This is a genomic window from Parapedobacter soli, from assembly GCF_025460835.1.
Classification (GTDB): domain Bacteria; phylum Bacteroidota; class Bacteroidia; order Sphingobacteriales; family Sphingobacteriaceae; genus Parapedobacter; species Parapedobacter soli.
Window position 1 is genome coordinate 76265 of record NZ_JAMXAY010000002.1, and the last position, 115343, is coordinate 191607.

97 protein-coding genes, 1 tRNA gene, 1 other RNA gene and 1 CRISPR repeat array are annotated in these 115343 nt (G+C 46.4%); of the genes, 54 read left to right on the forward strand and 45 right to left on the reverse strand.

Annotated features, from left to right (window positions below; all coding sequences use genetic code 11):
- Positions 1-333: 333 nt before the first annotated feature.
- Both NGM62_RS01430 and NGM62_RS01435 read left to right on the forward strand, forming a co-directional pair.
- Positions 334-4368 carry a filamin/ABP280 repeat domain-containing protein gene (locus NGM62_RS01430; protein WP_449301301.1) on the forward strand — a complete coding sequence of 1345 codons (4035 nt, stop codon included), beginning with the start codon at positions 334-336 and terminating at the stop codon, positions 4366-4368.
- A gap of 48 nt (positions 4369-4416) precedes the next feature.
- Positions 4417-5316, forward strand: coding sequence for a PorP/SprF family type IX secretion system membrane protein (locus tag NGM62_RS01435; RefSeq protein WP_262245408.1), 900 nt, complete (start codon positions 4417-4419; stop codon positions 5314-5316).
- On the opposite strand, the gene NGM62_RS01440 is transcribed toward NGM62_RS01435, so the two are convergent.
- Both NGM62_RS01440 and NGM62_RS01445 read right to left on the reverse strand, forming a co-directional pair.
- Positions 5299-6168 carry a cupin-like domain-containing protein gene (locus NGM62_RS01440; RefSeq protein ID WP_262245409.1) on the reverse strand — a complete coding sequence of 290 codons (870 nt, stop codon included), beginning with the start codon at positions 6166-6168 and terminating at the stop codon, positions 5299-5301. The two genes, NGM62_RS01435 and NGM62_RS01440, sit on opposite strands and share 18 nt — an antisense overlap.
- Entirely contained in the window at positions 6155-7708 is a 1554-nt protein-coding gene (locus NGM62_RS01445; protein WP_262245410.1) for a phytoene desaturase family protein, read from the reverse strand. The genes NGM62_RS01440 and NGM62_RS01445 overlap by 14 nt, the downstream gene beginning before the upstream one ends.
- Positions 7709-7805: 97 nt before the next feature.
- On the opposite strand from NGM62_RS01445, the gene NGM62_RS01450 reads away from it, so the two are divergent.
- Positions 7806-8543, forward strand: coding sequence for a copper homeostasis protein CutC (locus tag NGM62_RS01450; RefSeq protein WP_262245411.1), 738 nt, complete (start codon positions 7806-7808; stop codon positions 8541-8543).
- Positions 8544-8562: 19 nt separating this feature from the next.
- Here the strand turns inward: NGM62_RS01450 and NGM62_RS01455 are convergent, their stop codons facing one another.
- Both NGM62_RS01455 and NGM62_RS01460 read right to left on the reverse strand, forming a co-directional pair.
- Complete coding sequence (locus NGM62_RS01455; RefSeq protein WP_262245412.1) at positions 8563-8745, reverse strand: spore protein; 183 nt, start codon at positions 8743-8745, stop codon at positions 8563-8565.
- Positions 8746-8772: 27 nt separating this feature from the next.
- Positions 8773-8843, reverse strand: a tRNA-Cys gene (locus tag NGM62_RS01460).
- A 231-nt stretch (positions 8844-9074) separates the two neighbouring features.
- Here NGM62_RS01460 and NGM62_RS01465 point away from each other — a divergent pair.
- Positions 9075-9722, forward strand: a complete 648-nt coding sequence (locus NGM62_RS01465; RefSeq protein WP_262245413.1) for a porin family protein — start codon at positions 9075-9077, stop codon at positions 9720-9722.
- Positions 9723-9798: 76 nt separating this feature from the next.
- Here NGM62_RS01465 and rpsJ read toward each other — a convergent pair whose 3' ends face one another.
- From rpsJ to rpsL, 4 genes are all read right to left on the reverse strand, one after another.
- Positions 9799-10104: a 30S ribosomal protein S10 gene (gene rpsJ / locus NGM62_RS01470; protein ID WP_002993539.1), complete on the reverse strand. Its 306-nt coding sequence runs from the start codon at positions 10102-10104 to the stop codon at positions 9799-9801.
- A 65-nt stretch (positions 10105-10169) separates the two neighbouring features.
- Positions 10170-12284 (reverse strand): elongation factor G, encoded by a 2115-nt coding sequence (fusA, locus tag NGM62_RS01475; protein WP_262245414.1) that lies wholly within the window; start codon positions 12282-12284, stop codon positions 10170-10172.
- 130 nt (positions 12285-12414) lie between these two features.
- Positions 12415-12882 carry a 30S ribosomal protein S7 gene (gene rpsG, locus NGM62_RS01480; protein ID WP_262245415.1) on the reverse strand — a complete coding sequence of 156 codons (468 nt, stop codon included), beginning with the start codon at positions 12880-12882 and terminating at the stop codon, positions 12415-12417.
- A 19-nt stretch (positions 12883-12901) separates the two neighbouring features.
- Positions 12902-13309: a 30S ribosomal protein S12 gene (gene rpsL / locus NGM62_RS01485; protein WP_262245416.1), complete on the reverse strand. Its 408-nt coding sequence runs from the start codon at positions 13307-13309 to the stop codon at positions 12902-12904.
- A gap of 100 nt (positions 13310-13409) precedes the next feature.
- Here rpsL and NGM62_RS01490 point away from each other — a divergent pair, with 100 nt between their 5' ends.
- Positions 13410-13571, forward strand: coding sequence for a hypothetical protein (locus tag NGM62_RS01490; RefSeq protein WP_262245417.1), 162 nt, complete (start codon positions 13410-13412; stop codon positions 13569-13571).
- 62 nt (positions 13572-13633) lie between these two features.
- On the opposite strand, the gene ssrA is transcribed toward NGM62_RS01490, so the two are convergent.
- From ssrA to hisG, 3 genes are all read right to left on the reverse strand, one after another.
- Positions 13634-14001: a transfer-messenger RNA gene (gene ssrA / locus NGM62_RS01495) on the reverse strand.
- Between the two features lie 41 nt (positions 14002-14042).
- Positions 14043-15329 carry a histidinol dehydrogenase gene (hisD, locus tag NGM62_RS01500; RefSeq protein WP_262245418.1) on the reverse strand — a complete coding sequence of 429 codons (1287 nt, stop codon included), beginning with the start codon at positions 15327-15329 and terminating at the stop codon, positions 14043-14045.
- Positions 15330-15336: 7 nt separating this feature from the next.
- Positions 15337-16188 (reverse strand): ATP phosphoribosyltransferase, encoded by an 852-nt coding sequence (gene hisG, locus NGM62_RS01505; RefSeq protein WP_262245419.1) that lies wholly within the window; start codon positions 16186-16188, stop codon positions 15337-15339.
- Between the two features lie 432 nt (positions 16189-16620).
- On the opposite strand from hisG, the gene NGM62_RS01510 reads away from it, so the two are divergent.
- From NGM62_RS01510 to NGM62_RS01615, 22 genes are all read left to right on the forward strand, one after another.
- A complete protein-coding gene (locus tag NGM62_RS01510) occupies positions 16621-19077 on the forward strand; it encodes a glycoside hydrolase family 31 protein (protein WP_262245420.1) in 2457 nt (818 codons plus the stop codon).
- A gap of 18 nt (positions 19078-19095) precedes the next feature.
- Entirely contained in the window at positions 19096-21153 is a 2058-nt protein-coding gene (gene glgB, locus NGM62_RS01515; RefSeq protein WP_262245421.1) for a 1,4-alpha-glucan branching protein GlgB, read from the forward strand.
- A 4-nt stretch (positions 21154-21157) separates the two neighbouring features.
- A complete protein-coding gene (locus tag NGM62_RS01520) occupies positions 21158-22606 on the forward strand; it encodes a glycogen synthase (RefSeq protein ID WP_262245422.1) in 1449 nt (482 codons plus the stop codon).
- A 6-nt stretch (positions 22607-22612) separates the two neighbouring features.
- Positions 22613-23881 carry a glucose-1-phosphate adenylyltransferase gene (locus tag NGM62_RS01525; protein ID WP_262245538.1) on the forward strand — a complete coding sequence of 423 codons (1269 nt, stop codon included), beginning with the start codon at positions 22613-22615 and terminating at the stop codon, positions 23879-23881.
- A 20-nt stretch (positions 23882-23901) separates the two neighbouring features.
- Positions 23902-25263, forward strand: coding sequence for a tRNA uridine-5-carboxymethylaminomethyl(34) synthesis GTPase MnmE (gene mnmE, locus NGM62_RS01530; protein WP_262245423.1), 1362 nt, complete (start codon positions 23902-23904; stop codon positions 25261-25263).
- Positions 25264-25434: 171 nt separating this feature from the next.
- A complete protein-coding gene (locus NGM62_RS01535; RefSeq protein WP_262245424.1) occupies positions 25435-26562 on the forward strand; it encodes a site-specific integrase in 1128 nt (375 codons plus the stop codon).
- Positions 26563-26565: 3 nt separating this feature from the next.
- A complete protein-coding gene (locus tag NGM62_RS01540; protein ID WP_262245425.1) occupies positions 26566-27558 on the forward strand; it encodes a hypothetical protein in 993 nt (330 codons plus the stop codon).
- A 48-nt stretch (positions 27559-27606) separates the two neighbouring features.
- On the forward strand, positions 27607-27954 hold the full coding sequence (locus tag NGM62_RS01545; protein WP_262245426.1) for a helix-turn-helix domain-containing protein: 348 nt from the start codon (positions 27607-27609) through the stop codon (positions 27952-27954).
- A 26-nt stretch (positions 27955-27980) separates the two neighbouring features.
- Positions 27981-29204, forward strand: a complete 1224-nt coding sequence (locus NGM62_RS01550; protein WP_262245427.1) for a DUF5906 domain-containing protein — start codon at positions 27981-27983, stop codon at positions 29202-29204.
- A 365-nt stretch (positions 29205-29569) separates the two neighbouring features.
- Positions 29570-29902, forward strand: a complete 333-nt coding sequence (locus NGM62_RS01555; protein ID WP_262245428.1) for a MobC family plasmid mobilization relaxosome protein — start codon at positions 29570-29572, stop codon at positions 29900-29902.
- Positions 29899-31101: a relaxase/mobilization nuclease domain-containing protein gene (locus tag NGM62_RS01560; protein WP_262245429.1), complete on the forward strand. Its 1203-nt coding sequence runs from the start codon at positions 29899-29901 to the stop codon at positions 31099-31101. The genes NGM62_RS01555 and NGM62_RS01560 overlap by 4 nt, the downstream gene beginning before the upstream one ends.
- A 34-nt stretch (positions 31102-31135) precedes the next feature.
- Positions 31136-31768: a metallophosphatase domain-containing protein gene (locus NGM62_RS01565; protein ID WP_262245430.1), complete on the forward strand. Its 633-nt coding sequence runs from the start codon at positions 31136-31138 to the stop codon at positions 31766-31768.
- 163 nt (positions 31769-31931) lie between these two features.
- Positions 31932-32159, forward strand: a complete 228-nt coding sequence (locus NGM62_RS01570) for a helix-turn-helix domain-containing protein (protein WP_262245431.1) — start codon at positions 31932-31934, stop codon at positions 32157-32159.
- Positions 32143-32808: a hypothetical protein gene (locus NGM62_RS01575; protein ID WP_262245432.1), complete on the forward strand. Its 666-nt coding sequence runs from the start codon at positions 32143-32145 to the stop codon at positions 32806-32808. The genes NGM62_RS01570 and NGM62_RS01575 overlap by 17 nt, the downstream gene beginning before the upstream one ends.
- On the forward strand, positions 32789-34303 hold the full coding sequence (locus NGM62_RS01580) for an Eco57I restriction-modification methylase domain-containing protein (protein WP_262245433.1): 1515 nt from the start codon (positions 32789-32791) through the stop codon (positions 34301-34303). The genes NGM62_RS01575 and NGM62_RS01580 overlap by 20 nt, the downstream gene beginning before the upstream one ends.
- A gap of 12 nt (positions 34304-34315) precedes the next feature.
- Positions 34316-34690, forward strand: coding sequence for a hypothetical protein (locus NGM62_RS01585; RefSeq protein ID WP_262245434.1), 375 nt, complete (start codon positions 34316-34318; stop codon positions 34688-34690).
- An 8-nt stretch (positions 34691-34698) separates the two neighbouring features.
- Positions 34699-37242, forward strand: coding sequence for a GIY-YIG nuclease family protein (locus NGM62_RS01590; RefSeq protein ID WP_262245435.1), 2544 nt, complete (start codon positions 34699-34701; stop codon positions 37240-37242).
- A 35-nt stretch (positions 37243-37277) separates the two neighbouring features.
- Positions 37278-37493 carry a KTSC domain-containing protein gene (locus NGM62_RS01595; RefSeq protein ID WP_262245436.1) on the forward strand — a complete coding sequence of 72 codons (216 nt, stop codon included), beginning with the start codon at positions 37278-37280 and terminating at the stop codon, positions 37491-37493.
- The gene (locus tag NGM62_RS01600; RefSeq protein WP_262245437.1) at positions 37493-39274 is read left to right on the forward strand and encodes an ATP-dependent nuclease; all 1782 of its coding nucleotides are present in this window, start codon (positions 37493-37495) and stop codon (positions 39272-39274) included. Before NGM62_RS01595 ends, NGM62_RS01600 begins: the two co-directional genes overlap by 1 nt.
- A gap of 7 nt (positions 39275-39281) precedes the next feature.
- Entirely contained in the window at positions 39282-40313 is a 1032-nt protein-coding gene (locus tag NGM62_RS01605; RefSeq protein WP_262245438.1) for a hypothetical protein, read from the forward strand.
- 11 nt (positions 40314-40324) lie between these two features.
- Positions 40325-41656 carry an RNA-binding domain-containing protein gene (locus NGM62_RS01610; protein WP_262245439.1) on the forward strand — a complete coding sequence of 444 codons (1332 nt, stop codon included), beginning with the start codon at positions 40325-40327 and terminating at the stop codon, positions 41654-41656.
- Between the two features lie 14 nt (positions 41657-41670).
- Positions 41671-42648, forward strand: a complete 978-nt coding sequence (locus tag NGM62_RS01615; RefSeq protein WP_262245440.1) for a hypothetical protein — start codon at positions 41671-41673, stop codon at positions 42646-42648.
- Between the two features lie 1102 nt (positions 42649-43750).
- On the opposite strand, the gene NGM62_RS22145 is transcribed toward NGM62_RS01615, so the two are convergent.
- Complete coding sequence (locus NGM62_RS22145) at positions 43751-43879, reverse strand: hypothetical protein (protein WP_390936168.1); 129 nt, start codon at positions 43877-43879, stop codon at positions 43751-43753.
- On the opposite strand from NGM62_RS22145, the gene NGM62_RS01620 reads away from it, so the two are divergent.
- The 13 genes from NGM62_RS01620 to NGM62_RS01680 all read left to right on the forward strand — a co-directional run bounded on the left by NGM62_RS01620 (position 43817) and on the right by NGM62_RS01680 (position 69131).
- A complete protein-coding gene (locus tag NGM62_RS01620) occupies positions 43817-43996 on the forward strand; it encodes a hypothetical protein (RefSeq protein ID WP_262245441.1) in 180 nt (59 codons plus the stop codon). The two genes, NGM62_RS22145 and NGM62_RS01620, sit on opposite strands and share 63 nt — an antisense overlap.
- A 468-nt stretch (positions 43997-44464) precedes the next feature.
- Positions 44465-44848, forward strand: a complete 384-nt coding sequence (locus NGM62_RS01625) for a hypothetical protein (RefSeq protein ID WP_262245442.1) — start codon at positions 44465-44467, stop codon at positions 44846-44848.
- Positions 44849-44869: 21 nt separating this feature from the next.
- Positions 44870-45280, forward strand: a complete 411-nt coding sequence (locus tag NGM62_RS01630) for an SRPBCC family protein (protein WP_262245443.1) — start codon at positions 44870-44872, stop codon at positions 45278-45280.
- Positions 45281-45487: 207 nt separating this feature from the next.
- Complete coding sequence (locus tag NGM62_RS01635; protein ID WP_262245444.1) at positions 45488-45922, forward strand: DUF3024 domain-containing protein; 435 nt, start codon at positions 45488-45490, stop codon at positions 45920-45922.
- A gap of 164 nt (positions 45923-46086) precedes the next feature.
- Positions 46087-47187, forward strand: a complete 1101-nt coding sequence (locus NGM62_RS01640) for a Fic family protein (RefSeq protein ID WP_262245445.1) — start codon at positions 46087-46089, stop codon at positions 47185-47187.
- A gap of 237 nt (positions 47188-47424) precedes the next feature.
- The gene (locus NGM62_RS01645) at positions 47425-48342 is read left to right on the forward strand and encodes a pirin family protein (RefSeq protein WP_262245446.1); all 918 of its coding nucleotides are present in this window, start codon (positions 47425-47427) and stop codon (positions 48340-48342) included.
- Between the two features lie 806 nt (positions 48343-49148).
- Positions 49149-53456, forward strand: coding sequence for a type II CRISPR RNA-guided endonuclease Cas9 (cas9, locus tag NGM62_RS01650; RefSeq protein ID WP_262245447.1), 4308 nt, complete (start codon positions 49149-49151; stop codon positions 53454-53456).
- 8 nt (positions 53457-53464) lie between these two features.
- Positions 53465-53695 carry a hypothetical protein gene (locus tag NGM62_RS01655; protein ID WP_262245448.1) on the forward strand — a complete coding sequence of 77 codons (231 nt, stop codon included), beginning with the start codon at positions 53465-53467 and terminating at the stop codon, positions 53693-53695.
- A gap of 39 nt (positions 53696-53734) precedes the next feature.
- Positions 53735-54631: a type II CRISPR-associated endonuclease Cas1 gene (cas1, locus tag NGM62_RS01660; RefSeq protein WP_262245449.1), complete on the forward strand. Its 897-nt coding sequence runs from the start codon at positions 53735-53737 to the stop codon at positions 54629-54631.
- A gap of 37 nt (positions 54632-54668) precedes the next feature.
- Positions 54669-54974 carry a CRISPR-associated endonuclease Cas2 gene (gene cas2 / locus NGM62_RS01665; protein ID WP_262245450.1) on the forward strand — a complete coding sequence of 102 codons (306 nt, stop codon included), beginning with the start codon at positions 54669-54671 and terminating at the stop codon, positions 54972-54974.
- A 208-nt stretch (positions 54975-55182) separates the two neighbouring features.
- Positions 55183-65685: a CRISPR direct-repeat array (repeat unit 46 nt; unit sequence GTTGTGGTCAATATCAGTAAATCAAAGAATGAAAGCAAATCACAAC).
- Between the two features lie 442 nt (positions 65686-66127).
- Positions 66128-66421: a thioredoxin gene (trxA, locus tag NGM62_RS01670; protein ID WP_262245451.1), complete on the forward strand. Its 294-nt coding sequence runs from the start codon at positions 66128-66130 to the stop codon at positions 66419-66421.
- Between the two features lie 13 nt (positions 66422-66434).
- Positions 66435-67586, forward strand: coding sequence for an aldose epimerase family protein (locus NGM62_RS01675; RefSeq protein ID WP_262245452.1), 1152 nt, complete (start codon positions 66435-66437; stop codon positions 67584-67586).
- A 186-nt stretch (positions 67587-67772) separates the two neighbouring features.
- On the forward strand, positions 67773-69131 hold the full coding sequence (locus NGM62_RS01680; protein WP_262245453.1) for a M23 family metallopeptidase: 1359 nt from the start codon (positions 67773-67775) through the stop codon (positions 69129-69131).
- Positions 69132-69147: 16 nt separating this feature from the next.
- On the opposite strand, the gene NGM62_RS01685 is transcribed toward NGM62_RS01680, so the two are convergent.
- Positions 69148-71025 (reverse strand): chloride channel protein, encoded by a 1878-nt coding sequence (locus NGM62_RS01685; protein WP_262245454.1) that lies wholly within the window; start codon positions 71023-71025, stop codon positions 69148-69150.
- 283 nt (positions 71026-71308) lie between these two features.
- Between NGM62_RS01685 and NGM62_RS01690 the strand changes: the two genes are divergently transcribed.
- Positions 71309-71521, forward strand: a complete 213-nt coding sequence (locus tag NGM62_RS01690) for a hypothetical protein (protein ID WP_262245455.1) — start codon at positions 71309-71311, stop codon at positions 71519-71521.
- A 124-nt stretch (positions 71522-71645) separates the two neighbouring features.
- Here the strand turns inward: NGM62_RS01690 and NGM62_RS01695 are convergent, their stop codons facing one another.
- The 5 genes from NGM62_RS01695 to NGM62_RS01715 all read right to left on the reverse strand — a co-directional run bounded on the left by NGM62_RS01695 (position 71646) and on the right by NGM62_RS01715 (position 75566).
- Entirely contained in the window at positions 71646-72263 is a 618-nt protein-coding gene (locus NGM62_RS01695) for a TonB-dependent receptor plug domain-containing protein (protein WP_262245456.1), read from the reverse strand.
- A gap of 148 nt (positions 72264-72411) precedes the next feature.
- Positions 72412-72957, reverse strand: a complete 546-nt coding sequence (locus NGM62_RS01700) for a hypothetical protein (RefSeq protein WP_262245457.1) — start codon at positions 72955-72957, stop codon at positions 72412-72414.
- A 60-nt stretch (positions 72958-73017) separates the two neighbouring features.
- Positions 73018-73992 (reverse strand): NAD-dependent epimerase/dehydratase family protein, encoded by a 975-nt coding sequence (locus NGM62_RS01705; protein WP_262245458.1) that lies wholly within the window; start codon positions 73990-73992, stop codon positions 73018-73020.
- Entirely contained in the window at positions 73989-74777 is a 789-nt protein-coding gene (locus NGM62_RS01710) for an SDR family NAD(P)-dependent oxidoreductase (protein ID WP_262245459.1), read from the reverse strand. The genes NGM62_RS01705 and NGM62_RS01710 overlap by 4 nt, the downstream gene beginning before the upstream one ends.
- A gap of 39 nt (positions 74778-74816) precedes the next feature.
- Positions 74817-75566 (reverse strand): TrmH family RNA methyltransferase, encoded by a 750-nt coding sequence (locus NGM62_RS01715; RefSeq protein WP_262245460.1) that lies wholly within the window; start codon positions 75564-75566, stop codon positions 74817-74819.
- Between the two features lie 44 nt (positions 75567-75610).
- Between NGM62_RS01715 and tamL the strand changes: the two genes are divergently transcribed.
- The gene (gene tamL, locus NGM62_RS01720; protein WP_262245461.1) at positions 75611-77920 is read left to right on the forward strand and encodes a translocation and assembly module lipoprotein TamL; all 2310 of its coding nucleotides are present in this window, start codon (positions 75611-75613) and stop codon (positions 77918-77920) included.
- On the opposite strand, the gene NGM62_RS01725 is transcribed toward tamL, so the two are convergent.
- Positions 77917-78450: a hypothetical protein gene (locus NGM62_RS01725; protein WP_262245462.1), complete on the reverse strand. Its 534-nt coding sequence runs from the start codon at positions 78448-78450 to the stop codon at positions 77917-77919. The genes tamL and NGM62_RS01725 overlap by 4 nt on opposite strands.
- A gap of 112 nt (positions 78451-78562) precedes the next feature.
- Between NGM62_RS01725 and NGM62_RS01730 the strand changes: the two genes are divergently transcribed.
- From NGM62_RS01730 to NGM62_RS01760, 7 genes are all read left to right on the forward strand, one after another.
- Positions 78563-80053 (forward strand): gluconokinase, encoded by a 1491-nt coding sequence (locus NGM62_RS01730; protein WP_262245463.1) that lies wholly within the window; start codon positions 78563-78565, stop codon positions 80051-80053.
- Between the two features lie 27 nt (positions 80054-80080).
- On the forward strand, positions 80081-81400 hold the full coding sequence (locus NGM62_RS01735) for a gluconate:H+ symporter (protein WP_262245464.1): 1320 nt from the start codon (positions 80081-80083) through the stop codon (positions 81398-81400).
- A 183-nt stretch (positions 81401-81583) separates the two neighbouring features.
- Complete coding sequence (locus tag NGM62_RS01740; RefSeq protein WP_262245465.1) at positions 81584-82642, forward strand: efflux RND transporter periplasmic adaptor subunit; 1059 nt, start codon at positions 81584-81586, stop codon at positions 82640-82642.
- Positions 82643-82659: 17 nt separating this feature from the next.
- Positions 82660-85776 carry an efflux RND transporter permease subunit gene (locus NGM62_RS01745; RefSeq protein ID WP_262245466.1) on the forward strand — a complete coding sequence of 1039 codons (3117 nt, stop codon included), beginning with the start codon at positions 82660-82662 and terminating at the stop codon, positions 85774-85776.
- On the forward strand, positions 85773-87074 hold the full coding sequence (locus tag NGM62_RS01750) for a TolC family protein (RefSeq protein ID WP_262245467.1): 1302 nt from the start codon (positions 85773-85775) through the stop codon (positions 87072-87074). Before NGM62_RS01745 ends, NGM62_RS01750 begins: the two co-directional genes overlap by 4 nt.
- Positions 87075-87154: 80 nt before the next feature.
- A complete protein-coding gene (locus NGM62_RS01755; RefSeq protein WP_262245468.1) occupies positions 87155-88021 on the forward strand; it encodes an N-acetylglucosamine kinase in 867 nt (288 codons plus the stop codon).
- Positions 88022-88054: 33 nt separating this feature from the next.
- Positions 88055-88570 carry a glutathione peroxidase gene (locus NGM62_RS01760; RefSeq protein WP_262245539.1) on the forward strand — a complete coding sequence of 172 codons (516 nt, stop codon included), beginning with the start codon at positions 88055-88057 and terminating at the stop codon, positions 88568-88570.
- 2 nt (positions 88571-88572) lie between these two features.
- On the opposite strand, the gene NGM62_RS01765 is transcribed toward NGM62_RS01760, so the two are convergent.
- A complete protein-coding gene (locus NGM62_RS01765; RefSeq protein ID WP_262245469.1) occupies positions 88573-89154 on the reverse strand; it encodes a thymidine kinase in 582 nt (193 codons plus the stop codon).
- Positions 89155-89268: 114 nt separating this feature from the next.
- On the opposite strand from NGM62_RS01765, the gene NGM62_RS01770 reads away from it, so the two are divergent.
- Positions 89269-90294 (forward strand): hypothetical protein, encoded by a 1026-nt coding sequence (locus NGM62_RS01770; protein ID WP_262245470.1) that lies wholly within the window; start codon positions 89269-89271, stop codon positions 90292-90294.
- 13 nt (positions 90295-90307) lie between these two features.
- Here NGM62_RS01770 and NGM62_RS01775 read toward each other — a convergent pair whose 3' ends face one another.
- The 12 genes from NGM62_RS01775 to purB form a co-directional block, all read right to left on the reverse strand.
- A complete protein-coding gene (locus tag NGM62_RS01775) occupies positions 90308-91468 on the reverse strand; it encodes a hypothetical protein (RefSeq protein ID WP_262245471.1) in 1161 nt (386 codons plus the stop codon).
- A complete protein-coding gene (locus NGM62_RS01780; protein ID WP_262245472.1) occupies positions 91455-92012 on the reverse strand; it encodes a hypothetical protein in 558 nt (185 codons plus the stop codon). Before NGM62_RS01780 ends, NGM62_RS01775 begins: the two co-directional genes overlap by 14 nt.
- 22 nt (positions 92013-92034) lie before the next feature.
- On the reverse strand, positions 92035-92571 hold the full coding sequence (locus NGM62_RS01785; protein WP_262245473.1) for an RNA polymerase sigma factor: 537 nt from the start codon (positions 92569-92571) through the stop codon (positions 92035-92037).
- Between the two features lie 100 nt (positions 92572-92671).
- Positions 92672-93856 carry an aspartate aminotransferase family protein gene (locus NGM62_RS01790; RefSeq protein ID WP_262245474.1) on the reverse strand — a complete coding sequence of 395 codons (1185 nt, stop codon included), beginning with the start codon at positions 93854-93856 and terminating at the stop codon, positions 92672-92674.
- 26 nt (positions 93857-93882) lie between these two features.
- Positions 93883-94359 carry a hypothetical protein gene (locus NGM62_RS01795; RefSeq protein ID WP_262245475.1) on the reverse strand — a complete coding sequence of 159 codons (477 nt, stop codon included), beginning with the start codon at positions 94357-94359 and terminating at the stop codon, positions 93883-93885.
- Positions 94360-94362: 3 nt separating this feature from the next.
- Positions 94363-95058 (reverse strand): hypothetical protein, encoded by a 696-nt coding sequence (locus tag NGM62_RS01800; RefSeq protein WP_262245476.1) that lies wholly within the window; start codon positions 95056-95058, stop codon positions 94363-94365.
- 33 nt (positions 95059-95091) lie between these two features.
- Entirely contained in the window at positions 95092-95637 is a 546-nt protein-coding gene (locus NGM62_RS01805) for an RNA polymerase sigma factor (RefSeq protein ID WP_262245477.1), read from the reverse strand.
- Positions 95638-95669: 32 nt separating this feature from the next.
- Entirely contained in the window at positions 95670-96623 is a 954-nt protein-coding gene (locus NGM62_RS01810; RefSeq protein ID WP_262245478.1) for a transketolase family protein, read from the reverse strand.
- Positions 96624-96801: 178 nt separating this feature from the next.
- Positions 96802-97647, reverse strand: coding sequence for a transketolase (locus NGM62_RS01815; RefSeq protein ID WP_262245479.1), 846 nt, complete (start codon positions 97645-97647; stop codon positions 96802-96804).
- A gap of 123 nt (positions 97648-97770) precedes the next feature.
- Positions 97771-98454: an arylesterase gene (locus tag NGM62_RS01820; protein WP_262245480.1), complete on the reverse strand. Its 684-nt coding sequence runs from the start codon at positions 98452-98454 to the stop codon at positions 97771-97773.
- Positions 98454-99008, reverse strand: coding sequence for a NifU family protein (locus NGM62_RS22110; protein ID WP_315975845.1), 555 nt, complete (start codon positions 99006-99008; stop codon positions 98454-98456). The genes NGM62_RS01820 and NGM62_RS22110 overlap by 1 nt, the downstream gene beginning before the upstream one ends.
- Before the next feature lie 65 nt (positions 99009-99073).
- A complete protein-coding gene (gene purB / locus NGM62_RS01835) occupies positions 99074-100417 on the reverse strand; it encodes an adenylosuccinate lyase (RefSeq protein ID WP_262245481.1) in 1344 nt (447 codons plus the stop codon).
- Between the two features lie 336 nt (positions 100418-100753).
- Here purB and NGM62_RS01840 point away from each other — a divergent pair, with 336 nt between their 5' ends.
- The gene (locus NGM62_RS01840; RefSeq protein ID WP_262245482.1) at positions 100754-101116 is read left to right on the forward strand and encodes a response regulator; all 363 of its coding nucleotides are present in this window, start codon (positions 100754-100756) and stop codon (positions 101114-101116) included.
- Positions 101117-101139: 23 nt separating this feature from the next.
- Entirely contained in the window at positions 101140-101337 is a 198-nt protein-coding gene (locus NGM62_RS01845) for a hypothetical protein (RefSeq protein WP_262245483.1), read from the forward strand.
- 6 nt (positions 101338-101343) lie between these two features.
- On the opposite strand, the gene NGM62_RS01850 is transcribed toward NGM62_RS01845, so the two are convergent.
- The 6 genes from NGM62_RS01850 to NGM62_RS01875 form a co-directional block, all read right to left on the reverse strand.
- A complete protein-coding gene (locus NGM62_RS01850) occupies positions 101344-103839 on the reverse strand; it encodes a heavy metal translocating P-type ATPase (protein WP_262245484.1) in 2496 nt (831 codons plus the stop codon).
- 106 nt (positions 103840-103945) lie between these two features.
- Entirely contained in the window at positions 103946-104464 is a 519-nt protein-coding gene (locus tag NGM62_RS01855; protein WP_449301299.1) for a helix-turn-helix domain-containing protein, read from the reverse strand.
- 137 nt (positions 104465-104601) lie between these two features.
- Positions 104602-105069, reverse strand: coding sequence for a hypothetical protein (locus tag NGM62_RS01860; protein WP_262245486.1), 468 nt, complete (start codon positions 105067-105069; stop codon positions 104602-104604).
- Between the two features lie 13 nt (positions 105070-105082).
- Positions 105083-106075 carry a diaminopimelate dehydrogenase gene (locus NGM62_RS01865; RefSeq protein WP_262245487.1) on the reverse strand — a complete coding sequence of 331 codons (993 nt, stop codon included), beginning with the start codon at positions 106073-106075 and terminating at the stop codon, positions 105083-105085.
- Positions 106076-106227: 152 nt separating this feature from the next.
- Positions 106228-106743 carry a sigma-70 family RNA polymerase sigma factor gene (locus NGM62_RS01870; RefSeq protein WP_262245488.1) on the reverse strand — a complete coding sequence of 172 codons (516 nt, stop codon included), beginning with the start codon at positions 106741-106743 and terminating at the stop codon, positions 106228-106230.
- A gap of 280 nt (positions 106744-107023) precedes the next feature.
- Entirely contained in the window at positions 107024-107704 is a 681-nt protein-coding gene (locus NGM62_RS01875; protein ID WP_262245489.1) for a DUF421 domain-containing protein, read from the reverse strand.
- A 158-nt stretch (positions 107705-107862) separates the two neighbouring features.
- On the opposite strand from NGM62_RS01875, the gene NGM62_RS01880 reads away from it, so the two are divergent.
- On the forward strand, positions 107863-109848 hold the full coding sequence (locus tag NGM62_RS01880) for a sensor histidine kinase (RefSeq protein WP_262245490.1): 1986 nt from the start codon (positions 107863-107865) through the stop codon (positions 109846-109848).
- On the opposite strand, the gene NGM62_RS01885 is transcribed toward NGM62_RS01880, so the two are convergent.
- Both NGM62_RS01885 and NGM62_RS01890 read right to left on the reverse strand, forming a co-directional pair.
- Positions 109840-110082 (reverse strand): hypothetical protein, encoded by a 243-nt coding sequence (locus NGM62_RS01885; protein ID WP_262245491.1) that lies wholly within the window; start codon positions 110080-110082, stop codon positions 109840-109842. The genes NGM62_RS01880 and NGM62_RS01885 overlap by 9 nt on opposite strands.
- Positions 110083-110105: 23 nt before the next feature.
- Positions 110106-110759, reverse strand: a complete 654-nt coding sequence (locus tag NGM62_RS01890) for a LuxR C-terminal-related transcriptional regulator (protein ID WP_262245492.1) — start codon at positions 110757-110759, stop codon at positions 110106-110108.
- A 263-nt stretch (positions 110760-111022) separates the two neighbouring features.
- Between NGM62_RS01890 and NGM62_RS01895 the strand changes: the two genes are divergently transcribed.
- Positions 111023-111601 carry a DUF4142 domain-containing protein gene (locus tag NGM62_RS01895; protein WP_262245493.1) on the forward strand — a complete coding sequence of 193 codons (579 nt, stop codon included), beginning with the start codon at positions 111023-111025 and terminating at the stop codon, positions 111599-111601.
- A 94-nt stretch (positions 111602-111695) separates the two neighbouring features.
- On the opposite strand, the gene NGM62_RS01900 is transcribed toward NGM62_RS01895, so the two are convergent.
- The 5 genes from NGM62_RS01900 to NGM62_RS01920 form a co-directional block, all read right to left on the reverse strand.
- The gene (locus tag NGM62_RS01900; protein ID WP_262245494.1) at positions 111696-112160 is read right to left on the reverse strand and encodes a GreA/GreB family elongation factor; all 465 of its coding nucleotides are present in this window, start codon (positions 112158-112160) and stop codon (positions 111696-111698) included.
- A 5-nt stretch (positions 112161-112165) separates the two neighbouring features.
- Positions 112166-113233, reverse strand: coding sequence for a fatty acid desaturase family protein (locus tag NGM62_RS01905; RefSeq protein ID WP_262245495.1), 1068 nt, complete (start codon positions 113231-113233; stop codon positions 112166-112168).
- Positions 113234-113317: 84 nt separating this feature from the next.
- Positions 113318-113509 carry a cold-shock protein gene (locus NGM62_RS01910; RefSeq protein WP_262245496.1) on the reverse strand — a complete coding sequence of 64 codons (192 nt, stop codon included), beginning with the start codon at positions 113507-113509 and terminating at the stop codon, positions 113318-113320.
- A 294-nt stretch (positions 113510-113803) separates the two neighbouring features.
- The gene (locus NGM62_RS01915; RefSeq protein WP_262245497.1) at positions 113804-114208 is read right to left on the reverse strand and encodes a cupin domain-containing protein; all 405 of its coding nucleotides are present in this window, start codon (positions 114206-114208) and stop codon (positions 113804-113806) included.
- A gap of 10 nt (positions 114209-114218) precedes the next feature.
- Positions 114219-115196 (reverse strand): GlxA family transcriptional regulator, encoded by a 978-nt coding sequence (locus NGM62_RS01920; RefSeq protein ID WP_262245498.1) that lies wholly within the window; start codon positions 115194-115196, stop codon positions 114219-114221.
- Positions 115197-115343: the final 147 nt, after the last annotated feature.

The following is a 115343-nucleotide window of genomic DNA, read 5'->3' on the forward strand; positions in this document are numbered from 1 at the left end:
ACCGCGATCAGCGGCGGTCCGTACAGCAGCGTTGTGTCTTCAGCTGCTGCCGATGCGACCAATACGACCGCTTCTGTTCCGGCGGGTACTGCGGGCGAGGTGACCACAGTTACCATTACCGTTATTGATGAGTACAATAACGCTGTCACTGGTGCTGCAGCTGACCTTGCTATCACGCTGACCGGCTCGAATGCCACCACCACATTAAGCGCCATCATCGATAACGGCGATGGCACCTATACAGTGACCTACACGCCGACTGTTGCTGGAACGGACAATATAGCCATCGCGCTTGGTGGTACCGCGATCAGCGGCAGTCCGTACAGCAGCGTTGTGTCTTCAGCTGATGCGGATGCAACCAATACGACCGCGTCGGTACCGGCAGGCACGGCGGGTGAGGAGACGACCATCACGGTCACCGTTCTTGATGAGTTTGACAACCCTGTTACTGGTGCTGCTGCGGATCTTGCTATCACGCTGACCGGTGCCAACGCTACTGCAACCGTAAGCGCTATCACCGATAACGGCGCCGGCACCTACACGGCTACTTACACACCGACTGTTGCGGGCACTGACCAGGTTGCCATCACGCTTGATGGTGCCGCGATTGGCGGCAGTCCGTACAGCAGCGTTGTGTCTTCAGCTGATGCGGATGCAACCAATACGACCGCGTCGGTACCGGTAGGCACGGCCGGTGAGGAGACGACCATCACGGTCACCGTGCTGGATNCCAACACCACTGCTTCTGTTCCGGCAGGCACGGCCGGTGAGGTGACCACAGTTACCATTACCGTTCTTGATGAGTACAATAACCCTGTCACTGGTGCTGCGGCTGACCTTGCTATCACGCTGACCGGCGCCAACGCTACTGCGACCGTAAGCGCTATCACCGATAACGGCGATGGCACATATACGCTTACCTACACGCCGACTGTTGCGGGCAGCGATGATGTCGCGATTGCCTTAGCGGGTGTTGCCATCAACGGCAGCCCTTATACTTCTACCGTATCAGCGGGGGAACTGACCAAACTCGTCATCGTGACGCAACCAAGCGCCACAGCTCAAAGTGGAAAACTGTTTGATCAGCAGCCGGTCATTGAGTTGCAGGACGCATACGGCAATCCTACCAATCCGGAAGAAAGTATTCGAACAGTATTAAGTGTATCCATTGTACAGGGAGAAGGTACACTGATTAATCGAGCTGTGAGGCGGATCACGCGTGATACCGATCGATGGAGTTTCACCGATTTGGGAATCGCCGGTAAAACGGGTGTCTATAAACTGGAGTTCGCATTAGAGACAAGTCCAGGAACATACGACGTCACATCGGCAACATCAAACACTATTACGCTGATTGCTGGCGATGCGGATGCGTCGACCACAACCGCGGTGGTCCCCTCTGGCACGGCGGGGGCAGAAACAAGCATAACCATCAGCGTTCGAGATAGCGAAAGCAATCCGGTAAGTGGATTACCACTAACTAATCTCGTAGTCACCGTCAACGGAGCCAATGCTGGCGTTGAAGTAGGCGCCATCATCGATAACGGCGATGGCACCTACACCGTGGCATATACGCCAACCATTGCCGGAACGGACAATATTGCAATCACGCTTGCCGGTGCCGCCACCAGCGGCAGTCCGTACACCTCGGAAGTCACGCATGCCTCACTTGCGAAAATCGCATTGACCGGTGACGTAACGGATTTGGCATCCGGGGCTACGCGCGAATTGACAGCAACGTTGCAAGACGCATACGGCAATACGGTTACTACCGGTGCAGAAAGCGAATACGTGGTCACTTTTACACTAGGTGGGGAAGGGTCGGCTTCCAACTTTGGACCGGTTGCCGCAAATAGTGGTGTGGCAAAGATCACTTTAACGGGCGAAGAACCTGGAAATGTGACTGTATTAGCAATTATTCCAACTGTACCTCCACTGGTAACGAATCCGTTAATGTTTATCGTTACCGTGGATAAGACGCGATTGTTAGCGGCAATAGAAGAAGCCCGGGACCTGACAGCAACCGAGTATTCTGTTGACAGCTGGAAGGTTGTTGAAACGGCTCTTGCCGCAGCCGAGCTGGTTTATACTAATGTGAGAGCTACCCAATTGGAAATCGACACTGCCGAGCAGGTGCTGCGCGAAGCGCTGGCTAATCTTGGCGTTGACAAATCCGGTCTGCAATCGGCCATCACGGAAGCCGAAGGCTTGACGGAAACGGATTACTCAACCGCGAGTTGGTCAACGTTTGAATCGGCGTTGACTGTAGCTGAAACGGTGAATGATGATGCAGATGCCACGCAGTCGGAGATCGACGTAGCCGAGCAGGCCCTGCGTGATGCGCTGGCTAACCTTGGCGTTGACAAGGTAGTGTTGCAGACGGCGATCACGGAAACCGAAGTCTTGGTGGAAACAGATTATTCGCCCGCGAGCTGGGCCGCTTTGCAAGAGGCACTGGAAATCGCGCAGACCGTATTTGACGATCCGAACGCCACGCAATCTGCAATCGGCGCGGCATTGGAGAACCTGAACAACGCGCTAGCGAATCTGTCGACTGGAAATTTGCTAACCGCACCGACGAACGTAGTGGCGCAGGCCGGCGATAAACAGGTGCAGCTCACTTGGAAGGCCCCACAAAATGACCATGGTGCTGCGATAACCGACTATCTAATTCAGTATACCACGGATAACGGCGCTGTTTGGCAGACGGTGGGCGACGGTGTTTCGACGATAACCAACACGGTGGTTGCCGGGTTAACGAACAACATGACCTACCGGTTCCGCATAGCTGCGGTGAATGCGGCCGGTATCGGCGCATTTAGCACCGCAACCGATGTGCTGGTGCCCTCGATACCGGTGCCCGATGAAACGGGTGAGCTGCCAATGCTGCAGCCGGGCGAAACCATCATCATGGTGGATGGCCAGCCGAAAATAGTTACCGTGGAGGTAATCGATAACAGCTATTTGCGACTACGTGGCGATGGATTCGCTATGGATTTGACTTCGATAGGTGTCAATGGCCAGCTTATTCCAATCACCAGTGTAAACGCGGTGATCCGCATTGTCCGCGGTCAAGGTGCCGTTGTACAGCTAACGGGCTATGGTTTCGAACCTGGCACGGTAGTGACGATGTACATCTTCTCCGCGCCACAGCTATTGGGCCGGGTTCCCGTACAGGAAGACGGTACGTTCAATGGAACATTGTCGATACCGGCTGATCTGGAGCTCGGCCGCCATACACTGCAAGCCAATGGTGTGGTGCGCGATACGCGGGCGGAGCGTTCGGTGTCGGTAGGCGTATTGGTCGTGGAAGAACTGGAACAGCAAATCACCTTTGACCCACTACCGACCAAGACGTACGGCGACTCTGAGTTTGCATTGCAGGGGACAGCTACCAGTGGGTTGCCGGTTTCGTACCGCATAACGGACATGCAGGGCAATGACACGGATGCTGCCATCTTAGTGGATGGTAACCGTGTACGTATAAATGGTGCAGGTACGGTGCAAATCATAGCATCGCAACCGGGTGCAGGAAATTATGGGGCCGCCGAAGATGCGGTTCGGACGCTGGTTATCCAGCCCGCTACCCTCTCGGTTTCGGTTCAAGCTGTCGACCGACCGTACGGGGAGGCCAATCCGGCGTTTGTTCTCCACTATTCGGGTTTCGTGAAAGACGATACCGAACAGGAATTGGAACAAGCGCCGGTGGCCGCAACCGTGGCCTCGCCGCGCAGCGATATCGGCACCTATCCAATCACGGTAGCTGGTGGGAAATCAGACAACTATGTGTTTGATTATACCCCGTCAACGCTGACGGTGCTGCGCGCCCACCAGCAGATCGCATTCAACACGCCGGCCAACTTAGACCGCAGTGCAGGCCGCGTACCGCTGGATGTGCAGGCGAGCAGTGGCCTGCCGGTAACCCTGTTGCTGGATGATGAGCAGGTAGCCAGGCTTGATGGGACGGTCCTCGATGTGTTGCGTGTGGGAACCATCACCATCACGGCTACACAGGAGGGAAATGCCAATTATTTCCCGGCCGATCCCGTGAGCGTCACCATCCACATAACGGACGGCAGCGACTTTCCCGTGCGGGTGCATCAAGCGGTGTCGCCCAATGGCGATGGAATCAACGAGTTCCTGATGATTGAGGGAATCAGGGACTTCCCTGAAAACCGCGTGACCATCATCAGTAAGAACGGAACGGTATTATTCGAGCTATCGGGATACGATAATGGCAGTAGGGTATTCCGCGGAATGTCTACGGGGCAGCTGCTGCTGCCCGCCGGCACCTACTTTTACGTGGTCGAAATAAAAGAAAACGGTGTGTGGCGGGCGCAGAAAGGGTATTTTGTGATGAGGTACTAACGTGGACGGCTGTCGCAAACCGATAATCGTGCGTTTTAAAAAAAGGAAATGAAAAGAATAACAATGAGTGCGGTGGTTGCGGTGCTGATGTCAGCAGCCACCGCTTATGCCCAACAACCGCTGACCCATACACAATATGGGCGGCTGCGGACGGTTTTGAATCCGGCGGCGAGTTTGCTGACGGCGGGTGGCGAAGTGAGTGTAATCAGCAGGCGCCAATGGGTGGGAGTGGACGGTTCGCCTTCGGTATTTTGGGGAGGCGGCCATATCGGATTCAAAGATTTCGGTGCCACGGCCGGCCTTACCCTCCGCCACGAAAGCATCGCGGTGGAAAGACTGTCCGAGGCCAGCGCCTTTTTTGCAAAGAGCGTGCGCATATCGGAAATGGAACACGTTGCCATGTCCTTGAACGCCGGTATCACCTATATGGATGGGCGCTTTTCGCAACTGGATCCACAAGATCCCGCATTCCGCGATGACGTGCGGGAAGTTGATCCGCTGGTAGGCTTCGGGGTGATGTTATACAGCCCCGAACGCTACTACATAGGGCTCTCCCTGCCACGGCTGATGCTGGGTAGTTTGGGTGGGTCTGACGACAGCCGGTATAACTTCCGCAATATCTATCACCTTACCGCGGGCGCGCTCTTTCCACTGGGTCCGGATTTCCACGTGCGCCCAGCAGTGTTGGTGACCTACTCGGAAAGCCTGCGCCCGCAGGCGGAAGCCTCTGCCTTGTTTTTTATCAAGCAGGTTTTTGGCATCGGTGGAAACTTCCGCAGCTATGGAGAGGTGGCAGGCATGGCGGAGTTCAATTTTGGCGGGTTGGGCCTCGGATATAGCTACCAGTTTAATCCGGCCGGCGATGTGTCCAGCAGGCGCATCAATAATACCACGCATGAAATCGGAGTTCGCTATCGGTTCGGCAATCAGCTAGGCGGACTTCTCTAGTGCCCGGTGCGTTCGCCTATGGGCCCATCGGTCTTTGAAATCCAGCCATTTCTGGCCCCTCATCTTGCGCATGGAGTTGTCAATGAGCCGCATTACGAATACATTATATAACATCTGAGCTACCCGCCCCGGTGTGCGCGGCAGTGCGCGCAGGGTCATCGAAAAGCCGCCGTCGAGGTAGGTGATGTAATGCCACCATCCACCGGGCATATAGAGCGAATCGCCGTGCTCCATGTACACCTCGTACCCCTGCACATGCTTCAATGCCGGATACTGCTCGAAGTCGGGGTTGTCCAGGTCTATTTTGTCGATATTATGTATTGAAAACGGTACCTTGTAGAGGTGCCTGCTCTGGTCGGGGGCAAAGAGTACCACTCGTTTCCTGCCTTCGAAATGGATATGCAGGTTGTCTGGCAGGTCGATATCGTAATGCGGGAACACCTTAGATAGTCCGCCGCCAAAGAAAAGTGCGGGCAGCCGCTTAAAAAACTTGAGGCCCAGGTCGGGATATTCGAAATCTTCGAGCAGCTGTGGACAGTGGTCTTTCAACGTATAAAAGAAAATCCGCAAATCGGTAGGTTCCGACTGGAGCAGATCGATATAGTCACCGAAACGCATTTTCATCACTGGCTCGTAAACACTTTCTTTTCCCTCGGCAGGTTTATTATTATAGAGGGGGATGGTCTGTTCCCCTGCCAGCGCTTTAATATGGTCAAATGTCCACTTACTGTTCCACGTATTGGTGAGGTTCTCGATAAGTACAGGCTGTTGGGTACGGTAGTACCGGTTGAGGAATGCCTCCTTCGGTATCGGCTGTATACGTTCGAGAGGTTTGAGATTAAGCATTGTCATAGGTATCGGGGGTTTTTAATCCATTTTTTGCATTTATTTTTTGGAGTAGGTAATCCCTGCCCAGTATTTCCGAACAGGTCAGCACTGCACAGATGGTGACGCCGAGTATGCCGTGCATATTGACACTCTGTCCGGTAAGCAACAGGTTTTTCAATTTCGTGCGGGTAGGGAGATTGTTTTTTAGCGGTTGGTTGGCGTCTTTCACAAAACCGTACATTCCACCTGTTTCACTGCCAATGTAATCGCGGTAGGTCAGTGGGGTGGATGTGTAGGTGGCGCGGATATGCTTGCGTATGCCGGGGAATTTCTTTTCCAGTTCGTCGAGCATAATTTCGGTTTTCCGTCGCTTGAATTCCTCATAATCGTCGCCCCGGTAACGGGTCTTGGCTACCGTGTTGTGTGTTGCCGCCCATTTGGCCACCTCTTCATAGCGCATGTACGTAAATACGGTCATCCCCTCCGCCCATCTGTCGTTTTCACTTTTCGCATTCATCGACACCATGTATCCGGTAGGCCAGTCCGTCTCGTCATAATCGACGTTGTCCCATACGCTCGCTTCATCTTTGAAGTGGTAATAGTTATGGTTGAAGTAAGGTATCTGCCCTGGCTTCAGCACAATGTAGAGGCTGAATGACGAAATGGTGTTCTCCGCCTGCCGGATGTGGTTGCTGTATGATTTGCGGATGGGGTAATTGCCCATCAGCCTAAGTGTTTGCTTTGGATCGATGTTGGATATGAATGTATCTGCTCGATACTCGCTCCCGTCGGTCGTTGATACCGACCGGAGTAACCCATTGTCGATATGAAACTGAGACACCTCTTTGTATTTCAGTGTCTTGCCTCCGTTTTTGTGGATTTCCTTAATCAGTAGTTTAGCGATTTGGCTGCCACCGTTTATACAGCGCCAAGCACTATCGATATATGAGTTGACGGAAAGGGCGTGGACATAAAACGGGGTCTTGTTGGCTATTCCTGCATACAGCAGGTTGGTTCCGGCAAGGACAGCACGAAGTGTCGGGTCGGTGGTACAGCTATTTATCACATCGCGTACCTTCAGGCCCAGGATGTCTTTATTCCATTCATAGTCGTCTTTTCCATTAAGGTAATACAACGGGAATTGCCGGCAGACCTCCTGCATGGTGGTATAAAAGCGGGTAATGCCATCGCGTTCATCCGGGAAGTAGCAGCACAGCTGGTCGATGAAATTGTCCCCACCTTGCGCATAACGGTATTCATTCGGGTCATTGTCGAATGTGATCCGGTCAAAGCCATCCTCGTCCATCTGCTTCACACGGAGTTTGTCGGCGATGCCGAGGTAGTTGAAATATTGATAGAGGTTCTGGCCCTGTTGCAATCCGCCTAGGTAGTGTACACCCGTATCGAATATGCAACGGTTTCGTACGAAGGTCTGTAGGTTGCCGCCGTATTGCTTGTTCTTTTCCAATACCAATACCTTGAGCCCCTCCTTTGCAAGGATAGTAGCACAGACTAGTCCCCCCAGACCGCTTCCGATGACGATGATGTCGAATGTTTCGCGCATGCTGCTGTAAATATAAGGATTTGTTGGTTTGGAGACGTTTTGTTGTTAGTTAGGGCAAATTTGGTTAGGTTTGGGGTGAACACTAACTCTGATAGCTATGGAAAAAAAGTACCTCTTAGAGATCTGTGCGAACTCACTTACCTCCGCTTTGATGGCGCAGGATGGTGGCGCAGACCGTGTCGAATTGTGCCAGAACCTGGAAGCTGGTGGAACAACCCCTTCGTTGGGGCAAATATGGCTAACCCGCGAAGCGTTAACCATCGGTTTGCATGTGCTGATCCGGCCACGTGCGGGGGATTTCTTGTATTCACCGCTTGAATTTAGAGAGATGCAGGGAGATATCCTATTCTGCAAAGAAGCGAAATGCGATGGAGTGGTAATCGGTTTGTTGCTTAAGGACGGGCGGGTTGATACAGCACGTATGGCAGAGCTTATTGAGTTGGCCCGGCCGATGCACGTGACGTTTCACCGGGCATTCGATCGTTGCAGAGACCCATTTGAAGCATTGGAGGCCATCATCGACCTCGGTTGCAACCGTCTCCTTACTTCAGGCATGAAGAATACCGCGCCGGAAGGTGCGGCGACCATCGCCCAGTTGGTCGGGCAGGCAGCGGGAAGAATTGAGGTAATGCCGGGATCGGGTATCAATGATCACAACATCAAAGAGATTGCTGCGGCAACGGGAGCCACGTCGTTCCATACTTCGGCCAAAACCCAATGGCCGAGTGACATGGAATACGCTAATGATGACGTTGGTGGGATGGGCGGCGCCGTATGGGTATCCGATATAGAAAAAATCCGCCGTATGGCGGATATCGTGAAAAATCTACAGTAAAAGCCGGATAATAAAGGCCTTATTTTTTAAAGCCCGCTTCCAACTGGTCAAGTACGGCGTTGTTCTTGACGATTTGGCTGTTGGCCGGCATTTTGGAACGGCTGCCAGTCTCCAGATTACGGCCAAGTTTCAAAAACTGCACCTCGTTTTTGGCCACTACTTTATTTCTTCTGTCTTTTCTTTTTAAGCGTGTAACTCCCATTTTCTTATTCTTTTTTCGTAAAAAACGAGGTCGGAAGCGGATTCGAACCGCTGTAAAAGGTTTTGCAGACCTCTGCCTAGCCACTCGGCCACCCGACCCTATCGTTAAAGGAATGCAAAGCTAAGATAAATTATTGAAATTAAGAAAGACAGGAGCTATTAATTTACCAGTGTATAATTATGCATACACTTGGCCATGCCACCGGACTGGAAAATATTGAGCTGATAATTAGTTGATTAAGCCACTGTAAGAAAGAGTGGCGCATATCTTGTAATCCACTGCGTGGTTTTAAATACAAATTAGAACATAAAATATAGGAGAAAACAAAAATGAAAAAGTTATTATCAGTATTACTTGGTTTAGGTGTTTCAATGGGTGCTTTTGCCCAGGAGACCAGCTTCGGCGTCAAGGCCGGCGTGAATTTGGGCCAGTATAGCAACGTATCGGATGATGCGAAAGATTACCAGAAGCTGAACCCGTCATTTTACCTGACTGGCTATGTGGATTTGCCGGTAGCACCGCAGTTTTCTATCCAGCCCGGGCTCTCCCTACAGGGAAAAGGGAGTAAGTTTTCGTACGATGGTAACAATTTGGACGGAAGTATTACGAGGAATGTAATGGACCTGGAGATTCCCGTGAATGCCGTTTATTATATCCCCACGGGTGGTGCTGGGTCGGTATTCTTAGGGGCTGGGCCGTATGCCGCTTATTCGCTGAGTGGAAAGGTGAAGAGTAAGGGGAACGTAGGCGACATAGTAGGTGGAGAGAGCGAATACGACCTTGATTTCGGAGGTGATGATCGGGACCAGAATGCTTTCGATTTCGGGCTGAATTTTATGGCAGGCTACCGATTGTCCAGTGGTTTCCTGATCAATGCAGGTTATGGCCTTGGTTTAGCCAACTTATCGCCGAGCGACAACAGTAACAGCAAGTTTTCCAATAGGGTGCTGTCGATAGGTGTCGGTTTTCAGCTGTAATAACACAAACCATTAATAATAAAAAAAGCCTGCCGCGTCTGAAACGCGGCAGGCTTTTTTGTTCAGTAAGAAACCGTCACACCTTGATTTCCACTTCAACACCGCTGGGCAGTTCGAGCTTCATAAGCGCGTCGACCGTTTTGGAGTTGGAGCTGTAGATGTCTAGTAGCCGTTTATACGCACAGAGTTGGAATTGTTCACGGGCCTTTTTGTTCACGTGTGGTGAACGCAAAACCGTGTAAATCTTTTTCTCGGTCGGCAAGGGGATAGGTCCGCTCACGACAGCTCCTGTGGGTTTTACAGTTTTGACGATTTTCTCGGCAGATTTATCTACCAAGTTGTAATCGTACGATTTCAATTTGATTCTGATTCGTTGGCTCATGCTATTTAGTTAAAATGATGGCTGCCTGTTAGAGCTATTAACAACAGGCAGCCTGTGATATATGGTTAAACGTTTACTTTCCCTTTTGCTTTGGCAATCACCTCGTCTTGGATGTTGCGTGGTGCTTCTGCGTAGTGGTCGAACTCCATCGTGGAAGTAGCGCGGCCCGAAGTGATGGTGCGCAGTTGCGTAACATATCCAAACATTTCAGACAGCGGTACCAATGCTTTGATCACTTGTGATCCGGCCCGTGTATCTACACCTTGTAGTTGTCCGCGACGGCGGTTGAGGTCGCCCATCACATCACCCATGTTTTCTTCCGGGGTAAGCACTTCGATCTTCATGATCGGTTCCATCAATACCGGCTGGCATTTCGGAAGGGCTTCGCGGAATGCGGTACGGGCACAGATTTCGAACGACAGTGAGTCGGAGTCGACCGCGTGGAATGAACCATCGATCAGGCGTACTTTCATGTTTGAAAGCGGATAGCCCGCCAGCACACCATTTACCATCGACGATTCGAATCCTTTTTGTACCGATGGGATGTATTCCTTCGGGATTGCCCCGCCCACGATTTCATTGACGAATTGAAGCGGTGACTTGCTGGTGTCGTAGTCGGCGTCCACAGGGGAAATAACCACCTGTATGTCGGCGAATTTACCCCGCCCACCGGTCTGCTTCTTGTATACCTCGCGGTGTTGGGTGGTGCCGTTGATGGATTCTTTGTAAGCTACCTGCGGTGCCCCTTGGTTCACCTCCACCTTGAACTCACGCCGCAGACGGTCGATGAGGATATCCAAGTGGAGCTCACCCATTCCGGAGATAACGGTCTGGCCGGTCTCTTCGTCAGACTGCACGCGGAAAGTCGGGTCTTCCTCGGCCAGTTTGCCCAATGCGACGCCGAGTTTATCTACGTCTGCTTGAGTTTTTGGCTCGATCGCCAAGCCGATTACCGGCTCAGGGAAATTCATGGACTCCAATATGATGGGGTTTTTCTCATCACAAAGGGTGTCGCCTGTTTTGATATCTTTAAAGCCGACTACCGCCCCGATATCACCGGCGCCGATGTTTGCAATCGGATTTTGCTTATTGGCGTGCATCTGGAATATGCGCGAGATGCGCTCTTTGTTGTCTGACCGGGTGTTATACACGTAAGAGCCAGCGTCCAGATTGCCTGAATAAACGCGGATAAAGCAGAGGCGGCCTACGAACGGGTCAGTCGCAATCTTGAACGCCAATGCCGAGAACGGCTCTTTGACGTCTGGTTTGCGGATAATTTCCTGGTCGTTGCGCGGGTCGGTGCCTTTTACCGCTTCTTGGTCGAGCGGTGAAGGCAGCAGCTCCATCACGAAGTCGAGCATGGTTTGTACCCCTTTGTTTTTGAAAGATGACCCGCATACCATCGGTACGATGGAATTATCGAGCACAGCCTTACGCAAAGCGTCCAGCACTTCCCGTTCGGTAATGGAGTTGGGGTCGTCGAAGAATTTCTCCATCAACGACTCATCATAACTGGCTACCGATTCCAAAAGATTTTCACGCCAGTGGGCCACGTCGTCTAGCATGTCGTCGGGGATGGGCACTTCCGTAAAGGTCATCCCTTTGTCTTCCTCGTTCCATACGATACCACGGTTGTTGATCAGGTCGACTACCCCTTTGAAGTTGTCTTCGGAGCCGATAGGCAATTGCAGGGGAACGGCTTCGGAGCCCAGCATTTCCTTCACCTGTTTTACCACGTTGAGGAAATCCGCACCGGAGCGGTCCATCTTGTTTACAAAACCGATACGGGGTACCTTGTAGTTGTCGGCCAACCGCCAGTTTGTTTCAGACTGCGGTTCTACACCGTCTACGGCCGAGAAAAGGAATACCAGCCCGTCCAAAACGCGGAGTGAGCGGTTTACCTCCACCGTAAAGTCTACGTGCCCCGGTGTATCGATGATGTTGACGTTATATTTGTTGCCACGATAGTTCCAAAACACGGTCACGGCGGCCGATGTAATGGTAATACCGCGCTCTTGCTCTTGAGCCATCCAGTCGGTCGTGGCCGAGCCTTCGTGTGTTTCACCGAGCTTGTGGTTTACTCCCGAATAAAAGAGGATACGTTCGGTAGTGGTGGTCTTGCCCGCATCAATGTGAGCGGCAATACCGATATTTCTTGTGTATTTTAAATCCCTTGACATCTTGTTCTGAGATAATCCGCCGGAAGCGGATGTGTTCAAAAGCGCACCATAAAAAATACACCGATTTTAGCGGTTAGGTTGCTTCCCTCTAAAAATCGGTGTAATTTCATTTGTGCTGTTTCATTAATTCTTAAAACCGGAAATGAGAGAATGCCTTGTTGGCCTCTGCCATCCGGTGGGTATCTTCCTTTTTCTTCACCGCTGCACCTTCTCCTTTGGATGCGGAGATGATTTCGGCAGCTAGTTTTTCGTACATGGTCTTTTCACCACGCTTGCGGGCGTAGCTGATCAGCCATTTCATACCCAAGGCAATCTTGCGCTCAGGGCGTACTTCCGTGGGCACTTGGAAGTTGGCGCCACCTACGCGGCGTGATTTGACCTCTACGGAGGGCATCACGTTGTTCAACGCCTTTTTCCAGGTCTCCAAGCCGTTTTCACTGGTTTTCTTTTCCACCAAATCCATCGACTTGTAAAATATGCTGTAAGCAAGTGATTTCTTGCCGTCAATCATCATGTTGTTGACAAAGCGGGTTACCTGCACTTCATTAAACTTCGGGTCAGGCAGAATGATTCTTTTTTTTGGTTTCGACTTTCTCATCTTCTTGTCCTCCGTTTAATTATTTCTTGCCTTTTGCCGGGGCTGCTGCCTGTCCGGGTTTAGGGCGTTTTGTCCCATACTTCGAACGCCGTTGGTTACGTCCGGTAACGCCCGAGGTATCCAATGCACCACGGATGATGTGGTAACGTACGCCAGGGAGGTCTTTCACCCGCCCGCCGCGGATCAACACGATAGAGTGTTCCTGAAGGTTGTGGCCCTCACCAGGGATGTAAGCGTTTACTTCTTTACCATTGGTAAGACGTACACGCGCCACTTTACGCATTGCTGAGTTTGGTTTCTTAGGGGTAGTGGTATACACACGTGTGCATACGCCTCTTCGCTGTGGACAGCTGTCCAACGCTGGGGACTTACTCTTGTCTTCCAGAGCTACTCTACCTTTTCTAACTAATTGTTGAATAGTAGGCATTTACCTTTTTTTAATTTTGCTTTTTTTATCCTAAACTTATTTTAAGGACGGCAAAGGTAGCTAGATTATTTTTGATTATCAAGGGGTTCGGTGAAAAAAAATGGCCCAACCCATCGTCAGGCTATTTCTGGTGGATCCGGAGGGATTGGCTGTGTCGCTCAGCCCCATGCTTATGGCCACAGCCATCTTTAGTGGGGGAGTCAAAGCAACGGCAAGCCATTCACTATGCTCATTCCTTTTTGTTGTTTTCCATCTTTGCTGAAGCGGGGCTTCGCAAAGTCTGTAAAACAACAAAACCCGGCTCTCGCCGGGCTTGCCGTTGCTTTGTGGATCCGGAGGGATTCGAACCCTCGTCCAGCCATGGTACAATATACGCTTTCTACATGCTTAGCTTCCGTTTCGTTGTCGGGAAAGGGTAGGCCGGACGCTTGCCTATACCGTTTTCCGTAGTTGCTTTATCTCGCTCACCCGTCACAACACCGGGCCAGCCAGCTTCGTAGTTCGATGCCCCTGGTGCCGCGCTACGGAGCCAAGCGCAAGCGGGACAAAAGCTGAGCTAATTCTAAATTAGGCAGCTAAGGCGTAGTTATTTTCGCCATTTATAGAGTTGAAAGTTGAGATTAAAGCGCCATACTCACAACGCGCTGCATGCTTACATAACCGTCTCCATCCTGTCAATTCCGGTCGGACCCTTGTTATGAAAGGTATCTGCAAAGATACGGGATTTTTGTAATTAATCCAACCGGATGGATACGGCGTTTTTATGCGCTTGAAGGCCCTCCAGCTCAGCCAATGTTTCCACCACGGGCCCCAGGTGCCGAAGCCCCTCGGTGGTGATCCGCTGGAACGTGATTTTTTTGACGAAAGAATCGACCGACACGCCCGAATACGACCGGGCAAACCCACTGGTAGGCAATGTGTGGTTGGTGCCGGAGGCGTAGTCGCCAGCGCTCTCCGGTGTATGGTGCCCTAAGAAAACAGATCCGGCATTTACAATCTTCCTCACCAAGCGTTCGCAATCGTCGGTTTCGATGATCAGGTGCTCAGGGGCATACCGGTTGCTGAAAGCCATGGCTTCGTCGAGCGTATCGCATACGATCGCATACGAGTTGGCAATGGCTTTCGCTGCGATAGCTGCGCGGGGCAATACGGCGAGCTGTGTGGCTAGAGCCGCCTGTACGCTGTTGACCAACCGCTCATCGGTGCATACCAACACCGCCTGGCTATCGGGCCCGTGCTCCGCTTGTGCCAGCAGGTCGGCCGCAACATAAGATGCGTTGGCCGTATGGTCGGCGACAACAAGTACTTCGGAAGGACCGGCAGGCATGTCGATACTCACCTGGGTGAGCCCTTGTATCAGGCTTTTGGCTTTGGTGACGTATTGGTTGCCCGGCCCGAATATCTTGTCTACCTTAGGTACGGTGGCTGTGCCGTACGCCATGGCGGCTATCGCTTGTGCCCCTCCAACCAGGTAAACCCGGTTTATTTGCAGCAGTTGCAGACAGTATGCCACATAGCCGTTTATAAGGCCGTCGGCTTGTGGCGGCGAGCAAACCACGATCTCCTTGCAGCCTGCAATACGGGCAGGCACACCGAGCATCAGCAGCGTACTGGGCAATACGGCCGAGCCACCCGGGATGTATAGTCCCACCTTTTCGATGGGGCGTGGTTCGCGCCAGCATGTTACCCCCGGCATGGTTTCCACAGCCCGTTCTTTGCGTTGCTGCGTTTCGTGGAAACGATGGATATTGGCAAACGCGATCTCCAGCGCCCGCTGCTGTTCGCGCCCGACGGTAGCAGCCAGGGCCGCAATCTCCTCAGTCCCGAGGTACAGGCGTTCCAGTTGCACGCCATCAAACTTGGCCGTATAGTCCTTTAGTGCTGTATCGCCATTCGTACGCACCTCCTCTATAATAGCAGTTACGGACTGTTGTATCGAATGGGAGGGGTCGGTGTTGCGGGCCAGCAGGCGCTGGAAGTCTTGCTCTTGAAGCGATTGGTATCGATAGGTCTTCAGCATGGCAGGGTTACATGATGATTTTTTCTACGGGCATCACCACGATGCCTTGGGCACCGGCAGCTTTCAGCTTGTTGATTTTGTCCCAGAAGTCTTGCTCAGCGATAACGGTGTGCACCGCCACCCAGTTTTCCTCCGCCAGCGGCACGATCGTAGGGCTTTTTACGCCGGGTAGCAGGTCGATTATTTCTTTCAGGCTACTGCGTTCCACGTTGAGCACTACATATTTCGTTTCCTCTGCCCGCAGTACCGACTGGATACGCTGGATCAGCTCGCGTACCACCGGATTGCTGTCGATGCCATTCTTGCTGATGAGGATGGCTTCAGATGTCATGATATCGGCAAACGGCTTGAGCCCGTTGCTGCGCAATGTGCCCCCGGTGGAAACAATGTCGAATATAGCATCGCTCAACTCCAATGCCGGCGATATTTCTACTGAACCGGATATCGTGCGGATATCGGCAGCGATGTCGTTCTCGTCGAGGAATTTCCTGAGGATGGTAGGGTAGGATGTCGCAATGGCTTTGCCATTCAGGTCGGCCAGCTCGTTGAACTCACTGTGTGTCGGGACCGCGATTTTGAGGCTGCACTTCCCAAAACCTAGCCGTTGGAGGTAGCGCACATCGGCTTCCGTTTCAGCGATGACGTTTTCACCTACAATACCCAGGTCGGCAATTCCATCCTGTACATATTCGGGGATGTCGTCATCGCGGAGGAATAGGATCTCCAAGGGGAAATTGGCAACGGTGGTAATCAACGAGCTTTTGTAGTTATCGAAATTCAGACCACAATTTTTCAGCAGCTGCACAGATTTCTCGTTGAGCCTGCCGGATTTCTGTATTGCGATTTTCAGATTTTTCATGAGTGGGTAACGGGTTTATTTATGTCTGTGAAACCGGCCATGCCATCGGCTATACTAATAGGTGATTCCATGCTGGTTTCAATGTGTGTTATAATTATTAATACAAGGATAAAAACATCGGGTGTCAAACTGCTTCACGTAGAAACATACAAATTAAATATCGCCGCGGAGGCGATGATGATGTATGAACGGATGGATGAAAGCAATCTGCATGTTTTCTATTAATAATCCATGAAGTTGGTGGGCAAATATAGCAGGTAAATACGTTCCGTGCAAATTTTTATGCACATCCGCGTGCATCGCATATCGCGTGCGGATAGTATAGTGCCGAAAAGACATCCGGCTGTGAAAGGCGGAAAAAAAAGAAACGACTGATAAATTGTTTTAATTTTCCAAAAAATGTACTTTGGCTAAAATTAAGAGGTAATATTTATGGCGAAGGATTTGACTAAACAACAAGAAACAGACACAAATACCACTCCCCAGATACTGGAAGAGGGAATACACCACGTGAATAACCCGGTATTGGATTTGCCGGAGATTGTAAAGAACTATCTCGGGCCGGTTGCCGACTATCACCAGGAAAACAACAACTATTACTTCACTGACGGGAGTGCTGTGGTGGAGGTGAAGGTGGTGAGTGATGAAATCATACGCGTTCGGCTAGCCCCGAACGGGCAGTTTTTGGAAGACTTCTCCTATGCCGTACCGCAGACCGACCAACACGTAACGGTATATAATTTTGAAGAAGACCAGTACGTTTACCGTGTGAAAACCAATACGGTGACGTGTGTGATTAACAAAGCGGACTTCCTGATTTCGTTTGAAGACCGCAATGGCAAGGTGTACAACAAGGATTATTCGCCCATGCACTGGGAAGAGAACCCCGATTTCGGTGGGTATTACGTATACAGCACGAAGGAGGCCGTGGCCAACGAGGCATTTTATGGGCTAGGAGATAAACCCACCCACCTCAACCTGCGTGGCCGCCGATTTACCAATTGGAATTCCGATACCTACTCGTTCCAGTTCAATCAGGATCCACTTTATCGGAGCATCCCGTTTTATATCGGCTTGCACGGCGGAAATGCGTATGGTATTTTTTTCGACAACACGTTCAAAACCTATTTTGATTTTGCGGCCGAAGCGCACGACCAGACCAGCTTCTGGTCGGAAGGCGGCGAGTTGCAGTATTACTATATCCACGGGCCTCACATGATGGATGTGGTGAAACGTTACCACGTCATCACAGGCACCCACTACCTGCCGCCCCTGTGGGCCCTTGGTTTCCACCAATGCCGGTGGAGTTACTATCCCGAAAGTAAAGTGCGCGACCTTGCCAAGAATTTCCGCGAGCGCAAAATCCCCTGCGATGCGATCTACCTGGATATCGATTATATGGATGGCTACCGTTGCTTTACGTGGAATAAACACTATTTTCCCGATCCAAAGAAGATGATCAAGGAGCTCGCAGACGACGGCTTCCGCACGGTGGTGATCATCGATCCCGGCATCAAGGTGGATGAAAACTACTGGGTATTTAAGGAGGGGAAGAAAAACCACTATTTCTGCCGCCGCGGCGACGATTACTTCATGGAAGGGTATGTGTGGCCGGGCCGTTGCCAGTTTCCCGACTTCACCAATAAAGAAGTGCGTGAATGGTGGGGCGGGCTGTTCGGGGAGCTGGTAGAAGCCGGGGTAGCCGGTGTGTGGAACGATATGAATGAGCCCGCGGTATTTGGTAGGGGTACATTCCCCAATGACGTGCGCCACAATTTTGATGGTCACCGTGGCTCGCACCGCAAGGCACACAACGTGTACGGCATGCAGATGGTGCGTGCGACCTACGAAGGGCTCAAGAAACTGTTCCAGAAAAAGCGGCCATTTACCATCACCCGTGCCGCCTATGCCGGCACACAGCGTTATGCTTCGGTGTGGACAGGCGATAACATTGCCACGTGGGAGCACCTGCGCCTCGGCGTCTTGCAATTGCAGCGGTTGTCGGTATCGGGCCTGCCTTTCTGCGGCACGGATATCGGTGGTTTCAGCGGCGAGCCGGATGCCGAATTGTTTACGCGGTGGCTGCAGTTCGGGGTGTTCTCGCCATTCATGCGGGCCCATTCGGCTGGCGATACCGCCGAGCGCGAACCGTGGAGCTTCGGCCCCGAAAACGAAGCGCTGAACCGGAAGTTCATCGAGCTGCGCTACAAACTGCTGCCGTATATCTATTCGGTGTTTTGGGAACATACAAAATACGGCTTTCCGATACTGCGGCCGGTGACCATGCTGGAGCAGCATTTAGACAGCAACATCCAACGGGAAGAAGAGTTTTGCTTCGGCGACAAGCTGCTGGTATCGCCGGTATTGAATCCGGGGCAGCAGCGCAAGCGGGTATACCTGCCCCGCGGTACATGGTATGATTACTGGGACGATGTCCGTTTTGAAGGGGGGCAGGAGCACGAGGTGGATACACCCATCGAGAAGATGCCGATTTTTGTCAAGGCCGGAGCCGTCTTGCCCGAGTATCCCGTGATGCAATATGTGCATGAAAAACGGATCGAATCATTGAAATTGCTGGTTTACCATACGGATAAGAAAACAAATTCGTACCTTTATGAAGACCACGGCGATACGTTTGCATACGAGCAGCATATCTATTTGGAAAAGAAGTTCGTGGTAAAAGGTACATCCAAGGGCTTGACCATTACGCAGTATGTAGAAGGCTTGTATTCTGAGAAATACGACACGTACGACCTGCATTTTGCAGCTTTGCCGTTTGCGGTAAAGCAGGTGATGGTAGACGATAAGGCAACCACCTTTAAGAAGAATGACAAAGGCCATTATGTCGCAAAAGTGCCGAAGGATTTCAGAAGTATAGCTATTGCTTAACCCATTAAACCCAACGTGATGCAGCATTCGGTAGAAGTATATTCGTTATTTACGGATTTTGATGTAAACCTCTTCCGAGCAGGCAAACATCATAAACTGTATGAGAAGTTCGGTTCACATGCCCTGCTGCGAGACGGTACGGCAGGCACTTATTTTGCAGTGTGGGCCCCGAATGCCGAATCGGTATCGGTAATCGGCAACTTCAACGGCTGGAACCCATATTCGCACACGCTGCTGGTACGCTGGGACGGGTCGGGTATCTGGGAAGGCTTCATACCCGCGGTTGGCATAGGCGAGCTATATAAGTACCATATCAGGTCGTACCAGGGTGACACCGTAGAAAAAGCCGACCCCTTCGCGGTACAATGCGAATTGCCCCCCAAAACGGCTTCGGTAGTTTCTACCACATGGTATGAGTGGGACGATGATGATTGGATGCAGGTGCGGCATGAGCACAACGGACTGAACAAGCCCGTTGCCGTATATGAGCTACACCTCGGGTCGTGGATACGTAGCCCCGAAGACCCATCGCGGGTGCTCGGCTATCGCGATATTGCCGAAAAGCTGGTGCATTACATTAAGGAAGCCGGTTTCACCCACGTAGAGCTGATGCCCATCATGGAGCACCCCTATTACCCGTCGTGGGGTTATCAGATTACCGGCTACTTCGCCGCCTCATCGCGCTACGGATCGCCGCAGGACTTGATGTATCTCATCGAAGAACTGCACCGAAACGGCATCGGCGTGATATTAGACTGGGTACCGTCCCATTTCCCAGGCGATGCGCACGGCCTGTATCGGTTTGATGGGACGCATCTCTATGAACACCAGGATCCACGCCAGGGGTTCCATCCCGACTGGGGGTCTTACATCTTCAATTACGGCCGCAATGAGGTGCGTTCGTTCCTCATCAGCAATGCCGTATTCTGGCTGGATAGATACCACGTGGATGGAATGCGGGTAGATGCCGTAGCTTCCATGCTGTACCTCGACTACTCCCGTAAAGAAGGCGAGTGGGTACCCAATGAATACGGTGGGCGCGAAAACCTGCAGGCCATCAGTTTCCTGAAAGAACTGAATGAGGCGGTATACGGTTATTTCCCCGATGTGCAGACCATCGCCGAAGAGTCTACCTCATGGCCGGGCGTAAGCCGGCCGGTATACAGTGGTGGTCTCGGCTTCGGTATGAAATGGATGATGGGATGGATGCACGACACGCTCGAATATTTCGGCCGCGATCCGCTGTACAGGCAGCACCACCACGGCCAGGTTACCTTTAGCATGCTATATGCATTCCACGAAAACTTCATGTTGCCCCTCTCGCACGACGAAGTGGTGCACGGAAAGGGCCCGATGGTCTACAAGATGCCGGGCGACGAGTGGCAGCAATTTGCCAACCTGCGGACATTATACCTTTATATGTATACCCATCCTGGTACCAAACTGCTCTTCATGGGATGCGAATTCGGGCAGACGACCGAGTGGAACTGTAACCAGTCGCTCGATTGGCACCTCATGCAATATGAGCCGCACCAAGGCATGTTCGAGCTGGTGAAAGCCCTCAACCACCTGTATCGCGGCGAACCTGCGCTGTATGAACACAGCTTCAGCCCGGAGGGCTTCGAATGGATTGAGGCGGGCGACTCATCTAACACCGTACTTGCCTACGCCCGCAAAGGGGTGCGACGGGAAGACGACCTGCTCATCATCCTCAACCTTACGCCGGTAGTACGGTATTCGTATCGCTGCGGATTGCCATCGGAGGGCGAGTGGACGGTATTGCTCAATTCGGATGACCGCAACTACTACGGTAGCGGTGTGGAGCAGCACACGGTGACGGCCGAACCGATTCGCTGGATGAACAAAGACTGGTCGGCCATGTTTACCCTGCCCCCGCTGGCCGGGCTCGTACTCAAGCGGAGCGAGGCGCAGCAGACCAGCCGTAAGCGGGTCCAGCAGAGCAAGAAAACAGCGCTTGTGAAAGCCGAAAGTGCGGTTGATCCGGAAAAGAAAGCGAAGAAAAGAGCGACCGGCAAGAAAGCAACCGCCAAGAAAACAACTACAAAAGGGAACTAGCATCATGGGGAAACAAAAAGCACATCGCACAAGCAAGCACGTTATCCATTTGAGTGCCGAATGCTATCCCGTGGCCAAGGTGGGCGGACTGGGCGATGTAGTAGGCGCTTTACCCAAGTACCTGCAGCAAGCGGGCTTGCGCACTTGGGTAGTGCTGCCGTGGTACAACAAGCCTTTTGTGCAAAGCCACACATTTGAAGTGGTATACACCGGTTCGTTCAACCAAGGGTCGCGGCCGCTGGACATGACGGTGCTCAAGGAGCAAAGCGATGTGTTGGGGTTCGAGCTCTATTTGATCAAGATACCGGGCCTGCTGGACCGAGATGAGCCCTATGGCTATGCTGACGAGAGCGAACAATTTATGGCTTTCCAGCATGGCTTCCTACATTGGATTACCGAAGCTGGTATTGTGCCGGATGTGGTGCACTGCCACGACCATCATACGGGGCTCATCCCGTTCTTGATGTATTATAGCGATGCGTTTTCCGCGTTGAAGAAAGTGCCCACTGTGGGTACGGTGCATAACGGCCAGTACCAGGGCTGGATGGACTGGAACAAGGCTATTTTGCTCCCACCATTCGATACCTGGAAGTGGGGCCTGCTGGATTGGGACAAAACCATCAACCCTTTGGCGGCGCTGATTAAATGCTGCACCGTGTTTACCACCGTTTCGGAGGGCTACCTCGGCGAGTTGATGACGCAGGCCAACGGATTGGAGCAGCTCTTTGCGATGGAGCGCGCTAAAGGTGTGGGTATTGTGAACGGCATCGATACGGCGGTTTGGGATCCGGCGGCCGACCCCATGCTGCCGCACCACTACCCCCCCAGCCGGGTACAGTCGGGCAAAAAGAAAAATAAGGCATTTCTTTGTGAAGCTTATGGGCTGGACCCGGAAAAACCACTGCTCGCCTATATCGGGCGCTTCGCCGGCGAGAAAGGAGCCGATTTATTGCCTGATATCATCGAACGGCTCCTTGGTCGCGAAAACCGGGATGTATCCATCATGGTATTAGGCTCGGGCGATCCACAGGTACAGTCGGCCATAACATATTTAGCCAATCAATACCGGGGCCGGCTGGGGGCATACATCGGTTATGAGGAACAACTGTCGCACCGCATCTATGGAGCAGCCGATTTCCTGATTATGCCGTCACGGGTGGAACCCTGCGGCCTCAACCAGTTGTACGCTATGCGTTACGGTACGGTCCCCATTGTACGACGCACCGGCGGACTGAAAGACACCGTGCAGGATATTGCCGAGCCCGACGGATACGGCATTACATTCGCTGACGCGAATGCCGCCGACGCCAGCAACGCGGTGGGCCGGGCATTGGAACTCTATGCCGACCGGCAGCGTATGCAGCGGCTGCGTAAGCAATTGATGGCGCTCGATTTCTCTTGGGATAAGTCGGCCGTTTCATATATAGATCTTTATCAGAATATAACCGAATAGATTATGATTAAACACAGTGTAATTTCCGTAGTACTGGGAGGCGGCAAGGGGACACGCCTGTATCCATTGACAGAGAAGCGTTCAAAGCCCGCAGTGCCGATTGCCGGCAAATACCGCTTGGTGGATATCCCTATTTCCAATTGCCTCAATTCGGGCTATCACCGCATTTATGTGCTCACCCAGTTCAATTCCGCCTCGCTCAACGCCCACATCAAAAACACGTATAACTTCAGCCTGTTTAGCAAGGGCTTCGTAGACATACTGGCCGCGGAGCAAACCAACGAAGGGGAGCGTTGGTATCAGGGCACGGCAGATGCCGTCCGTCACCTGCTCCGCTACCTCAAGCACCACGATTATGAGCATGTACTTATCCTGTCGGGCGATCAATTGTACCAGATAGACTTCCAGGAAATGATCCGCTCGCATATCGAAGCGAATGCGGAGATATCGGTAGCAACCATTCCCGTTAATGCCAAGGACGCCACATCGTTCGGGATCCTCAAGTCTGATGAAGAAGGCAACATTACCTCATTCATCGAGAAACCCAACAGCTCACTGTTGCCGGATTGGGTATCCGAGGTGAGTGACGAAATGAAGGCTGCCGGTAGGGAATACCTCGCGTCGATGGGTATTTACGTATTCAATAAAGAGGTGCTCAGGCAGCTGTTGGCCGAGAGCGACGGTGTTGATTTCGGTAAGGAACTGCTACCCGAATCCATCGGCCAACGCCGTGTACACAGCTACCAATATCCGGGATACTGGACAGACATCGGTAACATCGATTCGTTTTTTGAAGCCAATATAGGCCTTACGGACGATATTCCCCTGTTCAACCTTTTCGACAAAGACACCATCTTTACGCGTCCGCGCATGCTGCCACCCTCCAAAGTGTCGGGTACCAAGCTCGATAAGGTTGTCCTTGCCGACGGGTGTATCGTGGCGGCCGACCAGATCGAACGGTCCGTTATCGGTGTGCGGTCGCGCATCGGTGCCGGCACGGTAATCAAGACCACCTACATGATGGGCTGTGATTTTTACCAGACGCTTGATGAAATCAGGCAGGCCAATGAGCAAGGCGTTCCATTGACCGGCGTAGGGGAGAATTGCTATATCGAAAATGCCATCATCGACAAGAACTGCTGTATAGGCAATAATGTCCGTATCACGGGGGGCAAGCATCTGGAAGATGGCGATTTCGAAACACATGTTATACGCGATGGTATCGTGGTTACCAAAAAGCGGGCGATATTACCCACCGGCACGGTGATTGGGTAGCTATTGCGTATCTTTGCCGTATGGCTCATCAAGATACGATTGTGGCATTGGCTACCGCCACCGGGAGCGGTGCCATTGCAGTGATACGGATTTCGGGTACGGATGCAATTGCTATCGTAAACCGTGTTTTCAAAGGCAAGGATTTGTCGATGCAACCATCTCACACCATCCACTTCGGGACTATCCGTGAGGGTGGCGAAGTACTGGATGAGGTGCTGGTATCATTATTCATCGGCCCGAACTCGTACACCGGGGAAAACATCGTGGAACTCTCCACGCATAATTCGCGGTACATCATCGAGCGGATTATCCAGCTGCTGATCAAGGAAGGTGCCCGTGCTGCTCAGCCGGGTGAATTTACGCTGCGGGCCTTCCTCAACGGTAAGATGGACCTCTCGCAGGCCGAAGCCGTGGCCGACCTGATAGCCTCCAATTCGGCGGCTTCGCACCAAGTAGCCATGCAGCAGATGCGTGGCGGGTTTTCCAATATCCTGAAGCAGCTGCGTGAGCAGCTGATCCACTTCGCTTCGCTCATCGAGCTCGAATTGGATTTTTCAGAAGAAGACGTGGAGTTTGCAAACCGGGAGCAGCTAAAAGGGCTCGTGTTGGAAATCAATACCGTGGTCGGTCGGCTCATCACCTCTTTTGAGCAAGGCAATGTGCTGAAAAATGGGGTGCCGGTGGTAATCGCCGGGAAGCCGAACGTCGGAAAATCCACATTGCTCAACACATTGCTTAATGAAGAGCGCGCAATAGTATCGGATATCGCCGGGACAACACGCGACACGATCGAGGACGAAATCAATATCCACGGCGTGTCGTTCCGTTTTATCGATACCGCCGGTATCCGCGACACGTTGGATATCATCGAAGCCAAGGGGGTGGAACGTACGCGTGAGAAAATGCGGCAAGCCCGGCTTATCATCTACCTGGCCGACCCACAGCAGGATGATATAGACGAGATCAACAGCCAGATTGTGGAGGTGGCCGCGCTGGGTGTGCCTTACGTGGTGGTGGTCAACAAAACCGATCTGCTCACACAAGCCCATAAAGAAGCCTTGACGGCTATAGCCCCCCTGTTTATCTCTGCTAAAAACAACGTGGGGGTAGAGGAGCTGAAGGAAGAACTGTTGCGAAAAGTGAATTTACATAACCTCGGTACTGACGACGTGCTCGTTACCAATATCCGGCACGTGTCGGCCCTGCAGAAGACCGCCGAATCGCTCGCAAAAGTACTCGACGGCATCGACAACCCCGTTACATCCGATTTCCTGGCGATGGATATCCGGCAGGCCCTGCATCACCTCGGTGAGATTACGGGCAGTGTATCTACGGATGACCTGTTGGATAATATTTTCTCGAAGTTCTGTATCGGGAAGTAGTATTTGATAATCATCGATTACAATCTATACAGATGTGTAATTTAATGTACTAAAAATCAATATGTTATATTATTATCGTTTACTTTTGTTTTTCATTGACTAATCTTTATTTTGTATCTTTTTGTACCTTTGGTAGGATATTTTAACGGAGGTACAAATAGGTACAAGATTATGGAACGAACCCGATCAGTCAAATTACGCGAGAAAGAATTAAGCGATGGGCGGTTAAGCCTTTACTTGGATTACTACCCGCCTGTTTACATCCCCGAGACGGGTAAGGAAACCAGACGGGAGTTCCTTAAGATCTATATCCATAAGAAACCTGCCAACGCTGCGGAAAAGGAGTACAATAAAGTTTGCCGGGCTAAAGCGGAAAGCATCCGGTCGGAACGGGAACTCCAACTGATCAATCGGCAATTCGACTTTGCCGACAGGTTGAACGCGCAGCGCGATTTTCTTGCTTATTTTAAGGAGCAGGTCAGAAAGCACAACAAGTCAAAAGGTAATCACGATAATTGGTATGGCACGTATAAATACCTCGAAATGTACACGAACGGACAGTGTACGTTTGGTGACGTAACGGAGAAATTCTGCGAGGGTTTCAAGGAGTTTTTAGGAACGGTCAAGTCGATTAGATCCAATACGGTTGGCCTTTCCGCCAATACCCAATACAGCTACTTCAATAAATTCCGGGCAGCTATCAAGGAAGCATTTCAGGAGCGACTATTTTCCGTTAATCCCATACTGCGAGTTAAAGGACTTCCCCAAGGGGAAACCCACCGGGAGTTTTTGACGTTGGAGGAACTGCGAGCCATGAAAGAGGCGGAATGTGATTTGCCCTTATTGAAACAGGCATCACTTTTTTCGGCACTTACCGGACTGCGATGGTCGGATATCATAAATTTAAAATGGGGTGATATCCACCATTCCGCGGAACACGGATATTACATCCGTTTCGTACAGCAAAAAACCAAAGGTGCCGAAACACTATACATACCTGATCAGGCATACGAACAATTAGGTGAAAGGCAGCGTGCTGAGGAACAGGTTTTCAAAGGGCTTAAATATTCAGATTACATCAGCTTGCAGATTTCCCGATGGGCACTGCGGGCCGGAATAACCAAGAAACTGACGTTCCACTGTTTCCGGCACACCTATGCGACGTTGCAGCTAACCATGGGTACGGATATTTATACGGTATCCAAACTGTTAGGGCACCGGAACGTGAAAACCACGGAAATTTACACCAAGGTCATTGACGAAAAGAAAATTGAAGCCGCAAAACGCATTATACTTTAGACAATGGGAATACTCAAACGGAATCCAGACAAGACGCTCAGCCCCGAAATGGGGTATTGGAAATACCTGCTGTTTGAGTATTTTGGAGCCTATGACGATGGTGGTCTTGAAACGCGGCTGAAAGCATTGCAGGTAGGCTGGTTGATCTTTAGCAGAGAGGGGAAAGCAGCTTATGAGTTTGCCGAGTTTCATAAGAACAAACGTCGCGTTTTGGGCGATGTATTGAAATATTTATATGTCATCATCGGTTTGGGTGGTTTTGTCCTATTGCTTTATGTATTTAACGCGCCTTTTTTCTTTGCCTTGCTGGCGTTTGTGCCACCAATAATAATCCATCTTTTGGCATATAAGCCCAGGTTAAAACGAAACCTACGGCACGTTGCGCATATTCTTGATAATAACCAGCGATTTACACAACTCATCAATTTGCCGGTTGGCGATCCGGCTGAACTGCGAGCGTTTATCGAGTCGTTAAAAATCGGAAGCAAGGATGCTGGCGAAAAGAGAAATGATGGTGAGGCCTACGAAACAGTTTCCGGAGTTCCGATCAGCGATTTCCAAGTGCAGCTTCGGGAGATCAGCAAGAGGGAGAATCAATTCAATCAAATGCCCATGCTTGAGGTGATTGACTTCTTTAACGTCATGTGTTGCCCAGCATGCAGCAAAGAAGTACCGCAAATGTCAGAAGCTGACTTTCTGTTGTTTCTGAAATCCGCATTTCTGCGGCATCCCCTACCGAAGAAAATCGTCTTGAAAAATAAAAAACCCGTCATCACAAGGATGATTTTCCATCAGTTCATGCTTGCATCGTATGATAAGCATCACGATAGAAAGGATATACCTAAATATGCAACCCTACTGTGCGATCATTTCGAAGGTTTTGAGTTCGAAAAGACTATTCGGAATTTTCGGACAGATGATAATCAACTGTTGGAAAAAATAAGAAACGATTACAAAAGTCATTTACATTTTTTACGGTATCTACAATCTTCATAGAGAACGCTAAAAATGCCCCTATCATTGCGGAAAACAAGTTTTTACGCAATGGAAAATCCCTTTGTATTATTAGACCAACGGCTTGATCGGATCGAGACGTTGGTGATGGAAATGAAAAACGGAACCGTAGAGAAACCGGCTCCGGATGGCTATGATATTATCGATATCGATGAAGCTGCCCAACTTTTAGGCATTGCCAAACCCACCGTTTACGGAAAGACTTCCCGGGGTGAAATCCCGCATATGAAGCGGGGGAAGCGGCTTTACTTTTCCAAGAAGGAACTTTTGGAATGGCTGAAGTCCGGGCGAAGGAAAACGCGAGCGGATATCGAGCAGGAGGCTAAATCCTATATCCTACGAAAAGGTTCGCCGTTCCATGGTAACCCCTCCTATTAAATTCTTGTTGACCAAATCACGTCGCCATGAAACAGGATAGTGATAACACTTATATCCGCGTAGGTACAACGTTGTATAAGCGGGTGAAGAAGCCGCTGATCAGCGGGAAAGACGAAGATATGCTGATTGTGTGGAATTTGGATACCATCAAGCAGGATTACCCCAACAATTGGCGGGAGGTTATCAAAGGTATCGACAAATACAATGGCTTTTGTACCATCCCGGAGCATTTGGACTACCGAAGAAACTATCAGGGTTTCTATAACCTCTATGAGCCGGTGGGACATGAACCCGAAGCGGGTACCTGCACAACGATTCTACAATTTATCACCCATATTTTCGGGGAACAATACGAATTGGGGCTCGATTATTTGCAGCTTTTGTATACCCAGCCCCGGCAACGGTTGCCCGTGCTGTGTTTGGTAAGCAGTGAGGGGAATACCGGGAAGACAACGTTCCTCAATCTATTAAAGTCCATCTTCGGCAATAACATGACGTTCAATACCAATGCCGATTTCCGGAGCAATTTCAACGCTGACTGGGTATCCAAGTTGATTATCGCAATTGACGAAGTGCTGCTCGACAGGAGGGAAGACAGCGAGAAAATAAAGAATCTCAGTACTGCCAAATCATACAAGGCAGAAGCCAAGGGCAAGGACCGTTTCGAGGTGGAGTTTTTCGGCAAAATCATCCTGTGTTCCAACAACGAGGAAAACTTCATGGTTATCGGTTTGCAGGAAACCCGCTATTGGGTAAGGAAAGTACCCACATTATCATCGCTTGATCCGGACTTCCTTTGGAAACTTGAGACGGAGATACCGGCATTTCTTGATTTTCTACTTCACCGGAAACTGGCCACCAAAAATAGTTCGCGCATGTGGTTCACGCCGGAACAGATTGCCACGCTTGCGTTACGTAAGGTGAAGTCGTATTATGTGAATAAGGTGGAATTGGAGCTCTATGAGACCATCCGCGAAATCATGGAGGCAAAGGAATTGTTGGACTTTTGCCTGACCAATACCCACGCCAAGATTTTGTTGGAGCGATCAGGTATCAAGGTATCCCGTTCTCAGGTGCGCCACATCTTGGAAGACCAATGGCGTTTGAAGCAATACCCCAACGCGTCCACCTTTACCACGTATCTGTATGACCACAGCGGCTACCTTTTGGAACTGGACGGCAAGGGCAGGTATTACAGGATTACCCAACAGGATTTGGAACGCATTTATGACGGAATGTTGACTTTTTAAAGTAAGGTGCTAATAATGAGTTTTTTGATAAGTCAACATTTGGTCAACAAATAGTCAACATTCGACAATAAAGTTGATAGACCGTCAACAATCGAATCCAAATGTTGACTGGAAAGTTGATTGAAAGTTGACCGGATAAACAGTAATAAATCAAGGGATTATGATGGAAAGTCAACATAGCAACATTTTTAAGGTTCACCTTTGCTGTCTTTTTTCTTTAGCCAGCAAAAAGAAAAATACAATAACAAACCCGTATCAAAAAAAAGTAGGTCGCTTGTGCGAAGCAAGCCATGTTTCCGTCAGACGGAAACGCTTGCTTCGGCATACTTACCACTTCGTTTATACGCATATTAATATAGCAATATATGGCAAGGCCGACTAAAGAGAAAAAAGACCAGCGTTACATCCGTTTCACCGTCCGGCTTACCGAGGTGGAATCCACGCAATTGGAAAAGCTATCTGCTTATGCAGGCTTGCAAGCTTCGGAAGTCATCCGTGAGGCCGTATTCAAAAACAGGATACTGCAAGCCAAGGTGCCGGTATTGGATCAGCAGACCTATGTGGAGCTGAAACGCATCGGTAACAACATCAATCAGATTGCCAAGCACCTGAATGCAGGTAAGGTTAACGGAGCGAACGTGCATTTGCGGGTGATTGAAAAGCAACTATCCATCATCCTAAAAAAACTCATCCAATGATTGCCAAACAATCCATCGGGAAATCGTTCATGGGTGCGCTGCATTATAACCTGCGGAAGGTTTTCAGCAAGCAAGAGGATGAACGTGCCGAATTATTGGAAACCAATTTTTCCTCGCTCGACAATAGCGTGGTCAAAAAGGAATTGGAGATCATGCGGTTACGGAACCCGAATTTGAGTCGGAACACCTATCACGTCAGCTTGAACTTTTCCGATAAGGAGCAAATAAGCAACGAGACGATGCTGGCTATCGCCAAAGAATATATGGAACGGATGGGGTTCGATGACAACCTGTATTGCATCTTCCGGCATCACGACACTTCGCATCCACATTGCCATATTTTGGCGTTGCGTAATCGCTTTGATGGCAAAGTAGTGAGCGACAGCAACAATTATCAGCGCAGCGAGAAAATCGTCAGGGAGCTCGAAAAGAAGTACGGACTGATGGAAGTTATTGATAGCAAACAATCGAAACACAAAGCTCCGACGAAGAACGAAATTGAAATGGCACTTCGTACCGGAAGCCCTTCAAAGAAAATGCTGCTACAGGAAAAAGTGGCGGTGGCCATTGAACGATCAAAGGATATGAGAGGTTTTATTGGCATGCTCCGTAAGGATGGTATCGACCTATTGTTCAACCAAGCCAGTACCGGGCGGGTTTCCGGTATTACTTATTTCATGAATGGATTTATGGTAACAGGTCGAACGTTGGGGCAACAATTTAAATGGGGTGCATTAATAAAGGAGATATACTATGAGCAAGCTCAACATGGCGAGGCAATTAGCCAAGCAAACAGCCGAACAAAAGCAAAATACGGAGAAAGAACAACGGGAGGAAGAACTAACTCTCGACAAGGCATTGGCCGAAATGTTCACCATGATTCTGGCCAATCAAAAAGTGCTGAACCGATTTCAGCAGGACATTGCGAACGTCATCAACAAGCGGCTTCCAAATTCAGTAGCTATGGATCGGCGGCTCGCGAAGATAGAGATAACACTTTTGGAGATTATCCGCACAATACCGGAATACAGCAAACAACAACGGAAAACGAGAAATCTTTTGACGGCGATATTTTTCCTGAGCACGATTCCGTTCCTCACACTGGTGGCAGCTCTTGGTTTGATGGCTTGGCTATCGAGATAACACCTGACGAAGATGACGAGCGGATCAAGCGAAAGAAGCGGGGATTAGGGCGGTAAACAGGCTGTTTATGTGTATATTTGCTGTATCCCAATGATGAAGGTTATCATTATTTCCGACACCCATGGCCAACATCGGTCGCTGAAATTGCCCAAGGGCGATATGCTTATCCATGCGGGCGATGTAAGCAAGCGGGGACATCCAATCGAGATTGAAGATTTTTTGGATTGGTTCAGCAAACAGAAATTCACTTACAAGGTATTTATCGCTGGTAATCATGATTTCTTTTTCGAGCAGGCGCATCCACGGATTATCGAGCAAATGATACCGAAAGGAGTAATTTACCTGAATGATTCCGGTTGTGAAATCGTGGGAGTGAGGCTATGGGGTTCACCTATCACACCTTGGTTCAACAATTGGGCGTTCAATCGGGAGCGTGGAACCGATATCAAACCCCATTGGGATCTGATACCCTTAGATACCGATATCCTCATCACCCACGGTCCACCGTTTGGTCTGTTGGATGAAACGGTTTATGGAAAAAGAATAGGTTGCGAAGAATTACGGCAGAGAGTCTATCAGGTGAAGCCCAAGCTCCATGTTTTTGGACATATCCATGAAGGTTACGGACAGTATGCCGACGGGGGTACGACCTTCGTGAACGCCAGCGTACTGGACGACCATTACCAAATGATGCATCAGCCAGTGTTGATAACCTTAAAATAATATGTTTCCGGTTTCCCGTATTTTATGATACGTTTTGTCGACTATTTTTGGAAGCATTGTCTTTGTTTATACCGCGTTACAAGTCGGATTAATTCTATCTCACAAAATGAGATGATAATCAAATTTTTGCTTATCTTGTAAAGCAATTTCAATAAGCTGAACGATGAACCGAATCAAAGCCGTATTGCAGGAAAAAGGCTTTACGCAGACGTGGCTGTCCGAGCAATTAGGCAAAAGTTATAACATGGTAAATGCGTACGCGCAGAATCGGCAACAGCCAAGGTTGGAGGTGTTGTTTGAAATTGCAAGGATCTTGGGGGTGAACGCAAAAGAATTAATTGAGGATATAAATAATATCAAAAGAAATAACGAGGGTGGAGATATTAGATGAAACAAAACAGGTAAAATCGAGAAAGCGAGTTGTAGACCATGGAGAGGTGTTTACTAATGAACGCGAAGTAAACGCTATGCTTGACATGGTGAAACACGAGACGGAAAGAATAGATTCTCGTTTCTTAGAGCCCGCATGTGGTAACGGAAACTTTTTAGCTGAAGTTTTAAGACGAAAATTAAAGGTAGTCGATAACCGTTATAGTAAAAGCCAAGTAGAGTGGGAACGTTATTCGGTAGTTGCTGTATCGAGCATCTATGGGGTGGATATATTAGAAGATAACGCCCAGGAATGTCGAGACCGGCTACTTGGTATATATACCAATTGGTATACTAAGTTATTTAAGCGGGTAAAAAATGAATGTATTCGGTCTGTGCGTTTTTTATTAAGCAGAAACATTCTTTGGGGTGATGCATTGGATTTTACTAATCCAGTGACCAAACAGCCAATTATATTTTCGGAATGGAGTACAGTTAACGGCTCTCTGTTAAAACGCAGAGACTATATGTTTAAGTTTTTAGTAGAGAAGACACACCAGTTTTCCCTATTCAATGACGAAGGTAATCCTGCTGCTATTGATGAACCAGTAAAAGACTTTCCTTTGGTACATTTCTTAAAACTTGGCGAAGATGATACAAACGAATTATAATCCCGATGTGCTCACTTGCCTAGCTAATTTGAGCAATGATGAAGTATTTACCCCACCAAATTTGGTGAACGATATTTTAGATATGCTTCCTGCTGAATTGTGGAGTGACCCCAATGCTAAGTTTTTGGATCCTGTTTCTAAAAGTGGTGTGTTTTTACGGGAAATGGCAAAGCGATTGACGAAAGGCTTAGAATCTGCTATACCCGATAAGCAGGAACGTATTAACCATATTTTTGGCAAACAGCTTTATGGTATTGCTATTACAGAACTCACCAGTTTACTTAGTCGGAGAAGTGTTTATTGCTCCAAAACGGCCAATGGGAAGTACTCGATTTGCGAAACGTTTACTACCGAGCAAGGCAATATTCATTATGAGCGTATGCAACATACATGGCAGGCTGGTAAATGTACGTATTGCGGAGCAAGCCAAGAAGTGTACGACCGCGATGATACTTTAGAAAATTATGCCTATAATTTTATTCACACAGAACAACCGGAAAAAATATTCAATATGAAATTTGACGTTATCGTTGGAAACCCTCCTTATCAGTTAAATGATGGTGGCGGAACAGGTTCAAGTGCAAAACCAATTTATAATTTATTTATTGACCAAGCTAAAAAACTGAATCCTAAATATCTTTCAATGATTATCCCTGCACGTTGGTATTCGGGTGGTAAGGGGTTGGATGAATTTAGAGCTGAAATGCTCAAAGATAAAAGTATAAGAAAACTAGTTGACTTTGCTGATTCTAGAGACTGTTTTCCAGGTGTAGATATTGCCGGTGGAGTTTGTTACTTCTTGTGGGATAAAGATAATAAAGGAATTTGTGAGGTGGAAACAAAAAGAAAGGAAGTCGTAATCAAATCAAGTCGATTCCTAGATGAGTTTGACACATTTGTAAGAGATAATTTAGCCGTAGACATTATACATAAGGTGAAAAAAAATAGTACTTCTTTCTTGGATACTGTCGTTTCAAGCAGGATGCCGTTTGGTTTAGTTTCAAGTGTTAAGCCAGAAAAGGAAGGAGACCTTGATTTAATCACTAGTGCTGGAAACGGAAAGATTTCTTCCGATAAAGTAACTAGTGGTACGGAATTAATCGACAAATGGAAGGTTCTGTTGTCTAAAGCTTCAAATGATCACGGAGGACAGCCGGATAAGGAAGGTAAAAGAAGGATCTTTTCACGCATTGAAGTAATGCCGCCAAAAACTGTTTGTACAGAATCATATTTAGTAGTTGGAAATTATGATTCGGAAACGGAGGCTAAAAATATGATGAATTATCTCAAAACGAAGTTTTGCAGATTCTTAGTTTCAACGATTCTCCTAACTCAGAATATTACCAAAAGTAAGTTCATTTTTGTGCCCAATCTTTCCATGAAAGAGAAATGGGATGATGAAAAACTATTTGATAGATATAAATTGACAGAAGGTGAGATTGATTTTATTTCTCAATTAATACGCCCGATGCATTCCAATGAAATTGATTTATAAACTAAAAATGCCATGTATCAAGAAAACTTCGGAACAAAGGAACAGATTTCATTCAATTCAGAAGCAGAATATTATGAACTTCTAGGGTATCTTTCAAAAAGTGATGGGGCTACCATACTTGTTTGGGAAGATAATGACCTTCAAGGCGCATGGGCAAAAGAAGGGAGAATACTATTTTTTGAGCAGCAACCATTAGCACTTAGAGCAAAGTTATTACACACGGCAGGAGTAGGGAATATTGTTTCAAGAGTAAATTGTAACGAATTTATATTGAATATTAGAGCAAATCATCATTTTGTCCTAGGTGAAACGCAAAGTATTCCTGATATAAAAGGAACTGTTCCGAAACAGTATATCTCTGATTTTGAGGCTGGTTTACAACTTTAATAAAACTGATGACAAATAGTGAATTTTTCCCGTCTCGTCCGTCAGCCAACCCAACCATATATGCCTATGAGTTGGAGGGGGTGTCTACACATATAGGCTTGCTCAAAATAGGCTATACTGACCGGGATGTCCGGAAGCGCATTAAAGAACAATTAGGTACAGCCGCTATCCAATATAAAATTGTGTTCGAAGAATCGGCAATGAAACGTGATGGCAGTTGTTTTACTGACCATGATATTCATCGTCTTCTGCGCAAAAAAGGTTTTGTCAACCCCGAGGGTGAATGGTTTAAATGTTCTCTAAATGACTTACGAAAAACTATTTGGGAAATTAAAACAGGAGAACGGACTGAAGCTAATCGTGTGCTGAGTTTTGGCATGCGACCGGAGCAACAAGCGGCTGTTAATAAAACCATTACTTATTTCAAGAGTTTTGAAAAAGAGAATAAACACAAGACCCCCCATTTTTTATGGAATGCCAAGATGCGGTTTGGTAAAACCTTCGCCAGTTATCAATTAGCAAAGAAAATGGGGTGGGCTAAGATTCTAGTGCTCACTTTTAAGCCGGCCGTACAAAGTGCATGGGAAGAAGATCTGATGACTCACGTAGATTTTGAAGGTTGGCAGTTTATTTCACGTAATGGATTAAGCTTTGAAGAGGCCGACCCGAAAAAACCAATTGTTTGTTTTGGTTCGTTCCAGGATTACTTAGGAAAAAACACCAGTACAGGTGGTATTAAAACTAAAAATGAATGGGTACATGCTACCAATTGGGATTGTGTCATATTTGATGAATACCACTACGGAGCTTGGAGAGAAAATGCCAAAGAACTCTTTGAAGCTGAGAGTAAAAAAGAATTGGAATTTGGTACAGGTGAAGGCATAGAGTACTTTGATGAAGAATCAATACCCATTACAACTGATCATTACTTGTATTTGTCGGGTACGCCTTTTCGAGCTATTGCCTCAGGCGAATTTATCGAAGAACAAATTTTTAACTGGACCTACTCAGATGAACAACGAGCCAAAGCAGAATGGAACGATAGTAATGGCCCAAATCCTTATGCTTCCCTGCCTAGGATGGTGATGATGACATATCAATTGCCCGATTCAATTAGTCAAGTTGCTGAATTAGGGGAGTTTGACGGATTTGATCTTAACGTTTTCTTTTCAGCAGAGGGTGAAGGACGAAATGCACGTTTCAAATACGAGGACGAAGTTCAAAAATGGTTAGATTTAATTCGAGGCGCATTTAGTGAAACTACTATTGATAACTTAAAAATGGGTGCAAAAAAGCCACCTTTACCCTTTTCGCATGCCCCGTTGCTTAGTGTTTTAAATCATACATTTTGGTTTTTGCCAACCGTGGCCGCGTGTCATGCTATGGCGCAGTTATTGAAACAACGCCAAAATAAATTTTACCATGATTACACTGTAGTCGTCGCGGCAGGCACACAGGCGGGAATCGGTGTGCAAGCTTTGCCGCCCGTATTAGATGCCATGACAGATAATCCGCTGGAATCAAAAACCATAACGCTTTCTTGTGGTAAACTCACTACTGGCGTATCTGTAAAACCATGGACGGGGATTTTTATGTTGCGTAACTCTTCAAGCCCCGAGACTTATTTTCAAGCAGCTTTCCGTGTGCAAACACCCTGGGTAATTAAAAATCCTGATAGCAAATCACCTAACAAAGAAGAAATTCTAAAACAGGAGTGTTATGTATTCGATTTTGCACCCAACCGCGCATTAAGGCAAATTGCTGACTACGCATGTCGTTTGAACGTAAACGAATCGAATCCAGAAAAAAACGTAGATGATTTTATCAATTTTTTACCGGTGTTAGCGTATGATGGCAGTTCGATGAAGCAAATAGATGCCGCGGGAATTTTGGATATTGCAATGAGTGGTACAACAGCCACGCTTTTAGCTAGACGTTGGGAAAGTGCATTACTTGTTAATGTTGATAACAATACCCTTGCTCGATTGATGGCAAGTGAAGAAGCAATGAATGCCCTCATGAATATTGAAGGTTTCAGAAATCTAAATCAGGATATCGAAACCATTATCAATAAATCCGAATCTGTAAAGAAAGCTAAGAAAGAAGCTAACGATCGCGAGTTGACGAAGAAAGAGAAAAAAGAACTTTCGGATGAGGAAAAAGAATACAAAAGTTTAAGAAAACAGATTCAAGAAAAACTCATCAAGTTTGCAACACGTGTCCCCGTGTTCATGTACCTGACAGACTACCGTGAGCGAAGTTTGAAAGATGTAATCACCCAACTCGAACCCGGGCTTTTCAAAAAAGTAACAGGTTTATCTGTAAAAGACTTTGAATTGTTGGTCAGCGTCGGCGTTTTCAACTCCGCGTTGATGAATGATGCAGTTTACAAGTTTAAACGTTATGAGGATGCAAGTTTGGAATATGTAGGGATTAATAAGCATCGGGGAGATGATGTGGGACTTTATGATACGGTACTTAGTCCTGAAGAATATAAAGCTGTATTTGTGAATGAAGAGATTTTTGATTATCATAATTTAAGCGATAAGTAATTTGTTTATTTTAAACCATTTAAATCTAAAAAGTAATGAAAAGACAACCAGTATATTCATCAAACCTCGCTTCAGTTGGTTATGATCCCGAAAACGAAATTTTGGAAATTGAATTTAACCACGGAGGGGTTTATCAGTATTACAGCGTGCCAGAATCAGTGTACCATGGATTGATGGGAGCCGGTTCCCATGGTCAGTACTTTGATAGGAATATAAAGAAAGCTGGTTACCGATATCGTCAGGTTGGATAATGAAAATAAAGCATATTGAGATTAACAATTGGCGATCAATCGTTAATACGGGTATTGAGTTCAACGAATTAATGATTTTTATTGGCCAGAATAACCATGGGAAATCTAACATTCTGAGTGCTATCCTGTTTTTCTTTGGTGAAATAGGGCTGCAAGATTTGGACTTTAATCAAGGCAATTCTGAATTATGGATCGAGGTCGAGTTTGACGAATTGACGGACAGCGAAAGAGTAACGTTTCAAAAATATGTAACGGCTTCCAATACAATTAAGGTACGGAAAACAGCAACAAAAGGAGGTGCGTTTTCTTATCATGGTTATTTGGAAGAACCTGAAGAGGAATGGTTGAAAGAGAGCAAGGCCTCGGAATATACTTCGAGGGAAAAAGCGAAGGAACTTCCTTTATATGATTTATTACCTGAAAGTGGAAGGCTTACGAAAGAAGTTTTTATAACTGCCCAAAAACAGTATATTGATGCTCATATAGGCAACATTTCATTTAGTTACACGCTTGAATCATCAAATTTTTTGGGAGTCAAAAACGTAGCCAAAGGTAGTTTGGGCGATGTGTTTTTTATCCCATCGATTAAGAAAGCCGCGGATGAGTTGTCCCCCAAAGGTAATTCCTTGTTTGGTCAATTATATTCACGTGTCATTAGCAAAATAGCAGAAACAGATGAAAATTATAAAGAAGCAAAACGGCAGATTAGGGAGTTGTCAAAAGTATTGAATAAAACAACCGAAGATGAGCAGCCTAACCCTAATAGACCACAAGAATTGTCGATGTTGGAAAATTTGCTTGACGATGAACTGAAGTCTTGGAATTCAAAGATAGATATACAAATTGAGCCGCCGAATGTTGATGAAATTTTCAAATTAGGTGCGAGTGTTTGGATCGATGATGGGGTAAGAACAGATATTGACCGAAAAGGGCATGGGCTTCAAAGAGCACTTATATTTGCTTTAATACGGGCATGGACGAAAATGTTGAAAGAGGAGGATAAGGTTGGCAGCAGTGAGGATACGACCGTTGTTACTGGCAGGAAAGGCTCCAAATCAGCTTATTTTATTTTTGAAGAGCCAGAACTGTTTTTGCATCCACAGGCTCAGAAAGAACTATTCGATTCATTAGTAACACTCTCAAAAGAAGAGAGCCAAATTATCCTATGCACACATTCAAGTTCCTTTATTAGTCTTGATTACTATAGGTCAATTTGTATCGTGAAGAAAAATGATTTACCCACCGGAACAAAAGTTCTTCAATGTACTGAAGAACTATTTGCCGATGGAGAACAACATAAGAATTTTAATCTTAGCTATTGGATCAATCCGGAGCGAGGTGAATTGTTTTTTGCAAAAAAGGTAATATTAGTGGAAGGCCCTACAGATAAATCGGTTATTCCTTTATTAGCGCGCAAATTAGGGGTGTTTAAATATGATTTCACATTGATTGATTGTGGTGGTAAAGATAACATCCCCCAATACGTTAAGCTATTGAATGGTTTCAAAATCTCATATACATGTGTTTATGATAAAGATCATCAGGAACACAAAACTAAGGGTGATAAGGACTCTGCGGATAGGAAATCTAAATTGATTGAAGATTGTGTAGACCCAGCTTTGGGGGGATCGGTAGTTTTAGTCAACGATATTGAGGAGGAAATTGGGTTGAGGGGAAAAAGTAGCAAGAACAAGGCCTTTGTTGCTATAGACCATGTTGCATCGGATGAATTTATCATCGAAGAGACGCTTTCTGAAAAAATTAAAATAATATATAGTTGATCAATATATGGCTACGATATCACTTAACCAGCAGCTTCAACGAATCGAAATATCTGGTTTCGAAATCGAAAATCAGGTGGTATTTAATTACTTCAACAATTTACCAGCTTCTGAGCGGGACAACAAACTCATCCGCGCCATTTATATAGGAGTGCTGGCCATGATGGAAGATCGTATTTCAGCGTTCCTTTCAAAGACCAGTAATGAATTGGGTACTGAGCTAGAGAGTCTTAAGATGATTTTCGAAATGAAGAAAGAGTTGTTCTATAAATCAACAATCAAAGGAGTGTTGGCGGAAGATGAAATTGCAGCATTCCTGAATGATTATTTCGCAGATAAACGCTTGAGAGATAAAGCTATGTTGACGGGGAATTCGATTGGAAACCTCCCTCGTAATAAAACAGGGGATATCGTATGTGAAGTTGATGGCCGAAGTGATTTGAAAATAGTCATCGAGTGTAAGTTTGATAAAAGCATAAAGTTAGGGCCAATAGAGGCGAAGGACGTTTTTACCCGGAGGGTGGATACCGCATGGAGCCAATTGCTGGAAGCTGAAGTGAATCGTGATGCCAAGGTGAGTTTGATTGTGTTTGATATTTCATTGGTAGATAACTCGATACTCAAGGCCTTCGACAATGTGGGATACATTCCCGGCGTAGGTTTCGTAGCTATTATCAATTCACAAAAGGGAGATTATTCCAATCTGGCAATAGCCTATATGTTGGCGAGGGACATCGCATTGAATGCTGGGAATGTGGAATTGGACAAGAACCTGTTGGCTGCTATTGTAAATCGTATTGTAAAAGATATAAACGAGTTGCTACAAATACGAACGTTGGTGGAAACGAATATTGAAAACAATAAACGAATTTTGCAGCAATTAGAAAAAAGCTTGTTGTTGATGGAGTTTAATCAACGGTATCTGAAAAAGTTTCTGCAAGAGGGTGTTTTAAGCAAAGGCGATTTGCTTGACTTTTATATGGGGGAGGAAGTAAAAGACAAATACAAGCCTATTGAAAAGGAGATTAGCGAGATTTAACTGAATATATAATGCCCGAAACCAACCGTATAGAATACAAACGCGAGCTCCATACCGACGTGGATATTGAAAAGGAGGTCATTGCCTTTTTGAATTACTACGAGGGCGGTATGATTTATGTCGGTATAGATAAGACAGGCAAAGTAGTGGGTGTTGCAGATGCGGACGGCGATGCGCTTAAAATCAAAGACCGTATCAAAAACAATATTTCCCCATCGGCCATGGGTTTGTTTGACGTGGTGGTGGAGGAACGCGAGGGCAAGGAGATTGTCAAAATCACCGTGGCCAGTGGCAGCGAAAAGCCGTACTTCAAAAAGAAATATGGGATGACCGAGAAAGGTTGCTTCATCCGTATCGGTACAGCAGCGGAGCCAATGCCGCAGGCGATGATTGATAAACTATTCGCGACCCGTACCCGCAATTCCATCGGCAAAATCCGGTCGAACCGACAGGATTTGACCTTTGAGCAGCTTCGTATTTATTATGAGGAAAAGCGCAAGCCGCTCAACAACCAATTCAAGAAAAGTTTGGAGTTGCTCACCGAAGACGGTGCGCTTAATTACGCAGCCTACCTATTGGCCGACGAAAACGGTGTTTCTATCAAGGTGGCGAAATATAGGGGTACGAATCGGGTAGACCTCATTGAAAACAACGAATACGGTTATTGTTCGCTCATAAAAGCCACGAAAAGCGTATTGGATAAGATTGAATTGGAAAACCGGACGGCAACGCAGATTACGTCCAAAGAACGGATAGACCGCAGGCTTTGGAATCCGGTGGCCATCCGCGAGGCCGTGATAAATTCGATTGTGCATAACGACTTTACCCGTGAGGTGCCACCCAAATTCGAGATTTTTGCCGACCGTATTGAAATCACTTCGGCAGGCACTTTGCCGGAGGGCCTCAATGAAGATGATTTTTTTGATGGGGTTTCCATTCCAAGGAATCGGGAATTGATGCGCGTGTATCGGGATTTGGAATTGGTGGAGCAGCTTGGGTCGGGAGTGCCACGGATTTTGGAGAGTTATGGAAAGGAATGCTTTCGGTTTATGGGGAATTTTATTCGTATGACATTTCCGGCATCGGAAGAAATTATTCGACAAGGTGGGTTGGTAGATGGGTTGGTAGATGGGTTGGTAGATGGGTTGGTAGATGGGTTGGTAGAAAGTCAACGGAAAATAGTAGAACTGATTAAGATTAATCCTAAAATATCCAAAAAGGATATGGCTGAAAATATCGGGATCAGCACGACTGCTATAGATAAACATATACGGAGTTTACGCGAAAGGAACATCTTAAAACGTGTAGGTGGAGATAGGTCTGGGCATTGGGAGTTACAGTAAAATAACAAATGATAATGGAAAGACTGGTACAAAATGGTAAAACATATAGCTACTATGAATATGGCAAAGAGCAAGAATTTGAGCAGGTGATTGTTGAACAGGCCGGTCATATTTTTGGTAGTAGTAGTATTTACATAGATATTAAGAAACGAATTGGCGATAGCATTATTACCATCCCGGATGGTTATTTAATAGACTTTTCTTTTGAGGCAGAACCTCGCCTGTACATCATAGAAAATGAGCTTTCAAGTCACGACCCCTACAAACACATTGGTTCACAGCTACTCAAATTCGCCATTTCCTACAAAGCCAGCGGGCGAAAAATCAAGACTTTCTTGCTTGAACATTTAATGGCAGATTCAGAAAAACTTTCAATAGCCGAGAAAAGCCTTATTAAAGCAGGCTATCGGAACATCGATGATTTTTTGGAGAGTATCATTTTTGAAAAGCCTGTAGCTGCGATTGTGATTATTGACCAAAGTACACCGGATTTAGAAAATGTGCTGAGCCAGCTAACTATGGATACCGATATTATCGAGTTTCAAACCTTTAAACATGGGAATGAAACAATACATAAATTCACACCTTTTAATGCTGAAATAAGGGAATTGGCAGAATCGCCGAAAACAAACTTAAAACCTGAAGAATTGAATACAGTGGTGGTGGCTGCTCGTGAAGAAGGCTTTGAACAAGAATTTCTCAATAATAATTGCTGGTATGCCATTCGCATCAATGCATCCATGCTCGATAAAATAAAATACGTTGCTGCTTATCAGGTAGCACCCGTTTCGGCTATTACACATTATGCAGAAGTGGCTTCTATTGAAAAATGGAAAGACACGAATAAATATATCCTATATTTCAAGGACAAAGCCCAATCGATTAACCCTATACCGCTTGATAAAGACAAAAAGGGGCTTGCTCCTCAGGCTCCCCGATACACTGCCATCGATAAAATACTGAAAGCAAAAAAAATGTCGCAAGTATTCTAAGTATTTGTCCGCTATTTGTATCTTTTTAATTTTAATTATCTGAAAATCAATTAATAATACTTTTTGCATCGGTAAATAGGGATATTCTGCTGCGTAGAGGTGGAGAATCTGGCCAAAGCACCAAACACGGCCCTATTTTGAAATGTTGATTTTTTTAATCTTGAGCAATTAGGTTCCACCGCGATACCCAGTCAAACGCCGAAATTTCGAGGATTTGTATGATTTCGTAGTACTAGCCGTGGCCTGGCTAGCACTTCGGGCCGGCTGCTTAGTACTACTGCACCGCAAGCTAATACTACTGAGCCACAAGTTAGCACTACTGAACCACAAGCTAGCACTACGGAGTTGCATGCTAGTATTATGGAGCCACAAGTTAGCACTGCGGAGCTGCAAGCTAGTGCTAGGGCGCCACGAGTTAGTGCTAGGGCGCCACGAGTTAGTGCCACGGAGCTGCAAGCTAGCACTACGGCGCCACGAGTTAGTACTACGGAGCCGCAAGCTAGTGCTACGGCGCCAGGAGTTAGCGCTACGGAGCCACGAGTTAGTACTAGGGCGCCACGAGTTAGTGCCACGGAGCTGCAAGCTAGCTCTACGGCGCCAGGAGTTAGCGCTACGGAGCCACGAGTTAGTACTAGGGCGCCACGAGTTAGTGCCACGGAGCTGCAAGCTAGCTCTACGGCGCCAGGAGTTAGCGCTACGGAGCCACGAGTTAGTACTAGGGCGCCACGAGTTAGTGCTACGGAGCCGCAAGCTATTACCATGGAGTTGCATGCTAATGCTACGGAGCCGAGAGTTAGTACTACAGAGCCACGAGTTAGTGCTACGGAACTGCGAGTTGGTGCTACGAAATCGACCCGAAGCACCGGTTTATGTTCATAAGCGGTAGCATCCCGGGATGCTGTTGGTGCATGGGATGCTGCCGGCTGAAGCCGCCGTGCACAAAACAACGGTTATGCTCAGCTGTAATAAGGTTGCTGCTGCGCAAAAGACTCCCGGTGCGTCGCAGGTATATCCGAAGCGACTAAATTGGTTGAGAAACCCTCACCCTCCTCGTGAAATACCTCCACTTTCCCTGCATGCCTGAGGTAAGATTTGACCGTGTCTATGCCACCATAAATCCAATCACGCGGATGGACTCTGTCCGCAGGAAATCGGCAAACCAATCGTCGTGATTGCCCTTAAGGGTAATCAGATTGTCTTCCTGGAGCAAGATCTCGACGCACTCGAACACCTTATCGTGCCGGTCTACGACATCGCCCAGCTGAATCAGCGCGTCATTTTTCTTATCGAAGCCAGACCGTTCGAGGCACTACTCAAGCGCCTTCGCCGCTCAGTGGATATCGCCTAGTACAAAAGTTTTCAATCGGGTCAAAGAAAACAAATATATGATGGTTTGACCAAATCAATCTTTGCTCGGTCGTATTGAAATCTATCCAAATGACTGCGGCATCCTTGTGTCTACCTTCCCGAAAATCAAAAACCGAAAAACCAACACCTTCCATACTGCGTATTTTGTATTATCCTCCAAAGCAAATCTAAGAAAGTATACAAAATACGCAACGTCCAAAATCTGATATTACCAAAGCAAGACGTTTAAAAACAACTAATTATAGAGGGTAATGGGATGACACTTGACACCCTTGCATATAGAAGATCATTGTGTATATTTGAGAGTTAGCGGTCATTGTAACGGGCGAACGTGCAAACATTTAACGACAGAAATAAGATAAGCAAAATAACGACATTTTTGACTTTGATAATTTTGACTTTGACAGCGTGTAACAACTCTGACAAATCAACAACGAATAACAAGACAATGACAGCCAACAACGAAACAACGACTTCTACTTGTAGCGACAACTGCAAAGCCCAAAACAAGACAAGGGAACTAAGTTGCAAACTGACAACGCCCGAACTTCAAAAACGAAAAGAAACTGTTATCGCAAGTCTGAAACAGCAAATTCTTGACAAAAAAGAACTGAAAGACGGTTACGCTTTTAAGTTCAGAGGAACAGATGAAGTTTTGGACGAACTGACAGATTTCATAAAAACAGAAAGAATGTGTTGCGACTTTTTCACTTTCGGACTTTCTGTTAGTGGCGACAAACGTGAAGCGTGGCTTGAATTGACAGGCGTTGACGGAGCAAAAGACTTCATAACATCAGAGCTTGGACTTTGGAATAAACAACGAAAGGCATAAACAATTAACTTAAAAACAAATATGGACAATAAAATAACAGTAACTGCAACCATAAATGCAGACGTAAAGAAAGTTTGGGACTACTACACCAATCCGACCCACATCGTAAATTGGAATTTTGCCGACCCAAGTTGGCATTGCCCGACAGCTACTAACGATATGAAAGTTGGTGGCATTTACAATGCAAGAATGGAAGCCAAAGACGGTAGTTTTGGTTTTGACTTTGAAGCCGTTTATACAGAAATTCACGAAGGCGAAAGTTTCGTCTATGAATTTGGTGGGCGACAAGCGTCGGTTGTATTCAATGAACAAAATGGACAAACCAAAGTTACTGTAACATTTGACCCTGAAACACAAAATCCGGTGGAAATGCAACAACAAGGCTGGCAAGCGATTTTGAATAACTTTAAAAATTACACAGAGACAAACTGAGAAACAAAACAACGAACCGCCAACATCGTATTGGCAATAGGCGGGCTGAACGGCTTCGTATCAACGGAAGTGCAAAATTCAACTTCTGTTCTTCGATTATGGTTCAGTGCTAAAAATCCCGCCCATCGCCAATACGCGGCACGTTAGCAGCTTGGTTCGGGCGTGCCAAGGATTTTGGAAAGCTACGCCAGGGAATGTTTCCGCTTTATGGACAACTTTATCCGCATGACCTTTCCGGCTTCGGAAGTGATCACCCCGCAAGTCACCGGACAAGTGTTGAATTTATTGGCGGTGGCAGACCAAACTGGACTAATTTCAATGGTCGAAGTTCGATTAAGGGGCTTTATAGAATCGCTACGGCCAGCAGACGAGGAAACTCGTAAGAAATTGGATTTTGGTTGTTCTTGGGATGGACAAACAGCTTTGTTGTCTGAAATCAGACCGCAATGGAATGATCCGACGAGAATCTTAGAATTACCCTTTGCTAAGCTTCGTTTTGTGAAGTCATCTAAAATCTGGAAGCTCTATTGGACGCGCGCATCTGGAAAATGGGAGGCTTATGAGCCACGACCGGAAAGCACTGAGCTACATAAATTGTTGACTGAAATTAAAAATGACGCGTACGGCTGTTTTCTTGGATAATCGGTAACTGAAACGCTTCAGTATGGGAGGTGTATTCCCGATTGCGAACGCAGTGTGTTCGCAATTCGATGCGGGGAATAAGTGTCTTATCTCCGCATATATTGCGGGGTATAACTTTTGGATGCGGAGATTGTTGTTTATATTTGCCGTATAATTTGCGGAGAATGTATATCCATCAATTACATCACTGGCCTGATTTTACATGGAATGCGGACGAAATAGCCTCGCTCTTGGCAGCGGTACGCTTTAAACAGGGGAAGCTTTTGGGGTATATGGAACACCTGGGTTTCGACTTGAAGGAGGAAGCGGTATTGCAGATCCTGACCCAAGATGTGGTTAAGTCCAGTGAAATCGAAGGGGAGATGCTGGATATCGATCAGGTACGGTCTTCCATTGCCCGTCGCCTCGGGCTGGATATTGTTGGCTTAGTGCCTTCGGGTCGGCATGTTGATGGTGTGGTGGAGATGATGCTCGATGCTACGCAACGATATGACCAACCATTGGATGAAGAACGATTGTTTGGCTGGCATGCGGCATTGTTTCCCACCGGTCGCAGCAGTATGTATCGTATTGTGGTAGGCGATTGGCGCAAGAATACCAAGGACGATCCCATGCAGGTGGTGTCAGGGGCGATGGGCAGGGAGAAGGTGCATTTCCAGGCACCCGATAGCGATAAATTGCCGGTAGAGATGGGGCGTTTTTTAACATGGTTCAACAGCGACGTTGCCATCGATCCAATGCTAAAGGCCGCGGTTGCCCATTTTTGGTTTGTGACCATACACCCATTCGAGGATGGTAACGGACGGATATCAAGGGCGATAGCGGACATGCAGCTGGCACGGGCAGACGGCAGCCCCCAACGTTTCTACAGTATGTCGGGCCAAATCCGGCAGGAGCGGAAACACTATTATTCGGTATTGGAGAAAACCCAATCGGGTGATTTGGATATCACGGAATGGTTAACATGGTTTTTGAAATGTCTGGGGCGTGCAATCGATGCTTCGGATGTGGTGCTGGCTTCGGTAATGCGCAAAGCTAAACTTTGGATGATGCCGGTAGCACAAACGTTCAATGACCGGCAACGATTAATGTTGAATAAATTAATGGATGGCTTTGAAGGCAAGCTGACATCTTCTAAATGGGCAAAAATTGCCAAGTGTTCGCAGGATACGGCTACACGCGATATACAAAACTTGGTCATAAAGGGGATACTGGTCAAGGACGAAGCCGGAGGAAGGAGCACCAACTATTTGCTCACAGTATAGCATTTCGGCTCCCATTTGTATCTATTTTCTATAAAATGTTATAAATACAATACAAACTACTTTTTGTGCCGGGGAAATAATGGCATAGGTGCTGGTAATTGATTTCCTCTTAGCTTGTAGCCTACCCCCCCCCGGTGGGAAAGCGAGGCGAGATCCGTGCCGTATGATTGGTTGCATTCTTCATTAATTTTTTGGAATGTGAAAAGTTATTCTGTAACTTGTTGCAAACTACCGTTTATGCTAGAACTCGTTATCGACGCAAGAATAGCTGCCTTATCCCCTGAGATGGATGTAAGGCGCATCTTACCCTTTCGTAAGAAACGTATGGTAGGCCCTTTTATCTTTATGGATCATGCAGGGCCCATAGAAGAAGCCGTATTGCGTGAGGCTAATGATATAGACGTATTGCCTCATCCCCATATTGGCTTGTCCACTGTCAGTTACCTATTTGGAGGGCAGGTCATGCATCGGGACAGTCTGGGTGTAGAGCAGATCATTCGTCCCGGAGAGGTCAATTGGATGACAGCCGGAAGAGGCATCTCCCATTCAGAACGGTTTGAGGACCCGGGCATTCTTAAAGGCGGACTGGAAATGATACAGACCTGGGTGGCCCTTCCGGAGAAATACGAAGAGACCAATCCTTCTTTCCGCAATTACAAACCCGAAGAATTGCCTGTATTTACCGACAAAGGCATCTGGATGCGACTCATCGCGGGTAATGCCTATGGTTTGAAAAGCGATGTAAACACCCATTCCCCGTTGTTTTACCTACATGTCAAGCTGGACAAAGGCACCCCTTTGGCCCTTCCCATGGAACATTCCGAAAGGGGACTGTATGTAGTGAAAGGTTCTGTGGAGGTAGCCGGCCACCGATATGGTCCCGGACAGATGATGGTCTTTACCAAAGGTGTCGATCCCCTCATCGTGGCACAGGAAGCGACAACCCTCATGCTTTTGGGAGGCGAGCCGTTAGGAGAGCGTTTTATTTGGTGGAATTTTGTCCATTCAAACAGAGACCGGATTGAACAGGCCAAAGAAGACTGGAAACGAGGCCGTTTCGAATTACCCCCCACCGACAACGAGGAATTCATTCCCTTGCCAGAAGATAGGACCCGGCCGGCTGGCAGTCCGCCTCCTCCACCGGCACTTTCTTAATTTGGGGGAAGTAGCTTGTTTTGATTCACACACGATCAAGCAAGCCCATTATTAAATGCAGTGAAAAGGTATACTATTTTTTAAGAAAAATATGGTATATTGCACTCCAATTAAAAACCTGAGGATATGTAACCTTATTATTTTGTAGTCATATCATCACTAAGCTATCGTTATGAATTGCGCAACTGATTCGAGGCTTCATGTCTTTGGGTTTTCTGTTAGGGAATCGCAGGATAGGTCATATACTCGGGGTTGGGAGGAAATAAAAAAGCCCCGAAGATAGTCGAGGCGCTGAATGTTTTATTCGTAATGTATTGCTTTTTTTATGGCACTCATGAAACATTTGGGTAAAAACATGCCTCCTGGTTGTGGACAAGAGGCAATCCAAATGTTTTCACAACGGAATAATCCTTATTGTGATTTGCTTTCGGCGTCAAAGATAACATATAATTTGGGTTATGCAAACGGAGAAACAAAAATTAGTCTGAAACCTTTCAGAATATATTATATAACAAACAAAATAAACCGATATGATAAAACGAATTTTAGGACTGGATTTAGGGACGAATAACGTTGGCTGCACCAAAAAGGAAACGTTTATTAATCCTTAAATCTTCAAAGAAAAAGGTTACCCGATAAATCGAGCAACCTTAAAAGCAAATCACAACACTATAATCTCAAAATGGCGGAAGATTATAGTGAACAGTAAAGGTACACTATTACTTATAGATTATAGTGAGTTTTTATAAATTTAATATTTTCGATATATTTGCTTCGATATAGACTGCTAAATAACACTCGCGATTATGAATACTAAACAAATACTCGGCCTAGATCTTGGCGTAGCTTCAATCGGCTTTGCGCACGTAGTGGAAAGCGAAGACCGAAACAATTCGGAAATAAAACAAATTGGTGTTCGGGTAAATTCACTTACTGTCGATGAGCAAACCAATTTTGAAAAAGGAAAGCCATTTTCTATCAATGCAGAAAGAACGCTTAAACGCGGTGCTAGAAGAAATTTAGATCGTTATCAAGACAGAAGAAAAAATCTGATAGAGGTTTTGCAGAATGCCAATCTAATTAATGCCGAAACTCATCTGGCGGAAGATGGAAAAAACACCACGCATCAAACTTGGGCTTTGCGCGCAAAGGCGGTTTCCGAGCAGGTTGAAAAAGAGGATTTCGCCAGAATTTTATTGGCTATCAACAAAAAGCGTGGCTATAAAAGTTCACGTAAAGCTAAAAATGAGGACGAAGGACAAGCCATCGACGGGATGGCTATCGCTAAACGATTGTATGAAGAAAACCTGACGCCGGGGCAGTTGGCTTATGAATTACTGAAAGAAGGTAAAAAATCCATTCCGGATTTTTACCGTTCAGACTTACAAGCTGAATTTGATAAAGTATGGAACTTCCAAAAACAATTTTATCCGGAAATTCTTATCGATGAATTTTATAAAGAACTGCAAGGCAAGGGGCAACGTGCAACTTCTGCAATGTTTTATACGAAGTATGGATTTAACACTGCGGAAAATAAAGGAAGTCGTGGCGAGAAAAAACTTCAGGCATATAAATGGCGAAGTGAAGCCACATTTAAGCAATTAGAAAAAGAGGAGGTTGCATACGCATTGACCGAAATTAACAACAACCTAAACAGTTCGAGCGGTTATCTGGGCGCGATTTCCGACCGAAGCAAAGAACTTTATTTCAACAAGCAAACGGTTGGGCAGTATCTGTATCAGCAATTGAAGAAAAATCCGCATACACGTTTAAAAAATCAGGTGTTTTATCGACAAGATTATTTGGATGAGTTTGAAACGATATGGGAAACGCAAGCCAAATTTCATTCGGAATTAACCAATGAACTGAAAAAGGAAATTCGTGATATCATCATCTTTTACCAACGCAAGCTCAAATCCCAAAAAGGACTGATTAGCTTTTGTGAATTGGAAAGCAAGGAAGTTGTCATTGACGGTGCAAAGAAAACAATTGGGGCTCGTGTGGCGCCAAAATCGTCTCCTTTGTTTCAGGAATTTAAAATTTGGCAGAACTTGAATAATGTTTTGGTGCGTAAAAAGGGAAGTCGAAAAAGAGTTGCCAAAGCGCAAAACCAACATTCTTTATTCGAGGAAGAAAAAGAAATTTTCTCACTTGATTTAGAAGCGAAAGAAAAACTGTTCGAAGAGTTGAACTTAAAAGGCAATTTATCGGCTAAAAACTGTTTGGAAATTTTGGGGTTGAGCTCTAATGAATGGGAGCTGAATTATACCCAATTGGAAGGAAATCGAACCAATAAATCTTTATACGAAGCTTATCTCAAAATTCTGGATATCGAAGGCTATGACGTAAGGGATTTGCTGAAAGTCAAGTCGAATAAAGATGAAGTTGAGTTGGATGATTTGAAAGTTCCGGCTATTGAAATTAAAAATATGGTGCGGGATATTTTTAAAACCAATAAAATTGATGCCGAAATTCTTGATTTTGACGCAGAGGCAGACGGCAAAGCTTTTGAACAACAACCATCGTATCAATTGTGGCATTTGTTGTATTCGTACGAAGGCGACGATTCGCTCAGTGGTAATGAGAAGTTGTATGAATTATTAGCGAAGAAATTCGGATTTAAGCGTGAGCATGCACAGATTTTGGCAAATGTTGGCCTTGTCGACGACTATGGAAACCTGTCCAGCAAAGCGATGCGTAAGATTTATCCGCACATTCGGGAAAATAATTATAGCACGGCTTGTGAGATAGCCGGTTATCGACATTCCAAACATTCTTTGACTAAGGGAGAGTTGAAAGATAGAGTTTTAGAGGACAAATTGGAACTACTGAAAAAGAACAGTTTACGCCAGCCTGTGGTTGAAAAAATTCTCAATCAGATGATTAACGTCGTCAATGCTTTAATCGAGAAAAATAGCGAACGGAATGAAAACGGCAACATTACGAAGTATTTCAAATTTGATGAAATCCGAATTGAATTGGCGCGTGAGCTCAAGAAAAATGCTGCGGAGCGAGCAGAAATGACCACAAGTATTAATGCTGCGAAGCTGGCTCACGAAAAAATATTTAAAATTCTTCAAAATGAATTTGGTATTAAAAACCCAACCCGAAACGACATCATTCGCTTTCGATTGTATGAGGAATTGAAAAATAGAGGTTACAAGGATTTATATACCGACACCTATATTCCCAGGGAAATATTATTCAGCAAGCAGATTGATATTGACCACATCATACCACAATCCCGATTATTTGATGATAGCTTTTCCAATAAAACGGTCGTATATCGCCAGACTAATTTAGATAAAGGCAACAAAACGGCTTTTGACTACATCAAATCTAAATACGGCAGTACAGAAGATTTCGAGGACAGAATAAAGTCTTTGTATGATGCTTACCAAAAGAACAAAGAAGAGGGTATTTCCAAAGCTAAATACCAAAAACTCTTGAAACAAGAAACCGAAATCGGGGACGGATTTATCGAGAGGGATTTGCGTGAAAGCCAATACATTGCCAAGAAAGCGAAAGAGTTGTTGTTCAAAGTAACGAGGTCAGTCGTTTCTACTTCGGGCAGCATTACGGACAGATTACGCGAGGATTGGGATTTGATCAATGTGATGAAAGAACTCAATTTGCCTAAATATAAATCACTTGGACTAACAGAAATTCAAGAACGCAGCAATGGGCATCAGGTCGAAGTTATTAAAGATTGGACGAAACGAAATGATCATCGACACCACGCAATGGATGCGTTAACAGTAGCTTTTACCAAACATAATCATATTCAGTATTTGAATTATTTGAATGCCCGCAAAAATGAAAGCCATAAGTTACATGGTAATATTATTGCTATTGAAACCCTTGAAACAGAGGTTAAAATAGACGACAACGGAAATAAGAAGAGAGTTTTTAAAGAACCTATTCCAAACTTCCGCAAGGTAGCCAAAGAGCATTTGGAAAATGTGTTGATTTCACACAAAGCGAAGAATAAGGTCGTGACCAAAAACAAGAATAAAATTTCAGGAAAAGAAAACGCACAAATCACGTTGACACCACGTGGTCAGCTTCACAAAGAAACGGTTTACGGAAAGTATCGTTTTTACCAAAGTAAAGAAGAGAAGGTAAGTGCCAAATTTGATTTGGAAACGATTGAAAAAGTTGCCAATCCAACTTATAAAGCCGCTTTGCTTCAACGATTAGCCGAGAATGGAAACGACCCTAAGAAAGCTTTTTCAGGAAAAAAATCGCTAAACAAAACGGCAATATACATCAGTCTGGAAAACGATATCAAAGTGCCTGAGACTGTGAAGTTGGTTTGGTTAGAGGAAGATTATTCTATCCGAAAGGATGTAACCCCAGAAAACTTTAAAGACGAAAAATCCATCGAGAAAATTTTAGACGAAGGAATAAAGAAAATTTTGAAAAATCGTTTGAAAGAATTTGGTGGCGATGCCAAAAAGGCCTTTACTGATTTGGATAAAAACCCGATTTATCTCAACAAAGAAAATGGAATTACCATAAAACGTATTCGGGTTTCGGGAGTGAAAAACGCGGAGCCTTTGCATTATAAAAAGGACCATTTCGGTAACGACATTTTAGATGAAAATGGAAAGCAAATCCCAGCCGATTTTGTAAGCACAGGGAATAATCATCACGTAGCGATTTATCAGGATGAAAATGGGAATTTACAGGAAAAAGTTGTGTCATTCTTTGAAGCGGTGGAACGAGTGAACCAAGGTTTACCAATAATCGACAAAACCTACAATCAGCATTTAGGTTGGCAGTTTCTCTTTACCATGAAGCAAAACGAAATGTTTGTCTTTCCGAATAAGAGCTCCGGGTTTATCCCGACTGAAATTGATTTGTTGGATCCAAAAAACAAGAAATTAATCAGCCCGAATCTGTTCAGGGTCCAGACACTTTCCATAGTTCAGTATGGAAACAATACTGTTAGAGACTTTAAGTTTAGGCATCATCTAGAAGCCTTATTAAACGATAAGAAAGAACTTCAAGGCATTACTTTTCAGCAATTAAAAAGTTTACCTCCTTTAAAAAATATTGTTAAGGTGCGTATCAATCATTTAGGAGATATTGTAAGTGTTGGGGAATATTAATAAAAGCCATGATGACCCGCTCTTCCTTCCTCAAAAACCTGATTGGCCTGTACGGGATTGCTGCCTTGCCGTTGGAACTAGTGAAGCAATACGAGCGGATTTACTGGCTCCAGAGCTTTGTGCGGGGCTTCCGGTACTACGAGGGGCCTCGGATTATTGGCGAAATTAATAACAGCGGTATAATGGAACTGGTGCGAGAGCCAGACACATACAAAGTGATCCGGCGGGAAAGAATCTGATGATAAAACTTATCACTCAACTCATAAACAGCCGATGACATGATCAAGCGTACCCTCATGTTTTCCAATCCAGCTTACTTAAGCCATAAGGATAAGCAGCTCGTAATTTCTTTTCCGGACAAGGACAAGGATAATAGAACAGTCCCAATTGAAGATATTGGTGTAGTAGTGTTGGAAAACCAACAGATTACCATTTCCCACGGTTGCATAGCGGCTTTGGTGCAAAATAATGTGGCGTTGATTTCTTGCGACTCCAGTCATATGCCAACCGGATTGATTCTGCCGTTGGATGGGGGAAATACCCAAGCCGAACGGTTTCGGTTTCAAATTGAGGCATCCCTTCCGTTGAAGAAGCAACTCTGGCAACAAACGATTCAGCAAAAAATATATAACCAAGCACGCGTATTGGAGGACCTTGGAATAGCTACAGACAATATGTATCGTTGGTCAAAATCGGTCAAATCCGGCGATCCTGATAATTATGAAGGCCGTGCCGCCGCTTACTATTGGCAAAATATCTTTAGCCAATACCTGGATTTCAATCGGAATAGGGCAGGAGAGCCGCCAAACAATTTATTGAATTATGGATATGCGATTCTGCGGGCAGTAGTGGCGCGTAGTTTGGTTTCTTCGGGGTTATTGCCGACCTTGGGGATATTTCATCGCAATAAGTATAATGCATATTGTTTGGCCGATGATATCATGGAGCCGTATCGGCCATTTGTGGACCGTATTGTTTATGATATTGTTGCGGAGGATGGGACGTACCATGAGTTAAACACAGAACTGAAAACGCGCTTATTAAGGGTGCCGCAGGTAGACGTTAAGTTTGATGATATGACAAGCCCGCTTTTGGTTGGAATGTCGCGAACAACAGCATCGCTTGCTCGATGCTTTGAGGGAGTATCACGTAAAATCAATTACCCTACTATATAGCAGTGGTATAGTGGACCGTTTAAATCAATATCGGGTTTTGTGGATATTAGTTTTTTTTGATCTGCCCACAGAGACGAAAAAAGATAGGGCCGCCCATGCACGATTCCGTAAGGATATTATGCAGGATGGATTTACGATGTTCCAGTTTTCGATATATCTGCGGCACTGCAACAGCCGCGAAAATGCCGATGTCCATATCAAACGGGTTAAACGGTTGCTTCCGAGAAAAGGACACGTAGGGATATTAACCATAACAGATAAACAGTTTGGTGATATTGAACTGTTTGTGGGGAAAGAAATTGGGAAGCGGCCGGATACACCGCAGCAATTGGAATTATTTTAAACTAATAGAGCCCCTAGTCCTGCATGGTTCGAAAAAAAATAAAAAGTTTTCCACATAAGGTGTTTTGTAACAAAAAGGGAGGTGCATGTTTCAAAATACAATCGGAAAACTAACCTATCAATAAAAAATCCAAGCAATCTCCGCTTGGATTTTTTATTTCTAAATTTTGTTTTAATTAACTGATATACAAATAAATCCTTTGAGGTATGTTGTGGTCAATATCAGTAAATCAAAGAATGAAAGCAAATCACAACCGGGGGACCTACTAAAAGAGCCATTGATTCGTTGTGGTCAATATCAGTAAATCAAAGAATGAAAGCAAATCACAACTAATTGGCGAGGTTTAATTATTGAGATCATGTTGTGGTCAATATCAGTAAATCAAAGAATGAAAGCAAATCACAACTATATAAAAGAAAGAGAGGAGTACGATTCAGTTGTGGTCAATATCAGTAAATCAAAGAATGAAAGCAAATCACAACTAGTAACTAATGCGGTAATAACAGGAAATAGTTGTGGTCAATATCAGTAAATCAAAGAATGAAAGCAAATCACAACGATGGAGTTACAAAAGAAAATGTATGGCATGTTGTGGTCAATATCAGTAAATCAAAGAATGAAAGCAAATCACAACTGCTGGTTGCACCGCCGGCGAGAAACGCGGGTTGTGGTCAATATCAGTAAATCAAAGAATGAAAGCAAATCACAACCCCGCGACCTACTAAAAGAGCCATTGATTCGTTGTGGTCAATATCAGTAAATCAAAGAATGAAAGCAAATCACAACTAGGCTGGTAAACACCGTGATGACTATCAAGTTGTGGTCAATATCAGTAAATCAAAGAATGAAAGCAAATCACAACTCGGCTGGTAAACACCGTGATGACTATCAAGTTGTGGTCAATATCAGTCAATCAAAGAATGAAAGCAAATCACAACTCGGCTGGTAAACACCGTGATGACTATCAAGTTGTGGTCAATATCAGTCAATCAAAGAATGAAAGCAAATCACAACTCGGCTGGTAAACACCGTGATGACTATCAAGTTGTGGTCAATATCAGTCAATCAAAGAATGAAAGCAAATCACAACTCGGCTGGTAAACACCGTGATGACTATCAAGTTGTGGTCAATATCAGTAAATCAAAGAATGAAAGCAAATCACAACAATATCTTTAACTGTGAAAACAGACGGCTTGTTGTGGTCAATATCAGTAAATCAAAGAATGAAAGCAAATCACAACAAAGAGGAATCAGATAAGCTAGCCGAAGCCGTTGTGGTCAATATCAGTAAATCAAAGAATGAAAGCAAATCACAACGAAACGTGGGCGCAAATCGTCGAGTTCGCGGTTGTGGTCAATATCAGTAAATCAAAGAATGAAAGCAAATCACAACACACTCGTACTTTAAAAAAACTTGCTCTGGGTTGTGGTCAATATCAGTAAATCAAAGAATGAAAGCAAATCACAACAGTTCAATATCTAAATCGCTTAAATCGTCCGTTGTGGTCAATATCAGTAAATCAAAGAATGAAAGCAAATCACAACACTATAGTATAATACGGTCTGCCGTCCGTTGTTGTGGTCAATATCAGTAAATCAAAGAATGAAAGCAAATCCCAACACTATATTTTAAAACGGTCTTCAGTCCGTTGTTGTGGTCAATATCAGTAAAAAAAAGTATGAAAGCAAATCACAACACTTCAATATCTAAATAGCTTAAATCGTCCGTTGTGGTCTATATCAGTAAATCAAAGTATGAAAGCCAATCACAACAGTTCTATATCTAAATCGCTTAAATCGTCCGTTGTGGTCTATATCAGTAAATCAAAGTATGAAAGCCAATCACAACAGTTCTATATCTAAATCGCTTAAATCGTCCGTTGTGGTCAATATCAGTAAATCAAAGAATGAAAGCAAATCACAACATACACAATGCAATTAAAAATCAAAAATCGTTGTGGTCAATATCAGTAAATCAAAGAATGAAAGCAAATCACAACAGTTGCCAGTAGTTTGTTTCAGCGGGACGTGTTGTGGTCAATATCAGTAAATCAAAGAATGAAAGCAAATCACAACACCCCTTCCGACTTCTCCAACCAACCACCCGTTGTGGTCAATATCAGTAAATCAAAGAATGAAAGCAAATCACAACGGAATTACTTTTTAATTGTGCAATAGTTAGGTTGTGGTCAATATCAGTAAATCAAAGAATGAAAGCAAATCACAACGGAATTACTTTATAATTGTTCAATAGTTAGGTTGTGGTCAATATCAGTAAATCATAGAATGAAAGCAAATCACAACGGAATTACTTTATAATTGTTCAATAGTTAGGTTGTGGTCAATATCAGTAAATCATAGAATGAAAGCAAATCACAACGGAATTACTTTATAATTGTTCAATAGTTAGGTTGTGGTCAATATCAGTAAATCATAGAATGAAAGCAAATCACAACGGAATTACTTTATAATTGTTCAATAGTTAGGTTGTGGTCAATATCAGTAAATCAAAGAATGAAAGCAAATCACAACTAGTAAGAATAATAGTGATATAATATGATGTTGTGGTCAATATCAGTAAATCAAAGAATGAAAGCAAATCACACCAATATTATTGATTGTCAACAACTTACATAGTTGTGGTCAATATCAGTAAATCACAGAATGAAAGCAAATCACACCAATATTATTGATTGTCAACAACTTACATAGTTGTGGTCAATATCAGTAAATCACAGAATGAAAGCAAATCACACCAATATTATTGATTGTCAACAACTTACATAGTTGTGGTCAATATCAGTAAATCACAGAATGAAAGCAAATCACACCAATATTATTGATTGTCAACAACTTACATAGTTGTGGTCAATATCAGTAAATCAAAGAATGAAAGCAAATCACAACTTAATGATATACCGGAAGATTATTCAAAACGTTGTGGTCAATATCAGTAAATCAAAGAATGAAAGCAAATCACAACAATATTATTGATTGTCAACAACTTACATAGTTGTGGTCAATATCAGTAAATCAAAGAATGAAAGCAAATCACAACAAGATGATCCGCTGCCGGTTCCCCTCTGTGGTTGTGGTCAATATCAGTAAATCAAAGAATGAAAGCAAATCACAACAAGACCATACGCCCTTTTCGGGGTTTTAAAGTTGTGGTCAATATCAGTAAATCAAAGAATGAAAGCAAATCACAACCTGTGATTGCCCACATGCGCCCCGATGTCAGTTGTGGTCAATATCAGTAAATCAAAGAATGAAAGCAAATCACCACCTGTGATTGCCCACTTGCGCCCCGATGTCAGTTGTGGTCAATAGCAGTAAATCAAAGAATCAAAGCAAATCACAACTCTACAATATCTGTTTTCTCAAAGGGATAGTTGTGGTCAATATCAGAAAATCAAAGAATGAACGCAAATCACAACTATACACTATCTGTTTTCTCAAAGGGATAGTTGTGGTCAATATCAGAAAATCAAAGAATGAACGCAAATCACAACTATACACTATCTGTTTTCTCAAAGGGATAGTTGTGGTCAATATCAGTAAATCAAAGAATGAAAGCAAATCACAACTAATAAAATGAACGAAAGTAACAACAATCAGTTGTGGTCAATATCAGTAAATCAAAGAATGAAAGCAAATCACAACTATACACTATCTGTTTTCTCAAAGGGATAGTTGTGGTCAATATCAGTAAATCAAAGAATGAAAGCAAATCACAACTGTGTTTTATCGATGCCTACCGACCATGCAGTTGTGGTCAATATCAGTAAATCAAAGAATGAAAGCAAATCACAACTGAGTTTTATCGATGCCTACCGCCCATGCAGTTGTGGTCAATATCAGTAAATCTAAGAATGAAAGCAAATCACAACTGAGTTTTATCGATGCCTACCGCCCATGCAGTTGTGGTCAATATCAGTAAATCTAAGAATGAAAGCAAATCACAACTGAGTTTTATCGATGCCTACCGCCCATGCAGTTGTGGTCAATATCAGTAAATCTAAGAATGAAAGCAAATCACAACTGAGTTTTATCGATGCCTACCGCCCATGCAGTTGTGGTCAATATCAGTAAATCAAAGAATGAAAGCAAATCACAACATCTAAATGTCGATATGTCAACAAGTTTTTGTTGTGGTCAATATCAGTAAATCAAAGAATGAAAGCAAATCACAACGAAAGGACCAAATACTACAAGGGAAAACTGGTTGTGGTCAATATCAGTAAATCAAAGAATAAAACCAAATAACACAAGAAACAACTCGAGAAAGCAACAAGTTTTTGTTGTGGTCAATATCAGTAAATCAAAGAATAAAACCAAATAACACAAGAAACAACTCGAGAAAGCAACAAGTTTTTGTTGTGGTCAATATCAGTAAATCAAAGAATAAAACCAAATAACACAAGAAACAACTCGAGAAAGCAACAAGTTTTTGTTGTGGTCAATATCAGTAAATCAAAGAATGAAAGCAAATCACAACACCCACTTAGTTTTTGAGCACCCGGTTACGGTTGTGGTCAATATCAGTAAATCAAAGAATGAAAGCAAATCACAACGAAAGGACAAAATACTACAAGGCAAAACTGGTTGTGGTCAATATCAGTAAATCAAAGAATGAAAGCAAATCACAACAATACACAAAAAATATTATTATTATAAAAAGTTGTGGTCAATATCAGTAAATCAAAGAATGAAAGCAAATCACAACCATCAAGCCTGACTTGGTAAGCGTCAGTTAGTTGTGGTCAATATCAGTAAATCAAAGAATGAAAGCAAATCACAACCAGATGCTATGGCACTTTCAAATGTATGGAGTTGTGGTCAATATCAGTAAATCAAAGAATGAAAGCAAATCACAACCTCATAATCACCATTTTGATTAGTAAAGTAGTTGTGGTCAATATCAGTAAATCAAAGAATGAAAGCAAATCACAACGGTATATTCTACAACTACAAGCAAGAATTTGTTGTGGTCAATATCAGTAAATCAAAGAATGAAAGCAAATCACAACTAGTTTCTGTTTCTACCTAAAACACCATAAGTTGTGGTCAATATCAGTAAATCAAAGAATGAAAGCAAATCACAACAAGATTGAAACAGGAGAAAAAAAGGCGATGGTTGTGGTCAATATCAGTAAATCAAAGAATGAAAGCAAATCACATCTTGTTTCTGTTTCTACATAAAACACCATAAGTTGTGGTCAATATCAGAAAATCAAAGAATGAAAGCAAATCACATCTTGTTTCTGTTTCTACATAAAACACCATAAGTTGTGGTCAATATCAGAAAATCAAAGAATGAAAGCAAATCACATCTTGTTTCTGTTTCTACATAAAACACCATAAGTTGTGGTCAATATCAGAAAATCAAAGAATGAAAGCAAATCACATCTTGTTTCTGTTTCTACATAAAACACCATAAGTTGTGGTCAATATCAGTAAATCAAAGAATGAAAGCAAATCACAACGACGGCGGCGACTGCCGATAAGCGTATCATGTTGTGGTCAATATCAGTAAATCAAAGAATGAAAGCAAATCACAACCAAATGCAAAGGGCAAATGAAAATCAGTAGTTGTGGTCAATATCAGTAAATCAAAGAATGAAAGCAAATCACAACCCCTAAGATATTGATAACAACGAACTACACGTTGTGGTCAATATCAGTAAATCAAAGAATGAAAGCAAATCACAACGGAATAGATAAGATCACAAACGTAGAAACGGATGTGGTCAATATCAGTAAATCAAAGAATGAAAGCACATCACAACCAAATGCAAAGGGCAAATGAAAATCAGTAGTTGTGGTCAATATCAGTAAATCAAAGAATGAAAGCACATCACAACCAAATGCAAAGGGCAAATGAAAATCAGTAGTTGTGGTCAATATCAGTAAATCAAAGAATGAAAGCACATCACAACCAAATGCAAAGGGCAAATGAAAATCAGTAGTTGTGGTCAATATCAGTAAATCAAAGAATGAAAGCAAATCACAACAAGAGGATTAGCATGGAACAAAGAGCAAGGTTGTGGTCAATATCAGTAAATCAAAGAATGAAAGCAAATCACAACGGAATATATAAGATAACAAACGTAGAAACGGTTGTGGTCAATATCAGTAAATCAAAGAATGAAAGCAAATCACAACTCGTGCGGCCAAATCCTGATTTTGGCCTACGTTGTGGTCAATATCAGTAAATCAAAGAATGAAAGCAAATCACAACTATCGAACTGCATCAAGTATTTGTTTACTTGTTGTGGTCAATATCAGTAAATCAAAGAATGAAAGCAAATCACAACTATCTTCTAAAAACAAATCAAAATACAAAGGTTGTGGTCAATATCAGTAAATCAAAGAATGAAAGCAAATCACAACCCACGCAAGCAAAGCAAAAGCAGATTGCTCGTTGTGGTCAATATCAGTAAATCAAAGAATGAAAGCAAATCACAACATGCAGGACACTAAGAGAATGCAGGAGTTTGTTGTGGTCAATATCAGTAAATCAAAGAATGAAAGCAAATCACAACAGGCTTGCACGTAACGTGTTGCAATAGCGCGTTGTGGTCAATATCAGTAAATCAAAGAATGAAAGCAAATCACAACTATTAGGTAAAAAATCATATACACTATCTGGTTGTGGTCAATATCAGTAAATCAAAGAATGAAAGCAAATCACAACGCCAAAATGAAGCGTTTACACGGGAAAACAGTTGTGGTCAATATCAGTAAATCAAAGAATGAAAGCAAATCACAACAAGGCCGTTATTATAACCAACCTTTTTAAAGTTGTGGTCAATATCAGTAAATCAAAGAATGAAAGCAAATCACAACGCTACGGCATAGGGCTTGAAAAGATTGAAGTTGTGGTCAATATCAGTAAATCAAAGAATGAAAGCAAATCACAACGTGAACAAATACCCTATTCCATTTGTGCAGGTTGTGGTCAATATCAGTAAATCAAAGAATGAAAGCAAATCACAACGTACGCTATTTTTACTTTCATCGTTGCAAAGTTGTGGTCAATATCAGTAAATCAAAGAATGAAAGCAAATCACAACAGCTACAAACAGGAAATTTGTATTGGTGTAGTTGTGGTCAATATCAGTAAATCAAAGAATGAAAGCAAATCACAACATAACATTCAATTTTAGTTTTCGTTTCGTTGTTGTGGTCAATATCAGTAAATCAAAGAATGAAAGCAAATCACCACATAACATTCAATTTTAGTTTTCGTTTCGTTGTTGTGGTCACTATCAGTAAATCAAAGAATGAAAGCAAATCACCACATAACATTCAATTTTAGTTTTCGTTTCGTTGTTGTGGTCACTATCAGTAAATCAAAGAATGAAAGCAAATCACCACATAACATTCAATTTTAGTTTTCGTTTCGTTGTTGTGGTCACTATCAGTAAATCAAAGAATGAAAGCAAATCACCACATAACATTCAATTTTAGTTTTCGTTTCGTTGTTGTGGTCAATATCAGTAAATCAAAGAATGAAAGCAAATCACAACATTAGTCAATGACCCCTATATTTATGCCGGTTGTGGTCAATATCAGTAAATCAAAGAATGAAAGCAAATCACAACTTTAGTCAATGACCCCTCTATTTATGCCGGTTGTGGTCAATATCAGTAAATCAATTATTTAATGAAAATCAAAACATTAGTCAATGACCCCTCTATTTATGCCGGTTGTGGTCAATATCAGTAAATCAATTATTTAATGAAAATCAAAACATTAGTCAATGACCCCTCTATTTATGCCGGTTGTGGTCAATATCAGTAAATCAATTATTTAATGAAAATCAAAACATTAGTCAATGACCCCTCTATTTATGCCGGTTGTGGTCAATATCAGTAAATCAAAGAATGAAAGCAAATCACAACATGCCGAAATAATGGCTAAACGGCAGGTCGTTGTGGTCAATATCAGTAAATCAAAGAATGAAAGCAAATCACAACACAGAGCAATTTATTCAGGAAGCTAGGAAAGTTGTGGTCAATATCAGTAAATCAAAGAATGAAAGCAAATCACAACAATCCGCTCGTTGTGGATGCAGAGGCAGGAGTTGTGGTCAATATCAGTAAATCAAAGAATGAAAGCAAATCACAACTATAGAGTAATATTATTATGTGTGTATATTGTTGTGGTCAATATCAGTAAATCAAAGAATGAAAGCAAATCACAACACACGACCTGATTGATGCCGTAATTGCAAAGTTGTGGTCAATATCAGTAAATCAAAGAATGAAAGCAAATCACAACTTGTTTATTGAGTTCAAAACGGAAACAGGGGTTGTGGTCAATATCAGTAAATCAAAGAATGAAAGCAAATCACAACGGGATGCTTAGCATAATATTATTTAGACAGTTGTGGTCAATATCAGTCAATCAAAGAATGAAAGCTAATCACAACGGGATACTTAGCATAATATTATTTAGACAGTTGTGGTCAATATCAGTCAATCAAAGAATGAAAGCTAATCACAACGGGATACTTAGCATAATATTATTTAGACAGTTGTGGTCAATATCAGTCAATCAAAGAATGAAAGCTAATCACAACGGGATACTTAGCATAATATTATTTAGACAGTTGTGGTCAATATCAGTAAATCAAAGAATGAAAGCAAATCACAACACTCCGTCTGATTTCTCCAACCAACCGCCCGTTGTGGTCAATATCAGTAAATCAAAGAATGAAAGCAAATCACAACGGGATACTTAGCATAATATTATTTAGACAGTTGTGGTCAATATCAGTAAATCAAAGAATGAAAGCAAATCACAACTATAGACTAATGTTATGATGTATGTATATTGTTGTGGTCAATATCAGTAAATCAAAGAATGAAAGCAAATCACAACATACACTCCAAAGCTTTTTGACTTTATTTGTTGTGGTCAATATCAGTAAATCAAAGAATGAAAGCAAATCACAACGGGATGACGGTTTGCCTCAACAAGAATTTAGTTGTGGTCAATATCAGTAAATCAAAGAATGAAAGCAAATCACAACCCTATTGCATAGAGGAATGCTTAGAAACGGGTTGTGGTCAATATCAGTAAATCAAAGAATGAAAGCAAATCACAACCCTATTGCAATGGATGCTTAGAAACGGGATGTTGTGGTCAATATCAGTAAATCAAAGAATGAAAGCAAATCACAACCCTTGTCGAGGTTCTTTTTACGCCCTTTTTGTTGTGGTCAATATCAGTAAATCAAAGAATGAAAGCAAATCACAACCGGTGTAGGGGATGTTCCCCAACGCAATAGGTTGTGGTCAATATCAGTAAATCAAAGAATGAAAGCAAATCACACCCGGTGTAGGGGATGTTCCCCAACGCAATAGGTTGTGGTCAATATCAGTAAAACAAAGAATGAAAGCAAATCACACCCGGTGTAGGGGATGTTCCCCAACGCAATAGGTTGTGGTCAATATCAGTAAAACAAAGAATGAAAGCAAATCACACCCGGTGTAGGGGATGTTCCCCAACGCAATAGGTTGTGGTCAATATCAGTAAAACAAAGAATGAAAGCAAATCACACCCGGTGTAGGGGATGTTCCCCAACGCAATAGGTTGTGGTCAATATCAGTAAATCAAAGAATGAAAGCAAATCACAACGACCAGCATCGAATGCTGGACTTTTACCGAGTTGTGGTCAATATCAGTAAATCAAAGAATGAAAGCAAATCACAACTCGCTATGCACGGGTTAGGTCACTACATATGTTGTGGTCAATATCAGTAAATCAAAGAATGAAAGCAAATCACAACGACAAAATGAAGCGTTTGACCGGCAAAACAGTTGTGGTCAATATCAGTAAATCAAAGAATGAAAGCAAATCACAACTAAACGTAAGAAGAGCAATACAAGCCCCCGGTTGTGGTCAATATCAGTAAATCAAAGAATGAAAGCAAATCACACCTAAACGTAAGAAGAGCAATACAAGCCCCCGGTTGGGGTCAATATCAGTAAATCACAGAATGAAAGCAAATCACACCTAAACGTAAGAAGAGCAATACAAGCCCCCGGTTGGGGTCAATATCAGTAAATCACAGAATGAAAGCAAATCACACCTAAACGTAAGAAGAGCAATACAAGCCCCCGGTTGGGGTCAATATCAGTAAATCACAGAATGAAAGCAAATCACACCTAAACGTAAGAAGAGCAATACAAGCCCCCGGTTGTGGTCAATATCAGTAAATCAAAGAATGAAAGCAAATCACAACAATTTGCATCGTATTATCTTTTATCCCTAGTTGTGGTCAATATCAGTAAATCAAAGAATGAAAGCAAATCACAACTGCTAGTGCCATGTTAGGCGATGGATTAAAGTTGTGGTCAATATCAGTAAATCAAAGAATGAAAGCAAATCACAACTTTCGTACTAATTCCCTATCTTTGCAACCGTTGTGGTCAATATCAGTAAATCAAAGAATGAAAGCAAATCACAACTCAACGGTGGCAATCCAGCCATTTACCGCGGTTGTGGTCAATATCAGTAAATCAAAGAATGAAAGCAAATCACAACAATACACATATCCTGTATTTTCAAACGAAAGTTGTGGTCAATATCAGTAAATCAAAGAATGAAAGCAAATCACAACACGAACGTCATATTCCTGTTTCCAGTCCTCGTTGTGGTCAATATCAGTAAATCAAAGAATGAAAGCAAATCACAACAAGGATCAATATAGGTTGTTAAGTCCTTGGTTGTGGTCAATATCAGTAAATCAAAGAACCGACCGAAGGGAGCTCACGAATGCCGATGAAAAAAATAGGCTAAAATGAGTAATAAAGCAAATCACAACTCGGGCTTCCTTATACGGCTGGATATTATAGTTGGTAGCCATAGGCGTATCCTTTTTCCGAAGGGATAGCGAACAGCAGGCGGGATTAATCAGCCGTGATCGCAAATACTATGCGGCGCAGGTAGTAGAAACCGCTTATATCAAAGATGGTGGTGTTCAAGTATCGTAATGAGAAGCTCGATCCCGTTATGCCGACGCCGGAATCCGATGTGGTTAAAATCAAATGGGATGGCGGGGATTAGGGTTTTTGCCGTATAATATGCAAAAAAATCGTATTTTTACATTGATGACGCTTACATAAAGAAGAAATACGCATGACGTTCCAGGAAACAATCAATCAGGATAAGCCGGTATTGGTAGATTTTTTTGCGGAGTGGTGTGGGCCCTGTAAAACACAAGCTCCCATATTGGAAGAGCTAAAAGGGCGCATCAGCGACCGGGCAACCATTATTAAAGTAGATGTAGACAAGAACCCGCAAGCGGCGGCCAAGTTTGGTATACGAAGTGTACCGACACTGATGATTTTCAAAAATGGCGAAGTGAAATGGCGGCAATCGGGTGTTTTCTCCGCAAATGAACTCGAACGGCTCCTAAAGGAAAACTACTAATACCAATTATACAATGACAATACATACAAATACCTTGGCCTGTGGATGGCTTGCCATCATACTTTTGGTCGCCTGCAACCACAAACCTGATGTACAGCAGACGAAATCAGGACTCGATAGAAGGGATTTCCAAACCGTGGTAAACGGCGATTCGACCGACTTATTCGTAATCCGTAATGCAAGTGGGATGGAGGCATGCATTACCAATTACGGCGGCCGCATCGTTTCGTTGATGGTGCCCGATGCGGCAGGCAATTTTCGCGATGTGGTGCAGGGATTTGCACATATCGATGACTACACTTCCGAGTCTTCGTCTTTCGGGGCCACCATGGGCCGCTTCGCAAACCGCATTAACCGGGGCCGCTTTGTGTTAGACGGCGATACGGTGCAGCTGGACCTCAACAGTGGCCAACATACCATCCACGGCGGCAGAGATGGCTGGAGAGGGCAGGTGTTCGCGGCTAAACAGCTCAACGATAGTACATTGGTGCTTACCTATGTATCGCCCGATGGGGAAAGCGGGTTCCCCGGTGAGGTCACTGTAAGCGTAACATTTGCAGTAAACCAACGTAACGAGCTGGCAATCAATTACGAGGCACAAACCGCCGAAAAGACGGTCATCAACCTAACCAATCATAGCTTCTTCAACCTTTCGGGAAATCCGGCCAATAACGTTCTCGATAACGTACTCTATGTTAACGCAACGCAGTACACACCGCTCGATAGCACACTCATCACCACGGGCGAAATACTCGCTGTGGCGGACAGCCCGTTCGACTTTACAGAACCCGTAGCCATAGGTGCGGCATTAGCACGTGAGCCAGCGCACCCGCAGTTGCAGATCGCCAGCGGTATCGACCATAATTTTGTACTGAATACCGACGGCCGCATCGATGAGGTGGCAGCACGTCTCTATGCGCCAAGCAGTGGCATTGCCCTGGAAGTGTATACCAACGAACCGGGCATGCAAGTGTACACGGGAAACATGCTGGACGGCTCGCGGACCGGTAAGGAAAATGTGCCCTACGCAAAACAAACGGCCGTGTGCTTGGAAACACAGCATTTCCCAGACGCACCGAATAAACCTGATTGGCCCACTACCGTGCTCCAGCCCGGCGAAACATACACCAGTACGTGTATTTATCGGTTTTCGGTAATAAAATAACCGGTACTGGTGCCGTTAATGGCCGGTAGAAGTGTGAAAAAATGTTAAAAAATTAAGTTTTCTAAATAAAAATGCGTTATTTGCATTTTTGCATCGTGCGATGGATAAGTGGTGGCGGCAGCTACCGATTAACTTAAATAAATACTGGAGTCGGCTTTTGGAGATTCTAACTACCTATAGCAAGAAATGACCTCAAGAAAAAATGTACTTGCACTTATTGTGCTTGGCGTAATTGTATTGGGCGCCACGTTTGTTTCTCTTTCCTCTTTTGACACAAGCCCCGAACAGCCGCAGGCGATAGCTGAGGCCACAGCAGAAGTTGAAAACAGTGAGTTGTTGTATGGGCTGTCCATCGGTGGGTTCGACATCGAAACGGAAACTGTTAAACGTAATGAATTCCTTTCGGATATCTTACAGCGCTACCAGATAGACCTCCCAACCATATCGACCGTGGCAGAAAAAGCAAAGCCGGTGTTTGATGTACGTAAGATCGCCGCGGGCCAAGAGTATACCGTTTTTAAAGATAAATCAGGCAAAGCCCACTACTTTGTGTACCAGCCCAACCCGATTGATTACGTGGTATACGACTTGCGCGAGGAAACTTCGGTATACAAGGCCCAGAAGCCGGTAATTACCAAAATAGAAACCGTAGCGGGAACAATACAGAGCTCGCTCTATGAAACGTTGGAAGCTAATGGGGCCAGCCCCGACTTGGCCGTGCAACTGGCAGAGATATATGGCTGGGCGGTCAATTTTTACCGCATCAATAAAGGCGACTGGTTTAAGCTGATGTACGAGCGCAGATACGTAGACGGCCAGCCCGTAGGGCCGGGGCGGATAGAGTCGGCCGTGTTTGGGCACAATGGCAAGGAATACCAGGCATTCTATTTTGAGGGTGACGACGGCGAACGTGGAGCATACTACGATGAAAACGGGAAAAGCCTACGTCGTACATTCCTCAAGGCTCCGCTGAAATATAGCCGTATTTCATCGCGCTATACCATGCGGCGGTTCCATCCCGTGCAACGGCGCTGGAAAGCACATTTGGGCACGGATTTCGCTGCTCCGCATGGCACACCGATTGTTGCGACAGCCGCCGGCGTGGTGACCGAATCGAGCTACGGTAGTGGTAACGGCAACTACGTGAAAATTAAACACGACAATGTATATACTACGCAATACCTGCACATGAGCAAACGTGCCGTGAAACGCGGCCAACGTGTGAGCCAGGGGCAGGTCATCGGCTACGTAGGCAGCACCGGGCTTGCTACGGGCCCCCATGTGTGCTATCGCTTTTGGAAAAATGGCAAGCAGGTTGATGCCCTCGCGCAGGTATTCCCGCCTTCAGAGCCCATCAACGAGAAATACTTCGCTGCCTTTAACCGGTCGATGAACGCTAAGCGGCAGGTATTGGCGTCAGTAGGTTTTGGAAAGCAGAGTAATTTGGAGGTGTATGGTGCACTGGCATTTCGCATCGACCAGCTTTTCGAACCCGAAGAGCAGGATAGCCGCATATTGGAAGGCTTTTCCGCATTGATGCTTTAACCGTGCCGCGGCACGCTCAACCGTTTCGTTTTCTTACTAGGATTTTCTTTCCCTTTATGAGCATCCGCATACTGGAGCGCTTGATGGAGATGTTGGTGCCGAGCTGCTCGTTCCGCATATCGGCAGCTTGGTAGGCGGCTAAGATATTTTTGTAATGCAATAGCCCGATTACCGTGTTGCCCCGGGCAGCGAGCACGGGGAGCACGTCCACATTCTCATGCGTCATCTTGTGGATGGCCTCTTTCAGGCTATTGGTAGCCCTGAGGTACGCAGGCTGCCTTTTGATCAGCGATTTAATCGTTTGCGTTTGGTCCTGGTGATGGGCAAATATGCTGGAGGAACTAACAATGCCGATATACTGGTAATCCGGATCGACAACAATGTAATAGTTGTCCGTAAGTCCCTCGGCGGTCGACCAGTTCCGTAGCTCCTCGATGGTATTGTCGCCCTCAATAACTGTACTGGTTTGCTCAAGGGCTTGTTCCACAGTCAGCTGGTTGAGTTGGTCGGGTTGATAAGAGTCTGGTGTGTGGATGCCCCGCCGGGTGATCTTTTCGGTCATAATGGTGGTATCCATAAATAGATATGAAACGAGGTAAGCAGCCACGCACGACCCCAGTAGTGGTAGCATCGCATTGAACTGCCCGGTGGTCTCCAATGCGAATATGATGGAGGTGAGTACCGCCCGCGATGCCCCTGCAAACATGGCCGACATGCCGACAAGCGCGGCCAAGGGTAGGCTAACGCCGCATGTAGGGAAAAGAATGAGCAGGAGGTGCCCAGCCAATAGGCCTGCAGCAGCCCCGATGGTGAGTAGCGGGGCGAGTGTACCACCCGAAGTGCCGCTGCCGAGGGCGATGACCCATGAGAGGAATTTGAGCAGGCATAAGGAAATCACCATGGCCAGCGGCAGGCTGTTGTTGAGTAGGTCGGTGATGTTTTCGTAGCCGACGCCCAGTGTACGCGGCGCAAAATAACCTACGATACCTACCGCAAGGCCGCCAATGGCAGGCCACCACATCCAGTGGCAGGGCAGCCGCTCAAACGCATCTTCCACCCAGTAGACTGCCTTGGTGATGCCGATAGAAAGAAAGCCGATGGCCAGCCCGATTATACTGTAACTTAGAATAGCCGGATTGGATGCCGTGGGGATTACATGTGCCAATGCGAAGACGGGGGATGCGCTGAATAGGAAGTGATGGCCCGCAGCACCCGTGATGCACGCCAACGATACGGCAATGAGCGATTTAGGGGTGAATTCGAAAAGCAGCAGCTCGATGGCAAGGAAGATGGCGGCTACCGGGCTGCCGAAAATTGCCGTCATACCTGCAGTGGCACCGGCGGCCAGTAGGATCTTGCGCTCGGAATGCGATATCTTGAGCAACTGCCCCAACGTTGAACCAAGTGCTCCACCGGTGGCGATGATGGGGCCTTCAGCACCGAAAGGTCCACCGGTGCCGATAGCGATGGCAGAAGATACCGGTTTCAGATATGTAATGGACGGTCTGATCTTACTTTGATTGGTCAATACTTGTTCCATAGCCTCAGGGATGCCATGCCCCCGGATGGCTTTCGAGCCGTATAACGCCATGAAACCAACAATCAACCCGCCGATTGCTGGAACGGCAATAACCCAGATGCCAAGGCCCGTATCCCACGGACTGCCTTCGTGGAAGGAAAGCGTGCCGTGAAAAGAAAGGTTGGTGATTACATTGATAAACAGGATCAGGAACTTTGCAATGACACTGATTATCGCAGCAATAGCTACCGCATACGCGGCGATAATAATAATGCGTGTTTTGTTCGGTATCGCTGATGAATTGATTCCTTCGGAGCTGAGGGTATCGGTCAACGACATCGAGATGGGGATACCCGCTTGATGTTTTGACGCCATAGTTGGCTACAAAAGTAAGATTTATGAGAGTTATCCAAAATAAAAAACCCCGGTGATTCTCATCAGCGGGGGTTCCAGCAACTAAACTATACAATTAAAATCACAGTTTTAAAGTTGTGTTTTTAGCTTGTTTTGGGCGGCTTTATAGATTGCTAATTTCTATTTTTGATTTTTTTTGGCTAGTTTTTGATTTTTTTAATCAGTTAGCTGCATGTCTTATGGATCGGGTAAACCATATTTATGAGATTCTTTTTTAAAACGTTACCTTTGTGATGAGGAGATTATGGCTATGAAATTGCTTCTGGAAATTAAAGAGAATAAAGCAGATGCCTTGTTGGCGTTACTAAGGGACTTGCCTTATGTAAAAGTCCATCCTGTTGACGATAACGGAGTCCGTTTCCTATCGGAGTTACAAGAGGCTATCGAGGAAATCAAACTAATTAAAGCCGGTAAATTAGAAGGTCGCCCTGCCGAAGAATTATTGGATGAGTTATAGCGTTATCACGATCAAGCCCTTTGATCGACAAGCCAAACGACTGCTAAAAAAATATCCATCGCTTAAGTCCGAGTTAAGAGACTTGATTAGCCAATTGAAGACGAACCCAACGCTAGGTACGGAATTAGCCCATGGCTGCTATAAAATTAGACTGGGCATCCAAAGCAAAGGTAAGGGAAAAAGTGGAGGGGCAAGGGTGATACTCTTCTTGGATACGTGCCGTTATAAGCAAATTGTCGTCAGATAACTTCTTGTTGGTGATGATGTTGATCACCCCGGCCAAAGCATCCGTGCCGTAGGTGACAGACATGGGGCCCTCAACCACTTCAATGCGGTTAATGATGTTAACATCGATCTGGCTAAGGCTTTGCTTGGTGGCGCCACGGTCAATCAGCGGAACACCGTCAACCAATACTTTTACATTCTGGCCAGACATCCCCATCAGCTGGATATCAGTTTCGCCGAGTGTCAAGTCATTAGAAAACCGCATGCCCAACTGGGTGTTCAAGATATTTTCGACTGTGGTCGACGCGCGCAACCGGATTTGGTCGTTTGTAATGGTGCGTACCCGGTATACCGAGTTTTTGATGGATTGCGGCTCGTATTGGCCGGTCACCACCACTTCGTCAAGCGCTTTTGTTCTGAGGGAATCCCATGAAGAACCGGTGTGGGTTGCCTGTGCAAGGGAGACACTGGGTACTATAAATGCACACAGTGAAAAGAGGAGAATCCGTCGGCCCATTTATTTAGACTTTTTATAAATAATAGGCAAACTTATGAGTTATTAAGACTAGTTACAAATAATTTATTCTTTTTGGAGCTGACCAGCCAAAAAAAAATGCCCAACCATCGTCGGTGGTTGGGCAACGTAAGTGGTACCAAACGGCTACCTAATCAAACATAATATTGAAGGTAGTACCGATGCCCACGTATTGCAGGTTAGCGCCGTTCGTGTCTTTCCTGAAAATGCCGTTATAGAAGCCGAAAATATTCCACAGCCGGTTGTGGTAGCCCACTTGCGGCCGCACGTACATACCACCGTTACCGTTAAGGTCGCTTCCGGTTTGGAAACTATAGCCAACGTCAGTGCCCGCGAAGAATCCCTGCCTCGCAGGGTAATAGCGGCCGAAAATGCCCACGGGTATTGACCCGAAGTTCTCGTAGCCTTCCTTTGGGAAATAATGGGTGTATCCCGATGTGATACCGAGCCCCCAGTTAGGTGTCGACATAAGCTGACCCTTGACATCGGCACCTAAAGCGAAACTGCTTTGGTCGGCCAGATCCGCAATCGGCAGTCCTACATTCACACCTGCCTTTATCCATGAATTTTTACGGCTGATTTCCGTAGCGCGTTGTTGGGCATGGGCGCCCCACACAAATACACTCACCATTACGGTGAGCAAAGTAGCGCGATTTATGAGTTGTTTCCGTTTCATGGTCGATATGTTGCAAACGCTATACCAATTTCCACGGAACGGGCTAGCTACGGATGGCAGTTATAGCATCTTGCGGCTTTTGAACCATGCAATGGCCGCGCTGATGCCATTATCGATGGGATGGAACGTGGTGCCCAGTTCGGTTTGTGCTTTGTTACTGCAATAATAATTATTGATGCGGAGGATTTTCATGTTAACGGTAGACAAGGCGGTACGAACCCCTAGTAGCCGCAGTAAGTCGCCGATATATCCGGTGATGCGTAGCAAGGTGCCCGGTACGCGGATAAGTAGCGTTTGCTGGCCGGTCTGTACACATAGCCTTTTGAAAAATGCCCGGTATGTGAGGTTTTCGCCGGCCAGTAGGTAGGCTTCTTTATGTCTGCCCTTCTCCAGTGCATCTACAACCCCGTTGGCCGCGTCTACCACGTTTACAAAGTTTTTGCCACCCGGTGGATGGAACAGCACTTTTTTGCGGTAGCCCATCCGGATGATGGCGCCCGAGCTTGGCTTCCCGTCGTAAGGCCCGATCATGAACGTGGGGCTTACGATAGTAACGGCCATTTCCCCGGTAGCGGCTAAGACAAGACGTTGCCCCTCGAGTTTACTTTTTGCATACCATGCGTTAGTAAATGGCGGCTTTGGCGGCAGTGTCTCATCGCCCGGCACCGTGGGAGTGCCGTAGCCAAAAGTATTTGCCGTGCCTACGTACACCATTTTCTTGACACCATGTTTCTGTGCCACTCGTACCACATGCTCCGTGCCCACGACGTTGATGAGATGGTAATCTTCGTAACGTAGCAGCCGTTGGTCGGTGGTGGCAGCGCAATGGACCACAAAATCGCAGCCAGCGGTTGCCCGTTCGAGCGATGCAGCGTCGGTAATATCGCCGATTACCAATTCCAAGCCACTGCCGATAGGGAGGGTGAACTTTCCCGTGTCACGGATAAGGCCCCTTACTTCGTATCCCCGCGATAGGAGTGTGGCGATTGTATTGGTGGCTAATAAGCCATTTGCACCTGTAACCAATACTCTCATGTGCGTTTGACTTCCTTTTTCATGGCCTTGGTGAGCAGCGGCAGCCGGATATATACGGGAAGGAATTTCATGACCACCCACGTGAGCTTATTCACCCAGTTGAGCATAATGAGCGCGTCCCGCTTGAAAAGCCGCCGAACGGCAATGGCGGCGACCTGCTCGGGGGTAAGCAGCCCCATGGTGGCAAAAAAGCCTTGCTGCTGCAGGCGGGTGCACGAATCACCGTTGGTCATCATAGGACCCGGATTGACCACGCTAAAAAATACATTGGTATCTGCAAACTCTTGATAGAGCCCACGGCTGAGGCTGTATACAAATGCCTTGGAGGCCGGGTATACCGTTTTGAAGCCGATGGGGCTATAGGCGGCCACGCTACCCACATTGAGCACGTAGGCTTGCTCGCGTTTCATCAGGTTAGGCAGCAATTGGTGGGTGAGCAGGGAGGTGGCCTTGACATTCAGCTGGATGATGTTGTCCAAGTAATCCACGTCAACATCCTGAAACTGCTGCGTACCGCCACAACCCGCATTGTTGATCAGAACACGTAGCGCGAACCGGTCATTGACCCAGTGGGCCAAGGCTACAATATTCGTTTTTTGGGTAAGGTCTGTCTCATAGCAATGGGCCTCTTGACCCAGCGCGGCCACCTGCGCAGCTACGGAGTCGAGGCCCTCGCCGGGAAGGCTGACCAAAATGATATTCAGCTTCCGCTTTGCCAGCTCCAGTACAAACGCTTTGCCCAACCCTTGGCTGGCCCCTGTTACCAATGCGTACGTTTTGCCCATCAGTTGTAAAAGTACAATAATTTCTGATATTCGATTTGACTAGCCACCTTTGGTCCGCGTCAGTTCGGCACAGAAAAGCGCGGCAGAGATAGCTACATTGAGCGATTCAGCACCGCCGATACGCGGAATGGTAACGCCACGGGTAATATACGGTAACACCGCTGCACCGATACCATTACCCTCATTGCCCAGCACAACCAGTCCATGCTTGCCGAAATCGGTGTCGTAGATGGAACTGCCGTTGAGGACAGCTCCGAAAACCGGCACGGGCGAACGGGTCACCAGCTCGGCGACGGCTGTGTAATGTACCTGGATACGGGATAGCGACCCCATGCTGGCCTGCACGGTTTTGACATTGTATGCATCTACCGAACCTACCGAACATATAACACGCTTGAAACCGAACCAATCTGCCGTGCGGATGATGGTGCCGAGATTTCCGGGGTCCTGGATGTCGTCAAGTACCAAGTGGAAGCCGCTGCGCAGTATGTTGTCTGTAAGGGGTGCGTAATCGGGTATACTTACCAGTGCCAACACGCCCTGCGGGGTCTTGAGCGAACTGATGCGCTTTAACGTCTGGTCGTCGATTTCAACGGATTTTATATTTTGAGGTATTTTAGGCAATTTTGCAGCCGCTTGGGCAGTATGATAAATACATTGTACCCGATAGTCCGAATGGAGGAATTCCGTGACAGATTTAATGCCTTCTACAATAAATAACCCGTGTTCCCTACGGAATTTCTTTTGTTGGAGTGATGTAATGGCACGGATTTGTGGTTTTGAAAGCATTGTCAATGGTTAAACGGAATTGTCTTTTTACGTATGCAAGTATAATGCTTTTGTCGGTATTATTAGCATCGTGCCGCTCTACACGTTTGCTTGAGTCGGGCCAGGCGCTGGTGACGAAAGTAGAGATCGAAGGCGTTGACCATCAATTTGCCGAAGGCGCCCAATCATATATCCCCCCCATGCTCAGGCCCAATTCGCGTATCAATCTATTTATATATAACTTGGCAAATGCCCGAAATGGACATTACCGGACAACCAATATACGTAATGTAGGCGAACCACCGCATATCTTGGATAGCGCTCTTGTTGATTTTTCAAGGCAACAGATAGGCCGGTACCTGATATCGAAAGGGTTTTTCAATGCAGAAGTGGCACAGGAAATTGAGCTGCGGGGCAAACGTGCACAAGTTTATTTCCACGTTACACCGGGTGAGCCGTTCACGCTCCGCGGGGTAGAAGTCGACATCGCCGACACGTCACTGGCAACCCTGTATGACCGGCATATCGATGCAGCTAGCCCGATTAAGCCCGGTGCACGTTATGATGCCGATTCGTTGGTGGTGGAGCGCGAGCGGGTTTACAACCTGATGCGGCAGCACGGGTACTACGATTACCTGCGACAGTATATGCGTGTAGATGTCGATTCTAGCCTGAACCTTAATCAGGCAGATGTCAAATTGATTGTCGATAATCCGGAAGGACAGCCAAACCACACCAAATTCTATATCGATAGTAGCTTCGTGATTATCCAGCACGATCGTGCCGATCTGAACCAGCCGGTGCCCGACCGAGAAAAACGGGACGGGCAGGTAGACTTCAAAGACCATACAGGCCGCTTCCGGGCAGCCCCGATTGTGCGGTATCTGTTCCACCGCCAAGGGGATAGTTACAACGTCGATTTGGAGAACTTGACCTATGACCGCCTTTATGAGCTCAATGGTTTCCGGAATGTGAAAATCGATTACGAGAAGGTAGATTCCAATCGGCTAAATGTACACTACACATTGGTGCCACGGTCTTATATGGGCAATCAGATCGAAGGTGAATATACATTCAACGCGGGGATGAGCGGTTTCAACATCGGTAATACCTTTACGCACCGCAACCTCTTTGGCGGACTGGAGCAACTGGAAGTGAAGCTGCGTTATGGCGTGTTGTTCGACTCACGACTGCCGGGCAATCTACTGGATCGCGTGTTTAACAACGACTTCCAGGCGGGGGTCAACATCACCGTGCCCAGGCTGATTACGCCGTTCCCGGTACCGTCTGTGAGCAGAAGCGGATTGCCACGCACCATATTTGCCGCAAACGTGCAGGCGTTCGACCAATTTCAGACCTATTCGAACCGCTATTTCAGCGGGACATTATCATACAACTGGTTCGATACACGCTATAAACAGCATAACCTGACACCGGTGGTGCTTGAATACCGGTATGGTCGGCTAAATGAAGATTTTGCACAGCGACTTATCGACCAGGATTTTCTGCTGTATGTAAGGAGTAACAATAGGGCTTACTTTGGCTTGGGCTCCCAGTACGCCTACACAGTGAATGCAATACGGCTCTCGCGGCTGGAAAATTTCCTTTATTTCCGCGGGGCATTGGATCTGAGCGGCAACCTTTTGGGACTTGCGGGCCAGTTAATCCGTTTTAATGAGAATGAAGACGGCGAAAAAAAAATATTCGGTGTGCCCTACCTGCAATATGCAAAAGTGGAAACGGATATACGCTATTATCGGTATCTGGGAGGAGATAGGCAGTTGGTGGTGCGGATCAACCCCGGGGTGGCCATCCCCTATGGCAACAACTCAAGCCTGCTGATTTTCGAGAAAAGCTTTTTCGGTGGGGGGATGAACGGCATACGGGCTTGGCGGGCACGCACGCTGGGGCCGGGAAACTACAACCGTGAGGTGCTTGATGAGAGCCTGCGCCTTAACCTCCGGAACTTGGATCAATTAGGTGAAATCAAGCTGGAAGGGAATGTGGAATACCGGTTTAAGCTGTTGAATGATGTCTTCGGCGCCAAATTGAAAGCCGCTACATTTGCCGACTTCGGCAATATCTGGCGGATTAGTGAGAATGAATTGAACCCGAAAGGTGAATTCAGGTTCGACCGTTTCCTTAATCAGCTGGCTATCGGTGCCGGTGCTGGCCTGCGGTTTGACCTGGATTATTTCGTAATCCGGCTAGACGCCGGGATAAAGGTGCGCGACCCGCAGTTTAGCGGAAAAGAACAATGGGTAATCTCCGAACTCTTCGATAGCAGGGCGTTTAAAGACCAGTATAATCTTACCAACGCGCCCGACCGCTATAATTTCATACAGTACAATTTCGGGATCGGCATGCCGTTTTAAACCAACGACGTTATCCCATGTGAAATCGTTTCAAAGATATTATCCAGATTCAGCCCTTTGCTGTAATTATAAATGAAGAGGCCGACCAGCACCACGATAGCCAATACCATCAATCGCTTGAAAAGATAAGCGATGAGCAGGATAATAGCAGGAATGAGGATGAGGAAATACCAGTTGATAGCGATGGGGTTGAGACCTTGATTGCTTTTCAATACATAATAAAGCCTGCCGTGCGAACCCTGTTGGTTGCGGTGCTTGATGAATACGAATGCGGATGTCTCGATCGCGTTTGGTGTAACGGCCACTCCCTCACGGAACTGCAGCTCCTGTTTGAATCCGTTGATGATAAATTGGTATGTGCCCGAAATAGCATCATTGGGATGCTCTTCCGCATCCGTGGTAATGATGGCCAGCTTACCGTTCTTGACTAGGTTTTCCTTCACAATGAAATGATCGATATCGCGCGCATCTTGCGCATGTACCGATAGTACCGCAATAAAAGCAACTGCAAAGCAACCGAATCTCAACATCTTGAAGCTGGTAATGACTGTTGCAATGTTAATGAAAAAATGTAAAAGTTGGGTGCCTTTATGTATTTCCGCTTCAATTTATCTATGTTTGTGAGTTAACTATCCCCAACCAATGGGTATCATAATCGGTGTAGATATCGGAACTTCAGGTACCAAGGCCGTCGCCTTCCGCGCATCGGCGGGTATGCTGGTACAGGAGCAGGTGGACTACCCGCTGCTAAACCCACGGGCAGGGTGGTTGGAGCAGGAGCCTGCCGTACTGTTTAACGCCGTAATCAAAGCGATTGCCGGTGTGGTACGTAAAGCCCGGCAGCACGACAGCTACGTGGAATGCCTGGGTATAGGCTTCAGCAGTGCCATGCACGGGCTGATTGCCATGGATGAGCAGGGCCAGCCACTGACCAACTGCATTACCTGGGCCGATATGCGTAGTGCGGCTATCGCTTCGCAGCTGAAAAATACGGCCGAAGGCCTCGATATTTATCTGAAAACCGGCACACCGATCCACCCAATGTCGCCCCTCTGCAAACTAGTTTGGTTGCGGGAACACATGCCGGAAGTCTTTAAGGCATCCGGAAAGTTTATTTCTATTAAAGAATATGTTTTCCTCCGGTTGTTCGGCCGCTACGTTGTCGACGAGTCGATTGCATCGGCAACGGGGTTATTTGATATCCATACGTTCCGGTGGTACAGCCCGGCACTCTCGCTGGCTGGTATTTCGACAGAACAGCTTTCAGAGCCCGTACCCATTACCTACAAGCTGGCGGGGCTGGATGAACAGCTTGCCGGCGACATGGGAATCGCACCCGATACGCCGTTTGTTGTAGGCGGGAGCGACGGTTGTTTGGCCAATTTGGGTGCCGGGGCCGTGGCCCCCGGTGAAGCGGCCGTAAGCATCGGTACCAGCGGAGCGATAAGGATGGTGGCCGAAACCCCGCAGACCGATAACAAGGCGCGTACATTTTGCTATGTGCTTACCAACCGGCGGTTTGTGGTAGGTGGCGCCGTGAACAGTGGTGGTATGGTGTTCCGTTGGTACCGCGACAATTTCGGGCCCGATACTGAATCGAGTGACGGGGCCTATCAGGCGCTTGTTGCCGAGGCATCGGCTATCCAGCCGGGGGCCGATGGCCTGCTCTTTTTACCTTATCTTGCGGGTGAGCGGGCACCGCATTGGAATGCGAATGCAAAAGGGCTTTTCTTTGGCGTGCAGCTCCATCATACCAGGGCACATTTTACCAGAGCGGTACTGGAGGGTATTACCTATGGAATGTACAGCGTAGGGAAGGTGCTTGAAGAGCTTGCAGGTCCCATCCAGATAATCCACGCCAACGGTGGGTTCGCACAAGCGCCTTTTTGGGTACAATTGCTGGCTGATGTCTTCAACAGGCGGGTAGTGGTATCTAAAGAAAGTGTGCAGGATGCGGCAAAGGGGGCCTGCATGGTGGTATTGGATGCGCTAGAAGGAGTGGAGGGATTTGATGTCTCTGAGCATTCGTCGGCTAAGGTCAGTTATGAGCCTGATGCCCGAGCACACCGCCGTTATATGGAACATTTTGAAGTGTTCGAGCGGTTGTACGACCGTGTGAAAGACGAATTTTAACCATTATATGCTTATAAAACATTGTGTATGACACCTATTATCATTGTAGCCGGCAGCGTTTTATTCCTATTGATCCTTGTCGTTGTTTTTAAGTTAAGTGCTTTTTTCGCACTCATTATCACCTCGCTGGCGGTAGGCGTGGCACTAGGTATGCCAGCATCGGATGTGGTTGTTTCGATTGAGAATGGCATGGGCAGCACGTTGGGATCGCTGACAATGATACTGGGCTTCGGTGTCATGCTTGGCAAACTGATCGCGGATGGAGGGGGTGTACAACGGATATCGACGCGCCTGATTGACGCATTCGGAATCAAAAATGTGCAGTGGGCCGTGGTGGTCATCGGGTTTGCCGTAGGTATTCCGATGTTTTATAATGTAGGCTTCGTTATTTTGGTGCCTTTCGTTTTCGCAATAGCCGCGCAAACCGGGCTGCCACTTATGTACGTGGGGCTCCCCATGCTCGCGTCGCTATCGGTGACGCATGGCTATTTGCCGCCACACCCTGGGCCAACGGCAATCGGGATACTGTACCATGCCGATATGGGGCTTACATTGGTCTACGGAATTATTGTTGCCATACCGGCCGTGATTCTGGGAGGCGTATTATTTTCGCGTACACTGAAAGGAATACACCCCAACCCGCCGGCAGAGTTCATGGAAGTAACCGTGCCGCCCGAATCCGAAACACCGGGATTTTTTGTTAGTTTGTTTACCGGGTTGTTTCCCGTGTTACTCATCGCAATCGCTTCTGTCTTATCGTTTTTCTTACCAGCAGATTCATCCATAATGGCTGTTGTATCATTCGTGGGCAATCCGGTCATAGCCCTGTTGATTGCGGTATTTGTGGCGGTCTTCACCATGGGGATAGCCCGGGGCCGGACGATGAAGGCGGTGATGGGCAGTTTGGAAGAGTCGGTGCGCAGCATCGTCATGATTTTGTTTATTATCGGTGCGGCAGGCTCATTTAAGCAGGTACTGGTCGATAGCGGCGTGGGCGACGATATAGCTGAATGGGCGGGGACACTTCCGCTATCGCCGCTGGTGCTCGTTTGGGTTATCGCGGCCATCATCAGGGTCGCTTTGGGCTCCGCGACCGTAGCGGGGTTGATGGCAGCCGGTATTGTGCTGCCGCTAATCGGTACAACCGGTACCAGCCCCGAACTTATGGTGCTGGCTACCGGTGCGGGCTCACTGATGTTTTCTCACGTCAACGACACGGGCTTTTGGATGTTTAAAGAATACTTCGGCCTCAGTATCCGTGATACGATCATGTCTTGGTCGCTCATGGAAACAATCGTCTCTGTGGTGGGGTTACTAGGCGTGCTCCTGTTAGATATCTATATTTAATTGCCCGCTTGATTTCGTGGCTTGCTAGGCCCAATACGGAGTGTGTCTAATGCATTTCCGTAAAAAAAGTGATACAGCTACGAATTAGTTGACTATTCCAGTAGATTTGGCTGACGAAAAGCCGTACATTTATGTTTTTTGAGGTGGTAGGCATAGCCCTGCGCCTGATTTTCAGATACCAGAATGAGCAAAAAATACCTATACATAGCGATTGCCGTCGTTGCCGTAGCCTTTGTGAGTTATTGGCTTACGCGAAGCCCCAAGGCCAAAGTTGCTGCTCCCGAACAAGCCCGGGGAAGCGGTGTCATGGAGGTCAATGCCATTGTGGTAGTACCCCGGGCGTTTTCAAATATCATTTCGCTATCGGGCTCGATTGAGCCCGACGAGCAAGTCCAGATACGCAGTGAAGTGTCGGGCATCGTAAGGGAATTGTCATTTCGTGAGGGGACGGCCGTACAAAAAGGACAAGTACTGCTACGTATCGACGATTCGGAATTGCAGGCGCGGCTTATCCAGGCGGTTAGCAGCGAGAAGCTGGCAGAAGACAACGAAGAGCGTGCGCGGCTCCTATTGGAAAAAGAGGCCATCAGCCAGCAGGAGTATGACGTGGCGCACGCCGACTACGAGTCGGCCAAAGCCCAAACCGAGCTTATACGGGCCCAAATAGCCAAAACTACCGTACGTGCTCCGTTTAGTGGCAAAATCGGCCTCCGGTCGATTTCTGAAGGCGAATACCTGACCCCTTCTGTCGTAGTGGCCAATTTGTTGAGCGTCAATCCGGTAAAAGTTTTGTTCTCGGTCCCCGAAAAATATAGCAACGAAATTAAGGTAGGGCAGGGGCTTACATTCGGCGTGAGCGGGTCGGAAGCGAGGTATCATGCAGAGATTTATGCCATCGAGCCCGGAGTGGATCCGGCGACACGCACCGTCAGTATCCGTGCAATTGCCGACAATCCGGAAGGCCGGCTATTCCCGGGAACCTTTGCCCACATCGAGCTGGCCCTGGACCATACCGAAGATGCGGTTTTGGTGCCTACAGAAGCGGTCGTTCCGGTGCAAAATGGCAAACAGGTCTTTTTGTACAAAGATGGTAAGGCAACCGCCACACCCGTGGAAGCTGAAAGCCGTACCCGTACCGATGTACTGATCACCAGTGGCGTATCTATCGGAGATACCGTGCTGACATCCGGGATCATGTCACTTACAGATAGTATGGCCGTATCCGTGCAGGTAACGGAATAGGATTAAACGATAAGCACATGAGTAGTCTCTCCACCATCAGTATCAAAAGGCCGGTTCTCACCATCGTGATGAACCTGATGCTTATTCTATTTGGCGTTATTGGGTATACGTTTTTGGGCGTGCGGGAGTTTCCTTCCATCGATCCGCCCATTGTATCTGTACGGACAAACTATGCGGGGGCCAACCCAGATATTATCGAGTCGCAGATTACAGAACCATTGGAACGGTCGATTAACCAAATCGACGGCATCCGTAATATATCGTCGTCCAGCAGCCAAGGGTCTAGTCGGATAAATATCGAATTTGTGCTGGGTAAAGATCTGGAAGAGGCTGCGAATGACGTGCGCGACAAGGTGTCGCAAGCCATGCGGAGCCTGCCACAGGATATCGATGCGCCGCCCGTGGTATCTAAAGCTGATGCCGACTCCGACCCCATCATTGTGATGACGGTGCAAAGCGGGTCGCGTTCACCCCTGGAGCTGGGCGAGATCGCCGATAATGTAATAGCCCAACGGTTGCAGACATTACCGGGCGTGAGTTCCGTGCAGATTTGGGGCGAAAAGCGCTACGCGATGCGGTTATGGATAGACCCGATGCGGCTATCCGCTTACGGGCTCACCCCCCTGGATGTACGCAACGCCCTGAATCGTCAGAATGTGGAGCTGCCCTCGGGTAAAATAATGGGTGAGAATACCGAATTGGCGATAAAAACCGTAGGTAACCTTACCACCGAAGAGGAGTTCAATAACTTGATAATCCGCTCGGAGGGCGATCGGATTATCCGGTTTGAAGACGTGGGCACTGCGGTACTGGGCCCCGAGAATCTGGAAAGCGAATTCAGGGAGTCGAATTCGATTATGGCAGCCATGGCCATTATACCGCAGCCCGGTACCAACTACATCGACATAGCCGATGCGTTTTACGAGCGGCTTGAGCAGCTCAGAAATGAAGTGCCTGCCGATATCGTGATGGATGTAGCGATAGACAATACGCTATTTATCAAGCAATCGGTAACCGAGGTTGCTGAAACCATCGTTATCGCCTTGATACTGGTGATCTTGATTATTTTCCTCTTTTTCCGCGATTGGGCCATCGCATTCCGGCCACTGATCGATATACCGGTGTCGCTGATTGCCACCTTTTTTGTCATGTATCTCTTTGGGTTCTCGATCAATGTGCTGACATTGCTTGCTATCGTGCTGGCTACGGGTCTGGTGGTCGACGATGGTATTGTGGTGACCGAGAATATCTATAAGAAGGTAGAAGAAGGCATGTCGCCGATCATGGCGGCAATCAAGGGGTCGAATGAGATTTTCTTTGCGGTGATTTCCATCTCCGTGACACTGGCTGCGGTGTTTTTACCAGTGATGTTTATGGAGGGCTTCGTAGGGCGGCTGTTCCGGGAGTTCGGGGTGGTTATTGCCTCTGCTGTACTGATTTCGGCGTTCGTATCGTTATCCCTCACACCGATGCTCAACGCATACCTCATGCGCCGCGGGGCGAGCCATTCGTGGTTTTATAATGCCACCGAGCCCTACTTCGTGAAGATGACCGAGGGTTATGGTCGCTCGCTGCGCCGCTTTATGGGCGCTAAATGGTTGAGTTTCCCGATTTTGGCTATTTGTTTTGGCCTTATTGCCTGGTTTTGGGTACACCTGCCTAAGGAAACGGCGCCTTACGAAGATCGCAGCTTATTACGCGCGAGTATCACTGGGCCCGAGGGGAGTACGTTCGAGTATATGGATCGCTTTATGCTAAAGCTGATCCAGCTGGTGAACGACTCGGTACCGGAGAAAACGGTCAATATGGTCAATACATCACCTTCTTGGGGTGGCTCCGGATCGGCCAATACAGGTATGATGCGCATCGGCTTGGTGCCACCGGGAGAACGTGAGCGTTCGCAGGAGGAGATTGCAGAGGCACTGTCGAGGCAGACACGGCGGTTTACGGAGGCGCGTACATTTGTATCCCAACAGCCTACCATATCAGTGGGCAGGAGGGGAGGCATGCCAATCCAATACATTATCCAAGCCCCTAATTTCGAGAAGTTGGAAGAGAAAATTCCCGTGTTTATGGAACGGGCTACGGCAGATCCTACCTTCGACAACGTAGATGTGAACCTAAAATTCAACCGCCCTGAATTGAATGTGAGCATCGACAGGGATAAAGCGCAAAGTTTGGGGGTTTCGGTATTGGATGTAGCACAAACATTGCAGCTTTCGCTGAGTGGCCAGCGGTTTGCCTATTTCTTGATGCATGGGAAGCAATATGAGGTAATAGGCCAATTTTCCGATAGTGATAGAAGTTCGCCGTTAGACTTGGCAACCATTTTTGTGCGTAGCAGTACTGGCGAGCTGATACAGCTGGATAACCTGGTTGACATGGTAGAACAAAGCAGCCCACCGCAGCTATTTCACAACAACCGGTTTATGTCGGCCACGGTTTCGGCGTCGCTGGCACGGGGCAAAACGATAGAAGACGGCATCAATGCCATGGACCGCATCGCGGATGAGGTGCTCGACGATAGTTTCTCGACGGATTTGAGCGGCGAATCCCGGGACTTTACAGAAAGTAGCTCAAATGCCATGTTTGCTTTCGGTTTGGCGCTGTTGCTGGTGTATTTAATCTTAGCCGCGCAATTTGAAAGTTTCCTAGACCCTGTAATCATCATACTCACCGTGCCCATGGCGGTTGCTGGGGCTATGCTTTCCCTTTGGCTTACCGGCCAATCGTGGAATATTTTCAGCCAGATCGGTACGGTGATGCTCATCGGACTGGTTACCAAAAACGGGATACTCATCGTGGAGTTTGCCAACCAGCTCAAGGAGCGGGGCAAGCCGGTTAAGCAGGCCATTGTGGAGGCTGCCGAAGCCCGGCTCCGCCCGATACTCATGACCAGCTTGGCAATTTCGCTGGGGGCACTACCCATTGCCATGGCTTTTGGCGCTGCTGCCACCAGCCGCATTGGGATGGGGGTAGTTATCGTAGGCGGCACGCTGTTCTCATTGATCCTTACTTTATATATCATCCCGGCAGTATATGCCATGTGGTCGCGCGAGTACAAACCCAATCCCGATCTGGAAGAAGCCAAGCGCATAGAAGCGGAAGTAATGGCAGGTGAACATTTGTTATGAAGAGATTGATTATTGTTACGTTATTTTTCATTCCCTTTTGTGGGGTTGGCCAGTCGGTACTTACAATGGAGGAGGCGGTTGCGATCGCACTGGAAAATAATTATGACATCCGGCTGGTGGCCAAAGATAGCGATGTGGCCTCGAACAACGTAAGTGTAGGCAATGCAGGGATGCTGCCTACCGTTAGTGGTGATGTATCGGCAGCGGCAAGTATCCAGAATACCACGCAGACACTCCTTAGTGGCGAGACCCGCGCGCTGCGCGGTGCGCGCAACCGGTCGATGGCGTATGGGGTAAGTTTGGACTGGACAGTTTTCGACGGTCTCCAGATGTTTACCCGGTATGATCAACTGAAAGCACTAAAGGAGCTAGGCGAAGCAAATCTCAAAACGACCATCCTGTCCACCGTATACGAGGTGATAAGCAACTATTATGACCTGGTACAGCAACAACAGCTTATCAAAGCTACACGAACGGCCCTGGAACTCTCTGCCTTCCGCCACGAAACGGCAGAGAACAGGTACCAGATCGGCCGAGCCTCAAAGCTGGAAGTACTGGCTGCCAGTGTCGATCTGAATACGGATACTACCAATGTGTTGCGGCAACGTGACCTTTTTCGACGTACACAAATCAGACTCAACGAGCTGCTGGCCCGCGACGTGAATACTGATTTTACCGTTGTGGACACCATTTTGATAGCCAGCGACCTCCATTATGAAACCCTGGCCGAACAGGCAAAGCGGCTCAATCCGGCATTACAATCCGCCTTGGTTAGCCACCGCATCAGTCAACTGGAGCTGAAGCGCGTGAAGGGCGAGCGTTACCCCGTTGTGAGCGTTTCTTCGGCTTATACCAGGTCGAGGTCGGCTGCCGAGCTGGGCTTCTCTACCCGTTCGCACAACAACGGCCTTAGTTATGGCGTTTCGGCTTCGATGAATATATTTAATGGATTCATGCAGCGCCGTAATGAACGGAACGCTGAACTGATGCTGGATGCGGCAGAAATTGAAGTGACTAAGACCGAAGAAAATATCCATGCCCAATTGCTCGCCGCATACCAGACCTATTTGATGAACTTGGAACTGGTCCGGTTGGAAGAACGGAACAAGGATATCGCACGGGAGAACATGGATATTACCCTGGAGAAATTTAAGCTCGGGAGCATTGCCCCGGTGGAGTTTCGTGAAGCACAGCGTAATTTTGTGGATGCCAGTACCCGCTACAGCACGGCCCAGTACCAGGCTAAACTGGCCGAAATAACGTTAAATCAAATAGCTGGTGTGCTGAAGGTAGATTGAAGATGAAGATATTGCATATAAAAGCAAATTTACCTAAGTTTGATATCCCTTAATGATACGGATACAGTAAAACTAAATCAATGATATTAGTAGCAGATAGCGGTTCGTCTCAATCGGATTGGATGTTGGCGTTGCCCGACGGCAAGCGGCTGGCTTTTACTACGAAGGGCCTGAATCCCTTTTTTGTGAGTGAAAAGGATATCGCCAAAATCATCCAGAACGCGAACGAGGTGCTTCCCCATGCCGAGGGGGTGACAGAAGTATATTTTTTCGGATCCGGCTGCACAAGCCCCGACCGGCGCGAAATGGTTTCCAATGCGTTATCGCAGTTGTTTACCAATGCATTCATCTCTGTAGAAACTGATTTGATAGGTGCCGCCTATGCCACATGTGGCAGTAGGAAAGGATACATCGCTACATTGGGCACCGGATCTGACGTGAGTTTCTACGATGGCGAAGAACTGCTCCCGTCGCGGCAGGGAATCGGTTATGTGCTCGGCGATGAGGGGTCGGGCGTTTGGTTCGGGAAACAATTGGTGACGAAGTTCCTGTATGGAGCAATGCCTGCCGATCTTGCGGCGGCGTTTGAACAGAAGTACCGGCTCAATAAAGAGATTGTTATAAAAAATGTGTACCAGCGTGCTACCCCAAATGCGTATCTGGCTTCGTTTGCCTTATTTATGGCAGCAAATAGTGAACACCCCTTCATAGATGATTTGCTCAAAAGAGGCTTTACCGAATTTGTCAAGACGAATATTAAGCCATTTCCCGACCACGGTGAATATGTGTGCCATTTTGTGGGCTCAATCGCCTATTTTTTTATAGAGCAGTTACGGGAGGTGTGTGGACAGCATGGTGTTAAGATCGGCAAGGTATTGAGCCGCCCGATTACGGAGCTGTTCAACTTTATTGTCCAGCGGGAGCGGAATTATGAAATACACGTTTAGAGAATGGCATAGTGTTTATAAAATAATATAATGATGAAAGTAGCGATTTTAATGTTGGGTGCAATCATGGTTGGTGCCCCTGCGGATGATGTATACCAATTTACCTTTACGTCTATCGACGGCAAACAGGTTAGTCTTTCTCAATTTGAAGGGAAGAAACTGTTATTGGTGAATACGGCGTCGGAATGTGGATTTACCAAACAATATGCGGGGCTGCAGGAATTGTCTGAGAAATATGGCGATAAAGTGGTCGTTATCGGTTTCCCGGCCAATAATTTCGGTGGGCAGGAGCCGGGTAGCAACGAGGAGATCCAAGGGTTTTGTGAGAAGAATTTCGGTGTCACGTTTCTGCTGGCCGAAAAAAGCAGTGTGAAAGGAGCCGATATATCGCCTTTGTTCGCTTATCTGACGTCTGCAGAAAACCCTGATTTTACCGGTGAAATCAAGTGGAATTTTGAAAAGTTCTTGATTGATGAGCACGGCAAGCTGGTACATCGGTTCCGTTCGAAAGTTGAGCCGATGAGTGATGCCATCGTCAAAGAGCTGTGATGTTATTCTACTGACCGGTAGAAACACGAGCGGCATCGCGGCTCATAGTTATCCTTTTCGCCCACCAGCAGCTGCTGGTCGTCTTGGGTAAGCCGGTAAGAGTAGTTGGCCGGAGCACCGCAACGTACACACACCGCATGCACCTTGGTGACGTGCTCGGCAATGGCCATTAATGCCGGCACCGGACCAAACGGTTGCCCTTTGAAGTCCATGTCCAAGCCGGCCACTATTACCCGGATTCCGGCGTTGGCCAGTTTCGTGCATACACCGGGCAACGTATCATCAAAGAACTGCGCTTCATCTATACCCACCACTTTGGCACCGGTTGCCAAAAGTGATATGGCAGACGAGTGGTCTACCGGTGTAGACGGTATGCGGTTACTATCGTGCGACGTGATATCCGTACGGTGGTAGCGCGTATCCATTGCCGGCTTAAAGATCTGCACGGGTAGTCTGGCGAGCTGTGCACGTCGCACCCGACGGATCAGCTCTTCGGTTTTGCCCGAAAACATCGACCCACAGATTACCTCAATACTCCCGTATGCCGTATCCCTATGTATTAAACGGTCTTCTGAAAAAAGCATGTTCCATTTGCTGCCGTATGCGGGAATCGCAATTAATTGTGCGCCCGAGGCCTGCTAATATCAGAATTTAATGTTAATTTTGAATCATCTTTATCGGCATACGCTTTTTATAATATGGCAACAAAACAGCAGGTTCTCGGAAAAATAGCAGATTTATTAAACGATATCAATAGCCAGTTTGACGATTTGGAAAATGACACGGTACCGGGAGATAGCCTAAAGGGTGATCTATTCGAAGCAACGGTCAATTATTTTGCGGCGAACGTAGCGGTGTACAATAAATTGAAGAAAGCCGAAATAGCTGTGGCTGATGAAGCAGAACAAGGTGTCGGTGCCGAGTTAGACAACGTGGCTGGGCAGGGTGACTTAGCAGAGCAGGATGATATCGTCGAACGGGCTGACGATGTAACCGAACTTGATGGTGAAGCGCCCGCAGTTGATGCCGGTAACGAGGCCCCGGAAGAAATCGTGTTTACTCCAGGTATCGACGAGACGGAAGAAGATGAAACTCTTGCCGATGATGTGGAATCAGGTGCAGATGACAACGGTGCTGACGAGGATACAGATGAAGAGGCCTCTGACATCGTAGAGGTATATGAAGAGACGGACGGCAGCACAGCTGTGGATGAAGCGAAGAGTGATTCCGCGGATAACGAAGCGGGTATTGAAGCGGACGGCGATGGGGTGATAGATATTGACGAGACAGTAACTGATGATGTGGGGGAAGAAGGTGTGGAAGAAGTTATCATCGAAGAAAAGACCGTTCAAATTGATTCGGCCGATGTATCTGTATCGCCCGAGGAGGAGGAAAAACCGGCACGGCCGCTTTCACTAAACGAACGTCTTTCAGCACATCGGAAAACCGGAGGCAACCCATTGGCTGCTATCCAAGGTAGCGGTGAGCGCATTTCTGATATCAAATCGGCCATCAGTCTCAATGATAAACTGTTGTTTATCAAAGATCTTTTCAACGGTTATAGCCTGGCTTATAGCGAAGCTGTCGAGTTGCTGAATAGGTATGATGACTTTGCTTCTGCAGATAACTTCTTACAAACAAACTACGCCGAGAAAAATAACTGGGCCGACAAGCCCGAGACCGTGGATAAACTGTATGCTATCCTTCGGAAGCGTTTCGGCTAATCCTCGACTTCGGCTATTTTAAGCTTACCGCACCGTAACGTGCACTCACACTTAATGAATTGTCTACGGCTTTGTTCCAATAACCGGAATAGCTGGTAGAGGTGCGGCTTCCAGACTTGCTGCCGATATTGATGAGGTTACGGTCGTAATCAAACCCACCATAGCTTACCGCGACATCGAAATTAAAGGCAGCATCACGCGACGGCCGGATGCGTACGTTGGAGTAAGCAGCCTCCACACTGGCTTTTTGTATGGACGGGCCAAGGCCCATCTCGAACCCACCGCTATACCGCAAGCTGATATCAGCCTGATGGTTGATTTCGCCTATTTTACCGCCGCTTGAGCTCATGGCTAACGTTAGTTTTTCGGCCTCAGCCAACGTGAACCCCCCATAACGAACAATGACGTCAGCTTCATTTACATATTCAACTTCCGCTTTTGAATAGGCCACGGTCAACGAATTCCCCCGTGCATTCAAACGCCCGGCCGAAAGGCTTCCATAGCTCACCGATGCGTCTACACGGCCATCGCGATCGGGTAGTTCGATAGCACCATACCGGTTTGTAAGTATGAGTTCGTTTTGGTGGGGGAGATAAATGTCGTAATCTACACGCAATGCCCGGTCGCCGGCACCACTGGTAAGTAACGACCACCAATTTGAGTCGCCCGACTCGATGGAGGTCTCAAAGGAAATCGTGTTGCCCGATTGGGACTGGATGACATGCACGCGGTCCAACGCATCTTGTGCCCGCCGTTCCGAACTTTCGGCAGTGCGTATTGTTAGGATTACTTTAACTTCTTTTTTTGTCCAATTGTTGACCGATATTTTACCATAGCGGTTGTCAATCTTTACTGATTGACGGTTATTGATGGGATACGAATATTCGGCGACCTTTTCCTTCTGGTACCCCAAAAAAAGAGGTATTTCTTTGGATTCTTTATGCCTCTGTTGCCAGTCGAGTTCAGAAAAGTCCCTAGCCAACGACTCACTTACCAATCCGGCTATGTCAATTGATTTCAGTGCATTGTTTACCTCTTCGCCGACTTCTGCTGCCAACAGGTCGATATTCTGCACGATAGCCTGTAACTCTTGGTGGTCCATGGGCTGGGCAGCTGCGGTGATGGTCCAGAACGGGAGCATCGAAAGCGCTAGATATGTCTTAAATCTGTTCATCGCGGTTTTGGTTTTTTGAGTTATTGATATAATTCAATACGTCCAACTGCTGACTAAGTATGTCGATTTGTGCACGCAGGTTACGTATCATGGCCTCCAGTGTCAGCTCTTTATTCGGACTCCGGGTAAACTCTTCTTTCAGCATGTCGTAGTTTGCCTCCATTTGGTTGAGCACATTCGAAAACTCACCATACAGCTCGGGGTCTGATACGGCGATATAAGCAATGGAGTCTTTTTTACGCAGAACCATTTGGGTATATAATTGCTGCTCGGCGGCCAAGTCTGGATTTATACGGCTATAGTCCAAATAGGCCTCCCGTTTCCCATAGAAATAAACCAGTATCCCGGCTGTGCCTACCAGGAACGTAACGGCGGCTACTTTCAAGACGTGGCTAAGCCGGGCTATCTTTTGCGGCTTTTTGCTATTACCGCGGTGTTGCTTATCCAGCCCGTCGGCAATCCGCTGCCAAAGGTCCTCCGGCGGGTTAGCACTGTCGAAGGCCCCCCGGTTTTCTTGGATGAATGATTTTAAGTCCGTTTTCATATCAGCTCCTATGCTTTTCCCCTCAGTTTGCCAAATAATCCAATAATTTCCGTTTTCCCCGGAGGTACTGGCTCCGGGATGTTGCTTCACTGATCCGTAAGATATGGGCAATCTCTTCGTGGTCATACCCTTCTAGCAGGTATAGTGTGAGCACCAGTCGATAACCTTCGGGCAGGCGGCCTATCGCTTGCTTGATGGCAGCCACCTGCAACTCGACATCGTTCTCGCTCTCTTCCTCTTCAACGGGCTCGTCGCTTTCGTCCAGCGATTGGAAGTCCAACTTCCGTTTGCGCAGCGTAGATATCGATTTGTTTACGACGATTTGCTTCATCCACAGGCCAAACGTGCTTTCTTGGCGGAAGCTGTCCAGGCGCGAGAACGCATCGATAAATGCTTCCTGCAATACGTCGGCTGCCTCAGCCTCATCCTGTACGATACGCAATGCCGTATTATACATTGCCTTTGCGTATAGGTTATACAGTTTGAATTGTGATTGGCGATCACCTTGTTTACAGGCAACGACCAATTGGTAATGCTTGTCAGTGAATGAGGCTTCCAACGAGTTGTCTTGTTATATTTCCCAGTCCTTTGTTTAAAAGACGCAAGGGGACCGTCCGATGTTGCATCGGACGGAATAAATAATGCTGGTGGGTATTTCCTTACAAGCGGTCGAGCCCGTTTAAAATCACACTGCAAGCCATCGCTATATCGTCGTCGCTGATGATAAGGGGGGGAGAAACACGGAGGGCAGTAGTGCAATGTAGGAACCAATCGATGATTACGCCGTTTTCCGCACAGTATTTGCTTACGCTTTCCACTTGCTCGAAAGTGTCCAATTGGATGCATAGCATCAAGCCGACACCTCTGATTTCGCGGATGGCGGGATGTTGCAAATGGTGGCGGAATAATTGCGATTTCCGCCCCACATCTGCCATGAGTTGTTCGTTGAGAATGACATTGAGCGATGCCAAAGCCGCAGCGCAGCTCACGGGATGCCCCCCGAAAGTCGTAATGTGTCCCAGCATTGGGTTATCCTTGATTACGTCCATAACGGCTTTGTTGGCTACGAAAGCACCGATTGGCATACCGCCGCCCATTCCCTTGGCCAGAAGCAGGATGTCGGGCTCGATGCCGTAGTGCTGGAATGCAAAGAGTTCACCTGTACGGCCGAACCCCGTTTGTATTTCATCGAAGATGAGCAACGTACCGGTTTCATCGCAACGTTTGCGTATGGCCTGCATGTAGGATATGTCCGGCACTCGGATACCGGCTTCGCCCTGCACAGCTTCGAGGATTACCGCAGCGGTAGCTGTGGTGATTTTGCCGATGTGGCCGGGCTCATTGTAGCGGATAAACTCGATGTCGGGTAATAAGGGAGCATAAGCACGGTGATACTCGGGGTTACCAATCAAGCTCAACGCACCTTGTGTACTGCCATGATAGGCTTTTTCCGCCGCGATGATTTGGCGACGCCCCGTAAATTTCTTGGCAATCTTCATAGCGCCCTCGGTGGCCTCCGTACCCGAATTGGTAAAGTAAACCGAATTGAAGCGATCCGGGAGCACGGCGAGCAATTGGGTGGCCAGCGCGACCTGAGGGGCTTGGACAAATTCGCCGTACACGGTTACGTGGAGGAACCTGTCGAGTTGAGTGGTGATCGCTTCGAGCACCCGGGGGTGCCGATGGCCAATGTTGCTCACCGCAAAGCCCGAAACCAGGTCTAGATAACGTTCGCCGTTCGGTCCGTATAGGTATACCCCTTCGGCACGTTCTATTTCGATAAGTCGAGGCGAAGCGGATGTTTGCGCGGTATTGGAGAGGAAAAGTTGCCGATTACTAAGCATACGCAAAGCTACGGAATAATTTACGGTTAGTCGCGGTCGCGCCGCCGTTGTTGTAATTCGCGGAGTAAATAATTCCGGAATTCTTCTTCGACCTCAAAAAATCGCGATGCCCGGGCCTGGCCTATGATTGAAGCGAAGCGGTTCCGGTATATTTTTTTTACCTCCAGCTCCTTGGCATCAAATGCGAGGACATCCCGATCGGTGCGGTTGTTGTTGAAATTATTGCCCGGGATTTTCTGGTTTTCCAACTTGCGTTTACTGCCTAGCCGATTTGTGGAGCGTCTTTCCTGCTTAAGTTTAGAGATCTCCCGGAAATATTGGTTATACACGGGGAAGAACTTCTGGGCCTCAGAGGGTGTGAGGTTCAGCTCTTTGGTGATGAATGCTATTTTCTCCGCTTCAATCCGTTCAAAACGCTCGGCCCTGCTCTCCTGTGCCACTGTGAAGGTGGCAGGTAGCAATAGCGCCAATGCGATGAGACGAAGTGGTTTTACGATGATCATTTGCTACAACGTATGATTAAGGTATGCTTCAATATCCTCCTCACTGAGCCCTTCTCCGATACTTTGCTCATCGAATTCGAGCTGCTCGGAGATATAAATCATATCGCTTGGGGTACCATAAAGCTCCAGGTAATCGAGGATTTGCTGGTCAGATACCGAAGCCAACGGATTCTTGGTTTCGGAATTGTCATGCCCGGTTCGGAGTATGCCTGCCAAGCCGATGACCAGTGCGATACTGGCAGCGGCGGCGTATGCCACCCATTTCCTGCGATTCAATTTGCGGACAGGTACTTCGGTTTCCCGGATCTGCTGGTTGATTGCTTCGGGCAACCGATCGAAATAATGCTCGGGTGTGGTAAAGCCGGTATCGGCTGCCACCTTCGCGATTTTGCTGTAGGCTACCAGTTGTTGCTCCAACTCACCGAAATAACCATCAGGCACCATAAAACCCGGGTCCCTCACGATGGATTTCAGCCTTTGTTCGGCAATATTCGCCTTTATACTGTCCGTCAATTGTTCAAAATATCCGTCGGGGACTCCCAAGCCCGTTGGGATGTTGCCGGTATTTTGGCATTTTTGAACTGTTCGATGATAGAGGTTTTCAAAGTAACCATTGGGCACAGTATACGGATTCGCACGCAACACCTCGGGCAGTTTGCCCGTGGCATCAACGTGGTGGTATGTGTGTTTTTCCTTCATGGTACTCTTTAGATGTTTTTGTTACGCGAAGGTTTAATCGTTTTCCTCAAAAAAATGGGCTATCTTCTTTACCGCCAAATGATAGGACGCTTTCAGCGCACCCACACTGGTGCCCAGCATAGCTGATATCTCTTCGTATTTTAGATCATCGAAATATTTCATGTTAAATACGATGCGTTGTTTCTCGGGCAATGTGAGCAGGGCTTGCTGCAGCTTCAATTGCGCTTGATCGCCGTTGAAATAACTGGTATCCGTTAGCGTATCAGCTAGGTAAGCAGAGCTATCATCGTCAAGCGAGACCTGTTGCCTTTGCTTTTTCCTATTCAGGAACGTGATGCATTCATTGGTGGCTATGCGGTATAGCCATGTATACAGCTGCGCATCTTCCCTGAAGTTTTCCAGGTTCTTCCATACTTTAATGAATATCTCCTGGACCAGATCGTCGGCATCATCATGATCAATAACCAAACGCCGCACATGCCAATAGATCTTTTGCTGGTACTTTTTCAGCAGCTGCCCAAATGCCTCGTCGCGCGTGCTTTTGTCGGCAAAGTTCGCTAGTATTTGAGCGTCCTCCATATCGTACTGTGCGGCGTTCCGTGGTTAACGCTTTATTTACGTTTGATCACGCGCTGTACGGCAGCCACAATATTAGCGGCATTAAGTCCGTATTTTTCCATCAGTTGTGCGGGTGTCCCGCTTTCGCCAAAGCTGTCATTCACTGCTACGTACTCTTGGGGTGTCGGGTTATTTTTTGCCAATACCTGTGCAATGCTGTCGCCGAGGCCACCTAGCCGGTTATGTTCTTCGGCAGTAACCACACATCGGGTTTTTGCTGCTGATTTCAATACCGCTTCTTCGTCCAAAGGCTTAATCGTGTGGATGTTGATAATCTCCGCATCGATACCCAGCTCAGCCAATTGCTCGCCGGCTTGTATGGCTTCCCATACGAGGTGCCCCGTAGCAAAGATACTGACATCGGCACCTTCATTTACCATCCACGCTTTACCGATTTCGAACTTCTGGTCGGCATCGGTAAAGATGGGTACCACAGGGCGCCCAAAACGTAGGTATACCGGACCATCGTGGTCGGCGATAGCGATAGTTGCCGCTTTTGTTTGGTTATAATCACATGGGTTGATTACGGTCATCCCCGGAAGCATCTTCATCAGGCCAATATCTTCCAGAATTTGGTGGGTGGCGCCGTCTTCACCCAACGTTAAGCCTGCATGCGATGCACAGATTTTGACATTCTTATTGGAGTAGGCGATGGATTGGCGGATTTGGTCATAAACACGGCCAGTGGAAAAATTGGCGAACGTGCCGGTATAGGGGATTTTACCGCCGATGGTAAGCCCTGCAGCTATGCCCATCATGTTCGCTTCGGCGATACCTATTTGGAAAAAGCGTTCAGGAAACTCCTTGATGAAGTCGTTCATCTTGAGTGAGCCAACCAAATCCGCACAAAGTGCCACGACGTTGTCGTTTTTTCGACCTACTTCTAATAGCCCCGCACCAAATCCAGAGCGGGTATCTTTTTTATCTGTATATGTGTATTTTTTCATTGCTTTTTTTAAGATATGAGATATGAGACATTAGATATGAGACGTTAGATATGAGATATGAGACTTGGATAAGAAGCATTTGACTCGTTGTATTTAATAGTGTCTAATGTCTAATGTCTAATGTCTAGTGTCTAATGTCTAGTGTCTAATGTCTAGTGTCTAATGTCTAGTGTCTAATCTAATAATCTCCTAATGTTTCCTCCAATTGGGAGAGTGCGGATGCGAGCTGTTCGTCATTAGGTGCTACGCCATGCCATTTGTGGGAGCCCATCATGAAGTCTACGCCATTGCCCATTTCGGTTTTCATAAGAATCAACACCGGCTTTCCCTTTCCTGTCCGTGATTTGGCTTCGGCCAATCCGGATAATACTTCGCTCATCACATTACCATTCATTTCGAGCACGTCCCACCCAAAAGCTTCCCATTTTGCCCGGAGGTTGCCCAGTGATAGCACTTGGTCGGTCGCGCCATCGATTTGCTGGCCATTGTAATCAATGGTAGCGATCAGGTTGTCTACTTTATTAAAGGGGGCGTAAAGGGCAGCTTCCCAGATTTGCCCTTCCTGCTGTTCGCCATCGCCCATCAGCACATATACGAGGTGGTTGTCGTTGTTGAGTTTTTTGGCGCGTGCTGCTCCGATGGCAACGGAAAGGCCTTGTCCCAACGACCCTGAAGCGATTCTTATGCCAGGCAGTCCCTCGTGCGTGGTAGGGTGCCCCTGTAGACGGGAATTGATCTTCCGGAAGGTGGCTAGCTCACTCACATCGAAATAGCCTGAGCGGGCCAATGTACTGTAAAATACCGGAGAGATGTGTCCGTTGGATAGGAAGAATAAATCTTCGCCAATGCCGTCGATGTCGAATCCGGGTTTCCGCTCCATAGCACTAAAGTATAGGGCTACAAAAAAATCTGTGCAGCCCAATGACCCCCCAGGGTGTCCCGATTGGCAGGCGTGGACCATGCGGACGATATCTCGCCGTACTTGTGATGCAATTCGTTCTAATTTGATGATTTCTTCGCTCATTATAAAGTGGTTATTAACGATTTTGGGGCTAAAGTTAAGGATTAATTATCAAATTCATTGTGATTTGCTTGGTGGGTTTTTACTTTCGCATTCATTTGGCTCCAACGTTGGCAGCAGTCCTTATCAAAGCAGTGGCTGTAGTACCTCCCATACTTCGTTGGCTATGATGCGATGGCCTTCTTCGGTGGGATGGATACCGTCCCGCTGGTTCAGTTCAGGCTCTCCAGCTACACCGGCTAATAGGAAGGGTACGAATGCCATGTTGTTTTCCTCGGCCAATGTAGGGAAAATTGCAGTGAAGGCTTTTCCGTAGTCGCCCCCCATACTAGGTGGTACCATCATACCCGTAAGCACCATCCGGCAATCGGGGTATTTTGCTTTTACTTTATCAATGATCTCCTGTAAGTTTCTGCTGGTCTCCTCGGTAGGTATTCCCCGGAGCCCGTCATTGGCGCCCAACTCCAATACAAAGATATCTATCTGTTCGCGCAGCAGCCAGTCGATACGTTCCTTTCCGGCCGCCGATGTTTCTCCGCTTAGCCCACCGTTGATTACCCGGTAGGCGAGCTGTAACGAGTCGAGCCATTGCTGGATAATGCCGGGGAATGCCAGATTTTGGCTCTCAAGCCCATATCCAGCGGTAAGGCTATTGCCAAAAAAAAGAATATTCTTTGTTTCTGTCTCCGACCGGGAGTCAGCTGTCGCTTCTTCTTGGTCAACAGATTGTTGGTCTGCCTGGTTAGACGTTCCTCCGCAGGCTGCGGCAAGCAATAATATCAAGGCCAGCTGCCATTTGAGAACCTTCATTACATGGCTTCAGCTACGACTTCTTCTACTTCGGGAACCATTCGTTTAAGCAACCCCTCTATGCCTGCCTTGAGGGTAATCATCGATGACGGGCAACCGCTGCAGGATCCACGCAGCTCCACCAGTACCCGTCCCTCTTCGAATGCGATGTAGCTAATCGCCCCACCATCTTGTTCCACGGCAGGCCGAACGTAATCATGCAAGATTTGCTGGATTTTGATTTCCGTTTCTGTTCCCTCGAAGGTTACCTCTTCGTCGTGAGGTACCTCTTTCACCTGCAGCTCAGACTCTACGGCACCTTTTACGAAGTCTTTCAAAATCGCTTCGATGTCTTCCCACTCGGCATCTTCTGTTTTGGTGATGGTTACGAAATTGCTGGCGAAAAATACGCCATTTACGAAATTAAACTTGAAGAGTTCTCGGGCGAACGGTGATTCCTGTGCTTTTTCGCGGTCAGGATAATCCAGACTCCCGTTGATCAACAGCTTGTTGACCAAAAACTTCATTGTTGCGGGGTTAGGGGTGTATTCGGTATATACGTTTATCGTTGCCATTTCTTCATCATTTTTACAAAAGTATCAATATTTCCCAGAAATCAGGGTCAGCGTATCGTCAAACATTATATGCCGGTATAGTTCCATGGTGTTATCGACTTCAGCTCCGTTTTGATTTCTTCGTTCACATTCAATGTTTCCACAAATGCGGCAATGGTGTCTTGTGTTACCGCCTCATTGGTTCGGGTGAGCGCCTTTAATGCTTCGTAAGGTTTGGGGTAGCCTTCACGCCGTAAGATGGTCTGGATAGCCTCGGCCACCACCGCCCAGTTTTGCTCCAAATCATTTCTCAACGCTGCTTCGTTGAGAATGAGCTTCTGGAGGCCCCTTGCGGCCGACTTAATTGCGATAAGCGCATGGGCCATCGGCACCCCGGTATTACGGAGCACCGTGGAGTCCGTGAGGTCGCGCTGCAGGCGTGATACGGGAAGTTTGGCAGCCAGGTGCTCCAGTAAAGCATTGGCTATGCCCAGATTCCCCTCGGCGTTTTCAAAATCTATCGGGTTGACCTTATGTGGCATAGCCGACGAACCGATTTGCCCTGCAGTGATTTTCTGTTTGAAGTAATCCATCGAGATATACGTCCAAATATCACGGCACAGGTCGATTAAAATAGTGTTGATGCGTTTCATCGCATCGCATTGTGCCGCGAAGTAATCATAGTGCTCGATCTGGGTAGTGGTCTGTGAGCGGTTCAATCCCAGCGTACTGTTGACAAAATCATTGCCGAATGTAATCCAGTCCATGTCGGGGTAGGCTACGCGGTGTGCGTTGAAATTGCCGGTAGCACCCCCGAACTTCGCGGCGTGGGGGAGGTGTTCGAGCAGCTGCACCTGGTTGGTCAACCGTTCGGTGAATACCCTGATTTCCTTTCCCAGACGGGTAGGGGAAGCAGGCTGGCCATGGGTGCGGGCAAGCATCGGGATATCGTTCCATTCGGTGGCCCGCTGTTCTAAAGCCGTAATAAGTGCTTTCAATGCGGGGAGGTAAATCTTAGAAAGTGCTTCCTTCCAAGCATAGGGTATGGCGGTGTTATTGATGTCTTGGGAAGTCAGCCCAAAATGGATGAATTCGAGGGACTTTGTCAGCCCGAGGGCTTCAAACCGGTCTTTAAGGAAGTATTCTACTGCTTTTACATCATGATTGGTCTCTTTTTCCTTATCTTTAATCCACTGCGCGTCTTCCAAATCAAAATCGGCATAAATACCACGGAGCTTTTTGTTGAGGCTTCCGTCAAAATGTTTCAGCTGTGGTATCCCGCTTTCACATAGAGCGATGAAATATTCAACCTCTATGAAAACACGGTATTTGATCAGTGCATACTCGGAAAAATAAGCAGCGAGCTCTTCGGTCGTACGGCGGTAGCGGCCATCTATGGGAGAGATTGCGGTCAGTGGAGATAACGTCATATACTTGCTTTTGGGCAAAGGTAACTATTTGGAGTACGAAATACGAAATAACCATGGCATCATGTGTTCAGCATACAACTTAAAGTTGTAACGATCATGGGCTCTGCCGGTTTCAGTTTTTTCAAACATTCGACGTTGTCAATTGTCGTTTACAGTGAAGGCACAAACGTAACAGTCACTGGGATATAGCGATAGCGAGAGAAAAGGTTGTGACAGACCTTGGGATACAATCTTTTTGAATACGTAACGTTATGATAGTAACACTGGCTAGCGTTATTGAGTAGACTTAAAATAATGTGATTTATCAACTGAATAATTGACCATGATAGGTGCCTTATGAGGAGAAAAATTTTGTACATCGAAGATGATCCGGATATGGCGGATATCGTCATGGAGATTATGCAGTTTGAGGATTGTGAAGTCCTTACCGATAGTGGTAAATCATTGTACAAGCTTTTAAAAAGCAATGATATTGGTCTCATATTAATGGACGAAGGACTAAGCTGGTGCTGGGGAAGCAGCCTTTGTAAAGAGCTGCGCGCTAATTCAGAAACGGCAGATATACCGATTGTTATGATTTCCGCAGCCCACGAGATAGATAACATTGCAGCGCACTGTGGAGCCAACGCTTATATCCGGAAGCCTTTTGAGATATACGATGTTATTGATGTTGTAAACGACCATTATCCAAGGAAGTGATTGTTGTCAGAAATATAGATACGATGAAAAGAGCAAAAGTAAATTACGGACCACAGCTGAGCCGTGGTCCGCAACGTGAATCCCTTTCGGAAAGTACAGACGTGGATAGTGTAGCCGACGGCAAAGTGCAGGAGGTATCACGCATCAGGACGCTTGAAAACCTCAAACTCGCCCTGTTTTTTTGCCGGGCCCAGGGGCGGATGGCGCGAGGGGAGTTATGATCGCTGCTAAATCGCTTCGATATTGAAACCGGCGTGCTGCACCGTCTCTATAATCTGCTGCTCGGAAGCTCCGCCAGATACTACCGTCAATATTTTATCTTTATTGTCGGTGTCTACCTCCCAGCGGATAACACCGTCTAACCGATCGAGGTGTGGCGTTACGGCGGCGATGCAGCCCCCACAATTAATGTTTGTCTTGAATTTAAAATTCGGATTATTATTGTCCATTTTGCTTGAATTTACTTTTTTTATTGAATAATCTATTTTTTTCCATTTCAATCGCAGGCTGTTGCTCACCACACTTACGCTACTCAATGCCATGGCTGCTCCAGCTATCATCGGATTGAGTAGAAAGCCGTTTATCGGGTATAGTATGCCTGCGGCTATGGGTATGCCGATGAGGTTATAAATAAATGCCCAGAAAAGATTCTGTTTGATGGTGGCTACCGTCTGCCTAGATAGGCGTATCGCCTGCGGGATTTTCGTGAGGTCGGACGATATGATAGTCATTTTTGCCACATCCATGGCAATGTCGCTGCCCTTACCCATGGCAATGCTTACATCGGCAGTAGCCAGTGCTGTACTATCGTTTATCCCGTCGCCAACCATAGCCACGGTTTTGCCTTGGCGTTGCAACCCCTTCACAAAATCAGCTTTGTGTTGCGGCAATACTTCTGCCTTGTAATGTGCTATGCCCGTTTGCTGTGCAATGGCTTTGGCAGTGGCTTCGTTGTCGCCTGTGAGCATGTAAAGATCGATACCCATGGCCTGCATCTGTTCGATAGCCGATACAGAAGTCTCTTTTATCCTGTCAGAAATGGCCAATACTGCCAGCGCTTCGGTACTGTTGGCGAACCAAATAACCGTTTTAGATTGCAGCGCCCATTCGTCGGCCCGCTGTTGCAGTTCGGTGGCAATGGAAACATTGTTTTCGGTGAGCAGTCTTTTGTTGCCGGCATAATAGGTTTCGCCTTCGTGCGCCGCTGCTGCACCTGTGCCTGTAATACTCTCAAATGCTGTCAAGCCTACGGTTTTTATCCCTTCTAAGTGGTTTGTTACCGCCTCAGCCAACGGGTGCTCGGATTGTTTTTCGAGGCTGAACAGGATTTGTTTTACGGTGTCGTCTTGGTACAGCCATTTGACGCCTGTTACTTCTGGTCTGCCCTCGGTGATGGTTCCGGTTTTGTCCAATACCACAGCATCTATTTTCTTCGCCAATTCCAGGCTTTCGGCGTCTTTGATGAGTATCCCATGTTCCGCGCCTTTGCCCACACCGACCATGATGGCCGTCGGTGTGGCTAGTCCCAAAGCACAGGGGCAGGCAATGACCAGCACCGTGATAGCTGCTAACAGACCGTGTACCACCCCATGGTCACCGCCTAGGATCACCCACAGCACAAACGTGAGGATAGCGATACCGATTACGACGGGAACGAAGATACCCGCTATCTTGTCCACCAATTTCTGTACCGGCGCTTTACTACCCTGTGCATCCTGTACCGTTTTGATGATTTGTGCGAGCATGGTTTCCTTGCCTACCTTCACGGCTTTGAACCGGAAGCTGCCCTTCTGATTGATGGTGCCGGAAAATACCTTTTCGTTTTCATTTTTCAAAACAGGCACCGGTTCGCCGCTTAGCATGCTTTCATCTACGTACGAGCTCCCCGATATAACCATGCCGTCCACCGCAATCTGTTCGCCCGGTTTGACTAAAATCACATCACCTACGTGGACATCCTCGATGGCAGCTTGCTTTTCCCTACCATCGGGCAGTATCAAGGTCACTGTTTTGGGTTGTAGACCCATCAGCTTTTTGATAGCCGAGGACGTGTTGCCTTTTGCTCTTTCTTCCAGTAACTTTCCCAGGAGTATGAATGCGATGATGACGGCTGCAGCTTCGAAATATACGTGCGCTTCCAAACCCCGCTGGTGCCAGAAATCGGCAAACAGCATATTGAACACACTGAATATATACGCGATACCCGTACTCAGGGCGACCAATGTGTCCATGTTGGCTGACCGATGCTTGGCTTGTTTCCACGCATTGATATAGAAATCCCTGCCCAGCCATAACACCACGGGTGTGGTAAATAGCCACATGATTTCGTTTCCGTAGGGTATGTCCATGAAGAACATACCGATAATAACTACAGGCAAGGATAGGATGATTGCCCAAATCGTTTTGTTCTTGAGCTTTTGAAAGTTCCGCGCGTTGATCGCATCCAGGGTGTCCTGCTGTGTCGATTCGTCTTCTACCAATAAATCGTATCCAACAGCTTGCACGGCTTTCTTCAATGTTGATGCGTCTGTCATGCCGGGCAGGTATTCAACGAGGAGGTTTCCTGTTGCAAAGTTGACGGAGGCATTGACGACTCCCGGCTCGTGCTTTACAGTGCTTTCGGCACTGCTGGCACACGATGCGCAGGTCATGCCCAGCACCGGGAACGTACTTCTAACGGTGGTCGTGCTGTAATCGGGTTCTTTATTGCTTGTTGCTGCCATAGTTCGATTCGTTTTTCGATTGTACAAAGATGTCCATAATAACTCCGGCCTTTGTTACGTAATTATGGAAAATCTTTGTAAGATTCGGTGGATGTACCCCTGTTCTCTAAACCTGATCTAATGGTTTCCGTTTGTCTTCCTTGATTTTTTTGAAGTGGCTTGGCGTGAGCCCGGTCACCTTTTTGAATTGGTTGCTGAGGTAAGCTACGCTGGAATAGTTGAGCATATTGGCAATCTCGCTTAATGTCAACTCACCGTATACCAACAACTCCTTGACTTTTTCGATTTTTTGGGCGATGAAGTATTTTTCAATGGTTACGCCTTCTACTTCGGAAAATAAGTTGGATAGGTAACTATAGTCATGATGGAGTTCTTTACTGAGTATATCTGACAAGTTATGTTTTTTATGGTCTTGCTGATAATGTACCAGGTTGATCACCGCTGTTTTAATCTGTTCGATGATGCGGCTTTTCCTGTCATCGATGAGTTCAAACCCAAGGTTCGTCAGGGCGTTGTCCAACGTGTCCCTTTCGGCCTTGGACAACTGCTTGTCAAGTGTGACCTCCCCTAATTTTATATGCTTAACGTTCACGCCCAGCTTGTCCAATTCGTTCTGCACTGCCATGACACAACGATTGCACACCATATTCTTTATGAATAATCTATCCATTGCCTTAAATGTACCAAAGATACTAAATATTGCCTTCCGCTATCTGCCGGGTCTGGTATTTTTCAATGATCCGATGGGGCGGCAGATCGGTTTTAAAAGAAGGGGCGGAAGTTCGGCCGGCTTGTGAATGGTGAAAAAACCCAAGGAATCGATGCCACGATAATCAGTAAGGCGATGGTATACCAAATCGCCATGGCCCTAAACTTGTCGTTGTCTACCGGTTTTCGTTTCGTTGTCACGGCGCCTACGGTAACCAGTGCAATAGCGATAAACATCATCAAGCTATGCTCCATACCAAAAAAGCGGAGATCCCGCTGGTGGACCGAATTGTTGAAATCTTTCAGGAACTGATTAGCGAACGGGCTGATGACGTAGAGCCACAAGCCTAATATAAGCTGGATATGGGCGATGGTTGCCGTCCACTGCCGCACCGCATTGTCAAATCGGGAGAACTTCCTGTTAGTGTACCAGCCGTTATAGGCACAGCCAATAGCAACGAGCAGTGCGGCCAACACGAGCCACCTGACCAATGAATGCGTTGCCAATAGCGTGGGATACATGGTTGGACTTGAATTACAGCAATGCTTGCCTCAGCTCTTCGGCAGATTTTGGCGACAAATATCCTAAGGGTATGTCGAATACCGTCCTTGCACCCGTTTGCCCTTCTTTGGCCAACCGGCCTACCGCCCTTGCATATGCGACCAGTACGCTCGCCGTAAATTCAGGATTGCTTTCCAGAGCCAGGCTGAACTCAATCCGCTGCCGGGAACCCTTGCCGGTAATGCCCGATCGGAATACCGTTCCACCATGGGGCATGCCCGAGTGGTTTTCCAGTAACTCTTCTTCGCTGATGAAATGCACTGTCGTATCGTAGGGCTCGAAGTAGTGGGGCATGTTCTTGATATCTTTCTCGATTTTTGCCAAATCGGCCCCTTCCTGTGCTACCACATAGCAAACCCGCCGATGGCGTTCGGCTGTTGTAAGGCTTGGCGTTTCGCCGGCACGTACCTTTTGAATGGCGCTCTCCATCGGAATGGTGTACTGTACTCCGTTTTTCACGCCGACCACCCGCCGCACTGCGTCGGAATGGCCTTGGCTCAAACCTTCGCCCCAAAAAGTGTATTCTTCGCCTTGGGGTAATATACTTTGCCCTAGCAGCCGGGACAATGAGAACAGCCCTGGGTCCCAACCGGTCGATATCAGTGACAGTGTATTTGCGCTTGTCGCGGTTTTATCCACTGCGGAGAAATAGGCAGGGATTTTAGCATGTGTATCGAAACTGTCGACGGTGTTGAAATGTTTGGAGACAGACAGCACCTGTTCGGGAAGATCCGTCGAAGACCCCCCACAGAGAATCATTACATCGATATGACCTTTATAGTCGGCTATCTTCGAATATGAAACTGCGTTTCTAACATCTGCCAGTCCTTCCGGCGATCGCCGGGTAAATACGGCCACCAATTCCATGTCCGGGTTTTGCTGTATGGCTGATGCCACACCCTTGCCTAAATTCCCGTAGCCAACTATTCCGACCCGTAAGATAGGGCTGTCCAATTCTTTCTGCATTTTTTGTACTTAAATCTAGCTGATCCGCTTCGGTAACCGAATAGGTTATCGAGCGACGAAGATAGTAAAAAAATATGGAAGGGATTTTCAAGAATCTCAGCCTTCGATTTTTCCAATGAACTCAAAACACCAATTAAAACTGAAAAATTGAATCAGTGTGCGGCGGGGCGGTAGGGTTTCAATTTCTTCTTAAGCTGTTGCCGTGCTACGTGGATACGGGTTTTTACCGTGCCGATAGGGATGTTGAAATGTTCAGCGATTTCATGGTATTTAAACCCTTCGTAATACATGGAGAAAGGGGTATAGTACTCTTCAGATAGTGCAGACAATGCATGCTCGATATCGTCCATCACGAATTTGCCCTCAGCACCGTTACGCAGTGAACTTCTATACAGGTCTGCAGACGATATGGTGTCAGATTTGCTGATGATGGAATTCGCTTTAACGTTCCTCCGGTAATAGTTGATGAAGGTGTTTTTGAGTATTGTATACAGCCAAGCCTGAAGATTGGTGCCCGCTTTGAATTTATTGTAATATGAAAACGCCTTTAACATGGTGTCTTGCACGAGATCGTGCGCATTTTCTTCATCGCGTGTAAAGTAAAGTGCATAGCTGTTTAACGAATTTACTTCTTGTACGACCTTGGTGTTAAATTCAATCTTATCCATAACTACAGAATTTATCGTTTATTACGTGCTTACGCTCCGTTTTCAGTGACCGATTTCAGTTCCCATCCTGCTGACAAGCACATTCTGGCGGAGGCTCGTGATAGGAGAAGAATCATCAAGAGAACTTAACGAAACAACAAAGCAGGTAGCCGTTTCTTCATAGTAATTATGTTACCGTTTTTCTATCAATGGACTGTCTTTTGTACTGGTAGTGTTAATAACCTATTGGGTTCGATTTTGTTTGGGAAAAGTTCAAGTATTTTTAATTTTTGTTACATTGTCAGCCCACTCGCTTGGTATTGATAGCGCTTACCCATTCGTCATGCTGGCAGCGCTTGCATTGGTGATGGCCGGGTGTCAACCGGTTTAATGTACCGCAGATGATACAGGCATATAAGCCTGCTTCGGTAATTGTATCTGAATATTTATTATAAGCATGTGGAAGAATGGGTAAGCCATATTTGACGTCCTCGTCGGCATAAAAAAAGACGCTTAGATTTCCTTCGGTTTCCAAGATGGCCGCACGTACCTGTCCCAAGTGCTCTACCCCTTTTTCGCGCAGTTCAGCAAAGAATTCGTCTTTAGAAAGACTGTCTTTTCGCCCTTCTTTGATCACCATTACACTGTCTTCGATGATATAAACGGGGTGGCCCTCCAGCAATTTTTCGAAACGACTGCTTTTAGTCATTAGCCATGTGATGAGGCGATATACACTGATGGCTGTGATACATACCAGGACGGTAGCTAGTAGTGCTACGTCTTTGTAAAACATGGCGTCGCCGGCTGCCGATCCCAATGTGAGGATGATCGCCAACTCAAATATGGAGAGTTGCCGAACACCCCGTTTGCCGGATAAACGGAGGATAACGAGCACGACGATAAACATGAATACGGTACGGAAGGCAATCTCAAAGACGAAATGACCATCCAGTTCAGATAGAAAAATCCGTTTCCAATCCAACGTATCCGTGTTTGCCTGGCGAATAGCTGCCTAGTCAATATACAAGTGATTGATTTAAATGTTTTGTCGCATTGTGATAAAACAATCGTAATTTCGTTAATTGTCTGGTGAAAAGCGAAAATGACTGATGCCCTTTGGGTTAGGAAGGTACCTAAAAGATGAAAAAATCACGTGTTGGGGTTGATAACCGTATCTATAAAGAGCTTTTTTTAGCATCGCCCGTGGCTAGTTATATATGTGATGAGAATGGTTATATCATTGCGTACAATGAAGCCGCAGCACTGCTTTGGGGACGTCATCCGGAAATTGGGAAGGAGAAGTGGACGGGTGCTGTTTCTACCTTTTACACCGATGGTAAACCAATGCCATGGGAGGTCATGCCGATTTCCAGGGCTATGCGTGGGCAGGTTGAATTATGCGGAGAGGAGCTAATCATTGTCCGCCCGAATGGGGAGCGCCGAGTCGTGTTAGCCTTCCCCAAACCTATGCGGACCGATAAAGGCGAGTTGATAGGCTCATATAACACGCTCGTTGATATTACCGAACACAGGCAATACGAGGAAAAACAGACAATCTTGACAGAGATTGTACAATCATCAGACGATGCTATCGTTAGTAAAAACCTCGATGGTATTGTCATGAGCTGGAACCACGGGGCAGAGCGGATATTCGGATATCGCGAAGCGGAGATTATTGGGAAATCAATCAATATGCTTATTCCTCCTTATCTTCAAAATGAGGAGGCTACCATTATAAGCGAGATTAAGGCGGGCCATACGGTAGACCATTACCAGACTATTCGTGTCACTAAGGCCGGCAAAGAAATACCTATTTCACTTACTATTTCACCCATGCGTAACAAAGCCGGGCAAATTATCGGTGCTTCCAAAATTGCCCGTGATATTTCCGACAAAGTCCGTCGGGAGCAAGCCATACAATTCCATGCAAAGAAGTTAGAAACATTACACGCGTTAGGCAAAATCATCTCGGAAAAATCAGACACCCCGTCGCTCATTCAAACAGTTATCGATTCTACTACACATCTTATTGCGGCAGATGTAGGCATTTGCTTTTATCGGGTATCTGATGACCAGGGGCAATCCAAGCTTTCTGCATCGGTAGCGGCAATAGCAGCCCTGAAAGGTGATTTCAGTAACTTACGTGTGGAAGAAGGATTGATCCATACCATTTTTGGCGGTGAAAGCGCGATAAAATTTGACGATGTACCGGCCTCGCCTTATATCCGGGCATTGTTTGAGCCTTGCGAGCGTGCCGGAGCACCGGCAATTCGGCATAGCTTGGCCATTCCTATTCGGTCCACAGATAAATTATTGATAGGGGCAATGTTTTTTGGCTACGCGCAAACTGATATTTTCAATGCTGCTGACGAAGATATCATACACAGCATCGTGTCGCTGGTTGCTGTTACTTTAGAAAATGCCCGGTTATTCGAAAAGGTAAATGCCTTGAACCTGCGGAAAAATGAATTTATAGCGTTGGCTAGCCACGAGTTAAAAACGCCGCTTACAACCACCAAAGGCTACCTGCAGATATTGGAACGGTCGGAGATCGATCAAGTGGGACGTCGCTTTCTGACCAAAGCACTTAAGCAGTTGGAACGGATCAATTCTTTGATTGCTGAATTGCTGGATATATCGAAAATTGAGGCGGATAAGCTGAGCTTCCATTTCGAGACTTTTGAGATGAATGAAATGATATTAGATGTGGTGGAGACATTCCATTTCAGTAGCCAGACGCACACCGTGTTTGTGAACAATATTCGCGGCGACTATATGGTAAAAGCCGATCGGCAGCGTATGGAGCAGGTAATTATTAATTTGATTACTAACGCAATAAAGTACTCGCCGGATGCGCATCAGGTACACGTAGTGCTGGAGTCGTCGGCACGTGAGGTGAGTGTGCAGGTTATCGATGAGGGGATGGGGCTGACACCCGATGAGAAAGACAAGGTTTTCACCCGGTTTTACCAAGTGGAGGGTACCTCCAAAATGACCGGGCTGGGGCTCGGCTTATATTTGAGCAAAGAAATCGTAGAGCGGCACGGTGGTCGCATAGGAGTAAACAGCCGAATAGGTGAGGGATCAACATTTTATTTTTCCATACCAAGGACTCCGCTAGCGTGACTGGGACGCAATTGCGTTGCCCATTTGCTCCACAGAATCGGCCGGGAAGCTGCCCCAGAGTTGCACCCATTCGCCCGATGTTTCCTGGCGTAATTCGCAGACCAAGGCACCGTCGGCCGAATAACAATGATAAATCGAGATACCATCGGTCGTTTGTTCCGGCCGCACATGCAACGTCTTTACAAGCTGGCCATCGTTTACTTCGATTTCAAAAATATTTTCTGTGCTTTCCAAAACGTTATTGTTTAAATTTCTAATCAATTCAATACGCCCTGTTGAAGAGCCATTCGGATTACCGTGCCGATATCGGGAGCACCGGTTTTTTGGAGTAAACTCTCCCGGTATTTCAAAATGGTACGCTTATTAGTGAATAGCTGGTAGGCAATTTCTTGATTGGAATAGCCTTCCAGGATGAGTTTGAGAATCTGCTCTTCCCGCACGGAAAACGCTAAAGCAGCCCCTTTTTGTTCAATTCCCAGCGCAGCAATCGATTCCAGGACCTGAAGATAGAGGGCCGTGCATATATAGGTATTACCCGCCAAGATATGCCTAATGGCAAAAACGAGTTCATCTTTGTCGGCCTCGTTCACAATATAGCCGTCTGCACCCGCTTTCATCAAACCAAGGATGTCTTCGTCGTACTTGATGCCCGATAGCACGAGGATTTTTATTGAGGGAACGATGTCTTTTAGTGACGCAAGAAGATGCTGGTCATTAAAGAAAAGATGATCAACTATCAGCAGGTCGGCAGTAGGTCCTGCAGTGATTGCATTCACTATATCCTCCCGTGTGGAAACGATCTCTGCAAAAGTGAAACCGGGCTCTTGATCCAAGAGTAGGATGATGCCGTCACGTGTGAGCGATGGAGGAGAAGCCCAGATAATTTTTGCTGAATTTTTCATGTCTTTCATGATATAAATGTAAAAGGGTGTTTTTTATGTTTCGTTATAAGGGAACACACTTCGACGGCGAGAAATGTTTTAAATATTTTCAGTTTTTCCTGTTCTACCAACAATCCGTCGGGTTTTTAGTACAACATGCATGGCAAAGTAATCGATATGGATGAAGGTTGCCCCGCTTTATTGAATGGCGCAATATATGAGTTGCTTTTACAGGGTAAAGATGACATGGATAATTAAATGGAGGTGTTATGAAACTTTTGCAATTTATAGGGATGATAGCCACAATAATAGTGGCGGTAGCCGCGTGCCATAACACGAATCGGCGAGGGGCGGACGACAGTATTGAGCAGGCACAGACCGTGAACGATACGTCGGCGATGGTGAGTGAGCAGGATGCGGACTTTGCCGTTAAGGCGGCGGATGCCAGTCTAGCAGAAATCGAATTGGGTAAGTTGGCCCGGGAGACGGCATCTGACCAGCGCCTGAAGGATTTCGCACAGCAGATGGCCACTGACCATCAAAAGGTAAATGACAAGCTCAGGTCAATTGCAACGAGTTTCAACATCACGCTGCCACCGGTTATCAGTGAGCAACGTGTAGGCGAGCAACGGAAGCTTCGGGATAAAACAGGCGATGCTTTTGAAGAAGAATACATCGATATCATGGTAAAAGATCATGATCAGATTGTATCGCTATTCGAAGATGCCGTATCTGATGTGCGTAACGTTGAGCTGCAGGCATTTGCAGCGGAGACACTGCCGATGCTGAAAAGGCATTTCGAAGAAGCCAAAATCCTGCGTGACTCGATAAGCCCGCTGGATACGACAACGATACAACGGGTGATGCCTTGATGAGCGACCCTATGATGGTTCACTAGCACAGACCCTGCCCGTGGTCCGTGGCTTTTGACTTGTTGCTGACGGTATTTTATCTCCCGGCCGTTGATTATGAAATTTCGGTGATATGATAAGTTTTGCCATTAAAAGCAATAGGTTGGCCCACCTTCGTCCCAATAAGCCGTTGGCCCAGGGGTGATACCGGCGAAATAATCCAATAGGATGTGCCGTTGATTTGTATGCGACCGATACTGATGGCAATGAAAAAATTACCCTCGCTTGTGATTACCAAACTTCCCGCTCGTACCGACTCCTTGTGAATCCCTATATCCAGTTGATTCAGTGATTGTTCCATTCGTGAAGCGTCGGTCAGAAGCTGCTGGTGCCGGTTCAATTCCTGCTGCATCATCTCGCGGGTAGTTTCAAATTTGTCGCCAGCACTGCTTTTCGTATCCGCTGCCACGGCATCACTTGCTGCTGCAATTGCTTCCCGTGCATTCGCTATCCGCTGTTCAATATATTCCCTGCAAGCGGCGAGGAGAGCCGGTTTTATAGTGATGTTCTCCTTGTCCATAGGTACTAAGCACGCCCGAGCCGGTAAATATGCCGGAGATGGGAAATAAACGCCGCGCCCATCGTTCGATGTTCCAGATAGGTTACGCCGAATTCTTTACAGGTAGCCTTTACCAATTTGTTGATGGCGGGATAGTGCACGTGACTAATACGGGGAAATAAGTGATGTTCCACTTGGAAGTTAAGCCCACCGAGTAGCCAGGATACGGTGCGGCTGCCGGTAGCGAAATTGGCGGTGGTACTCAGTTGATGTACCATCCACTCTTGTTCAATCTTGCCGCTATCCTCATTGGCTACAGGAAACTGGGTAGCCTCCACCACGTGTGCAAGCTGGAAAACAATCGCTAAAAAGAGACCACAGGAGACACCGGCGATAAGCCAGCCAATCAATGCCGGAAACCAACCGACGGAAATAACAGGAATAACGAGGTAAACCGCGATATAAGTAGCCTTTGTAGCCCAGAAGATAAGATGTTCGCGTAGAGGCATGGTTTTCCGTTCGGCCTGTTGGCCCATCTTGCCCGAAAAATATTTTTCGAAATCCTGGAACAATACCCACGCAATATAGGAAATACCATATAAAATAAACCAATAGGCAAACTGAAAGCGATGAAACCACCGGTGGGGCTGATCGGTATGCATACGCATGAATTTAACATCGATGTCGTGGTCCAGGCCGTCTATATTAGTATAGGTGTGGTGGTTGATATTGTGTTTCTGTTTCCAGAAATAGATGGTGCCGCCGAGCATGTTCAATGTATAGGCTGATATGGTATTCAATAGCTTGTTTTTGGAGAAACTTTGGTGCCCGCCCTCGTGCATGATGTTGAATCCGATGGCGGCAAAATTAATACCAAGCAATATGCATAGTAAGCAGGAGAGCCATACCGGCATAGTAAGCACGAGCAAAATAATGTAAAGTGAAATAGCCGTGGTTACCAATGTAATGCTTTTAATGTAGAGCCTGCTGTTGCCAGTGCTGGCAAGTTGCTGTGTCTTGAAATAATCGCTCACGCGTTTACGAAGCGTGGAGGCAAAAGGCTTGTTGATGCTATTAAAGCTGGTTTTGGACATTAAGGGGGTATTAAGCATAAACTACAAAAAAACCATCCGGTGACAACCGCCGGATGGTTCCTGTACAATATCTGAAAAATGAATTTAAATCAATTTGACATTTACTGCGTTGGGCCCTTTTTGGCCTTGAGCGACTTCAAATGAAACTTCGTCATTCTCACGGATGCGGTCTTTCAATCCCGACGTGTGAACGAAAACTTCCTTACCGCCGTCGTTAGGGGTGATGAAACCGAAACCTTTGGTCTCATTGAAAAATTTTACTTTGCCTTCTTGCATGGCATTTTGAATAAAAAATGAATAAAAATAATTAATTGCCCGTAAAGGTAGTTATAATTTATGGTTGTCCAGTAATTTTAATTTTCGCGCTTTGTTGCTCGCTGTACCTTAGCTGTTCGCTCCTCGATAGAGATTTACAAAATTCTGACATACACTGCTGATTGCGGCACAGTAATTGGTCAATTAAAGTTGTAAAATTGTCTTTTCATAATTTAGGTTTATAATTGGTTAGTTTGAAAGGCCCGATTCTCCCCGTTTCGGGGCTTTCTTTTTATGTGCCTTGTGATGCCTGTGCTATACTGATTTGACGGCCGGTGCTAGCGTAAGCAGAAACAGGCTTTCTTTCAACGCGAGTACATTGTGTGGTATTCTTTCATGTAAAGTGACCATCTGGCCTTTGTCTAATTGCACCGATTCTTCGGCGGTTCCAAATCGAATACTGCCTTCCAATACCTGGACGCTGATTGTGCCGTCGGCTGTATGGGTGGGTAGATCGGATCCATCATGTAGCGCAATCAATACGATGCGTAGGCGTTCTGACTTGAACACCGTAATAGCGTTCCGCGGTCCGTTTAGCCATGCAGGCTCGTTCTTGATCTGTTCCATGAACCGAGGGAGATCTATTGCCACCAGCGGAGCATTCACGGTACGCTCTCCCTCGGGGCGCTGTGGTGTTGACTCATTTATTTTCTCTTCCATATCCTAAAAATTATACTTCATTTGCCACCCTGGTAAATTTATTCCGATACTCAATAGGAGTAAGCCCTGTGATCTTTTTAAATGTGCCTCTAAAAGCCTTTGTATCGGTATACCCTACGTCAAACATGGTTTCTGTAACGTTTTTCCTTGCGGCCTCAAAGATTTTTTTGGCAGCTTCTATTCTGACACGCTGTATATAAGTAATGGGTGTATTATTCGTTGCTTCTTTGAACCTCCTCTCAAAAGTTCTGCGGCCTATGTTAATTAAATTTGACAATGATTCTATTGATAATTTTTCGCAATAGTTTTCCTCGATGTAGTCCTGCACTTTTTCAATATCGTCATCGCCATGGTTGCGCTGGCCTTTGAATATAGCGAATTGATATTGGTTATCCCGGCCGATATCCAATGCAAAATATTTTGAAACCATCACAGCTGTTTCTCTATCGGCAAACTTTTCAACTAAATACAATATCAAATTCCACAAGCTGCTTGCGCCGCCGCTACTGTATATATTGCCGTGTTCTGTTATTATTGCTCCATCTTCCACTTCAACATCAGGATATCTTTCTCTAAATTCCTGGATATGGGCCCAGTGTGTAGAGCACTTTTTCCCATTGAGTAAGCCTGTTTCTGCTAAAAGAAAAGCACCGATGCATAAACTGGCTATGCTTGCACCTTTTTCGTGTAGTTTTTTAAAATAGGGGATTGCTTCCGCGTTGGCCGCTACCCCTTTGGCGGTGTCACCGAAGGCGGGTGGTATGATGAGTAAATCCGTTTCAGTGACGTCTTTCAACAGCCTGTTGGTCTTTATAGTATATTCACCATGGTTGGCAGGCACGTATTCTCTCAATCCTACATACTCTACTTCGAAAACGGGTTTTTTACCGGAGGCGATTAAAAACTCATTGGCGGTGTTGAAGGTCCTGAACGGTGGGGTAATGGCTTCAATTACTCCGTAGTCAGGCACGAAGACAGCTACTTGCATATCAATTATTCAGAATCATAACGCAAGGTAAACAATTATTTTGTCATAATTCACCCCTGAAATTGTCGTTTTCATAACAACCGCTCTTGTGCCTTCCATTGTAATTTTGAATTGTAAAATTTAGTAATCAAAAATCACGTTTGAATG

Coding starts and splice junctions, on each gene's coding strand:
- fusA (WP_262245414.1), bottom strand. CDS start 12,284: ATGTCAAGGGATTTAAAATACACAAGAAATATCGGTATTGCCGCTCAC.
- NGM62_RS01910 (WP_262245496.1), bottom strand. CDS start 113,509: ATGCAAGAAGGCAAAGTAAAATTTTTCAATGAGACCAAAGGTTTCGGT.
- rpsL (WP_262245416.1), bottom strand. CDS start 13,309: ATGCCTACTATTCAACAATTAGTTAGAAAAGGTAGAGTAGCTCTGGAA.
- NGM62_RS01600 (WP_262245437.1), top strand. CDS start 37,493: ATGAAAATAAAGCATATTGAGATTAACAATTGGCGATCAATCGTTAAT.
- mnmE (WP_262245423.1), top strand. CDS start 23,902: ATGGCTCATCAAGATACGATTGTGGCATTGGCTACCGCCACCGGGAGC.
- NGM62_RS01550 (WP_262245427.1), top strand. CDS start 27,981: ATGAAACAGGATAGTGATAACACTTATATCCGCGTAGGTACAACGTTG.
- cas9 (WP_262245447.1), top strand. CDS start 49,149: ATGAATACTAAACAAATACTCGGCCTAGATCTTGGCGTAGCTTCAATC.
- trxA (WP_262245451.1), top strand. CDS start 66,128: ATGACGTTCCAGGAAACAATCAATCAGGATAAGCCGGTATTGGTAGAT.
- NGM62_RS01590 (WP_262245435.1), top strand. CDS start 34,699: ATGACAAATAGTGAATTTTTCCCGTCTCGTCCGTCAGCCAACCCAACC.
- NGM62_RS01520 (WP_262245422.1), top strand. CDS start 21,158: ATGGGGAAACAAAAAGCACATCGCACAAGCAAGCACGTTATCCATTTG.
- rpsJ (WP_002993539.1), bottom strand. CDS start 10,104: ATGAGCCAACGAATCAGAATCAAATTGAAATCGTACGATTACAACTTG.
- NGM62_RS01770 (WP_262245470.1), top strand. CDS start 89,269: ATGGCAACAAAACAGCAGGTTCTCGGAAAAATAGCAGATTTATTAAAC.
- NGM62_RS01800 (WP_262245476.1), bottom strand. CDS start 95,058: ATGAAGGAAAAACACACATACCACCACGTTGATGCCACGGGCAAACTG.
- NGM62_RS01815 (WP_262245479.1), bottom strand. CDS start 97,647: ATGAGCGAAGAAATCATCAAATTAGAACGAATTGCATCACAAGTACGG.
- NGM62_RS01580 (WP_262245433.1), top strand. CDS start 32,789: ATGATACAAACGAATTATAATCCCGATGTGCTCACTTGCCTAGCTAAT.
- NGM62_RS01765 (WP_262245469.1), bottom strand. CDS start 89,154: ATGCTTTTTTCAGAAGACCGTTTAATACATAGGGATACGGCATACGGG.
- NGM62_RS01690 (WP_262245455.1), top strand. CDS start 71,309: ATGGCTATGAAATTGCTTCTGGAAATTAAAGAGAATAAAGCAGATGCC.
- glgB (WP_262245421.1), top strand. CDS start 19,096: ATGCAGCATTCGGTAGAAGTATATTCGTTATTTACGGATTTTGATGTA.
- NGM62_RS01450 (WP_262245411.1), top strand. CDS start 7,806: ATGGAAAAAAAGTACCTCTTAGAGATCTGTGCGAACTCACTTACCTCC.
- NGM62_RS01555 (WP_262245428.1), top strand. CDS start 29,570: ATGGCAAGGCCGACTAAAGAGAAAAAAGACCAGCGTTACATCCGTTTC.
- tamL (WP_262245461.1), top strand. CDS start 75,611: ATGCTTTTGTCGGTATTATTAGCATCGTGCCGCTCTACACGTTTGCTT.
- NGM62_RS01790 (WP_262245474.1), bottom strand. CDS start 93,856: ATGCTTAGTAATCGGCAACTTTTCCTCTCCAATACCGCGCAAACATCC.
- NGM62_RS01810 (WP_262245478.1), bottom strand. CDS start 96,623: ATGAAAAAATACACATATACAGATAAAAAAGATACCCGCTCTGGATTT.
- NGM62_RS01630 (WP_262245443.1), top strand. CDS start 44,870: ATGGACAATAAAATAACAGTAACTGCAACCATAAATGCAGACGTAAAG.
- NGM62_RS01715 (WP_262245460.1), bottom strand. CDS start 75,566: ATGCTTTCAAAACCACAAATCCGTGCCATTACATCACTCCAACAAAAG.
- NGM62_RS01755 (WP_262245468.1), top strand. CDS start 87,155: ATGATATTAGTAGCAGATAGCGGTTCGTCTCAATCGGATTGGATGTTG.
- NGM62_RS01535 (WP_262245424.1), top strand. CDS start 25,435: ATGGAACGAACCCGATCAGTCAAATTACGCGAGAAAGAATTAAGCGAT.
- NGM62_RS01865 (WP_262245487.1), bottom strand. CDS start 106,075: ATGCAGAAAGAATTGGACAGCCCTATCTTACGGGTCGGAATAGTTGGC.
- NGM62_RS01440 (WP_262245409.1), bottom strand. CDS start 6,168: ATGACAATGCTTAATCTCAAACCTCTCGAACGTATACAGCCGATACCG.
- NGM62_RS01900 (WP_262245494.1), bottom strand. CDS start 112,160: ATGGACAAGGAGAACATCACTATAAAACCGGCTCTCCTCGCCGCTTGC.
- NGM62_RS01605 (WP_262245438.1), top strand. CDS start 39,282: ATGGCTACGATATCACTTAACCAGCAGCTTCAACGAATCGAAATATCT.
- NGM62_RS01710 (WP_262245459.1), bottom strand. CDS start 74,777: ATGGGCAAAACGTACGCATTGGTAACAGGGGCCAGCCAAGGGTTGGGC.
- NGM62_RS01570 (WP_262245431.1), top strand. CDS start 31,932: ATGAACCGAATCAAAGCCGTATTGCAGGAAAAAGGCTTTACGCAGACG.
- NGM62_RS01855 (WP_449301299.1), bottom strand. CDS start 104,464: ATGGCAGTGCAGAACGAATTGGACAAGCTGGGCGTGAACGTTAAGCAT.
- NGM62_RS01775 (WP_262245471.1), bottom strand. CDS start 91,468: ATGAACAGATTTAAGACATATCTAGCGCTTTCGATGCTCCCGTTCTGG.
- NGM62_RS01750 (WP_262245467.1), top strand. CDS start 85,773: ATGAAGAGATTGATTATTGTTACGTTATTTTTCATTCCCTTTTGTGGG.
- NGM62_RS01915 (WP_262245497.1), bottom strand. CDS start 114,208: ATGGAAGAGAAAATAAATGAGTCAACACCACAGCGCCCCGAGGGAGAG.
- NGM62_RS01445 (WP_262245410.1), bottom strand. CDS start 7,708: ATGCGCGAAACATTCGACATCATCGTCATCGGAAGCGGTCTGGGGGGA.
- NGM62_RS01645 (WP_262245446.1), top strand. CDS start 47,425: ATGCTAGAACTCGTTATCGACGCAAGAATAGCTGCCTTATCCCCTGAG.
- NGM62_RS01545 (WP_262245426.1), top strand. CDS start 27,607: ATGGAAAATCCCTTTGTATTATTAGACCAACGGCTTGATCGGATCGAG.
- NGM62_RS01840 (WP_262245482.1), top strand. CDS start 100,754: ATGAGGAGAAAAATTTTGTACATCGAAGATGATCCGGATATGGCGGAT.
- NGM62_RS01465 (WP_262245413.1), top strand. CDS start 9,075: ATGAAAAAGTTATTATCAGTATTACTTGGTTTAGGTGTTTCAATGGGT.
- hisD (WP_262245418.1), bottom strand. CDS start 15,329: ATGCTGAAGACCTATCGATACCAATCGCTTCAAGAGCAAGACTTCCAG.
- hisG (WP_262245419.1), bottom strand. CDS start 16,188: ATGAAAAATCTGAAAATCGCAATACAGAAATCCGGCAGGCTCAACGAG.
- NGM62_RS01760 (WP_262245539.1), top strand. CDS start 88,055: ATGAAAGTAGCGATTTTAATGTTGGGTGCAATCATGGTTGGTGCCCCT.
- NGM62_RS22110 (WP_315975845.1), bottom strand. CDS start 99,008: ATGGCAACGATAAACGTATATACCGAATACACCCCTAACCCCGCAACA.
- NGM62_RS01845 (WP_262245483.1), top strand. CDS start 101,140: ATGAAAAGAGCAAAAGTAAATTACGGACCACAGCTGAGCCGTGGTCCG.
- cas1 (WP_262245449.1), top strand. CDS start 53,735: ATGATCAAGCGTACCCTCATGTTTTCCAATCCAGCTTACTTAAGCCAT.
- NGM62_RS01795 (WP_262245475.1), bottom strand. CDS start 94,359: ATGATCATCGTAAAACCACTTCGTCTCATCGCATTGGCGCTATTGCTA.
- NGM62_RS01890 (WP_262245492.1), bottom strand. CDS start 110,759: ATGAAAGACATGAAAAATTCAGCAAAAATTATCTGGGCTTCTCCTCCA.
- NGM62_RS01675 (WP_262245452.1), top strand. CDS start 66,435: ATGACAATACATACAAATACCTTGGCCTGTGGATGGCTTGCCATCATA.
- rpsG (WP_262245415.1), bottom strand. CDS start 12,882: ATGAGAAAGTCGAAACCAAAAAAAAGAATCATTCTGCCTGACCCGAAG.
- NGM62_RS01510 (WP_262245420.1), top strand. CDS start 16,621: ATGGCGAAGGATTTGACTAAACAACAAGAAACAGACACAAATACCACT.
- NGM62_RS01540 (WP_262245425.1), top strand. CDS start 26,566: ATGGGAATACTCAAACGGAATCCAGACAAGACGCTCAGCCCCGAAATG.
- NGM62_RS01455 (WP_262245412.1), bottom strand. CDS start 8,745: ATGGGAGTTACACGCTTAAAAAGAAAAGACAGAAGAAATAAAGTAGTG.
- NGM62_RS01680 (WP_262245453.1), top strand. CDS start 67,773: ATGACCTCAAGAAAAAATGTACTTGCACTTATTGTGCTTGGCGTAATT.
- NGM62_RS01560 (WP_262245429.1), top strand. CDS start 29,899: ATGATTGCCAAACAATCCATCGGGAAATCGTTCATGGGTGCGCTGCAT.
- NGM62_RS01595 (WP_262245436.1), top strand. CDS start 37,278: ATGAAAAGACAACCAGTATATTCATCAAACCTCGCTTCAGTTGGTTAT.
- purB (WP_262245481.1), bottom strand. CDS start 100,417: ATGACGTTATCTCCACTGACCGCAATCTCTCCCATAGATGGCCGCTAC.
- NGM62_RS01435 (WP_262245408.1), top strand. CDS start 4,417: ATGAAAAGAATAACAATGAGTGCGGTGGTTGCGGTGCTGATGTCAGCA.
- NGM62_RS01850 (WP_262245484.1), bottom strand. CDS start 103,839: ATGGCAGCAACAAGCAATAAAGAACCCGATTACAGCACGACCACCGTT.
- NGM62_RS01700 (WP_262245457.1), bottom strand. CDS start 72,957: ATGAAACGGAAACAACTCATAAATCGCGCTACTTTGCTCACCGTAATG.
- NGM62_RS01745 (WP_262245466.1), top strand. CDS start 82,660: ATGAGTAGTCTCTCCACCATCAGTATCAAAAGGCCGGTTCTCACCATC.
- NGM62_RS01870 (WP_262245488.1), bottom strand. CDS start 106,743: ATGGATAAGATTGAATTTAACACCAAGGTCGTACAAGAAGTAAATTCG.
- NGM62_RS01730 (WP_262245463.1), top strand. CDS start 78,563: ATGGGTATCATAATCGGTGTAGATATCGGAACTTCAGGTACCAAGGCC.
- NGM62_RS01490 (WP_262245417.1), top strand. CDS start 13,410: ATGGCCCAACCCATCGTCAGGCTATTTCTGGTGGATCCGGAGGGATTG.
- NGM62_RS01640 (WP_262245445.1), top strand. CDS start 46,087: ATGTATATCCATCAATTACATCACTGGCCTGATTTTACATGGAATGCG.
- NGM62_RS01920 (WP_262245498.1), bottom strand. CDS start 115,196: ATGCAAGTAGCTGTCTTCGTGCCTGACTACGGAGTAATTGAAGCCATT.
- NGM62_RS01635 (WP_262245444.1), top strand. CDS start 45,488: ATGGACAACTTTATCCGCATGACCTTTCCGGCTTCGGAAGTGATCACC.
- NGM62_RS01625 (WP_262245442.1), top strand. CDS start 44,465: ATGACAGCCAACAACGAAACAACGACTTCTACTTGTAGCGACAACTGC.
- NGM62_RS01685 (WP_262245454.1), bottom strand. CDS start 71,025: ATGGCGTCAAAACATCAAGCGGGTATCCCCATCTCGATGTCGTTGACC.
- NGM62_RS01860 (WP_262245486.1), bottom strand. CDS start 105,069: ATGTATCCCACGCTATTGGCAACGCATTCATTGGTCAGGTGGCTCGTG.
- NGM62_RS01695 (WP_262245456.1), bottom strand. CDS start 72,263: ATGGGCCGACGGATTCTCCTCTTTTCACTGTGTGCATTTATAGTACCC.
- NGM62_RS01610 (WP_262245439.1), top strand. CDS start 40,325: ATGCCCGAAACCAACCGTATAGAATACAAACGCGAGCTCCATACCGAC.
- NGM62_RS01735 (WP_262245464.1), top strand. CDS start 80,081: ATGACACCTATTATCATTGTAGCCGGCAGCGTTTTATTCCTATTGATC.
- NGM62_RS01565 (WP_262245430.1), top strand. CDS start 31,136: ATGATGAAGGTTATCATTATTTCCGACACCCATGGCCAACATCGGTCG.
- NGM62_RS01585 (WP_262245434.1), top strand. CDS start 34,316: ATGTATCAAGAAAACTTCGGAACAAAGGAACAGATTTCATTCAATTCA.
- NGM62_RS01615 (WP_262245440.1), top strand. CDS start 41,671: ATGGAAAGACTGGTACAAAATGGTAAAACATATAGCTACTATGAATAT.
- NGM62_RS01820 (WP_262245480.1), bottom strand. CDS start 98,454: ATGAAGGTTCTCAAATGGCAGCTGGCCTTGATATTATTGCTTGCCGCA.
- NGM62_RS01880 (WP_262245490.1), top strand. CDS start 107,863: ATGAAAAAATCACGTGTTGGGGTTGATAACCGTATCTATAAAGAGCTT.
- NGM62_RS01905 (WP_262245495.1), bottom strand. CDS start 113,233: ATGTCCAAAACCAGCTTTAATAGCATCAACAAGCCTTTTGCCTCCACG.
- NGM62_RS01895 (WP_262245493.1), top strand. CDS start 111,023: ATGATAGCCACAATAATAGTGGCGGTAGCCGCGTGCCATAACACGAAT.
- NGM62_RS01705 (WP_262245458.1), bottom strand. CDS start 73,992: ATGAGAGTATTGGTTACAGGTGCAAATGGCTTATTAGCCACCAATACA.
- NGM62_RS01740 (WP_262245465.1), top strand. CDS start 81,584: ATGAGCAAAAAATACCTATACATAGCGATTGCCGTCGTTGCCGTAGCC.
- NGM62_RS01655 (WP_262245448.1), top strand. CDS start 53,465: ATGATGACCCGCTCTTCCTTCCTCAAAAACCTGATTGGCCTGTACGGG.
- NGM62_RS01725 (WP_262245462.1), bottom strand. CDS start 78,450: ATGTTGAGATTCGGTTGCTTTGCAGTTGCTTTTATTGCGGTACTATCG.
- NGM62_RS01780 (WP_262245472.1), bottom strand. CDS start 92,012: ATGAAAACGGACTTAAAATCATTCATCCAAGAAAACCGGGGGGCCTTC.
- NGM62_RS01805 (WP_262245477.1), bottom strand. CDS start 95,637: ATGGAGGACGCTCAAATACTAGCGAACTTTGCCGACAAAAGCACGCGC.